The sequence below is a fragment of the Moritella sp. genome (assembly GCF_013215705.1).
In the GTDB taxonomy this organism is placed as follows: domain Bacteria; phylum Pseudomonadota; class Gammaproteobacteria; order Enterobacterales; family Moritellaceae; genus Moritella.
Map to the genome: position 1 here is coordinate 1 of NZ_JABSQR010000013.1, position 115343 is coordinate 115343.

Here is a 115343-nt window from a genome sequence, read left to right on the forward strand (position 1 = left end):
TTTATCCCTTCATTTAATGAAGAGTAATCATGCAATAACTGAAAATATTTGGTAGGTGGGGTTAACTAAGCGTTTACTTATGTAATCTAGGTTTAGGCATTGTTTAAAGCATATGAGAACCCTAAGGTTGTACATAAGGTAGGTGTGTGTGTCTCCACTCCTTTAATCATAAGGCTTTCAAGACATCCATCCTGTGATTTTATAAATATCTAGTTCATAAACTGGTTCACGAAAAAAAATTCAATTTTTTAGTACATAAACTTTTTTCCTTTTGATTCAATTGATCCTCATTTTACAGTAACAAATGCTTAAACCTACACTGTAATATATCCTTTGTTCTTGGCCTGCTGCGCAGTAATTTAAGCCAGGGTTTACTTACTCTCAAGCATGTAGCCATGCTATGGCTGTGTTACTCAACTTAGCCATACTTTCTGGAATATAAACAGTTCCCTTTGATATTATACTCTATCAGGATTATGTCCACGAACGAGTTAATTCGTCTAACTAACTCGAAATTGCCCGAAGTGTAGAGTTATTACTAACCCCCACATAAAATAGTCATATTGATTTTACATATATTTTGTTATCGAAAACCTAGCTTCATATACAGATATAATAGGATTTAATCATTTTTGGTGGGCATCGTGGGATTCTACTACCAAATAATCTTTATTTTTAACTTCCTTAAATAGTATAAACATGAAATATAACAACTTTATTTTTTGATTATGCATTTACACGGGTCTATATAAATATAATTCTTGTTTTTTCTTCGCTTTTATTTGATTTAGGGCATTTAATTGAAGTTATCTATTTGTAATAAATGACAAATTTGGTACTGTTTGATGATAGTTTAATTCACGTTATACGGAATTCCGTATACTAAGACGTTAACCGGTACGAGTATGGAAAGTTACGAAACGCATTTCACTGGAAAAATACTGGAACGAGGTTTTTGGCTATATGTTTGGCGCATATCAGCTGGGCAGAAAACGGTTTGGTATGTCGGTCGTACAGGGGATAGCTCATCAGCAAATGCAGCATCACCATTCGGTCGTTTGAGTCAGCATTTAGATTTACGGCCATCTGCTAAAGCCAATATGCTAGCTAAGAACTTACGCAGTTCAGGTATGGTTCCAGAGGATTGTGAGTACAGGCTTTTAACATTAGGTCCTCTATTCCCGGAGCAAAATGATTTTGAAGCTCATAAGCCCTATCGAGATATTGTTGGTAAGTTGGAGGCCGAGCTAGCTTACAACTTAAGCCAAAGAGAGTTGTCGGTTCTTGGTTCGCACCCGAAGCGGGGTTCCTTTGATAAAGTTTTGTTTGCAGAGGCGCTTAAAAAAGTAAATGTATTTATCAAAAACGGTTAACAAGTCAAAGCACGCAGAGGTGGTAAAGCTGTGTTTGAGGCGTTAGGCTACTAGGGAAAGTTATGAGTACAGCAGAGGTTATATCTGAAATTTTTAGCACTCGTGAGATCATATCTATTGTTGCCATTTTTGTGGCTGTTATAACTTTTATTGTGACTAACGCTTGGAATTATAAAAACCATAAGAAAGATATAAAAAAGGATACGCTTTTAAAGGTGTCAGGGGCTATTAATAGACAAACTCAGTTAATTATAAAAATGGCTGATGTTAATACTGAACAGACTGAAATTAATAAAGTACTCTCCGAAAACGAATTTATTTTTGGACAAATGTTTACTGCTGCAAATGCAGAAACATCTAAAGTTGTCCTCGAGTACCTAGCAAATATAGCCGAAACTATCTTTGAAATAGGTTTACAAAAAGGTAACCCTGAATGTGATCAACGTGAACTTTTTTCGTTCGCACTTTCTAAGCACACGGAGCACATGTTGAAAATGCCTAAAGTTATTTCTGTTATAAAAAAAGAATTAGGAATAGCTGGAGGTGTTTTAGAGTTAGACAGTGCAATCAAAACAGGTTGTGATCTAATAAATAGTAAAATAAAACCACTATTGAAGAGTGCTGGTAATTAGCCTAACAACAATAAGAATAGGTGTCGCGCAACCGACACCTTATTCGGGTGTTAGACACGGGAATCAAACAGACATGAGCAGAAACCTAATTTCAAAGTCACTAGCGAAGCCAACAAGGGAGCTTTTAACAGATGTTTCTGAGTTAGGGCTAGATGAGGTAATTGATAAAGTTAGTCGAGAGTCTGAACTATTGAAGCAGCTCCCTATAGTTAAGTGGCTGTTCATTGGTAATGATATAAGGTCTACGTTTCAGTCCGCTTTTTTCATAAAGAAGTATTCACAGTTTATTGGCAAGCTTTCTCATGCAAATATGTCAGAAGACGATTCTGAAAAGCTATTAGAACTCACGTTAGACGATGGCAAAATTGAAAAAATAGTAGACAACACCATTTTGTACTTAGATCGATATCAAAATGAGCTAAAAGCTCAGCTCCTAGGTGAGCTATTTATCCAGACTTTCAAGAACAGGTCTTTCACTGCTAAGGAATACAACTCTCTAATGTTCAGTATCGAGTTGATACACCCTTACACTGGGATTGATACACTTGTTGAATTTTATGAGTACAAGGAAAGAATGGACGCAGAAAGTGATGATAAAAAGAAAAGAGAGATATGGACGGAGGGCAGCAAAATTGACTATGCACCTTTATCTACATCTGGGTTATTGAAGTTGCCTGTAGGTGGCTCGATAATGGGAGATATAGGTGGTGCCTATCTTAATGACTTGGGCAGAAGGTTTTATGAGCTTGTAGTTTGCAATTGCAATGTTATCGACGACAATGCCTAACAAGCGGCAGCACTGCGACTGCTTTTACGCTCCTTCGTTGCTTCAAAGCGGCGCGTGAGCAGAGCGTTGGTATATAGGAGTTTTATGCAACAGGTTCTAAAAAATACTATTGATTATTCAACAGATAAAGCAGTGTTGTTCCAATTCGAATCGAGAAGTAAGCTCGCAGCATACAGTATGGGAATTTACTGTACATTAATTGAATTATCAGAATCTTTTCATACATTAATTCAAAGCCAAAATTATACAGGATCTCTGTCTATATACCGTTCATTTATTGAGAATTTCGTTGATTTAAAAAATCTTAAGTTAAACGGATTTTATGTCAACCAACTAGATCATGGTAGCTACGAGCAAGAGAAACGAATGCTTAAGGCTGCTAAACAAGGTAACGTTTATTTAACGTCTATTGCTAAATATGCCGATGATAAAACTCCTAAAATTGAAGCAGAAATTAAGCTGTTAAAAGAAAGTAATGAGTTTAAGTTATGTAAAAATATCTATGAAAAATTTTGCTTAGCTGGCATGGAACAAGAATATAGAGGTTTATATCCAACATTAAGTGCAGAGTCGCATTGTAGTCTAGATGCTATATTTTCAAGGCATTTTGAATATGATCCAGCTAATAACAAAGTCAACTTGGTTATTCATAGCAAAGATAAAGATAATGATTACGAAATTTACATCGCTAATCTAGCTAATTATCTAATTACCGCAGGAATACTGGTTGCCAATATATTAGAAGGTCAGCAACTAAATGAGTTCGTTCTAAAAAAAGAAGAAATTATCTCTGCGTTGGCGTAAACATTTAACAAGGTATTTAAAACGGAACTAAAACAGTTGGTTAAGTTTCGCTACACATTATAACCAAGTTTTTTAGTCCGCTTAATGCGGCGTTAATCTTAATTTGGCCATACTTTCTGTAATGCGATTCGAACTCTTTGAAGCATAAGCACTAAGCCAGTTTTGTCCATCAATGGCTTAGGATGATAGCTCTAAGCCGAAACTGCCCCAAACTGCGTTAGAGCAGAAGTTCACTAACAATGTCTGGTCCGTGTGTATTGAGAAAGATAGCCGGTGTTACCTTGAGTTTGACGCGGACATTTGGCAACGAAGTTTATTACTAGAGAAATATCTAAAGGTGATTATGAAAGCCTGAAATTGGATAAGACTCTATTTAAACTAGTAAGTAGAAAGGTTCATTGATCTATCGTGCCACTATTTTAGTAAACCATGATATGGTTGCTAACCATATGTATTTGTTAATACCTGGAGTATAAAAGTGGAAAAGGTTAGGTATACCGTCAGTAATATTCTTCAGAATAAAACCAAGTTTTATTCTCTTACAATGCCAACAGATGTTTTATCTAAATGTTGCTTTGTTTCAAGTCGCGACGAAGATCCTATTATGGGGTTTCAGCGTACCCTAGATGAAAAACGAGCTATGGAAATTGCCAATTATATTGATAATGAAGAAGGAACAATTCCATCTTCAATTATAATTTCAGCGCAAGATGTTGCTGATGTTGAAATTATTGGTAGAGGCCGAACTTTAGAATTTATGCCAGATCCAAAAGCTTTCCTTATTCTTGACGGTCAGCATCGCGTTTATGGTTTTTCTAAAGCTAAATCAATACTTCGCGTACCTGTGGTAATTTATGTTGGTTTAAGCAGGAAAGAAGAATCAAGATTATTCATAGATATTAATTCAAAGCAAAAAGGTGTTCCTTCTGAGCTCTTACTTGATATTAAGCGAATGGCTGAATATGAAAATTCAACTGAAGAGTCATTACGTTCAATTTTTGACTTGTTTCACGATGATCCCAATAGTGCTCTATTAGGAAAATTGAGCCCTGCATCTAAGTCAAAAAATAAAATTAGTAGAGTTACATTTAACAGTTCTGTAACTCCGGTTGCTCAATTTTTTGGGAATAGAGAAACAGAAGAGCTTTATGCCATTTTAAATTGTTACCTAAAGGCCTTTTTATATGGGTTCTTTAAGGAAAATAATATTGAAGAACAATTGTGTAATTCTACTATTTTTAGAGCCTTATTTGCAGTATTTCCTGAAGTGGCCGCTAAATTAAAAGATCGTCATGGCCCTGATTATACTGTTGATAATTACGATAGTGTTATGGCTGAAATGTTTAATAAAATTAACTTACAAAAAATTCGCAAGCCAGGTAGTTCTTATAAAGCAATTGCTACACACTTATCAAACTCGATGAAAAGTAACTTTACTCTATAGCATGCAGATTATTACAGATGTATTAAGGGCACATTTGCTTCCAGGCTTAAGCAATGTAGAAGCAGTTCCTCATTTAACATTTAGGGGCTGGTTGGCAAAAAAAAGTTTCAAAATGACAGAGCCCCTTGAAAGCAAAGCTTTTAAATTAGATGTTTATAGCCATAGCGAGCTTCTGCTTCCCTACGCATACGACATTAACCGAATGGCTGCGTCATCAATCGAGAGTATGAATGGAATAACTCCAGAAAATGGACTACCTAAATCTACAGGTTGGCTAATTATTCGTTCTTACTATAGCGCCTATTTTGCTATGCATGCACTGCTGAGGTTATTTGGGATTAGCTGTAGCCAACTTGATAGTCATGAATCAAGAGCAGTTACAGATGTTGCTAGAATGTATTCACTCCAGAATGGAAATACAGCCTCTAGTGGATATTATCGGTGCCAATATGATTTCACCAGCTCAACTATTATATTTAAGCAGTTAAATAATACGCACCAAGATGTTTGGAAAACGTTTTATGAACTTTTAGACACGTTAGCTACAAAGGTATCGTCGTCTGATTTTCGAAAAAAAGACAGGGATATAACCGTAGATTTTCTCTTTAAATTACGAGAAGGTCTGTCGTGTCGCAATACAGTAAATAGTGGTAATTGGCTTTCACAAATAAGAAATGAAGTTAACTATACTCATTCAATGGGAGCTTGGTATCCATACGTTAATTCTTCCGATGAACATAATAAAATGTTTAGATTAACTAGTAACTGGAAGCAGACACCAACGGCAGATATTATTAACGATAACGTAGGAAAGTGCGATCAACTTTTGTTTGTTAGTACATGTGTCACAGTCGTTTCTTTATGTCACTCAATGATTTCCGATTTACATAATATTAATAGCAACATATTTCTTAAGCACGGTGCCATCAGACTAGTGAACCAAATATAAACACATAACGAAGCGTTAATATCATGTTGCTTTATATAATACGAACCATATTCTTTGAAGCATAAACTCTAAGCCGTTATGTCCACGAACGAGTCTGCCGACGTTGCTGATTCTGATTTTGCCTCAACGTAACAGCCCTAATAGGGGATTTTAACGTTACTTAAGGCTCGCAGAGTCAATCCAAAAAAACTGAGAGCAGACGCTGTTTAAATGTTCCCAACGTTAAAACGAAATCTTGAGTGTTGAATTTAGACTGGTTTATTCCGAGTCCCCAATCAATGTTTACGCCAAGCCTGTCTGCAGCCGAAGTTGAGTTTAATTTACCAGCACTAGAGCCACAGATATTGTCGATATCAAAAACCTGTTCAGTGCTACGATCTAATCGAATAACGGTATTATTGTCTGGCAGGTCTTCAGCTATACGCTCAGCAAAACATGATAACTGACTTTCTGCAATGGTATACAGCCATGCCTCTTGGTTCTCAGCGTCACTTATACGCAATATTCGACCTAATACCTGCCTGAAGTACAATTCGGTTTTAATGTGGCTTAAATGGCAGCACACTTGCAATCGTGGAATGTCAGTTCCTTCGGATACCATTCCAACACTAACAATCCATTGTGTATCACTTGTTCTAAATCGCGTAATTTCATTAAGGGGATCATCGTGACGATAGGTAACGATCACACCTGATTGATTGAATTCATTTTGCAATAACAATAATAAGTCGTTGGCGTGCTCAACTGATGATGCAACAACAAGTCCACCTGCTCTCGGATTAACTTGTCTTATTTCAGCTAGTTTATGGCAACTTAACCCTAATAAATACAGCATCGCTTCACGGTTGGTGATGATCGCTGAATAAGGGATAGATTCATTCATTAGTAGCTCTTGAATTGAATTAAAACACTTGGCTTCTTCATTTGAGCTAGTGATACTTAAATCATCATTATCAACTAATACAATCTTTGGAGATCGGCAAACATGGTCTTTCACAGCTTGAGATAAACCATAAATGTAATCACATTGGATTTCATCTTCGGGCTTAGAATATCGAGCGAGTGAAATGGGCTGAGCATCTGATCGCCATGGTGTCCCCGTTAGAGCTAAGGTGAAGGCTGCGTAATCTTGGATCTTAGTCAGTATTTCCATTCCCCAAGCATTTGCTTCAATAACACTGTTACCTGAGCAGTGGTGAATTTCATCGAACACAACTAATACACGATAACGTTTAAGTAGATCCCAAAACTCATCATTCATATACAACATGTTTTGATAAGTGTAAGAGCCACCAATTGAACCAACACCACCATTAAAGGTACAGTTTAATCGCCAAGAGAATGTGCTTTTAATACTTTCTGCCACAGCTAAAGATGGAGAAAAGCATAAGACTAAATCTATGATGCCTTGTTTTTTTAATGATGATGCTATTTCAGCTGCCATTACAGTTTTACCTGCACCTGGTGTCGCCAAACACAAAAAATGAGGTTGTCCTGAAGTGAATTTATTTAATGCTGCATCTAAGCATTCTGACTGCCAATTTCTTAGCATTTTATCATGCTGCCAGCTCTACGATGTTTAACACTTTTGTTAACGCATTCACTTTTCCAAGCAATTGAACAGAGCGTTCTCGGGTTTCTAGATAGAATGGTTTGAACAGATCATTTTGTTTCGGAAAGCGTTGCATTAAATCTTTAAATTCCTCGACCTCGCTTAATGAGATAGCAAGTTCTGCTTCATATGTTTTCTTTTCTTTAGATAATTCATAGCGGAAATCAGTACTACTTTCGTCTTTTTCGCTACGTAATGATTTTACTTTAGGTTGCTGTGTTACAGGTACGTCAGTAATGGATTTCATCACAAAATCAGCAGTAATAAATGTTTCTGATTTGGTGTATCTGCTCTTTTTTACTTCCGAATGAGTATGCTTTATTAGTAATTTCAGCTTGGTTAGTTTACAAATTACACGATAAATGCATTTACGAGTTTCAGTCTTATCATTAAAAAACTCTGACTCGTACATGAGCGCGTCTCTTATTTCTGAAACTGTAAAATTATTTATATTTACTACTATCAATAAATTATATACATCTGGATGCAGTGCTATAGCTCTCGCCATTATTAAAATCTCAAAACTAAAAACTTAGGATTGCTAAGTATACAGTAATCAGTAAAACTTAGACAATCTAAGCTATTCAGGATTACTAAGATGAAACACCTGTGGTCAGAGAAAACCCAATACCAACTCGCCTTAAACAAGCGCGTAAAAAAGCTAAAATTACCCAAAAGGATTTGGGGATTAAAATAGGCATGGAACCAAGTTCGGCAAGTGGACGCATGAACCACTACGAAAAAGGCCGTCATACTCCAGACATCACCGCTTTGCAACGCATGGCTGATGAGTTAGGTGTGCCACTTAATTACTTCTTTTGTGAAGATGACAGTACCGCTGAGCTAGTGTGCTTGATTGATAAATTATCAGAAGATGAGAAGATATTATTGATTAGTAAGTTAACTAGTAATGTGTCCGAATAGACTATAGCTTAGGAAAAGAATAGTTTCGATATTCGATGCTTAAGTACTTTATCAAATGTTCTGGTGCCGACACATTTCTGCAATGTGTACCGTATTGCTTAAGCTCCAAGGGCGTTAACTCAAAAGCCCTAGTTGATGTCGTGAGTTAGGGCTTTCTATTAAATTAAACACCGTTTAAACAGGGACGGGGAGTGAGCTTTTCTCAGGTTCTTTAAGAACAGGAGTGTACGCCAAATATATAGCTTTTTTCATGTCCGTAGAAAATAATGTTACAGGTCCGGCGTAAGTAAGTACGTTCAAAACCAATTTATGGAAAATGTCCAAACAAGCCAAGACCTCACCTCTTTTCTGTTGATCTTCTACACTATTCATTTTCTTCGAGGTTGGATGTGCGCTTCCGTTGCGAACTTTATTCCAAAGCTTTTTATCCTTTGCCCCCAAAACTTCTTCATTAATCAGAATCTCTAACGCCTTAGCTGCTGTAATATTCATCCAGTAAGACACACTTGATTTTAAGCGTTCCAAGTGTTTCTGTTCTATGTCCAAATCATCAAGGTTTTTCTTGATATCCGTAATAGCTGAAACTAAATTTTGGTCTACACGGTGCATTTTGAAGTTAGGAATATAAATATCATTCAATATGCCTTCGATAGCAACAGCCAATACTAGCTCCGCAAGGTCATCAGTTGTATTGAATGCGCGCCAGACTCTTTCCCAATGATTGCTTAAACAGTTAAAGTAATGACGGTATTCTTTATGTAGCTTTAAAATTTTTTCAAATAGCTCAACACTATAATTACCTCTGCTGGGAGGTATTTGCACATTGCTCGGTATTGGATTACTTGAACGTTTATGGGACAACTGATTGTTGAAGCTTCTAATAATACATTTGTTTATGTGCCCTACATTTGTGAAAAGGATATAAGGTTGAATTAATGTTCCGCATGAAAAACCCAGATGGAATTTAAGGCACTGCTCTATCGCTTCTGGCTCACTCCCCCCAATTGCTTTGACAAACCTGTACTCAGATTCATTTACGATCCTGATCTCTGTGTTACCGATGTTAAAACTAAGCTCATTAAACCCATGCGATTCAGACTTTGTAGCAGATGACGTTGTGGTATTTGCTTTGTTATAAGGGATATCTATTTCTTGTTCGAATTCAAGATGTAGGTATGTCTTTTCTACATCGCTATCTTGAATTTCTTCTGATTCAATAGATGAAAGAGGGATATACATAATTTTATTTTTCTGTATCCCAAAAGCAGATAGTTCTAACCGGAAACCTTGTGTTTTCCATGTTCGACCTGAAATGTCAACGATCTCAGCAAATAGCGTTTCCTCTAGATTTAATGAGTCTTTAGGAAATATTAGTGTTATATCTCCATTTGGTTTATGGCTATACTGAGTATCAGTACAGACGAACTCCATGTACAAGTTACCAAACTTATTTTGTTTTATTGTTCCATGTCCCTTTAAAGAAGGTCCATCTTCACTGTTCTGCCAAACATGAATCGATAAACAGTGAATCTCCATTTTCAACGTTCTGATCGTAGCTATAAACTCTTGACTGAAGTGCATAATTTACCTATCAATAGACAAACATAATTTTTAATTATACCTATTTAATTCACTAATCAGTGTTTAAGGTATCAAAATACATCTTCTCATCCGAATTAGCAGAGTTAAGATTAACGCTCTAACTCATCATGTCCAGCATGGCTTGGTGCAATAACGCTAAGCCGCTTCTGCCCCAAAGTGAGTTAGAGCTTTGGCTCTCTCGCAATATACTCATATTAATTTTCCATACATTTGTTGATGTATTATTACTGTGGTGAAGTGAAAAAGAACTCCGTGTTAGCTAGCTAAAAAATGTCAGTTGTTCGATACATACATTAGGGCATGTTTCTTAAGTCAAAACTGGCTTTGCATACAGGCATAATGACATTGAATCATTTTTTGCTAAAAATGCGTTACTTATATTACCAAACAGTCTCAGTTTCACTTTCTGTAAAAAGCTAATGTATTGAAATATAAAGCTTCTGTACTTTATCAAATTGACTTATAGATAGCCTTATAAATAAAAGTCTCAATTTTGCGGAATAAAGAGATCAAGTTCTGATTAAATAAAAGTATGTAACGCATTGATTTATAAGTTAGTTTAAATTGGTATTTAGATTTTTTCAGTCGTCTGAAAAAAGACTTATGAAGACGTCTGTATAATACACTGTTAACTGGCAATTTATACTCGCAATAGTTTGAATTTTTGAGAGTTTTTAATACGAGAATTGAAAATATGTTAAAATAAGTATATGGTATAGACAAGTTTGTTTAGGTCAGCTTTAGCTGAGGTTACAATCGGTTGTTTTGTTGTTGGTCCTTACATCGCCTTACCCTGTTTTTTATTGCTAATTACTCTAGTTTATTTATTAGTTACAAAGACAAATAAGGAGGTTCCTATGGAAAAAATCAACAACTCAAGTAGCGTACTAACATCTCACCTAATCTCATCAACACTTGGGGTTTTCGGTGGTGTAATTGCCAACACAATGACCGTGTTGTCCTAAACAAATTTCCCCTCTTACTTTTAAATCACCTTCGTTCTCAAATACAAGCCAGTTAACAAGTACTTTAAACGGAACAAAAAAAGTTGGCTATTGTTCGCTTAAGTGTGCGTTATCTCACTTATTTACATTGGAGACCAAATTTTGTCGGGACAATCAAAAGGTACAGTTTATGCTCATGCATATTTCTCTGCTTCAGTAGAAAGAACGTTACAAGCTGATAATTTCGGCGATATATTTGCAGGTTTAACTAGTGTTGCTTTGACTGCATTTATGGTTGAGAGCTATTTGAATTACCTTTGTGAAAAGCTATGCGATTTTGAGTCCAGAGCAGATGCGTTTTTAGATGATAACAATCATTTAGAAATTGACAAAAAGCTTAGGGAGCTTCCAAAGAATGATCTATCTCTTCATGTTAATTTAGCTGAAAATTTAGGTTACAAACAACAAACAGAAACAATAATAAACTCACTTACTTCTTCTTTAAGAAAGGCAAACCGCGCAGAATTTAAACTTGATTTTAATAAAGGAATGTCATTTTACGAATTAGAAAAGAAGTATAAGTTATCAACTAAAAATAAGTTAAAAGCTTTATTAAAAGCCTCTAATGTAGAGCAACCTAAACGCGATAAATTTGTGCAACAGTTTACGCAACTATTTGATGCGAGAAATGCCCTCGCACATGGCAGAACCGAAAATGTTTCTGAATCTTTTACTAAAGAACTTACTAACGATATCTCTAAATCTGTTCCTGCAATAACTGCAAGTTGGCAAGAGAGCTGTTCAATTAAAAAAGCAAATGAAATGTATAGTTCATCGAAGGAACTTGTGTCGTTTTTTAATGAGACGTTCTTAAAAGAGTTCTCGCCATTAAGTAACTTAAGTTCACAAATATCAGCCGTGAGCTAACAAGGCGTTTAAGCGGACTAAACGTCAATTTTAAATTGGAGTATATTTTTTGAGTGTAGGACAACAGAGTGGAATTGATACCACAAAAATAACAAAACCAATTCAATTGCTGGCTGCCTGGTTGGTGGGATTGATTTTCGTCAACGGTATCTTTTTAACGACAGCAACTTCATTTGTAGAAACAGAGTGGTTAGCTGCTGTTTTAGTTATAGCCGCTGTTATAAACGTTCCTGTATTTTTGGTGTCAATATTTCTACTACAAACGAAATTCAGACCCGAGATGCAAGAGGACCATTATTACAATGAATATATTAAAGATAAACTCGGGAGATTGAAATCAGAAAAGAAATTTTCGCCAGTAACTATTAATAACAATAACAATAACAATAATAATGATGAAGTTGTGAATGATTTTGAAGCCAAAGTAGATAACGAATGGGATGGAGTCAAATTATTATTTAACCCTCATTTAACTGGTTCAGATCTAGTGAAACAGTCTTTGCAATCAAATGACATACCAATTAATGCTGAGTTTGGTCATAAGGAATGGATTCCCGAGTTTGTTATTGGCATAGGTCGTTATTTAACTTATGAACAAATAGGAATGATTCTGAATGCTTTAAAAAACACTCCTGCGAATAGGGTTGGGTTTGTTAATGATGATGATGATATTTATGAATGGGATAGAACGGTACTTATTGGTTCCTACTACACGAATGCCCTTGATAAAACTTATTCAATCGATGCAGCTTTAGAAATTCATAAAAGTGTTGATGGTATAGCTCAGAAGTTCTACCAAAAAATATTTGATAAACAACTTGATGAAGACGTTTAACAAGTACTTTAAACGGAGTAAAACAGTTGGTTTTGTTTCGTTTCTAAACAAGTATAGCCAACCATTTTTGTCCGCTTAAGTGGGCGTTAATCTCAGCTTCGCTATACTTGTAGTAATGCGAAACATCCTCTCTGAAGCATAAGCTCTAAGCCATTTCTGTCCAGTTCTAAGCTCTGTACCTGTTCCATTCTATGTGAACATTCTATGTTCCATTCTACAATAATCATGACCATTATCAGTAATAGGAGGTCATGATGATTGTAAAGAACTCAAATCACGTACATGGTGCTAAGAAGCCATTTAGACTAGAAGAAATTTGGGGTATTCGAACCAGACTCCAAATTAATGATAATCCAATGCAACTAGCTCTCTTAAACTTGGCTATAGATAGCAAACTGCGTTCATGTGACTTACTTAGAATGAAAGTTGGAGATGTTTATTCCCAAGGTATCGTTCACGAGTACAGCTTAATCAAAGCAAAACAGGTAATGACGTTCAATTTGAAATAACACCTAGAAGTCAGCAAAGTATCTGTAGGTGGATCTGTTCGGCAAAACTGGGAACTGAGAGCTACCTATTTCCCAGTATTCGCAGAATAGGCCAACCGATTAGTTATTCTTATTACTCAAAAATTATCAAGTCGTGGGCGTTAAGCTTAGGGCTGGATGATAACTTATATGGCACGCATTCGATGAGACGAACCAAAGCTACGTTGATATATGCACGTACTAAAAATATACGTGCAGTGCAACTGCTTTTAGGCCATACAAAAGTAGATAACACAATTCGATACTTGGGCATTGAGATTGAAGATGTCCTGAAGTTATCTGAGGAAACGGATAGTTAAATTTAGTTCGGCCTTCAACCACTATAGTTGAAGACCAAACATGCCCCAAAATGTATATGGAATCCACGTATTTACAAAGCGACAAATCAATAAAGTTAAGATGCGTACGTATATTCGGCTTCTTCTTGAAGGAGCTACCTTCTAGCCTTTGATGTTTGCGCACCTACCGTCCTCATCGTGTTAACAGCTTTTTCAGCATTACAGAATGGTCAGGTTTTCAGTAGGTTGGTCTTACCTTTTATGCATCATCATTTTGTAAAATTTTAAATTATTGTGATCATTATGCTGCGAGTAAAATAGGTTTATATTCAGTTTCATATCGAAGCATTGCCCATGCAGTTCTAACAATTTTGTTGGCCAGTGCTATGCACGTTTTCTTGAAGCCAATCAGTTCAACGGTCTTGCGTAACCAAGCATCTTTTTGCGTTCTCGGTTTTTCTGGTAACCTTCCAAGACACGACATTGCGCCAAGATACAGCAGAGACCGTAATTCTTTTACCCCTCCACACTTATCAATACCAATCATGAACACCTTGCCACCCGAACTATGTTGCTTCGGCGTTAGTCCAACAAACGCGGAAGCTTGACGGCCATTTTTAAATTGCTTTCCATCTCCTAACGTTGTGTAAAGCATCGCTGCAATTGTTTCCCCAACACCTTCAATTTTCATCAACCTTTTGCACGGTTCAATTTGGCGTGTTAAAGCATTTTTCTCTTTTTCAAAATCCTTCAACTCATTTTTAAGCAGCTTGTATTGCTCCCAAAGGATAGCCATCACACCGATGACATTGGCAGAAATATTTGTTTCTCCATCTAAAACAGTTTGAACTGATGCTTTCAACCCTTTTTCACCCTTGGGATTAGCAATTCCGTAACCCAGGAGTGACCCTCTAATGTGCTGACCAAGTGACACTAAGTTTCGAGATAGGAAACGACGGCTGCTTTCCAAAGATTGCATAGCCTGCTGTTCTAGGGACTTCGGTGGGCTATATTTGATACCAATTTGAATAGGGCATTTGCAATAGCAAGTGCATCATTTCGATCTGTTTTGTGTCCTTCCAAGTACCCTTTAACTTTTTTGGGATTGATGATCCGTACTTCATGCCCAAATTGCTCAGCGTATCTTCCCCAGTAATGGCAACCGCAGCAGCCCTCTACAGCAACGATCGAAGGCTTTGCCTTGGCTAAAAATTCTTTTGTTTTCTGATGATTTAGGGCTTTGTTACTAAGTAATTCACCATCAATGCTTATGTAGCATACTTGCAGTACATTTTTAGCTAAATCGATCGCGATGATATTTTTGGTTAACATAATAGAATCCTCTAAATCAAAAGCTCATCCATAAGTGTAGATGGGCGAAGGAGGTGTGGATTCCATACATCATGTTAGCGAGGGCTTTATTTTGCTATGCTGAAACTAATCGAAACTAATCTAAACTCTATTTAACGAGATGGCTATGAGCAATAAAATGCAACCAGACAAAAATTTAGTAGAAGGTTTGACACCCGACAATGCACACGGTGATGAGCTAACGTCTCTGTCACTCGCTGAGATAGTACTTAAAGCATCGACAAGCGACCATCAAATTGCGCTAAAAAGAATAGAAACACTATTTGATGCAGCACTCAATACGCCTAAAGGTGATGAGCTTGAAAGGCTGATCGTTTTTGTTGAAGCATATGAAAATGAGCATTACCCAATTTGAACTGATCCAACTCATTTATGTCCACCAATGGCTTAGGGTTTATCCCAAGATCTAAAAAGCCTCCAACTAGGAGGCTAAAGACACTGATAACTACAACTTTAGTAAACCTATCCCTGTAACTGCAACTTCTTATGGTGAAGCGAAGCCAGTACCATCTTACAGGCTACGTTGAATGATACATCCATACATTCTGAGACTGATTTATGAGAATTAGTTTTCTCAAATATACGCAACGCCATGTCGCAATTATCTTTACCATATTTATCTAATGAATCCATATCTTCCCTAATACTTTACTCATACGATTTGAATATAGTATTAAAGTTTTAATCTAAGTTCAATCAACATAGCTACTTTTACAGCATGATCGGTTAAATGAATATTTAAGCGGTTACTTAGGATTGTCGAGTGGCTTTAAATTTAGTTGTTGTTTTTCCATATTCTGTTGTCACAACAGAAACGTATCTCACTTTTGCCCCTAAGTAGCTTAGAGTTGTTACTCACTTAAAATGTGAAAGTTTCGGTTTGCCATAGTTTTCATAATGTGAAAAATGGGGTAGGTTCTCACACAATTTACATAAATGAATCGAAAACGATGGCCAGTAATATTTAACCACTTCACTATTTTTTATTATGGACGATGAAATAAAGACCGCCTATAAAAATTACAACTGAAACGGTGAGCATTATGCCGCCGAAAATTTGAATTGAATTCATAAACCACCTGACCTTTATAGTTATAATTTAATATTATACATTCGATGCTATATAGAATCTAGCTAACTCGAAATTGCCCCAAAGTGGCTTAGAGCTGTTACTCAACCGCAATATATCCATATAGATTTGCCATACATTTTATGCATGATTGTTTTGAAAATGAACCTAGTGTTAGCTTGCCAAAGCAAGATCTCAATCGATTTATTCATGCGTTGTCCTTACGTTAAAACTAGCGTTGTATACAGATATAATGAAATTTAGTCATTTTTTGCTAAACATGGGTTACTTATATAGCCAAATAGACTCAGTTTCACTTTTTGTAAAAAATTAATTTATTGAAATATATAGTTTCTGTTCGTAATCAAATTTATTTATAGAGACCTCTATAAATAAAAGTCTCAATTTTGCGGGGGGACGTGCTTAAAAGCTGACTATAAATAAGCATGTAATGCATTGATTTTAAAATTGGTTTAAGATGATTCTATGAATTTAAACAGCCGTTTGGAAAAGTACTTATAAAGACGTCTGTATAAACACGTTAGAAATTGTGCCCCAGTGGCACCCTGGAGTCATAATTGAATTTAGCAATAATCATAGGTGTTGAAAAGTATAAGTCATCAAGCTTTGATGACTTATTAGCCTGTAAAAATGATGCAAAAGTTATTGGAGAAGTTCTTAATGATGTAAAAGAGATTAAAGAAACTCTTTTTATCAATAACAATGAAGCAGGCTATGAAGTAAAAAGAAAAATATCTGACTTAGTTGAGAAATATAAAGGAGAAGATATTGATGAACTTTTCTTTTACTTTTCTGGGCATGGAGACAGATATGATGATGATTTCTTTTATCTACTGTCAGATTTTGATCTAACAAAAAGAGAAAGTACAGGGCTAAGAAATTCTGAAGTTGATGATTGGATTAAAACCTTATCTCCTAAGTTATGTGTGAAAATCGTAGACGCATGTTTTAGTGGGACACAATATATAAAAAGTGAATCAAATACTGAAAGCGAACTTAAAAAGTCGGCTCAAAAATATGGTTTAAACGATATATATTTTTGGTTTTCATCTAGGGAAAATCAAACATCATTCGCAGGTAAAGAGTTTAGCCGATTTACAGAAAGTATTCTGACAGGCATTACAGAGCATAGCGGTGATGTTAGATATAGAGAAATAATGGCTTATGTAGCAGATGATTTTTCTAATAAAGGAGATTCTAAACCAATTTTTGTAACTCAAGCTGATAATATTGAAAAGTTTGGGCATGTAACAACAGCTACGCATAAAATAATTTACGATGCGTTTGGCTTAGATGACTCTGATATTGAATCTTCTGAAACCGTTCTACAAACATCCATGAACGATAGCGATGTTAATAAAGACGAAGCTATTCTACCTGAGAAGAAAGAACTTTCGGTTTTTGAGTTAATTAAGATTAAATCAGATGAGATTTGTTTTAATGAAGAGGATTTACTCAAATTTATAGAGTCCTTTAATAAAAATATATCGGAATGGGATGATGATCTTCAAAGTGTTTATGAAATTGAAACTGAATTTGATCTGAGAATATACCAAGTTCCCAATAGAGCGAAAATTGGGACTTGGTTAGATAAAAACAAAAGAAAAAATTATTTTTCCGAACCTACATATGGTGAAAACACTTATAAAGTAGAGGAATATAAAGCGCTCCCTAAAAAGCCAATTAAAAACACCATGGCTCTTGCTAGAGATATGGGTCTATGGGGTGATGAGGATGATACCGAGTATAAACTAGAGAATGTTACCAAAACTCATAAATATATTGATGGTTTTGACTATACGCACTATTCTGAAAATAGAATATCTAAAGTATCTTTCAAACCAAAAGTAGAATTAGCACCACCACTTTCATTACACATAGTTCCAATTTATTCCAATAAACATATGGTGTTTCATGTTGCTTATGAGGTATTAAAAAGGAATGATTGGAAAAGCTTCTCACAGCCTAAGTGTACCAGTTGGAAAATGATTCAAACTAATATTGATTCCATTGAGGCACCTGTTTCTGCGTCTGATAAAATTCAAACTGAAGTTAAGTTATGGATTGAAGGGTTGTTTAAAAATAGTGTTGAGTAAAAATTTCTAACAAATAGCTTAAACGGACAAAAAACAGCTGGCTTTTGCTCGTCCCTCGCTAACTCTAGCCAGCTGTTTTATTGCCGCTTAGCAAAGCGTTAATCTCAATTGAGAAACACTTTCAGTAATGCGAAACGTCCCCTTTGAAGCTTAAGTTCTAAGCCATTTCTGTCCAATACAGAGTTACAATATCAATCAATCACAATATCAATCATTCACAATATCAATCAATAATATTGTGAATCAATCAATAATATCAATTAACAAAAATGTGAACACCAAAAAATCGTAAATTAAGGCGTTATGATTTAAGATTGGGTTTTCATTTTAATGAGTTATCAATATGTACCCTATAGATTACATTGAACCAGTATTTCGGCCACCAAGCGAATGGAAGAGCTTAATTCTACAAGTAACTAATGGTTGCTCATGGAATAAGTGTTCGTTCTGTTCGATGTATGAAGGCGATAATAAAAAATTCACCCCTAAGAAAATTGAACAGATTGAGAAAGAAATTATAACCGTAGCTCAGTCAGGCCTCCCCACTGGTCGTGTTTTTCTTGCCGATGGCGATGCAATGATGTTGCCATTTAAACGCCTAAAAGAAATTCTTGAATTGATTAAACTTCACTTACCTCAAGTTACTCGTGTTTCTAGCTATTGCTTACCTCGTAACTTAACGAATAAAACGGTTGAGCAGCTAACCGAGCTAAGATCACTGGGTCTTAAACTCATGTACGTAGGTTGTGAGAGTGGTGATGATGAGGTTTTAAAACTGATCAATAAAGGCGAAACATACCAAAGTTCAGTTGTAGCCCTTAACAAAATCAAACAAGCCGGTATGAAAAGTTCTGTTATGATTTTAAACGGTTTAGGTGGCCCGGAATTTTCTGAACAGCATGCAATTAACTCAGCTCGCTTGATGAATGAAACCCAGCCAGATTACTTATCTACTTTGGTTGTAAGCTTTCCGTTCGGTGAAGAACGATTTGCTGAAAATTTCTTAAAAGAAAATCGACAACCTTACCGCCAGTTACGCCAGCAAGAGTTGTTTAAAGAAATGGAAATACTTTTAACTAATCTGGAACTGGAAAAAACAATATTTCGTTCTGATCACGCTTCAAATTACTTGGTCTTAAAAGGCACTTTGGGACAGGATAAAGCACAGTTACTTGCAAAGGTTCAACTAGCGCAGCAACAACCGGGATCTATACCTTTACGCCAAGAGTGGCAGCGAGGACTGTGACAAATAACGTGACAATATAATATTAATGATCCAAAACATAAAAAATGTGATCTACATTCATTCATGAGGTTACCTAGCAAGTGGCCACTTATCATGTTAATAATTAATGTTTGAATTAATAGGCTAGCCGCGTACTTATTTTTTATATTTAAAATAAGCACCTTGTTTCGCCTTTGGATCTAGATACGGCTCAGCAGTGAGTCGCATTTACCGCATACTATTACATTGTAATTCGCTGCGCGAAGCAGCGCCGCCATAGGCAACGACTTCCACTTTATCATCAGTTGGCGGCTTACATGCTCGCACACTCGCATTTTCATATTCAGCCTGCACTTACTGCTCTCTGACGTTTAAATCGAGTACGTAAGCAGACATCATTTTATTTCATCAAAAGATCTATCAACGCTAAACCCTGTCTGTATAGTTTTCCATTTGGGATTTGCTTCTATCGCAGCATTAAATGCTTTTTTATCACCGACAAAAACAACGGTCTTTTTGGCGCGGGTCAATGCGGTGTACAACAAACTGCGCTCTAACAGATTCGACTTGGTGACGGCAATAATAACGCATTCAGCAGCACTGCCTTGGAAGCTATGTACGGTCAGTGCATAGCCAAGCATGATTCCGAGCTTAGCGATAGCTTCGTTATCCAGTATACGTTGCTCTTCGCCGAACTTAAAAGTGTACGGCACTGTGGCAGAGAGCAGCTTGCCGAGACTACCATTGAACAGATCAAAGCCATTTCCGCCGACATCAGTCACATTTTTTCTGACAATAACAGGATCATTCTCATTGAGCCCCCAAGCTTTTAATGGCGGTGTTTTGTCTGTTGTCAGCTGTGATTGAAAATAGCTGTTGATATGATGAATAGACTGCACTATCGGTCCATAGGCGTTCGCACTTTTGCGATGCGTAGTGATCACCTGTGTTTTTTCTAATCCAAGTTTATTAGCGACCTCAAAAATGACTTTCGCTAAGGAATGCGGATCGGTTCTATCGATAGTCGTTGGCAAGAAAAACACCCCATGTTGAGGGGCTGGAGCAGCTAAATCAAACGTAATCAGTTCAGGATCAACGCCTTGGCTAATACTGTCAGCAATCGCTGGTATACCCGTAGCAGCTGCGCTGCGATGGGCTTTGGTTAACTTGGCAATCGGCACGTGCTTGCTGTTGCATAATAAGTGAAATACTAATCCAGCACCTATGGGGGGAATTTGGTTCGGATCGCCGACCATCAGAATGCGGGCTGTTTCGGGCAATAGACGCAACAAACGATTCATTAGGGAAAGATCTACCATTGATGTTTCATCAATAATGATTAAACAGTCGGCAGGAAACTCTTCTGGTTCACGATAAGGATTATTTTCTTTAGCTTCTTCCGCATTTTCGAACGGGAGTATATACCAATGAATTGTGCGTGATAGACAATCGATATCATGATTTTCATTGTAACCGCGCATGACATCGGCAGCTTGACCAGAGAGGGCCATTTGAAACACTCGAATGTTTAGTGCCTGAGCTAGTCTTACCACACTTGAAATTACAGTTGTTTTACCCGTGCCAGCTCCACCAGTGATAACAGAAAGCTGCTGTTGAAATGGTAATTTGATCGCGTTTTTTTGCTCATCTGTTAATTCGAATTTGGTATTTGGCTTGCCCTTTTTCTTTGGGTTCTCAGCTATCGCGTAGACATTCTCTGCGTTACCAACCAGAAGATTGTCAAAAATACTGTCAACGCCATGTTTAATCATGTTAACAAAACGTTTTTCAAGCGTCGCTTCTGCATAAGCGACAGGTCGTGACTGTAACAAGCCCTCCGGGTTCTCCTGTAACGCGCCTGAGGTTAGTGTAAGGTCGATTGCTTGCTCTGCGACTGAACTATCGTTAAAATGGCGTTCAAGCGCACTTTGTAGCGTTTCACGCTCGATTGCAGTATGGCCATACTTGTCCAGCCGATAATTTAGAACAAAATCTACCGCGCCTTGTAGCCTACGTGGATCTTCAGCGGGATACTCCATCGCATTCGCCATTTTTTCACAGCTATTAAATAACGATGTTGTGTTGCGATCATATGCTAAAATTTTGTAGCAATCGGTGTGCAGTACCTCAGGCAATGTTTCGCCATATTGGCGGATCAGGCGATTGCTCAGTCGTTTGCCGATTTGATGTTTTGCTAGTAATTTGATTGCTTCTAGCTCGCCGCGCAGCACTGCCCAGCTCCTAAAAACCAACTCAATGTTGTGAGTCAGGCGTCTGACTGCCAGTACTCGTATGCCATCGTGATCTTCCTTATCAATGAGTTGTCCCAGCTGATCTGGCCCTTTTGCTGCTTCGATTGCACTAAGCCATGTTTTTTCACCAATCCGCGTTGCCCCTTCACCCACCCGCAGTTGCGGGTGACGCACAATGTATTGCTTTAGACGCTCTCCCTCAACCTCGATAGGTTCGCCATGGCTTGCAATAATTTGGTTGATGTAGGATGGGTTGGTATCCCATTCGCCAGTGAAACGCCAATGTTCCCCTGATTGTGCAGGTCGTGCTAGCACATGTGCACGAGCGACAACTGAGTGTTGTACGCCGTTATACCAGCCATGGATGATTTGCGAACCACGGTTGCCAGGGTTTTGGCTCGTGATCATTAATTCAATGTTGAATGGCTCAGGGTTGAGTCTCATCCAAACACTCGTTTGAGCGATTTACGCTCTTGCTGATCGCCTTTAATGACACGTTTTTCAGCATCTCTTGTCCGGATTACCGCAACGGTAAGCTTTGCTGTTAATGTAGTTATCTCTCCAGCTTGGCGTTGATTTTCATCGGTCAGAGCAGCAATTTTATTTAATGCCTCTTTTAGCTTGTTATCTATATCGCTGGTACTACGTCGAGCATTATCAATACTTGACTGGAGGTGCTCACGAACCGTTTGTGTTTCATCTTTTTCATCGGGATTAGACAGATCCTCGATACTTAATGCTTTAATCGCTGCATCAAGCAATTCACGAGCGTAAACACGCTTAAAAACTTGCTTGCCTTGAATGACTTTTGCAAGCCGTGCTAAATGGCTGAGGTTTGGCATCGCATCGCCGTTATCGTTAACACTATACGCGGGTAGCGGCTCCTTTTGTTCAGCGTAATGATGAAACAGAGCTGTCAGCTTTTGCTTGTTATCCCAGTCGATTTCGATGCTTGATAAGCCAACTTGATCAAGCTCTGCATTTGTTAATTTTTTTTCAGCCATGACAGTCTCCTAAAATGGCACATCTTCCATTGGCATAAGAATATTCCGAATTAGCTCCTCAATTTTAACGGCCGATTGAGACTCCACGGTCTTAATGATTATATCCAGCGCGGCGGTATTTGCACTTAGCTGCTTGGTGAGTTCGCTGTTCTGTGCAATGAGTTTTTGGTTGCGACCTTTGTAATACTCGACTGTACCGTATTTAGGTTCGTCTTTATCCATGTCGCTGTCAGACATTTGCAGAAAACGATACTCGGCTATCATGTCAGCCCGTGATGTTAGCGTGCTTAACTTACCTGTGATCACGCCTTTAGCTATGAGCCTTTCATGTAATGTGACCGCTGAAATCGGGGCTTTCTCGATCCCCTGTGTTTGCATGATGTTTAACTCAGCCTCTATGGCTTTATCGAGTTTGATTGAACGAGCATTCTTAGCCATTCTTCACCTCTTCTTTCAATTTACGTTGATCTTGCGCAAAATTCTCGACTACGGTCTTTTTAGGTCCAGTCATATTTAGTCGCTTGGTCGTTTCAAAGACGCGGATAGGGATAAAACCACTAAAGTTTTCCGCTTTGCAAAGAACGATGTCCATCTGCGCTAAGTTGTGTTTTTCTATTTCAAAAGCTTCGCGTTCACGGCGAGATTTTAGCTTGCCTGATTGCGCTAATCGCGACATTTTATCGACATTGAGCGACAGGTTTTGATGGGTCGATTGGATGCTATCTAGCTCTCCGGGGCGACCGGTAATGGTTAGATGAAAACAGCCCTCACCATCGAGGCAGCGCAGTTGTTTGTCACAGCCATGAAGTGCCAGATTACGGGTGCAACCGCCATTAATGACAATATGAAAATTGCGCCCATGAACTTCAATAAACTCTTTGGCTGCTTGCAGGCCATCTTTTTGGCGAATTTCGTTAAAGTTATTCTGCAACTCACCCAATAGATTGTCCTGTTCAAGCGCTTCTTGCATAAATTCGACATGCTCAGCCGGTTTATTAAATGCATGAGCGTCTTGTTGTACTGCAAGTTTTGTTGGTGTTGCCCCTATTGGTGCCACCCCCAGTTCTGCCAATAAATTGTCTTCAGGCTCGGGGGGAGCAACAATTTCATTGGTCTGTTGTGCACGCACAGCCCTCTGGCGCATGCTCTCGGTGGATGTGCCCTGATATTTTGTCTTATCTTTCAAGCTCAGATGTTGATAAGCCCGGTTTTGTTCAATATCGCGACGACCGACGATAAGCGCCTGTTGGTGCTCTGCTACGTCAGCCAAGGCTAAAAAGGTATTTAATTGATGGCGAGGCATATGCGACTCAATCTTTATATTCGAGCCATCGTCTTCTTTTAGACCATAGCGACTAAAAATCGAGGCAAGGGGAGAGGTATTCTTGCGCAACAAGCCAAAAAAAATCGCCATAGATGAAGCGTTAAAAATCTCTGGGTACAGATGTGAAACGGTAGACTTGTCCGTAAGCGATGCCAATGCGCCACTCGGAGCAATGCAGAGCAACTCTGATTTTTTGATGGTAATGGTTTTCTTTCGCTTTCCATTGCCACCCATTTCGAAGCTAATTGATGTATAGTGATTATCTCCCTTCGACTGTTGATAATAGCGATTCATGTCAGCGACGCGAAAAAGTTTTAGCAATGGCATATTCTGGAGTCTGCGCGTTATAGTAATTCTGGCCTGATCGACAATCGATCCGACTGATAAGACCCCGGCTTTTTTTAACCGGCTAGTAAAATTTGTAATAACATTTTCATTTGGCTCTTTCACGTAGTTGACAAAGTGCTCATTAATGTCCCTAAAGGTCATTGTTTTGCTTTCCCATCTTATGGGCGCAGTCGGATTCTGTTCGAGCCATTTTAACTGCTCTCGACACGTTGCTGTCTGCTTATTGATAAATTCGAATGCAGCGATGACTAGCGGGGCGCTGGTAGGATCTAACCATTTGTATGCGGCGATATGGCCTTTCTCGGGATAATAATGGATCCCCCAAATTAGTTGTGGTTCGAGTTCAGGTTTTCCATTGTCGTTCAGCACAACTTTGCCATCTTCATCTCGTTTCTCGACAAAAATCGGCTTACCTGTGGTTTCATTGATTTCAGCCACACTGATCAAGGCATCATGACGAACTCGCAATAGCTCGCCGATGCGAAAACCGGTCACCATCAAAATATGATAAAGGCGGAGAGCGACTTGCTCCCAGCTGTTGCTAGCATTGAGAGTTAACCAAGCGAGCGAATGAAGTGCTTTCATCGAGAGCAGCTTATCCTCACCGTCGCGCTCATTATCGTCAATCGATTGCGCTTTTTTACGCCGTTGATTCAGCGCTTTCTGCTCAGTATTCGGTCTCTGTTTATGTGTATGGGTAAAAGTGATGCCAACGTGAATAATAGCCATCGCCTTGAGCTGCATTGTTTTTTTCAAACAGGAATTTAATAATTTGTATATGGTCATATAGCCGCTTGCAATCAGGTTTGTTTCTAGCTGCTCTAACACTGCATCATCGAGCAGCCGTGGTTCGGCTGCGCCCTTTACGTGTAGTAGTGCCTGATGCAGATATTTCATGTCCTTAATATTTCTTTGAAGGGATGCAAATACCATCTTGTGGACATTCATTGTGGTGACCGCTTTACACCAGTTGATATAATTTCTGTTATTGATGACGGAAGCGTTTATGTGTTTACTTTTTAATATTTTTGTAAAATGTAACGAAGCTGTTGGACTATTTCCGCTAAAGTCGCCTTCGGATGTCCAGATATCAGCGTCCCACGATTGCGCCGTGATTAGTGTCGCATAATGTTCTTTCGCCTGTTCAATGAACGCATTGAACGCATCAATATTGCTACGCATGTTGGCCTCCTTGACAGTTTCTGCATCGTGAAATCACGGCTTTCACTTGCTCCATGGTGCCTTCTAGCTGGGTCATAGCTGGATTCATTCCTGATTGATGGGTGCTATCTGAAATGGCAATGATTTTTGAGGCCTCAAACCGCAATGCCTTTAGCACCGAATTATGATGGCCATCTTCAAAGGGATGAAAGTCTTGGCAGCCATAGCAATTGTAAACTGGCACGTATTCACAGTCGGTAGCATCGCAGCCACCAATTCCTGTGGCCAGTTCATCACCGATGCGACCCAAAACTTCTTTGTCTTGCCAGTCGTCATCCAGGGCAAGATCTCCGGTCAATAAAGCTACCATCGCCCCGTATGTGCCATTTCGACCCAGTGCTTTCTCACGCAATGCACTAATTGAAGGGCAGGCCGCAATATAGTATTTTGCTGCTAGAAGCGTGCTGTGTCCGAGCATATAGGCAATTTCTGATGCCGAGCTACCAGCCATGACCATGCGATGCGCCATATTATGACGAAAATCATAAGGCGTTTTGTGGGCATTTTCAGCCCCCCAACGAGCCAGTGTATTATTTATGCTCCGAGTCCCACGGATTTTCCTCCAATCAGAGCCATTTTCATTCTGTAGTAATTGCAATGATTGACTATTTTGTCGTGCAATGAGTGCTTGTATGGCTCTGCCCAGTTCAGGGCTAATCGCTAATTTATCGGTTCCTTTTTTATGTTCAGAAGGCTTGCCTTTTTTAGCCCAAGGTCGCAGTAATGAGAAGTAGTTGCCGACTGACTGAAAACTATCATTAAATAATCGAAACAACTGGATTGGACGTAAGCCTAATTCATAACAGAGTCTCAGGACAATAAAGTCACGTAGTTCGGTGTAGTTTAAGCGCGTCATGAATTGTGTATCATGGCTTGAATGAGTACGAATAAATTGTTCTTCTAGGGGGCTGAGTCGCACCTCCATGTCGTAATAGCCCCCGACGTTGACACTGGCTTCAGGCGCTTGTTGTTCGAGATCAAAAAGATCTTCAATATCCGTGCCGGGCGCACCATGACTGATCAGGTAATTTGTTAGTCGCTTGATGATAGCAAAATCAGTTCGGTAGTAACCGCTCTTTGAATTGCGAGATAATTCCATTTTTTCATAGAGTTTGGGTAGTGTTAAATCATCAATCGTCCAAGCTCGTCTCTCAATCATTTTAAAATTTTGAACGCTAACAGCTATCGAATAACTCGATAGAAACTTAACTATCAGCCATTTTACAATAGGTTGTATTTGTTCATCAACGCGACCAAAATTCATTGTATAAGGCAATCCACCTTCCCGAATAGCCCAGACATCTTCACTGGTGTCCAAATACGCGGTATCACCATGGCTCGCGGCGTGAAAATGAATATGCCGCTTATAGCGCAATTCTGATGCAAATGCAGCCCACTCAGCTGCCGTGGCATCAAACTTCCTGTTTTTATCAAATTTAACTGCTAACATTGATCTTTTCCTTGTAAAACATGACGCAGGTTGGCAGCATTTGCCTTGTCGGCCAAGAACCGACGACCATAGTGATCGGGCATCTCACTCTTGATTGACCATCCGCCATTGACTCGAAGTAGATCTTTGGCATCGGTTATTGACATCTTTTGTTCGTCCACTAAGTGATAGAGTTGTGAAACAGCCCAAGTATGTCGAAGTTTATGCGGGTGACATGACGTCATATATTCCATTGATTTGAGATCGGCAATATCTGAGAAGTGTTGATGCAATGCTTTGGTGAGTCGTTCAAATATTTTGTTAAGCATGCGTAGGGTCAGTGGTTTTGGAGACTGTGTTGACAAAAACAGGATCGAGCTATCACAGTCTTCATGTTCTTCAGAGCCATCACTCTTTGTAATAAGTTTTAAACGAAGCTTATTTACATAGAAGCAGAGATAGTCATAGTGATCTTTCGTTATTTTCAGGGTGCGATGAGAAGTCTCGGTTTTTATAGAGCCTTCAACATTTTCTTCATCATCACAGTTGGTCACAGTAATGTAATAACTTGTCACTCCGTTAAGGTTATGGATCGACGGTTTAAATGAATCAGTCTCAAGCAGGTTTATTTCTCCTCTGCGCAGACCGTATTCGAGCGCAAGAGTACAGATCAAATAATTTCGAAAGCTCACTCTTAAACTTGAAAATGGATTTAATTTATTAGGTTTTGCGGTGGTGGTCGGGCGAATAATCTTTAAGAATGCGGCACACTGGAACAGGGTCAAACTTTTATACTCTTCTTGAATAGCAGTAGCACTACGCTTTGATCCCGATGCAGTGAGCTCTTGTTGCTTGTCTCGGAGTAAAAAGCTAATCTTTGTCTGCTCATGTCCGATATATTTTGGCACAAAAGTATTGTTGTATTTTGTTGTAGTGTATCGGTTATTAAGATAGCGAAGAAATTGGAAAACATCGCTGATACGAAGTCTACTCGTAGATACTGCAATCGCATTAGCATTAGTGCCAAATGAGACAATGTTCCCCCCTTTTTGCCCCACATCCAGATATGATGAAAAGCCATCGAGCTCACTGATCACACCTCGCATGCCATTGCGTTCGAAAAAGAAATCGAACGAATCATTGTGTTTACGCTGAATATATTCGTAAAACTGACAGATTGCAGTCATGTGACGATGCTGAGTCGAAGATGCCCTTTTATTTAGTCTGAGGCTAGAGTAAATCATGGCATACAATGGCGTTAAGCAAGTGTCATAATCGAAGATTGTCCAGCATTGCCTGTCAAAATATTCAGATTTATAGCTAATCAAATTATATTGCATTGCATTGACGATCCTTGCTAAATATTATGTACTAAACATAGGTTCTCTGCTTGTTTATGCCAATGTAAAAATGTAATACATCTTAACTTTGTGAACTAAAAAACGGGTTCCTCCCCTATGTCGGTTGTGAAAGTGGTGATGATGAAGTATTAGCGTTAGTTGAGAAAGGCGAAACTTACGCTTCACAACTCGATGCGTTATACAAACTTAAAGGCGCAGGCATTAAAACCTCGGTGATGATATTAAATGGCTTAGGTGGCACCGAGTTTACTGAGCAGCATGCATTAAATTCAGCCCGCTTAATGAACGAAGCACAGCCTGATTATTTGTCCACATTAGTCGTGTCTTTTCCATTAGGACAAGCTAAGTTTGCTAAGAATTTTGTCAATGGTTTCCAGTTACCTGATCAGCATGGGTTATTTTTGGAAATGCAAATGTTGTTAGAAAATCTAGACCTGAAGCATACCGTATTCAGATCTGACCATGCTTCTAACTACTTGTCTTTGAAAGGGACGTTAGGGCAAGATAAAGCACAATTATTAGCGCAAGTACGTGGGGCAATTGAAACCCCAGAACAAAGCAATCTGCGTAAAGAATGGCAGCGCGGGTTATAACTATTCTCTTTTCAACAATATAATTATTATTTGTTAACAGTATAACTGTCATATTTTCAACATTTAGCGCTGCTATTATCACAGTAATTTAGAAAAAGTAGCAGACAAGATGACAACCAGAAAGGGCAGTGCTATGGTTGCTAAGGTTATATTTTAATAATTATTACCTTATGATTACTAACTGTTTGATAGTTTTTGTCTATTAAAACGATTGGCTCAAACAATTGGTTTAAGATTATATTTAATGTGAAAATTATGCCGCAAATAAGCGGATATTTAATTAATTTTAGGAGATTAAAATGGTTTTAGTAGGACGTCAAGCACCTGATTTTACAGCTGCAGCAGTACTAGGTAACGGCGAAATCGTAGATAACTTTAACTTTGCTGAATTCACTAAAGGTAAATCAGCGGTTGTATTTTTCTACCCACTTGATTTCACATTCGTTTGCCCATCAGAGCTAATTGCTTTTGATCACCGTCTAGAAGAATTCCAAAAGCGTGGCGTTGAAGTAATCGGTGTTTCAATTGATTCACAATTCAGCCACAACGCATGGCGCAACACTTCTATTGAAGATGGCGGTATCGGTCCAGTTAAATACCCACTAGTAGCAGACGTTAAACACGATATTTGTCAAGCATATGGTGTTGAACATCCAGAAGCTGGTGTGGCTTTCCGTGGTTCTTTCCTAATCGACACAAACGGTGTTGTTCGTCACCAAGTTGTTAACGACCTTCCTTTAGGCCGTAATATTGATGAAATGCTTCGTATGGTTGATGCACTAAACTTCCATGAGAAAAATGGTGAAGTTTGTCCTGCACAATGGGAAGCTGGCAAAGAAGCTATGGAAGCATCTCCAGAAGGCGTTGCTAAATACCTAAGCAAAAATGCTAAAGGTCTATAATTTTCACTTAACTTATTAAGTAAAAATTTAGTCTAATAAAAAAGCCAATCTCATCGAGATTGGCTTTTTAGTATTTAATTTTAAATAACGTTTAAATTGTCTTAACCATCAAAGCATATTTCAATCGAGGCATTGCCGAACGGACTAGTTAGTGGCAGTAATAATTTTGGCCCTTCAGATTTATGCGTAATGGTATGATCTTTACCTGATACCACGATCGGTGTCGACATATCAAAATCAAACCCTTTTTCAGCTAAAATACGTTTAGCTCCGCCAGTCACCATATTGGTGATCTCACCCACCATATCAATGACTTCAGCATCAATTTTTGCTGGTTTCTCACCCAGCATATTCTGCATGATGGCTAATGCCAATGATTCATCAAATGTCAGTGCAAATGAACCTTTAGCTTGGGTTGACATCATCCCCATAATACCGGAAATATCACCTTTGGCTTTATCATCTTTTTTGAGTCTTGGCTTACCGGGAGTTAATTCCACTTGTGCCATGGTACTTAATACATTTAATAAAGATGAGATAAATGGATTGATAAACTCTACACGCATAGTTTGTTATTCCTGAAAATTTAATTATTCACGACAATCAGCACAGATACCGTGTGCTTCAACTGTCTTCGTCGTAATGGCAAAACCATGTTCATCGGCAAGTGATTGTAGCAACTCTTCTATTTCGGCATTATGCAATTCAATAACGCTACCACAGCTTTTGCATAAGAGTAGTTGTGAAGGATGCTTTTCACCAAAGTGAGGGCATAAAATAAAGGCATTACTTGATTCTATTTTATGGATAAACCCTTCTTCGAGTAAAAAATCGAGTGCGCGGTAAACCGTCGGTGGTTTGGCATTCGGTTCTAATAGCTGCAGCTGAGCAAGCAGATCATAAGCGCTGATCATGGCGTTGTGCTGTGCCATTAACAGAAAAATTTGTTGCCTAATTGGGGTGAAGCGAACTGCACGGGTAATACAAAGCTGCTGCGCTCTGTAGAGTAAATTGTTCGCTGAATCTGTCATCGGAACCATTCAAATAGCTGAGAAAGGATAATGCTAACACATTGAGGTGATTTTTCTAATCAGCAATGCAGAGAAAGTGAGTTTATTCATATAAGCAAACAACCGGGATGACAGATCCAGTTTGTTTGCTGAATATATTTTTCGCTAAACAACAGCGTCTGAATTACTGCATAGTTACAAAGGTGAATTAAAAATAGGAGCGTAAGATCTTTATTTTTGAAAGTGCAGCCCGCAAGGTGTATGATCGCCCCCTTGTTTTTCATCGTCGCGGCTTCGCTGCCGCACGAATTTGAAAGCAGCTAACGTAATTCAGCGCACTTACGCATCCAGATAAGAGATAATAAAGCAATGACCAAGCCAGTTACCACCAGTGTTCATGCCCCTGGGCGTTTTTCGATTGCCCCTATGTTGGATTGGACAGACCGTCATTGTCGTTACTTCCACCGCTTGTTAACCAAAAATACCTTGCTGTACACCGAAATGGTAACCACAGGTGCGATCATTCACGGTCGAGGTGATTATCTTGCCTATAACAAAGAAGAGCACCCTGTGTCGTTGCAGTTAGGTGGCAGTAATCCTATCGATCTGGCTCAAAGTGCGAAGTTGGCACAAGAGCGTGGTTATGATGAAATTAACCTGAATGTGGGTTGCCCATCTGATCGCGTGCAGAGTGGTAAATTTGGTGCCTGTTTAATGGCTGAACCGACGCTGGTGGCGGATTGCGTAAAAGCCATGCAAGACGTGGTTGATATTCCGATTACGGTTAAAACCCGCATTGGTATTGATGACCAAGACTCGTATGAATTTCTTCAAACCTTTATCGACACCGTGGCGGCTACGGGTTGTAATGACTTTACTTTGCATGCGCGTAAAGCCTGGTTAAGCGGATTAAGCCCGAAAGAGAATCGTGAGATCCCAGAGCTTAATTATCAACGTGTTTATGATATTAAACAGGACTTCCCAGCGCTGTTCATTGCTATCAATGGTGGTGTTAAAACATTAGCAGAAACGCAATTACATCTCGGCCATGTGGACGGCGTGATGATGGGGCGTGAAGCGTATCATAACCCTTTTTTATTGAGCCAAATTGATGAGCTGGTTTATGGTGGCGAGAAGTCGATCCATAGCCGTCACGATTACGCTGAAATGATGCTACCGTATATTGATAATCATATTCGTAATGGTGGCAGTTTAACGCATATTTATCGCCATATGCTTGGGCTATTCCTTGGATTGCCGGGAGCAAGAGCGTGGAAACGTCACCTCAGCGAGCAAGGGCATAAAAAAGGCGCGGGTGTTGAGGTTGTAGAAGCTGCATTACTGTTAGTGCCTAAATGCTAAAATTATAGGTCCTAAAAGTTAAAATATAGTGTGAATATGCTGATTTAAAGATTAAAGGAAAAGCCATAAAGCTTATTATAGTTATTTATAATAAGCTTTTTTTGTATATAGATAGAATCAATTGTCAGAAGGTGATCACTTATTAATGAGTGATGCTCGTTTGAGTTAATTTATTCAGGTAGTATGAATTTTCTAATACTAACGAATTAATAACATAATTTTTACAAAACGGTCATGATTCTAATTTCAAGGCCGATACGTTATTAGAGAATTTAAGGATGTTGTCCGATCTATAAGTTAGATCACAAGGACGGAATTGGTATTGTAATCACATTACCAAGCTAACTTACAAACGCTACAGAGGTATGAAATGGGACTTTCCACCCAACTAAAAATCAAGCATAAGATCGGCATTCTTTCGGCAGTTGTTGTCGTCAGTTTTTTAACTTATCTTTTCGCCAACATTCTGGTGGTGAAAGAAAATAAAGAACGGTTATTACAACTGTCTGCAATTTATTATCCAGTACTTGAAGCTGCCACGATCAGTAACAGTAAGATTGCCGAGTTAACTCAAGCAATTGAAACATCCGTAACCATTGGTGATGAAGATATGCTGCTAAGTGCTGATGAAGTATATGCTGATCTCATTAGTCAATTAGACATAATTAATTCTATTCACCCTGATAAACGCAGCGAGTTATTGTTAATTAAGGCGGAAGCTAAAGAGTATTATAATTCTGCGAAATATCTAGCTAATGGTTTGATTAACGGCACCATTTCCATGGATGACTTATCTGTGTTAGCAGAGAAGAACCGTTTTATATTAGAAAAATTGTTAGCTGATCTAGGTCAGTTTAAACAAGACAGCCAAGCTGACTTCACGGCCTTGATTGAAACGTCATTAGCGAGCTCTGATACGAGTCGTAATCGCGGTGTGATGTTAGCTGTCGGTGTGATTATATTAGTACTAGCGGTATGTTATTGGTTGACGGTATCGATCACAGGCAGTATTCGTAAAGTATCTGATTCATTAAAAGAGATCGCGCAAGGCGACGGTGATCTTACGGTCCGTATTGATTATGTAAATAAAGATGAAGTGGGTGAGCTGGTACATTGGTTTAATCTGTTCTTAGACAAACTTCATGGCAGTATTAGCGAAACCATTCAATCGATCGATTCGTTATCACAAGCATCGACGCAATTAGCGACATCAAGCAGTACTTCTAAATCTCGAATTCAAGAGCAAAGTCAGTCGATTGATCAGGTATCTCGCTCGATGAACGAAATGTTTGAGACTGTCAGGCATATTGCTGATTATGCGTCTAATGCTTCGGCAGAAGCAAGCAGTGCAAACCGCGAAGCTGAGACTGGTACTGTGGTTGTTAAAAAGACTATCGAAGCCATACACGAACTGGCTGATGAGGTGAAAACAGCGTCACAAGTAATCGACGAATTAGACGCTCATACTAGCAATGTTGGCGTGATCCTCGATACTATCCGTAGTATCGCTGATCAGACCAATCTGTTAGCCTTAAATGCAGCCATTGAAGCGGCACGTGCGGGTGAACAAGGACGAGGTTTTGCAGTCGTTGCAGACGAAGTTCGGACTTTAGCATCTCGCACACAAGATTCAACCCAAGAGATCCAACAAGTATTGGAAGAATTGCAACGTGCTTCTCGAGGCGCTGTGGAAGCAATGCAACGTGGGATGAGTAAAGCGGATATTGGCGTAGAGCGATCATCTAGTGCTGGCGATTCTCTAACAAACATTTCGGGTAAAGTTCAAGCCATCAATATCGTCAACGAGCAAATTGCATCAGCGACGGAAGAACAGGCTCAAACATCAAAACTGATACATGGTTATATCGATGAAACTCATTCGATAGCAACACAAGTATCTAAAGATACCGAAGTGCTTGACGAGATAGCGCAAGCTATTGAAGTTGCTACACAAAAGCTAAGGAAAGCAACAAATCAATTTAGTGTGTAGTAAGTAACTATAATTTGCTTGCTGCACGAAATTTCTAAGGAGAGAAATTTTATGAGCAAGCAAATTGCTATTATTACTATTGATGGATCAAACATTGTATCAACAGTTAGAGCAACCCTATTACAGAAAACCACCGCAACATTATCTTTAGCTGCTTGTATTTCAGCAGCGTTATTCTCGTCATATACCGCCGCAGAACAATTACGCCGTGTGCAATTACTGGAAGAACAAGTATCTGTACTTGAAGAGCAGCAAGCTGAAACAAATCGTGTTAACAATGTCACCGTGAATGGCTTTTTCACCTTAAGTGCAGGCATGGCATCAAATGATGCTGGTTATGCTGGCTATGAAAAAACGCTAGATTACGTACCTGAAACCAAAGTCGGTCTGCAAGCTGCATTTGAAGTAACAGAGAATACTTTTCTAATTGCGCAACTGGTTGCTCGTGCTGAACAACACTGGCGTCCAGAAATGGAATGGGCCTTTTTAAGTCATACCTTTGATAACGATTTAACCGTGCGAGCGGGTCGTTTACGTGTGCCTTTGTATATGTATTCAGATTATTTAGAAGTTAACTTTGCACAGCCTTGGTTACGCCCACCAGAAGAAATTTACGCGGTTGTTCCAGTAAGCTCATACGAAGGTATCGATTTTGTCTATACTATTCCGTTTGATGAAGCAGACTGGCAATTTCAGGGATTTACCGGTGTTGGTTCCGATCCCGATGAAGAAACAGAGTTTGGTACCGATGTTGAATATGATGACGTAATGGGACTCTCGACAACCTTCAGCTATAACAGTTTTAGTGTTCGCGCTAGTTATGTGTTGGCCACCCTAAATTCGGGTCAAGGTTATGTACCGGGGACAGCCCTTGAGACAAAGCTAGTTAACTTCACTGACTCTGATGCTAGCTTTCTTGGCCTTGGTGCCAGTTATGACGATGGCGATTTACTGGTTGTAACGGAATGGACTCGATCTAAAGTTGATGGTAGTGGTTTAGCTACCTCCGCTACTAACTATTCCGGTAATTGGCAAGATGTTGACTCTGCTTATATTTCTATGGCTTATCGCGTTGGTAATATAACTCCTTATGTCACTTATGCCATTATGGAAACCACCGATGACGATGAACGTGCAAGTGCAACAGAAGGCAGTATTGATCCAGAAAAGATTTATAATACTTACAACCAAGCTATTTTTAATGCGAAGCGTTCTACCTATAGTGCCGGCTTTCGTTATGATATAAACGCTAATATGGCGCTTAAATTTGATGTTACTTACAGTGATGACTTTGCCAATACTAGCGGTGGCTTAACGGGCAATGTGTCACAAGCTGAAGAAGATACCTTGGTTTACACCACATCATTGAACATGGTGTTTTAGGGAGAGGATGATGAGAACTCTACTTAAAGGTGCATTATTGTCGTTGATGTTAATAGGGAACGCACAGGCTGAGGTAGTGGTGATCGTCAACCTGTTAGGTCCGGATTATTTATCACCAACGCAAGTGCGCAAACTGTATTTAGGGAAGAGTAAACATCTTCCCGGTCAAGGCAAAGCATATATCATAGATATGGCTGGTGATAGTGACATTAAGCGTGAATTCCATGAGAAGGTCACGCATAAAAGTGCTTCACAGCTACAAGCTTATTGGTCGCGTCTTATTTTTACCGGCAAAGGAAAACCGCCGCGTACAGTACGTACACCTGAATTGATATTGTCGTTGGTTGGCAGTAATGAGAATGCGATAGGTTACATTGACGAATTGTTAGTGAATGATCGCGTCAAAATTGCTTACCGACCTTAACGCTATCCCCACTTAATGCCGAGCTGTTGGGTGGGGAATTGATTACAAATTTCATGGAGGAAAAAATGCAGAGAATGATCAAGGGCATACTATTTCTATTACCATTTTTTATTTCATCAGTGATGGCTGAGATAGTGGTGGTCGTTAATCCATTAGGTCCTGATGAATTTACCCGCATTCAGGTCAAAAAGTTATATCTTGGCCAGGCTAAAAAATTACCAAATGGGAACTTAGCGAAAATATATGAGTTACCAAAGCAATCAAGATTACATAAAGACTTTCATGCTTTAGTGACTGGCCGTACTCCGGCACAAGTCAATGCGTATTGGTCTAAAAATGTGTTTACGGGATTAGGTCAAAAGCCAGAAGTTGTTTCTTCTACACAGTTGTTACGGCGTAAGATTGCCCGTAATAAAAATGCGATTGGTTATTTAGATATTGCTGAAGTCGATGATTCCGTGAAAATAGTATATCGCCCATAATTAATGACGTTTATAAACAAGAGTCACAGCGCTATTAAGGTGATAAATAACCCCTATTATAATGCTATTGGCTCATTGCTTTTCACTATCCAGATAGATTATCTCCTCTCTTCTTCCAACTACGATTTATAAGTAAATCCAATGCGTTACTAGGGTCATAACGCTACACAATCAAATAGGATATGCATCTTTATTGTATACGGTTGATTTATATTATATTAGGTATTTACAAAGAGATCAAAACTGTTAATAAAAAGTGTCATAGTAGTTAAGCTCAACAAAGAACAGTTACATTGCCGTAACAAATTGTCATAGTGTGATCTGCGTCGCTAAAATAAAATACGTAAGCATGAATAATACCATCATACTAATCTATTAGTGATTAACCGTAAAAATACAACATGTATGACCAGTTTTGAATGAATACAAAATGGACTAAGTGTTTTAGAATAAGGAAATTTTAGATGAAAAAAGCATTTATAATGCTACCTCTTGCCGTTGCTTGTGCGTCACAATTTGCGATGGCTGCAACAACTGATTCGCAGCGTCTTGCGCAACTTGAGCAAGAATTAGCTATTTTACAAGAAGCGAGCTCTTATGATTCGCTATCTGATCGGATGTCTATCAATGGCTTTTTCACTGGTAAAGTAGGTGTAGCTAGTAACGATGCTGGATACAATGGATACGATAAAGATGCTGATTTCTCTGAAGGCAGCAAGCTTGGTCTGCAGGGTACGTTCGCACTTACAGAGCAAACAAACATTGTTGCTCAGTTAGTTGCTCGTGGTAATGATGATTGGTCTACTGAAATGGAATGGGCATTTTTAAGCCATGATTTTGATAATGGTTTTACTGCGCGTTTCGGTCGTTTGCGTGTGCCTCTGTACATGTATTCAGATTACCTAGAAGTGGGTTACGCACAACCTTGGGCTACACCTCCAGCAGAACTTTATAGTGTTGTTCCATTATCATCTTTCGATGGCATTGATGTTATTTATGATATGGAATTAGGTGAAGTAGCTGTAGCACTACAAGCAAGTTACGGTCATTCATCACGTGATGCGGGTGCCCTTGGCGATGTTGATTATAGCGATGTACTCGGTGCTTCAGCATTGTTCTCTTATGAGGAATGGGAATTTCGTGCCACATACTATCAAACTCAGCTAAATACAACTTCACCATCGACAGTAGCTCTACCGTTAGTTTTTGATAAAGCAGACAGTTATTTTGCTGGTGTTGGCCTGAGCTATGATAACGGCACTCTATTCGCCATTTCTGAGTTTGCCGTTTCTGACGTAGAAGGTCAGTATTCTGATACTCAATCTGGTTATATTACGCTTGGCTACCGTATTAATGATTTCACACCTTATGTGACTTATGCTTTTCTTGAAACGACTGATGATAGTGAACGAACTGAACCTGCAGATGCTCTGGCAAAAGCTTTATTTGATTGGCAGCGTACCTCATACAGTGTTGGTACACGTTATGATATTAATTCGAACTTAGCACTAAAAGCAGATGTTACTTATGCGACTAATTTTGGTGATACCTCGGGTGGTATGTCTCCAAATATAGTTGCTAATAACGATGATACATTGGTTTATACACTTTCATTTGATGCAGTATTTTAAGGAGAACTTTGATGAAACTATTAGCTAAAGTTGCCTTAACAGCAGCATTAATCTCGGGTGTAGCACAAGCAGGTGTTGTGGTTATTGCTAACCCAACGGGCCCTGATGCATTGTCGAAAGCACAAGTATCTAAACTGTATTTAGGTAAATCTAAAAAGTTACCAAATGGCGTGAAAGCTCAAGTCTTTGAGCAAGCTGTAGGCAGTGCTATTCGTGGTGAATTCCACGCGGGCGTGACTGGCAAAAGTGATTCTCAGCTACAAGCTTATTGGTCACGTTTAATATTTACCGGTAAAGGTAAACCGCCAAAAACAATTGGCTCATCTTCTTTGATCAAAAGCCAAGTCGCATCGCATGCGAATGCGATTGCTTATATTGACTCTTCAGAAGTTGATGACACGGTAAAAGTGGTGTTTACACCTTAATATTACTGTTTTGTTGTTAATGCCAAACCTTAGGTTTGGCATTTTTTTTGGGTAAAATTTAATGGCATGAATATTAAAACCAGAGTATTCTTCATACATCATAACTAAAGAGATTAACCTAGTGGATTTTGAAAAAGAATTTGCCGAGCTGAAAGTCGAAGCCGAAGAGATCATTGATAACTTATTAGAAGATGGCAGTGATCCTGATGCTGTATATTCTATTGAACATCACTTTGCTGGGGATGATTTTGCACAGTTAGAAAAAGCGGCTATTGCAGCGTTTAAACTGGGCTACGATGTCTCTGATCCTGAAGAAGTTGAACTAGAAGACGGTCAAACCGTATTTGCGTTTGACTGTATTGTTGAAACGGAACTGGATATCGATACCATCACGCGTGATATCGAAGCCTTACTTAAAATGTCTATCGAACAAGATGTTACCTACGACGGTTGGGGCACTTACTTCGAAGACGATGCATCATAATGTCGGCAAAGACATATTTTTTTCTGCAGGTTGTAGATAAGTAATATTATTGTGTGTGACATGATGTTGTTCATACCACACACAAAATTGGTCGCTCGGTAACGGGCGGCTAAATAAATACCCCTGAAATTGATCACACTGCTGGGCTTGTAGCCATTTCATTTGTGATTCTTTCTCGACCCCTTCTGCTGTTACGGTAATATTTAACTCTCTTGCTAAGCTGATCACCGAGCGGGTGATAGCGGTTGTGGTTTTATCTAATTCAAGTTCATCAACAAATGATTTATCAATTTTTAGTTTATGAGCCGGCATATTTTTCAAATAAGACAACGAGCAATAACCCGTACCAAAATCATCGATAGACAAGCGTACCCCAAGGTTAATCAACTCTTCTAACATATGCCCCGTGGTATGATTTGATTCCATTAAGGCACTTTCTGTCACCTCAATTTCAAGTCGGTGTGCAGGGATGTCATAATAGTCAATGTAATATTTTATTTTACTGATCAGCTGCGGATCATTAAATTGAATCGGCGATAAGTTTACCGCCATGAAGATATCGATACCTTGTGCTCGCCATCGTGAGAGTTGCTGACAGGCTTTTTCTAATACAACTTCACCCAGTTGTCCTATCAGGTTATTTTTTTCGGCAAGCTCAATAAATTTAATTGGCATGATAAGCCCTTGTTCAGGGTGATGCCAACGAGCGAGAGCCTCGACCCCGAGGACTGCTTTGCTGTTTGCATCGACAATCGGTTGGTAATATAAGTCGATGGCTTTGTTATTAATGGCGTGTTTTAAATCGTGGATTAAGCGTTTTTCAGCTTCGGCATGTGCTTCTAATACGGGATCAAATAAAGTGTAATATTGTTCGGTATGTTTACGCGAACGTGATAGCGCCAGTTCGCTGCAAGTGAGTAACTGGTTGGTCTCTTGTACTGTATTCGGGTAGTTTGCTGCGCCGATACATATCGCTAAATCAATGACATGACCTTGAATCGCTATTTGCATATTGAGTTTATCGATTAATTTATCACACAGGTAATTAAGCTGATCCGGGGAGCTGGCTTGATTTGTCAGGATCGCAAAACGATCACCCTGGATACGCGCTAGGAACGCATCTTCAGGGACTATTTTTTTGATCTGTTCACCGACATAGATCAGCACTTGATCGCCAATCTCGGTACCATAATTACTATTTAGCTGGCCGAGTTTTTTGATATCAATAAGCAGTATGCCCCAATGCGAATCCTGGTCGATGTCTTCCAAGGATTGCAGGAAAGTCGGACGGTTAAGTAATTTAGTCAGTTGATCATGCTTGGTTAGCGTGGCTATTTTTTCTAAGGTATTACGGCGTTCTTTAATGTCGCGAGAGATACTGACGGTACCGACTAATGTGTTATTTTGAATGACGGGATGTTTGTGTACATCAACATAGATTTGTCGGCCGGCTAACTCAAATTCTATTTTGTAGTTAACACTTTTATAATTTGATTTTAGCTGGGTATCATAATCAATACTGACTTGTGCTGTTGCCGCTGGCAGTATCTGTTCAATGGTTTTTCCAATAATGTCGGTTTTTTTCTTTTTCGCTAATTTGAGTGCGGCGCGGTTACATTCAACGATACGACCTTCCATGTCTTTGTAAATAACAGAGTCGGGCAGGGCATCAAAAATAGAATTAAGTAATGCGGTTTTTTCTTGCAGTTTTTGTTCTGAGCGAAATTTACTTGATACATCAATGGCAATCCCGAGTAAGCCAATTGTTTTACCTGCGCGGTTTTTCAACGGGATCTTGGTGATCTCAAATTGTTGATGACCGTGAATAGTTTCCAGCGTCATGGCTTTAGCGATGACACTGCGACCGTGTATTAGTGCTTCTTGATCGGTTTGATAAAGCTCTTCAGTAGGCAGCTGCTTTTCTTTAAAGGCGGGTTTAAGTTGAGCATCGGTTTTACCAATAATGAACTGTTCTGATGGTAAATCAAATAATGATAAACAATGTTTATTACAGCCGAGGTATTGTCCGTGAATATCTTTCCAAAAGATACCTATTGGCAGATGCTGAATTGCATTAATCAATATATGATTCAGATAATTCTTGCTACCCATAACCTATCACTCCATTCCTTGGTGTCGACATTCTATAGCTAAGCTGTTTTTTTTATAACGACAACTTACTGTTATTTACAAATATGTTACATCTTATCGCACGGGATGGAAATATTTTTTCAAAAGATGGATGAGTAATTGTGATGTCTATTTACTATTTACTCGAAATGAAAAGCAACTTATTAGAAACGGCAAATAAAAAAGGGAAAACTGATTAATCAGTCTTCCCTTGTTGATAAGGTCGATTTTAACGATTAAATCGATTAAATCGATTCAATTCGTGCTTTTTGTGCTTTAAATTTAGCGATCGTATTTTCAAATTCCGCTTGTTTCTCACGTTCTTTGGCGATAACAGCTTCTGGCGCTTTGCCAACGAATTTTTCGTTGTTTAGTTTGCCGGCAACACGGTCCAAGTCTTTTTGCACTTTTTCCATTTGTTTGTTGATACGCGTAATTTCAGCATCTTTATCGATTAGACCAGCCATTGGAATTAATATTTCCATGTTGCCTAATAGTGATGTTGCTGAGATTGGCGCTTCTTCATCTCCGCTAAGAATAGTGATTGCTTCTAGTTTTGCTAGTGAGCTAAGGAACTGTTGGTTTTCGTCGAGACGACGTTGCTCTTCAGTGCCTACATTTTTAAGCAAAATTGAGATTGGCTTGCTTGGGCTGATGTCCATTTCGCCGCGGATGTTACGGATAGCGATAATGAATTGTTTAACCCACTCCAGATCTTGCATTGATTGGGCATCAACTTTAGCCGCATCATGCTCAGGGAATGCCTGTAGCATGATCGTTGCGCCTTCTGTGTACTTACCAGCAAGTGGAGCCACACGCTGCCAGATTTCTTCAGTGATGAATGGCATGATAGGGTGCATTAAACGTTGTAACGCTTCTAGGATCGTTACTAATGTATAACGCGTCGCACGCAGTTGTGCTTCAGTGCCGTTGCCGAATACTGGCTTCGTTAATTCTAAGTACCAATCACAGAATTGATTCCAAGTGAATTCGTAAGCGATGTTAGCTGCAAGATCGAGACGGTAAGTATCAATCGCTTCACGGTATGTTTTGATGGTTTCTTGGAATTGACCTTGGATCCAACGATCCGCTAGGCTGAATTCCATGTCGCCGCCATTTTGGCCACAATCATGTTCTTCTGTGTTCATTAATACGTAACGGCTAGCGTTCCATAGTTTATTACAGAAGTTACGGTAACCATCAAGACGTTTCATGTCCCAGTTAATGTCACGACCAGTCGATGCCATTGCTGCTAATGTGAAACGCAGTGCGTCAGTACCATGAGCTTCGATACCGCCTTCAAATTCTTTACGCGTGGCTTTTTCAATCTTCTTAGCCAGTTTTGGCTGCATCATGTTGCCAGTACGTTTTTTTACTAGCGACTCAAGGTCGATACCGTCGATCATGTCGAGTGGATCAAGTACGTTACCTTTTGATTTTGACATTTTATCGCCAGCTTCATCACGTACTAAACCAGTCACATAAACTGTTTTGAATGGTACTTGTGGTTTGCCGTTTTCATCTTTGATGAAGTGCATAGTCATCATGATCATACGGGCAACCCAGAAGAAGATGATGTCGAAACCGGTTACCAGTACATCACTTGGGTGGAATACTTTTAGATCTTGGGTTTGCTGTGGCCAGCCTTGCGTTGAGAATGTCCAAAGCGCAGATGAGAACCAAGTATCAAGTACATCGTTGTCCTGACGTAATTCGACTTCTGGACCAAAGTTGTTTTCTGCACGAACTTCTGCTTCGTCACGACCAACGAATACGTTGCCTTCGTTATCATACCAAGCTGGAATACGATGTCCCCACCAAAGTTGACGCGAGATACACCAGTCTTGTACGTCGTTCATCCACGAGAAGTACATGTTTTCGTATTGTTTTGGTACGAATTGGATCTCGCCGTCTTTTACTGCGTCAGTGGCTACTTTCGCCATTGGACCAACACTTACATACCATTGGTCTGTTAGTAGTGGCTCGATAACTACGCCACTGCGATCACCGTAAGGTACTTGCAGCGTATGTGGTTCAATTTTGTCTAATAAACCAAGTTCTTCAAATTTAGCCACGATTGCTTTACGGGCAGCAAAACGTTCCAGGCCTTGGTATTCAGCAGGGATCACGAAGGTTAGTTCGGTGTTCTCGGTGCCGTCTGAGTTGATGATTTCCGCTTCTTCACGGATATCTGCGTTTTCAGTTAGGATGTTGAACATCACTAGGTTGTGACGCTTACCAACTTCGTAATCGTTAAAGTCATGCGCTGGTGTGATCTTCACACAACCAGAACCTTTTTCCATATCCGCGTAATCATCAGCAACGATCTTGATGCGACGACCAACGATAGGCAGAATAATTTCTTTACCTACCAGCGCTGCATAGCGTTCGTCTTTCGGGTGTACTGCAACTGCAGAGTCACCGAGCATAGTTTCTGGACGTGTGGTTGCTACAATGATGTAATCTTTACCGTCAGCGGTTGTTGCGCCATCTGCTAGTGGGTAGCGGAAGTACCACATGCTGCCTTGTTTTTCTTTGCTCTCAACTTCAAGATCAGAGATGGCAGTGTGGAATTTTGGATCCCAGTTCACCAAGCGTTTGCCGCGGTAAATCAGGTCTTCTTTAAATAAACGCACGAATACTTCTTTTACTGCTTCAGACAGACCGTCATCCATTGTAAAACGTTCACGATCCCAATCTACCGATGTGCCTAAACGACGCATTTGACGGGTAATGGTACCGCCTGATTCGTTTTTCCAGTCCCAGATCTTGTCGATAAACGCATCACGGCCATAATCGTGACGTGTTTTGTCTTCTTCAGCGGCGATCTTACGTTCAACAACCATTTGTGTCGCGATACCAGCGTGATCGGTACCCACTTGCCATAGTGTATTTAGACCTTGCATACGCTTGTAACGCGTTAGTGCATCCATGATCGTTTGTTGGAAGGCATGACCCATGTGCAGGCTACCAGTGACATTTGGCGGTGGGATCATGATGCTGTATGCATCTTTAGTTAGATCGCCGTTTGGCTTGAAGTAACCTTGCTCTTCCCAGTTTTGGTAAAGTGCTTGCTCAATGGCTTGGGGATTGTATATTTTTTCCATAGGTCTGCTTTCTAATTCTCAATGGTTGATTGATTATTCGGCGTTCACAGTTAACAGTTGTAACCCTGTTTGACGATAATGTTTGTAACGCTCACGAGCTTGTTGTTTTAAACCGTCTTGATGCGGTACAAAATCGATAATCTGATTAAAGTTGACTGCAAATTGTGGTGTCTGGTCGTGTAGGTTGATGAGTACCTGATAGCGATGGCGAGGTGGTTGAAAACCGATTTCAACGGGCGCGCCATTACGTGGACCTTCACCTTGTAAGTTATGTGGTACAAAACTGCTCGCATCTAATTGCCAAAGGTATTCGTCAACCTGATTGGCTGCCGATTCATCGTTGGTGTGAATATAGACGCGTTGTCCTTGCTGATAAAACTCACCAGCCAGTTTACAGGCAAGTTCATGATGTAGTGGCATACTCGCCTCAACGTCATTCTTAGGGTCTTGCATGATATAAAAAGTGACTTTTTTCATCTGTAGTTTTGCGCCAATGACTGAGTCATTTACCAATTATAAATATAACAGCACATAGTATCACAAAGGATAGTGATGAAAAATAGAGTTGTCGGCGGGAATACTGTGTTTTGTGTTATTTACGGGAATTAATACTAACCCAAGTCTGTTCCTTGTGTTGAGGGAGATGTTAGAGGGTTAGCTCAACCTCATTGATCTGAATTGTCGGTTCGATGTTCGTATAATTTCTTACATCATCTTGTAATTTTTCAGCGTGAGGAATAAAGGCAGCCATGAAATTTTCTAAAGTATCGAAATAATAATGGCACATTGCGACATAAGTTGAGTCGATAGTGTTAGATATATCGATACCTCGTTCTACTTTTACGCCTTTAAATCCTTCTGCGTTTGATAATATTTCAATCGACATTGGCATATGGATATTAAGATAATAGTCAAAATCGAAGTGGTAATCGTCCATTTTTTCATAAATACTAGCGATGTTTATCATGATGTAACCTTAATATCCTTATTAATGGCATTAGTATAAATCGTTATACTTTTTGTGTACTGATTACCATACGCTAACTTTATCGGATAACCATTTTAGAAACCTTTAATTAAGTATTTTTTCATACTAAAGTTGATTAATAAAGTGGGGCTTTAGATAAATAGTGAAATAAAAAAGGCCGCTACAGCGACCCTTTAGATATTGATAATATGAAATTAATTAAGCTTCGTCAGCTTGTTGCACTTCATTTCGTTCTGTACGGTTAAGTAAGAATTGTGTCAGCATCGGCACCGGACGACCTGTTGACCCTTTGTTTTTACCACTTACCCAAGCAGTCCCGGCGATGTCTAAATGCGCCCAGTTATACTTCTTCGTAAAGCGTGATAAGAAACAGGCGGCTGTGATGGCACCGCCAGCAGGACCACCGATGTTGGCTAAATCAGCAAACGGACTTTCAATTTGTTCTTGGAAGTCATCGGTAATTGGTAAACGCCATGCTTTATCTGCGGCTTGATCCGACGCATTTAATAATTCATGTGCAAGTGGGTTATGTGTCGACATTAACCCTGTGATGTGACGACCAAGTGCCACAACACAAGCACCTGTTAAGGTCGCTACGTCAATTACCAATTCTGGGTCAAAACGTTCAACATAGGTTAATACATCACATAACACTAAACGGCCTTCAGCATCGGTATTGAGTACTTCAACTGTTTGTCCCGACATGGTAGTGATAATGTCACCTGGACGGTAAGCGTTGCTACCTGGCATGTTTTCACAACCCGCTAGAATACCAATAACGTTAATTGGTAAGTCTAGTTTAGCCAGTGATTTCATGGTACCAAGTACGCCTGCCGCACCACCCATGTCATATTTCATTTCGTCCATGCCTAAGCCTGGTTTCAATGAAATACCGCCTGAATCGAAGGTCAGGCCTTTACCAATGAGTACGATTGGTTTAGCGTCAGGATTAGGGTTACCTTGGTAATGAATAATCGACATCTTAGCTTCATTTGCTGAACCTTGTGATACCGCAAGGTAAGAGTCCATTTTTAACTCTTTCATTTCCGGCTCACCTAAGATCTGTGTGGTGATCTTGTCACTTTCATCAGAAAGTTGGCGTGCTTGATTAGCCAGGTAAACGGGATTACAAATGTTTGGCGGCATGTTTGCTACGTCTTTACACAGACGCATACCACTGGCTACAGCTAAACCGTGGGCAATGGCTTTTTCACTGGTTGGTAAATCACGACGTGACGTAACGTTGAATACCATTTTACGTAATGGACGACGGGTTTCTTCTTTATTGCTTTTTAGCTGATCGAAACGGTAGCGACTTTCGCGAGCTGTTTCAACCGCAAAGCGGATCTTCCAGTAGGTATCGCGCGCTTTTACATTCAGCTCTGGTAAGAAACAAACCGCTTCCATAGAACCGGTTTCGTTCAAGGTATTCATTGTTTTGGTGATAATTTGCTTGTACTGACGCTCATCTAATTCACGTTCTTTACCACAGCCAACCAATAATACACGTTCACTAAGTACATTTGGTACATGATGCAGCAACAATACTTGACCTGGTTTACCTTCGATATCACCGCGACGTAGTAGGGAACTTAAATAGCCATCACTAATCTTATCGAGTTGCTCTGCTGCAGGTGATAAACGACGTGGTTCAAATACTCCGACAACAACACAAGCGCTGCGTTGTTTCTCAGGGCTACCACTTTTTACATTGAACTCCATGGACTCTCCGGTTTCCTAAAGACAAAATCAAATATTTATAACATAATAGGGGTTATACGTATTTAGTTAATCAAAAACTAACATTTTCAGATAAAATGGGTGTGCAGTTAACTATTTAAACTGCATTTGTAGCTGAGTTTACCTAATTATGAGCTGCATTTCATACAAAACATTAGTCTAATATAGGTTTTAAGTGATAATTTTCCGATATTTATTTGCTGAGACAGTGAAATCACAAATTGCTGTTTTATTCATCTTATCACTTATCTTTGTGAGCCAGCAGTTTGTTGCGCTGCTTTCAAAGGTAATGACAGGTGCTTTACCTGCTAATTTAGTGATGGAGATGTTGTTGTATACCATGCCTGCGTTAGGTACATTAATTTTACCCGTGAGTTTATTCATTGGTATTTTGTTTGCGCATGGGCGGTTGTATGCCGAAAGTGAAATGGTGATCTTAACGGCTTGCGGTTATACCCCAAGTCGCATACTGATGTCGTCGTTATTATTATCTTCTGTGACGATAGGTCTGGTGGCTTTTAATGCGTTTATCTATGCCCCAACTGCTGAAGAAGGCCGGGTGCAATTATTAGAAAATGTCGATGCGGATGTCGGTTTAGCGACCCTGAAACAAGGGCGCTTTGAGTCGCTAGATGGTGGCCTCGCGGTGGTCTATGTTGAGTCTTATGATAGTGATAAATCGCTGCGTAAAATATTTATTGCTAAATCACCTTCGCAGGAGGGAGAGCGTCCTTCTATTGTGTTAGCAGATAAAGGTAACGTAGAGTCTGACGACAACGGCTCACAATGGTTGAAGCTAAGCCAGGGTCTGCGTTATGAAGGTGAATTTTCACAACGTGATTTCCGTATTGTTGATTTCAGTGAGTACCGGGTATTTATTCAGGAGCAAGACGTCAGTGAACGTGGCCGTAAAACCAAGGCTCTGCCAACCTCTGCATTATGGAATTCGAATGAGTTTGAACACAAGGTTGAGCTGCAATGGCGTATCGCCCAAGTTGTCGCGATCCCATTGCTGACGTTATTAGTGGTGCCACTGGCGATGGTTAATCCCAGACAGGGGCGTTATGCGAAATTATTCCCCGCGTTATTAATGTTTTTAACTTACTTTATGTTATTAAGTGCCGCTCGTTCTGCCATTCTCGATGAAAAATTACCGTTAGCATTCGGTTTCTGGAGCGTGCACCTCGGGGTGCTGACTTTAGCTATTTGGTTTAATTTAGCTAATTTCTCTTGGTATCATCGTCTGGTACAGAAAATGAAAGTTCGTTTTTATCGAGGTAACAGCAGTGATTAAAATTTTAGATATCTATATTGGTAAGGCTATTTTATTTGCCACTATGATCTGTTTATTTACCTTGGTGGGTTTATCGGCGGTGATCAAATACGTCGAACAATTAAGAGCTGTCGGCCGCGGTACCTATGGTTTATTTGAAGCATTAATGTTTGTGATGCTGAAAATGCCGCGTGAAATTACGATATTTTTCCCGATGGCTGCCTTGTTAGGGGCGTTAATTGGTTTAGGGGCCCTCGCCAGTTCGTCTGAATTAGTGGTCATTCAAGCTGCGGGTCAATCACGTTTTAAAATTGTACTTTCAGCAATGAAAACCGCGATCCCGATGATGATTGTTGTGATGCTAATGGGTGAATATGTTGCCCCTTATACAGAGCAGAAAGCGGCGGAATTACGTGGTGAAGCAACCTCTGGTCAATCGATTATTCGGGCGCAAAAAGGGGTCTGGGCAAAGGATAAAGAAAACTTTATTAATATAGGTAAAGTGAATAATGGCAGTGAATTACATGATGTAACGATTTATGAATTTTCTGAAAGTCAGCGTTTAGTTAAAACGACCCAAGCGCGTAAAGCGATTTATACAGACAAACACTGGGAGTTAACCGGAATTCGAATCACGCACTTCGAGAGTGACAGTATTACCGTGACGAAACAGCCTAAACTGCGTTGGGATTCTACACTGACACCAGAAAAATTAGATGTTGTGACGATTGATCCTGAAGATTTATCAATATCAGGACTGTACTCTTATATTACTTATTTAGACAGTAATAAGCAGGATGCAGGCAGTTATGAGTTAGCCTTCTGGCGTAAAATATTCCAGCCGTTATCGATCGGTGTGATGGTATTGTTGGCGTTGTCTTTTGTATTTGGTCCGCTGCGAACGGTGACCATGGGCGCGCGTATCTTGATGGGCGTGGTTGCTGGTTTTACTTTCTATCTTGCCAGTGAAACTTTTGGGCCGATTAGCTTAGTATATTCGCTACCGCCGTTTCTTGGGGCGGTGGTCCCCAGTGCCATTTTTACCTTGATTGCGATTGTGCAGTTAAGGAAACATGGTTAACGTGAGTATTTTACGATACCGATGATAATGTAGCGTCGGTGAATAGATATAAAAATGGCAACCAAATTGGTTGCCATTTTTGTTTCGATTTATCGACTTAGCGTTAGGTTCCAAACACAGTTAAATCGATTATTTTTTCTGTTTTAGCTTGTCGGCATAACGTAATAACGAACCGTTTTGATCTTTGCTTAAACGTAATACATTACAGTTCGACCAGTGATCTTGAAAGGCGCGATTCTTCATGTCAAACGGCACTTGTAAGTTACCCAAACCACAGGCTGCAGTGGCAAGACGGATAAGTGCTTGGGTTAAGCTGATCGCACTGCCATCGGCATTTTGTACGCGTAAACGCCACGCACGCATACCAACTGTTTGACCGCCGTGAGTCCAGAACCACAGATAAAAGCTACATACCGAGCCCCATACCAGCAGTGCAAACCAAATTTGGTTGCCGGCATACGCCGCCGTATCAACATAACGACCGGCAATATCGACAATACCGGACGCAATTAATGCTTCTGAAATGCCAAGTCCGACGGCACTAGAAACCGCCGCGATACCAATAACAATCAATGCGTCATACACCAGCGCACCAATACGCGGGCCAAAAGTGGCAATTGATGCGGTTTCGCCTGCTTCGGTTGTCGGTGTGTGTTTTGGTTTTCTGAGTTTGTTTTTCTTCGCCATTATGAATCCAGCCATGTCTTCAGGGTTATCTCGAAAGTGGAAACAGTGTAGCAAAAAAAGTGAGTATTAGTCGTGTTAAATAGTCAGTGCTGGTGGATATCAACCGACATACAGTAAGCGTAATCGTACTGATATTTAAGGTATTGAGTATTTGTGACACCTTAGTATCAAGTTTAAGTTGCACTTTGCTTTAATTTTGAACAGTTGATTTACGATCATGAAAAACGGCTTGCTTGGCATCGTTTGCTATGTATAATGTTGACCTATGCCCGAGTGGTGAAATCGGTAGACGCGGTGGATTCAAAATCCTCTTCCGAAAGGAGTGGCGGTTCAAGTCCGCCCTCGGGCACCATATTTAAGTAATAGAGCCTCAACGAAAGTTGGGGCTTTGTTGTTTCTAGCACAATAAAAAGCTTAAGCTCACTTCCCTTAATTCATATTTCTTAGAATACACCCTAATAAATTAGCCTTATTACCCCTTAGAAACTTACTCCTGTCCATATCCGGTACTTTCGCATGCAGAATCTGTGCGCAAGGCAATCTCACGCACTCCTAATGGATCCAACACTGTTCTGTACTTTGAGGATTGTTAGTTTCGCTGGTGGTTGTCTCAGGCAGTATTAGCATGTCAACAGGTTGGGTGGCATTCCGGTACTTTACGGTCCATTTCTTGTCCTTTGGAGTTGGTATGCGTAATTTGGTGGATTCATTACTGGTGAAGGTTACAGTGTTATTTTTTCGTAATTGGTAAATGTGATTAGTGCCTATGCCATATGGGGTTGTGGCGTGTGTGTAACTTGCTCGTAGGGGATAGATAACAAATAACACGCACTTATCATCAATACTAATATTTAGCGGGGGCTCCATGAACATTATATCGCCTGAATTTAATAGCTCCAATACGAGTTTGATTATCCTACCTCAATAGAATAAAGACAATTCAATTCATGGTTATCTTTTGAATTGTGATTGACCATTTCATTCAAGAGGTATAGCATGAATCATAAGTCGAAACATACTTGTCTTTGGCTTTGTCATTTAATTATTACTTAGAGAGGGTAACATGAAAAATGTAGTTATAACCCATACTTGCAGGGGATTCTTCAGGCTTCTCAGTGACGGGGGGTGTGGCGCATGGACTGTAGGTTATAAGCCAGCAAAGAACATTAGGTATGTTGTGTGTTCGCAAAACTTGAGTCTAAAGCGTAAAGGAAAAGATTGGGGGGAAGCAACTCATAAGCACAATGAAATTATCATGATTGGTAAAGTCAGTGAATTAGTTGAAGTGCCTACCCCTGAAGGTGAGAAAACACGCTATCGCTTTATGTTTTCTGAATATTGCGATAGCGTTAAATTAGCTGATATGTGGTTTGGTGGTCAGTTTTCTGTGAATTATTTTACACAGGACGATTCTCGCTTATCGGGTATTGATTTTGATAATTTAGATTTTAAACCTATGCCTACTCGTGAAGAATTAACCAAGACAGTTACGTTAGATGAAGTTAAAACGATTGTGTGTGACCACTTAAATATTAAAAAGGAGAACTTAATTATTACAATTTAAAAGTAATCTTGTTCATGCACTTATGGTTAATTTATTGCATTTCATGCGTATCTAACCCATCTTCAAGAATATATTAATACCTTATAAATCAACGAGGTATTAATATGACCATCCATAACACACCTAACAACCCCAATCCCATCACCACCAAGAAATTCAAATTCACCAATGCCAATCTAAAATCCCTACCATCCAATCCTGCAAATTCATCATCAACAGAACTAGAAGTATCTGATACCGAAATCATCGGCTTGAAATGCCTATCCGGTAAAACAGGTAATAAACGATTTCTATTACGCTATAAATTTAACAGCCGTAAATGCAGTATCACCATCTGCAGATTCCCTGATATTGATATTAACCAAGCCAGAAAAGTAGCGCGTAAGTATAAAGGTATGATCGCTGATGGTGTTGACCCTAAAGCGCAACGTGACAATGCTACTGAGTACCCAACAGTTAAATCATTCTTCTACGATACCTACTTACCACTGGCAAAGCGCAGAAAGAAAACATGGAGTATTGATGAGAAGCGATTCCGTAAACACTGTAATGCTATTGCCAATATCAAATATAACGAGCTAACAGTTAGCCATGTAATGAAGCTCCACTTAACCATGAGTGAAACTAAATACAAGGATGAACTATACGCACCAGCCAGTTGTAACCGTGTATTAGCCTTGCTCAAAACAATGGGTAAGTTGGCGCATAGTATGCTTGATATAATCAATGTGGCCGATAGGGTGTCGTTACTGCCCGAGAATAACGCTCGTACTAGATACTGTGATATTGATGAAACTAAACGTATCATCAAAGCTGCTAGAGCCTATCCTCAGAAAAGCATTGGTAACTTCATTGCATTGCTACATTTGATTGGCTGTCGAGAAGGAGAGCTACGTTTCAGAACCCACTCTGATATTAGCTACGAGAAACGCACTCTCACTATCCCTCGCACAAAGAATGGTACTTATCACATTATTTATCTATCCGACCTCATGATAGAGATCCTGCAAGCTATCCCTAAAATCTCGGGCAATAATTACGTATTTCCAGCACCACATAAAAAGGGCAAACCAATCGGTGCGCCTCGTTACTCTTTCGATATTATTAAACGAATAGCAAAGATAGATAATCCTGATGAAGTGTTATTACACACCGCTCGTCATTCGGTAGCGAGTAACCTGATCTCTAACGGTGTTGATATCAGTGCTGTTCAGAAATTATTAAATCATAGAGACATATCTAGCACCTTACGTTATGCAAAATTAAGCGAAGGTAAACAACGTGAAACCGCATCGATGATATCGAGTATGGTAGGAGGTTAATAGCGTAATAAAGCAAGGCTTAATTATATATAAATATCATGACTATTGATTGTTAACCTATGGAGAATACAACCAATGAAAGTGATTAAGAACTTCAACCTTGTTAATGAGCTAACCCTGCCTGAACAAGTTAAAACCGCATTACATTCTGAGCTAATCATCCCGTTTGATGGTTGCTTAGATGCAACTGCTGACTTCTGGAATGAATACGATACCTTTCTTATTCTGCTAGAAGAGGGTGATGTTGATAGTTCGTTGAGTGAAGCCGAGGATAATATCCAATATTTCATTCAACGCGTGATAGATAACCCTGAGTTTGTCGTGTTGTTGAATGATGATACCTGTCCATATCTATTGGCGTTATCAGTCATTACCGATGCAGGTGGTGGTTGCTATCTATTAGCACCATTAACATCTAAAACAACTGCTGCCACGACATTAAGCAAGGTGCTTTAACCTGCAATAACTACCTATATTACCAATCTAATTACCCATCATTATTTAAGGATTTTCTATGAGCCGTAAAACTAACAACACCAATAAAGCTGCCGATGTAAAAGTTGAAGACAACAATGTTGATACCACTGTTGTAGTTGATGATACTAATGTCGATAACACATCAGTTGAATTAACCAATGAACAAGTAAGTGATGTACCAACAGATAAAGTTGTTGAAGATAAGCCAACTAGTAAGAAGGCACTAGCTGAAGATAAACATGACCATTTCAGCAATATTGTATTATCAGGTAAAGGTAAGAAACTAAGTCCTAAAACAACTAACCATGTTTTCTTTGATGTGGCAGAGCATGATGAAGAAGGCGAGTTGTATATCCGACTTAGCGGCAATGAAGGTGGTGGGTTGCATTCTAAAGAATGGATTAACTTGTCTAAGTTGTTTGCCATCCTGGATGAGCAAGTTGATAAGCCATTTAAAAGTACCGCACTTAAACCTGCATTTAAAGGTGCTAGTGCCAATAATGCTGGCTTCCTTGCTGGTGTATTACGCAGTGATGATATTGGTTTGATTATTCAATCTGGCACTAGCGTATTTCTTCATGTATTAGCTGCTGACTATGAGGATAAGAAAGCCAAGTTGTTAGCATTAACTTAATCCACGCTGCTAATTCACCACTTACATACCTCAGAACCTCACTAAACCTAATCCCGCAAACTTACTAACGGAACTCATTATGAAACTGGACTTTGATTCGGATAGCTTCCTCGTGCCTGTAACACCAGACCTGATGAACTTACTTGCCAAGATTGCCCAAGAACAAGACATACCAACAGGTACTAGCACCATCGTATTTAACTTTAGAGATAGTGCTTACAACAGTGAAGATGGTGGTTTTCATCCTGTTGAAATTAGTATCACAAGCCATAACGGACTGTGGCAATTTGATTACATCACCTCGTTCAGTTACCAAGGCTATCACTACCCTGAGTTGGCTAAAGAAATTGATTTCGATATGCGTAATGGAACTGGCATGGTGTATCCATTATCGATGCGCTCTTTACATGAAGTTATGGATTTCTATCCAACGTGGGAGATGAACTTTATTGAGTATCAAGATTTTGGTGCATTTGATGAAGTTAAAATCAGCACGTTTTAGCCAATAAAAAATAAGCCGTAATAGTGTTTTAACTTGTCTGTACCAAGGTCAGAAAAAAGTCACGTTATGGACAGGAGGAGAAGTAACAACTTAGCAGGTTTAATCAGGCAGTACCCATCGTGTCTTACGCAGTAAGGTGTGATGGGTATTGCCATACTATCTTATGATTTTTTAGCAAAGGATACTTAATCCTTTTACAGAAAACGGCTGTTTCAGTTGGTAATGGTTGATGCTTAATGAAGTAAAAAATACTATCGAAAATAATCACCCCATTGCTCGATAGGCAATAGGGTAGGTGGCTTAAATTAATGTAATTGGGGTAATGAAACATTAAAAATTAGAACAGTAATTTACTGATGAAAATCTAATATATATCCCTATATATTAAACCTGCTAAAGCGCAGTTATTATTATGTTTAGTAACTACGGGTGAAAAACAAGCCCATTTTGAACCTTTCGATAACCCGTATCGGTTTACAGGTGGATGAATTTTAAGTATCTGGTTAGCTTATATCAGCAACTTTGATTTTAGCTAACTATGTCAATTTAAAGTAGGTTCTACCCAGCACTGAAGTTAAAAACCAACAGTATGCAAAATAAGATAATAAAGTTTAGCTGTGATTTATATCGGACTAACACCAACCTTAAACTTACAGCGTTACATCATCTTGACGCGCTCTAATGACGCGTACAAATCGCGGATAAGTTCATGCTTTAGACTCACTGGTGATAACACTTCAACATGGGGCATCCAAGCCTTCAAAATAGGAATTACATCGTGTAATCGTGTTACCTGACTGCTAATCAGCAATGAACCATCATCCATTTCTTTCAACACCTGAATGTTAGGCAGTAAATCACCATCAAGAAAGCGAGAGGCCACATGAGCATCAACTTGGATTAATACATCTGACTTGTCGATTGATAACCACTGCATTCCCTGCCTAATGATTTCATCTTGGATATTAGCTTGCTGTTTATATTTATCGTCACTGAGTTGAAACTGTGAAATATAGGCAATTCTGAATGAATGTAGGTTGCTGTGATAGACAGCTGCGAGATACCAGATACCTCTGTCATTCACTAAGCGGTAGGGCTGAACCTGTTCAAGTAATTTACCTTTATATGTAAACGAAATCTGTCGCTGTGAGCTAATAGCACTAGCCAATACATCAAACAAATCAGTAAAACTTGAGACATCCTCAATACGTACATTCTTGAATAGGAACGTTGGCATATCATTGGTCTCCCAGTTGTTCATGTTGAGCTTAATCGGGATGAATGATTCTAATCCAGTGTTCTGTATTAGCTTATTCATGTTATTTGATGATTGCTGTCTAACACTGCTCATATCAAGAAAGTAGCAACCATCTTCACGAATCAAAGGCAGATAGGATAGCCTTTCAAAGTCACGCCATATCGTTCTTTCATGGACATTAAATTCAGCTTCCAAATCTTTTAGGTATAAGTGCTCTCCCGCATTTAAACGGGCAAGGATAGTACCTAATCGCTTGGCTAATTTCTCATTCTTACTTTTCATTTAACTAGATTAAACCGCTGTACTGGCAGGTGGTGTCAGTCGTTATTATTTCCAGTACAAATCCATCAGGTTAGCGGTATTGCTATAGCTTTCATCGAGTAGAAGCCACAAGGCTTATAACGATAATCAACAATTTATTCTGTGACTGACACAACCTGTCAGTCGAGCATTTCATAATACCCATCAATTGATTTAAATATTAAAACAAAGGAAAACCTAAATGAAAAAACAGCTTAAAAAATCAATCCAATTACTAACTCTATGTTGCCTATTTTCATCAACTACGGCATTAGCTGGCGGCACTATGGGCGGTAATCCGGGCGACCTTTCTAAGATGAAACCGTTATTAGAAGCAAACTGGAATGGTAAGTCAGGCATCCAACATACATCTTCGTATGGTGTGATTGTTCAATGGAAAGCTGATGTGTGCGGCACGTTAAATGGTCACATCACTGATACAACCAAATGCACTAAAACGATAAACGTAGTTAATTCAACTAATCAATAAACACTAATAGGGAAATATGATGACAATCAAAAAAATATTAACAGTAGTAACAACATGTCCAGCCTGTGGTCAACGTGCTTACGATGATGGTAGCTGCCAAGTCTGCGGTCATTCTCACTAATCAGGAACGAGCTAACATGTCATTATTTAAAAAGTTGAGTAGTAACTTAAAGCTATGGACTTGCCATAAATGTAATAAGAAAACAGAAGTTACTGGTGGTACATCATGTAACAAATGCGGTAAGTGGGTATGTAATTCACATAAAGCATCTGGTGGAGTCTGTAAGGGCGGTTGCTAGCCTAAATTTAATAAATAACAACACTTAACACAGCGCCATATCAGCAATGATATGGCGCTTTTTTATATCTGAAACAAAGAAGGAAATATTATGCCTGTTGCAGCTTTTTCCAATCCAATATTTGGTATTGGATTCATCATCGGCTATGCCATCTATAAAGAATTAAACAAGGAGTAACACCATGCCATTACCATTGATTTACTTAGGATGTGGACTGATTTCGGGGTTCTTATTTGCCGCGAATGAAACTAAGATTACAAGTAACTATAAATCTAAACGTGCTTAATGAACATTGTATCTGTTTGGATATTATGACGTAATGAAAAAAGTCATTTCCCAGTCGGATTTGGGAAATGACTTTATTTTTTTTCTAGGTGATTCTATTAATATAAGGGGTCGTTGCTTAACTTCGTTAACCCCCTCACCCCTTATATTAATGCCTATATTAGTGAATAAATTACCCACTAATACAGACATACCAATAAATCACACTCAATACCCGCTATCAACCATCACCTCTGATTTTAGCAACAGTGTAATCAAACTCTTCAATAACCTTACGACAGCCCCAGTTAGGTTTATTAGATAAACATACGATGAAGTGAGCGCGGATCCCACAGATATCTGGTATAGCGCCGTGCATCATTTCAATGTCATGTGCGATGGCATCAAATTCTGAGATTCTAGCTGCTTTTCCTTGATTGGCCTTTAAAATTACACGCGCCTTAAATTTTTCAACAAATAAATTAAATGTACTCATTTTGTATTTCCTGTATGTATGGAATAGCCTTTTCGATGAAAGGTTATGATTATTAAAATTATATTAATTTTTTGTTGATTCCATTTCGTATAAAAATCGGGGTTTAGACTCGTTTATCTGCGCTGGAATGAATGGGGTAGCGCAAGAGGTGTTAATGCAAGCCCTTGTTTTAACTTCGTTAAACCCAAGGTCTTAGATATTTATATGGGTAAGAGATAATGCGCAACCTCATCCAGTGATATTAAACCAGTAATCAAGAACCTTAATTCATCACGAATACCAGAACTTACCCATCATATTAGAGCGCTTAATTTTCACTGGTTTTATTAGCCATCAAGATACAACCCAACTATCCCCACCAGATTAAGCAGTGATAAATCATAAAAGAATCTCAGACCTAATTTGTCACGAGTAATCGGGTAAGCAATCTCTGCGCAACTATCAATGCTTAAAATCAGGAGGGTAAATGTAATCTTGAATGGGATGCGCAATATCTCTTACCCATATGAATATCTAAGACCAACCTCTCAGCCCTTTTACCACGGGGGTTCTATCATCGACCACTGTGCGCAGAGTAGGCAATAAAATCGCAATGATTAACAGGTTCGGTTATTTTTTCGTAATAGATAAAACGCATAAAGCCTTACAAGATAGGGCATTTGATAAGGTGTGTGATTAGCACGTAGGGGATAGATAACAAGTAACACACACATGGCTTACTATAATGGCGCTACATAGTTTTAATTATAGTCATTAAGCTGTTGTTATAAAATGATTCAAGGCTAAATTTCCCATCCTGATAGTGTCTTTGATATTACACATATGATAACCGCCATAATTAAATTAAGAATAACGGCAATGTATCCCTTGCTACAATCAAGTTCTGAAATTTAGAGTAAGTATCTGATTTGGAGTTAAGTATCGGGTTAAGGCTAAACTATTACCCGGGTAATATAGTTATAAAATTCATCATCAAATGTTCTTGTATAATTCTGTGACATGCTTACCGGCACTGAATAAAGCTGAATAACAAGGCTAACTTCTCCCCATCCTCTTAACCCTCGAATTGTGAATACCCTCGGTATAATCTGTTTCAGTGCCTGCCTGTGGTGCTCAACAGGGTGATCGCGTTGTGGTTCTAGTCCAAAATTTATTTGTGAACGTGTGACAAAACTTGGCGAGTGATTCGAATCACTGTAAGTGCTTAATTAGGTGTGTCACTGAGCGACAATGTTCCATAACGATACTCTATACCCATCAGCTCGTCACTTGTTACTGGCGAATCCTGAACTGGTTGCTGGTGGTAATATTGATAATATGGTTGCATCATTGAATCAACAAGCCCGTAGAGCGAAGGCTAAGGATGGAAATCAGTGGCTCTCGTTGAATGAAGTTAGTGTGAAACTGGGCGTTGATAAGCTGTGGTACATGGATGAATTTGGTGCTTGGGTTGATACGGTGAGTAATGCTGGAATGGCTGAGATGTTTTACTGTTATTAGTTGTGATGCCTTTGTTTTTTTATCTACAGATTGTTATTCAAATAAATTTAACCAATTTTGATGTCTGTGGTATGGAGTTTGTGATTATTCACTGAGCTTAAACACGCTGTATTTTCGATTGCTTAGTCTTAGTTCTGTGAAGCTGATGTATTAATAATGTTAAAGATCAATAAAATCAGTTGAATATGAGTGTAAAGTAGACCATTGTTATCAACCTAGTGTGTTGTTAACAAGTAGAAAATAAAGAGGTTAGTATGAATTTTTTGAGTAGTACAATTCTATCAGGAATACTCTATGATGGATTTAAAACTGGGGCTAAGTTAACGGTTTCTTTTCTTAAAGAGAACTTGCAAGGATGGCTGTTTGATGACGCCATGCTGGAGCAACTGGCTAGAAACTTACAAGCTCTAGAGTTAGAAGAATTAGCTGACTATAGAATTGAAAAAAAAATAAATGAGTCTCCTGAAATTTTAGAATGTATACGGGAAATAAAATCTAATCAGAATATTGACTCAGTGATACAGAGCCATACAGGATCTGGAGATAACGTTGTGGGTAACAAAACTGTAAATAATAATTAATTATGACAATGCAAAATCACTCAGATAGTGGTGAATACGCTATGACAAAACAAACTCATACAGGACTTGGTGATAATGTCGCTCGTGATAAGTACGAGAATATTATTCGTAGTGTCCAAGCCAGAGATTTAAAAAGCGTAGTTGATAACATCATGCGTGATGTTTGTTATCGAGATACAGATAAGGCTATGGAAAAGCTGAATATTCTGAGTGATATTGACTCACTTGAAAGTGACGTAAGAGCATTGTTAAGTGCTATTCAAGTGAAAATAGATTTGGTTAATGGTTCTGTTCCATCAGCAAAACAGGAACTTTTGAGTTTACTTAAGAGTAAAACCTTGCCAAACGATGTTCGTGATGTCGTAACTTCAATTCTCATTGATTTGGAATCTCGAACGAACCCTGTTTCAGCAAGGGAGAGATATGATGCCCTTGAGGCTGACAGTGTATATATTGATGAAATATTTTTTGAACGTATTGCTTTGAAGATAGAAATCCAAGACTGTTTTGATAGCTCTAAAAGGTATGATTTTTTAGAGCAAGAACTATCAGGTTTAATACGAGGGGCGTTTAGAGTTCAAGACTTTGGGCTAGCTGTTGAGATAAGCCGTTTCTTGGATGAACATTTCCCATCTAAAAATGCATATACTCTTTTACTTTATAGTGAAAGTTGTCTTATTGTGACTAAAAATCAATATAAGCATTATTTGTCATTTGAAAAACAGGATAAAGAGGTTGTCGATAGGCTTGTAGCTAAATTGTTGGGTTGTATTGAGGAAGGTGATGATAGGCATATAGCTATTCTAATAAATCTTCTAAATATTACTTTTTTCTTGGATGGGCGAATCGTTGAGCTAGGGCAAAATCATATAGAAAGAATTCGTAATATGGATGGGGTGTGTGCTAGTACTATAGAAGAGATCTCATCGACAGCTCCTTTCCCGTATACTCGTTTTGAATTAACATCTGATTCTCTTGGCATCAAAGATTTTTCAAATCTTCATTTTGCCATAGACAATGGTCTAATTAAGTTTTCTGCTGTGAATGATTGGTTAGATAAAGGGGGGAGTATTCAAACTGGACATGACTATTTGAATACGTTCGCTGAATTACAGTTAACAGCACTGTTATGCTCTAATTATAATAAGCAGGATTTACAATCATTAGGTAGTAAAGCTCAAGATTTTTTCGAGTTGGATATTGACCAGTTTATGAGGTTAAATCTCTTTGCTGTAAAGAGATTATGTGAAAGATTTATCGAACTAGAGTTACCTCTCTATGCTGTTCAGTATTTGAGTCCTTTTATACCTGATAAGTCTTGGGTATCTCCGATCTTCCTATGCTACCTGGATGCTTTGTTTGCGAGCGAAAAGTATGACTTGTTTTTTTTGCAAATTAAACATCTGTCCTCTGAAGACAAAACAGAACAAATTTGGATTCAAGAAGCACTATTGTATGAGCGAATTAAAGAATTTAAGTTATCTATTATATCAATTAGAGCTGCTATTGAACTAACCCCTTGTGATTCATATGCTTGGTATCTGTTACTATTTATTTTACGAAGTAGTGGTGTATCACTAGATGTTCTAAAAGATACCGTATTTGAAATTCCTGAAGGTGTTTTCTCTACTTACCATGAATCAAAAATGCATTTAGTTAATGAAATCGCAGCTTTTATTGACAATAATCTTGCTGATAGAGTATTAGTGGATTGGTTTGCTCAAGAACCCGATAAAGTAGCAACACCATTAACACAAGTTCATGCCAATTCATTATCTAACCGCTTTGAGGTGACGAGTAATCCTTACATACCAAAATATTGCTGTGATGGTGTTACATATACCGATGGCTTCGATAAGTTTACTCGAATACTTGTTAGAGATGTTGATACGAGTCATTCATGTTTACTAGACGTTGACTCTCCTACGGGACAACTTCTTGTGGGCTTGCAGGTGGGGGAAAGTATTAAAGATGGGAGCGTTGGTGAAATTACATTACTTGAGCGCTTGTCCCCTTTTGTAGCTGCATTTAGAATGGCATCGGAGCTAAGGCATAAAGGAAATGATGGTACAGATGTATTTAAAATTTTCACGATGCCGAAAAATGAAAAAGATTTTCTTCCTTATATAGAAAAGATTATTAGACGCTATACCCCTGAAGATAAAGAGCCGAATTCAGCATTACAAAACCCCAATATACCTTTGGTCATGAAGGGGCACTTCACTAATCCGGAGAGTCCTATTAAAGGAGCTTTAAAGCATCTAACATCAATGGATTCAACACAATATATGAATTTATTCGATAAAGGGGTTGGGATACCAGATAAGGTAGTTGTAGATATATATACAGCGGTGTATTTTGCTTTGGTAGGTTTAGCTTCAAATTTTAATAAGCTATCTATTGACATAATTTTATCGCAGCGTACTAAACACTCTTTAGAACTTTGGATTAAGGATATTCTCAGAGAAGACTATCTATCATTAGACATAAGTGATCGAGGTCTTCATCGATATACATCAGAAGATATAAGAAGAGATTCACTAGGGTTCATTCAAGAGCTTCAGGCATTGCTACAGTTTTCTAAGGTTGAAGCTCTCAAACCATTAGACACACCTGATAATTTGGTGAAAATTAGAGGTATTATTGATGAAACGGTTTATTCGACATTTCAACTTTCCGTTGCTAACTCGATCCCTTGGTTATGTGTGGATCAGCTTATGTGTATTTTGGCCCATAAATCAGGATATTTAGTGGCAAATACAAATACTATTATAATTGAGTTACTTAATAGCTTGTCGTTGGAAAGTAAGAAAAAGAGCATTCAGTTTAATTTATTAACTGGTGCCCCTGTACCTATATTGTATGACGATATTGCTGAATTGAGTCGTTCATCTGATAATCATGATGTGTATTTGGTAGCTAAATTTATAGAAAAATACGGCGTATCGTTTGAGTCACCAGAGGTATCACTTAGTTTCTTAACTGAAATAGTAGGAAGAGTGACTGTTAATGCTTACTTAGAAGGTGGGATATTGAGTGGGGGTAGGAGTCGTGACCCTAGTTATGCTGGGTTTGCTGAAGATGTCTTCAATTATTGTTGTCGTGTAGCCATCACTGCTTTAGTCGGTGATACAGCTGAGCAAAGACTCGCCTTATTCATATCAAATGTGTTGCATGAATTTGGTCGAGTTCGTCGTTATACGGCTCTACTCGAAAAGTTAACATCAACTTTTGCCACTGGACATTTTTTAGATATACAGGAAATAAATAGGATATTTGAAAGATGTTCTTTGAAATACGTGTATTAACTTGATTGATATTAAATTTAATTTTTTTGCCAAGTATTTGCTGGAATTAAAAAACGAAAAAATATTTTGTAAATGTCATTCCTGTGCGCATCAGTAGCTAAATAGATCCAACACAATCCCAAATAATGGACAAGAATATCCAACAAGATCCTAGTGTTTATAATCACTGCAAAGGCATCTCAAGGAATTCAAAATCCTCTTCCGAAAGGAGTGGCGGTTCAAGTCCGCCCTCGGGCACCATATTTAAGTAATAGAGCCTCAACGAAAGTTGGGGCTTTGTTGTATCTAGCACAATCAAAAGCTTACCTCGTATTCCCTTACGTTATATCCTTAAAAATACTCTCTAATAAACTCACGTTATTACCCTTGGAAAATTTACTCCTGTCCATATCCGGTACTTTCGCATGCAGAATCTGTGCGCAAGGTAATCTAACTGAATCCAACACTGTTCTGTACTTTGAGGTTTGTTAGTTTTGCTGGTGGATGTAAGTGCCAGTATTAGCATGGGAGTCGGTTGGGTGGAGTTCCGGTACTTTACGGTCCATTTCTTGTCCTTTGGAATTGGTATGCGTAATTAAGTTGATTTATTAATAACTAATGTAGCTGCGTCATTTTTTCGTAATTGGTTATTGCTGTAAGTACCTATGCCATATGGTGTTGAGGCATGTGTGTAATAAGCACGTAGGGGATAGATAATAAGTAACACACACATTACTCACCAGTTGTCAGCAGACTTAAAATCTTGGGCTAAATCGCAAAAGTAATATTGATCATTTTTTGACTGTAATAATAATGAGTATTACTTCCTAATATTTATCGCGGCTATTTATTGCTGGTTAGTACAGCTACAAATTGTGCCTCCAAATTTAAATTGATGCTAGTTTATTTTTATATGTGTAAAATTTTTTCGTTTCTTGATTCATATAGAAAAGCTGGAAATTTGTTTTTAGCTGGTTATTTAGGGTGTCAATAAAGGTGAAATCTTGTCTGGTAGGTTTACTATCAACAACAATTAATAATTTTTCATATTCATTATGCTTTCGGTCATATATTGCGTAATCAAGTAATTGGCCTACTGCTAACCGAATACACATTTTTACAGTTCTGAAGCCTTCTAATGTGCTTTTTAATTCAGCTATATACTTCTTGTTATTGCAAGAAAAGCTGAAGTCGAAATAATCGTAACCTTCGTTTGAACCATTTTGATATTTCTTCTTAGTTTGTTCATCCGTATCCATTACATTGTTCTGTTCATTTAACCAAATATCAAAGTATTTTGCTAAGAATTGCTCTCTATATATTATTGTTTTTTGCTGTTCAGGAAGTAAATAATCGCTTTTTTTTAATTCTGGTTTATTAGTTTTCTTCTTTAGGGGTGGCTTATTTGCATTATTTAATCTTGTGAAGTATTCAGGGCAATCTAAGTTAATAAACGAATCTATGTCGTGTTTGTTTGTAATGTATCCTTCAAGAGCTGGATAAGGTGTATTTTTTTTACGACTTCCAACAGCTCGAAACTCTAATAGCCCTGATGGTATGCTTAATTGTAGTTTTTTTGCATCAGCTTTATATTTGAGGGGAATTTCAATTCTTATACCTTGAGACCTATTCTTGATTCTAATTTGTGGGTGGAATCCTGCCGCATCAGTTGTGGTGTATGTGCTAGAAACCATACCTTTTTCAGTTTTTTTTGCTATATGACTCACGGTCTCCCAATGATAAGTGGATAATAGTTTTTTTCTAAAATAAGAAAATAAATCAGCTATATGGGGCTTGTCATGGTTTAGTAATGCTAAAGCTTTGGTGTAGCTTTCAGTGAATGTTTCGCTTAATTGTTCATTTTTCATTTCTAGTGTTTTAGACATACTCTTGACCTTACTATTCTTCGATTTTGTTAATTTATTTTGAAGAAAACTTAACCCAGTTATTAACTGATGCTGCTTGTATAAATGCAAATTTAGTATTCTCTACTTGAAACATGCATCAACCCAACTCATGCAATTCAGCTGATAAGTATTCTAAATAAAGAGGAGTAATTACCTTTTTATTGCAAATCTTTGATAAAGAAAAAAGTGATAGTTGAAATCGAGTTATCTTTTTGCCTTTCGCCTTTCGCCTTTGCATTTGTATTCACTGATTTAACAATCAATGCAGCACAATCGTGGGGCGACGGTTTCATCTTCTTACCTTTTGTCATTTCAAGTGTTTGTATAATGGCAGCTGAAAGTGTGCTGATCAACTATTTTGGTGTGCTTGGAGTCTTAAATAGGTATTTATTTATTTGTGAAATGTGTTTGCGTATCTACCCTCATCTTCAAAAATATATTAATACCTTGTATCACAATTAAAGGGTATTAATATGACCATCAATAACACCAACTTTCTCACCACCAAAAATAATCAAATCCACCAATGCCACCTAGAATTACTTCCCACTAACTCTGTAAATTCATCAGTAACAGAACTTAAATTGAATGATTATCAACGTGTATTATGCTCAGATAGTATTGAGGTAATAGGTTAATGTGTTGATATAAATATATTAATAGCTAACTTTCACATCTTGATAGTAGCAATGTAGAAGTGTTGCCGATATTCACCACATCATTAAGATTTGGATATTAAGCTAGAGATTATCACCACGAAGCCTTGATAATCATGGCAATGTATCCATTGCTATAATCAAGAACTGAAATCTAATGTAAGCATCTGATTTAAAATCACTTAATAGGTAGTAACGAAACTATTAGCAGGATAATTTAGTCATGATATCAATAATTAAATATTCATGCTAAATGCCGTGACATAATTACCAGTACAGAATAAAGCAGAATCACAAGAGTTCACTCTCCATTATCTTAACCCTCGAACCGCGAATATCATCGTTATAATCTAATCCTCTGTCTATCTAAACTGCTAGTATTAGTTGAATAGTGACGATGATATTAGTTTTATGATTTTAAGGTGTTGATTTTAAATGGAACGACTGCCATTGTGTTATAATCTTTAGGGCTGGTAGATTGGAGGGTTTACATGGGACTGTTAAATATAAAACAACGATTTTCTGACGATATAGATAAACTGACAAATGAAGAAGCTGCTTATATATTAACTATTTTGATGTTAATACTTGGCCTTGCTATTCACGCTTTCCTTGAAAAAATAAATACTGAAATCAGTTTCTCACTTTACTGGTTCGCATTAATTTTCATGTTTTATGGATTTTCAAATTATGTTTTTGAATTAATTAAAATTTTGAGTTCAAATTTACTTGGGAAATCACTGGGAGCAATAGTATTTCTAGGTGCTACAACGTTGAATTTAACTGTTGCAAACGGGTTTATCAATAATGTATTACATGTACCTGCATCGGCTTTTGGTTATACACAAACTCTTGTGTCAATTTTAACCATTCCTGTTTCTAGCTCTATATCCTTTATGGCTTTATTCGTTATTTGTTTATCAGTAATAATGGTAGATGGAATGGTGAGTTTTAAGAGTATGAGCGCTAAGAATATACTAACACTTAAATTTATTAGAGGATTTGCTGTAGGCAGCCCATTTCTTGTTACGAGTAGAATGATATCAATTGTTATATTGTTATCACTATCCATGAGTTTTGCAAATAATAATAAATGGTATTCTGATCAGATCTCAGTATTTACTAAATGGTTTGCTTTCAACTTTGAAATGGATAGCTACGGATACTGTATAATTCCTGATAGTGCTAAGGTTTCATACCTTCAGATGGATAATATCGTGGTTGGTGAGTTTGATGGTGAGAATTACAATTTTTATGTTAAGCGATGCCGTGATGAACTATAGCTAGTAGATTTTATTACTCAACAGTAGAGAACCTTTTTTCATCGTATCTAACCCATCTTCAAAAACATATTAATACCTTGTATCCCTAACCAGACGAGGTATTAATATGACCATCAAAACCACGCCCAATAACCCTAATCCCATTACCACCAAGAAATTCAAATTCACCAATGCAAATCTAAAATCCCTTCCAGCTAATCCAGCAAATTCATCATCAACAGAACTCGAAGTATCCGACACAGAAATCATCGGCTTGAAATGCCTATCCGGTAAAACAGGTAATAAACGTTTCTTACTACGCTATAAATTCAACGGGCGTAAATGTAGTATCACCATTGGGCGCTCCCCAGACATCGATATTAACCAAGCTCGTAAGGTAGCGAGAAAGTATAAAGGTATGATTGCTGATGGTGTTGACCCTAAAGCAGAGCGTGACAATCAAGTTGATTACCCAACGGTTAAGTCATTCTTCTACGATACGTACTTACCACTGGCAAAGCGCAGAAAGAAAACATGGGCTTTGGATGAGAAACGATTCCGTAAACACTGTCATGCAATTGCCAATATCAAATATAACGAGCTAACAGTTAGCCATGTAATGAAACTCCACTTAACCCTGAGTGAAACTAAATACAAAGGTGAATATTACGCACCTGCAATTTTTAATCGAGTATTATATGTATTTTTATAAATATGTGAAATCAGTTGTAATTTCAGCGATCACTAGTACTTATCTTTTTGTAATATAGGATGAATCGGTATTCTCAAATTAGCTGTTATGAGAAAGATATTTTGTCGAAATATTTGATTTACCCAATTAAGTGAGTTTATTAAATATTAAAATAATTAAAGGAATATGAATGAGTGCTCTGCCATATCAACTACCCAAAAGCGCTATGCAAAAGATATTGCATTTATCTAAAATAACCTCAATACCAATGAATTTATTGCAAGGTGCTGGAGATGCAGAAATTGAAGCCATTGCAGCTATGATTTTATATCGTCACATGGACCGTTTACAAAGAATTGAAGCCATGTCCGTGATTAGAAGTGTTAAAAACAGAGCGCTTATGGGGCATATATTAGATAAAACTTTAGATACTACATTTGTTAATCCTCAATGGGGGATATGGTCTCTATCAAATAAGGAGCTTTTGGAAGACATTAATTTTCATACTGTTATTGATTCTTTTGCTGGTTATGTGGGTATTGGGGGATCAATAATAGGAGGGAAGGATATGATAAAAGATATTTGGACTCTCAAAAAAATGGGTAAAAAACACTGGACTTTGATTGTTATTTGGGGAAGTGTAATCTTTAATAAAAAAGAACTGAATAAGGCACAAGCAGAGTTAGGTAACAGGCAAACTATTAATAAATCAGGACTATATTAATGCTAAAATTTATTCTGTCAAAGGTTGTGTTTTATATATTTTTATTCATATGTGTCTATTGGTATTGGGAGGAGTCTGATGATAGTACTAAAACAGGGTTGTTTTATTTCGTTTTTCTAATAGCATTTTGTCAAAATATTTATTACAGCTATAAACTTTCAAAAATAGAGGCTGAAAATAAACAGCTATAACATTATGTCCAATACTGAGTCAGGATTAAAATTCAAATATTTTGGTAAATGAAATTCCTGTGTTCATCAGTAGCTAACTTGATCCAACACAATCCCAAATGATGGACAAGAATATCCAACGAGATCCAAGTATCTATCACTACTGCAAAGGGTCTCAAGGAATTCAAAATCCTCTTCCGAAAGGAGTGGCGGTTCAAGTCCGCCCTCGGGCACCATATTTAAGTAATAGAGCCTCAACGAAAGTTGGGGCTTTGTTGTATCTGGCAGAATTAAAAGCTTACCTACATTTTCCTTTACCTATATCTCTAGAAATACTTCCCAATAAACTTAACTATGACCTCTAGATAATTTGTTCCTGTCCATATCCGGTACTTTCACGTGCAGAATCTGTGCGCAAAGTCATCTCACGCACTCCTAATGGATCCAACATCGTCCTGTCCTTTGAAACTAGTATGGATTATTCGGTGGATTTATTAATGCTGGAGGTGGCTGCGTTATTTTTCCGTAATTGGTTATTGCTGGAAGTACCTATGCAGTATGGGGTTGTGGCATGTGTTTAATAAGCTCGTAGGGGATAGACAGCAGTGAAGACTATTAGATTCGGTTAATTCAATTTATTCGTGATTGTGGTGTAGAGATTATCACTGAGTAGCGGTGTAACAATGACAATCGACGGTGCATTTTCTGGTGAAAAAAAAACTTGTTTTCATAATAACATAAAGCTGTTATCTTCCACTCAATCAACAGCTTATATAACATGCCTAGACTCCTTTTTTGTGAGGGAACTAGCACCACTTTAGCCGTCGGCAACTTCCCTTTAACACCCTACAGTTTACTGTGCGCAATAGCTAAACTGGCAAAAAATGAAGAAAAATATGAAATCACTTGGTTTTAAAAAAACATTAATTATTTCAATATTATTGTTAGTTACGGCATCTTTGCTAACATCAAATTGGCTTTCTTATAATAATTTAAAAGATAGTACGGTTCAGAGCATTAAAGATAAGTCAGTATCGACTGCCAGATTTGAAGCTAAGATTATTGAGGATTGGTTTCATACTAAAACCCTCGCAATTGACTCATTAGCCAACCATTACAAACTCGGAACATATGGTGATCGCTATGTTGATATAACAAGATTCACGAAGAGTGCTAGTGACCTAACTTCTGTGTATTTTGGTTTCGATGATGGCAGTACATATTCGTCCTTAACTGGTGATCGTTGGATTAACGGCGTTGCAAATAAGGATAAATATGATCCACGTGTCCGCCCTTGGTATCAATTAGCAAAAAGAACAAATAATTTAGATATTACAGATGTTTATAATGATACAAAAACAGGGGAACCGGTTGTCTCTATTGTAAAAAATATTGGAAATGGTGTCGTTAAAGGTGATGTTTTTTTGTCCATCTTAGATGACGCTGTAGAAAATATTAATTTTCCGGGCGCGATTACCATAATTTTAGACGGAGCGGGAAAAACGTTAGCTACCAACTCAACTGCACTAGATGTGGGTGGGCGACTTTCCGATATCGGTATGGTCGACGTACAGAATGCAATGCTATCTCAAGACGATATATATATAGATTACACATTAAATGGTGTCGAAAAATTAGCGATCACTAAATCTATAAAACTGGTCAATGGAAAAAAATGGTATCTATTTATCGGGGTTGATAAGTCCGTTGTCTATGCTACCGTCGATGAAGCACTGACTAATGCGCTTATCACTTCACTTGTTATGATATCCATTGTAGTTTTGCTTGTGTTAACCATGCTAAACACTTTATATCGTCCAATTCTTTCGCTTAAAGACGTTGTGCTCGATTTATCAAAAGGTAATGGTGATCTCACCCGTCGATTACCTGTAACTAGTGATGACGATTTGGGGCAAATATCAGAGGGCATTAATGTATTTATCGGCAACCTACAATCCTTAATGTTGGACGTATCACAGTCTTCTGAGCTCATCTCTCATAGTGTTGATAAACTTAAACACCAAACGGATGAAAATAACGAAGTACTGACCGCTCACTCGGCAGAAACAGAACAAATCGTTGCTGCTATTGAAGAAATGAATGCGACTGCCAATGATGTCGCGAGTAATGCTTCCGAAGCATCTCAGTTCACTCATAATGCAAACACTCAAGTTACTGATTCTAAAAACGTTGTAATGAGCGCCACAAAGACGGTATCTGAACTCGTTGAAGAAGTTGAAAATACATCTGTGAGTATTGCAGAAATCGGAAATGACACCAAAGATATTACCAACGTACTGAAAGTCATTGGTGAAATTGCAGAGCAAACGAACCTGCTGGCGTTAAATGCAGCTATCGAAGCGGCTCGAGCCGGGGAGCAAGGCCGAGGCTTTGCCGTTGTCGCAGATGAAGTCCGAGCGCTTGCTGCCAGAACGCAAACTAGCACGGCAGAGATTGAACAGACGCTAAGTAAGCTACATGCGGGATCTACTACTGCAATTACAGCAATGGACTCCACTAAATTGACATGCGAAAGAACGGTGGAAACGACATCTTTGGTGGCTCAAAACCTTGATTCTATAGCTAAATCAGTAATCCATATTAATGACTTAAATATGCAGATAGCTACCGCAGCCGAGGAGCAAAGCTCTGTTACAGATGAAATCACTCGTAATATGACCGCTATTCGTGGAATCGTGGGGGAGTTGTCTGCGAATGGAGAAGCGACAACAAATGAAACCATCAATCTTGCAGCTGCGAACAGTCAGCTGAAATCTATCGTAAGTAAATTCAGGTTGCAATAAAAAGTATCCGCATAAGGGGATCTCGTTTCTCCAATCGAGCAGCAATGGAAGCTGCTCGATAAATCAGCTATGACCAATTATAATTGTCTATCCACTCAATATTCTCTTAAAAAACATGCTGATGATATTGTTTAGTTTAATAGCTGTCGGCTGCGCGACAGCTATTCTTATCTGTTGGTATTAAAATTTAAGGTATTTTGGTAAATGTAATTCCTGTGCTAAATTAATGCCTAATAGATCCAATACAATCCCAAATAATATCCAAGTCTTTGTCACTAGTGCAAAGGCGTCTCAAGGAATTCAAAATCCTCTTCCGAAAGGAGTGGCGGTTCAAGTCCGCCCTCGGGCACCATATTTAAGTAATAGAGCCTCAACGAAAGTTGGGGCTTTGTTGTATCTGGAACAATGAAAAGCTTACGTTATCTGTCCTTAATTCATATCCCTGAAAATACTATCTAATAAATTCACATTATTACTCTTAGAAAATTTACGCCTGTCCATATCCGGTACTTTACGGTCCATTTATTGTCCTTTGGGGCGTGGTTTAAGATAAGTTATTTGTTCGACTCTACTGTAATATTATTTCTGTAATCATAAATGTTAAGCGTTATAATATTTATTGCATTAGAGTATATTTATCATAACTTACAGCGAGTAATATAAAAATCTTAAGAAAACTTATAAGTCACCCACCTAGTGCTGAATTGATGTTTAAATGCTGATGGATCCCAACCAATTTATCATAAATCTTCATGCCTTATAGCCAGCGCTGAAAGCTGGCTATAAATATAAGAGAGCAAAGGTTCATCTGGGCAATATCTATAATCATCAACAACTTCTCGTCCGATATAAATGAATGAGAGGACGTTTCGTTTTTTCTCTGTATTCGCCTGTAACAACCTTGCCTGACCAAGCTGTGATGATGCGTATCCTAAGCACCAAAGCACAAATAGGATCATTGCAGCAACAAGTAATAAGTTGTCGTAACGCTCTGGACTTTTTGAGTTAGCATATTCCAAACTGATACCCAGTTTACTATTTTTTGTATTTATGAAATTTTCTTCTATTTGCATGCGCTGTCGCTGTTTTGAACCATTCTTTTTCTTCAACCGCTTTAAACCAAGGGGTTTTGAAAATTGCGTCGGATAAAATAATCGGCTGGCAATCTTTAGGGTGGCTCTGCTATAGTTTGTTGAGTAGGTCTCGATGAGCGTGCTCTGCGTTAAGATCTTATTCTTTATATACTTTTCGTATAGTTTCGGTGGCTTTCACGGCAAGTGCTCTGTTTTTTTTGCGAAATAATTTGATCACCAACTGCCATAAAAGTGACCTTCTTAATATTAATATTAATATTAATATTAATATTCCTCAATCGCGTGGGGATTTGTCAGCGTTTTAAGCCTAATTTAACTGCTCTTCGCATTTATGAAGAAGAATAATAACGAGTTATGTTCGATGGAAACCACGTGATTATGCTTTTATTCAGCAAGGCGCATCCAAATAGAGAGATTCGCTCAGATCCATCAAGATGTTGGCTATACTTATAAGTGTAGTTAACCTTTTAAAGGTGAAGAAAATGAGAGCTAAAACATTCACATACCATTTGAATAGTATTACTCAGCTACTTTTGGACATGACTCCAGCCCAAAGAGAGCAAGTTCATCAACTAATTCAAGATACTCAACCCGAAATTACAGTAAATGAACTTATTTAACCTATTTTTGACATCTCGCCCCAATGCCCACATTGTCATTCACTGCATTTTAATAAATGGGGTAAAGCGGGAACAGTGCAACGCTATCGCTGTAAGGCATGTGTTAAAACCTTCAATATTAAAACAAAAACACCTTTAGCCAGATTGCATAAATGTGAAATTTGGACTCGATATGCAGAATGTATGGAGCAGAAATTAACATTACGTCAAGCGGCCAAAATTTGTCACATCAATCTTAAAACAGCATTTTTATGGCGTCATCGTTTTCTTGAAGCGCAATCAGAACAATATAAAGATAAATTATCGGGGATCATTGAGGCTGACGAATTTTTTCTTGCCTACTCAGAGAAAGGCACAAAAAAGTTGAAGAATAATAGAGCTGCAAGAAAGCGCGGTGGTGATACCGACAAAAGAAAGAAAGACGAACAAGTCGCCGTACTTCTGTCGATAGATAGAAGTAAACACATTATCGATGGTGTTTTGGCCGCAGATACAACCGCTGAAATAAAAACACACCTAGAGCCATATATAATAAAAGGTTCTGTGCTGTGTAGTGATGGTGCTTGGGCATATGTCAGTATAGCTAAGGGCGCACATTGTGATCACAAGCGACTGATAAGCAATAAAAATAGAGTGAAGGATAAGATTTATCATATTAAAACGGTGAATGGCGCAATAGCTCATTTTAAAGGCTGGGTAGATATAAAAATGCGAGGTGTGGCAACGAAGTATTTACCACATTATCTCGCTTGGTTTAGAGAAAGCTATGCTAAGTTGAATTTTCAGCAAATGTTAGTGGCGGCTTACAGGTAACAACAATATTATGGAACTGAGCCGAGATATTACAAATGGAAGTAACAAATGGAAGTAACAAATAGGCCTAAGCATTCATTGGCTAAACATGGCAAAGACTCTGTTTCATTATTTATAGGCGACAAAAAATCGCTTTATTTTATTACTTCTGTTTCTTCTGTTTTAATTATTCTCCTTGCACTTAAAAACCATTATTTAGGCTATAGCCTTCTGGCATACTCACTAGTGTCTTTTGTTTTTTCCGCTGGTTTTCATGCATTAGCTCTTCATAAAGGTTCACGAATAACAATACACACTAATATTGTTGTTACTTTGTTGATAGTGTCTATATTTTTAACAATTTACTATTTGGGGGTGGAAACTGTTTATTGGGTGTACCCGATTTCTATTTCATTGATATTTATATTAACAATTAAATCTGCGATCGTATTTAACACAATCATTATGGGGGTTGTAAGTGGATTTAGTTTTTTAGGTATGAAAATAGAAGAAGCATCTAGGGTTTCGGTCTCTTATCTGTTAACAGTATTAATATCCTTCGCAATACTAATGCATATAAATAAACTAAAACAACGCCTAGTTGATGAGTCAATACGAGATCCTATGACTGGCGCGTATAATAGAAGACAATTATCGATCAATTTAGAGAATTGTCTCGCTCAAAAAAAACGGAATAACATAAATTCTGCAATCTTAATGATTGATATTGATCATTTTAAACACATCAATGATTCATTTGGACATGGTGTCGGTGACGAAGTTATTAAGCACTTAGTGAATATCATAAATGAGTACAGTCGCGAGGTAGACTTATTATTCAGAGTTGGCGGAGAGGAGTTCATATTATTAATGCGCGATACAAACATTGATGACGCACTACATGTTGCGGACATGTTAACTGGTGCAATAAAAACAAAACAAATAATTGTAAATCATCCAGTTACAGTAAGTATTGGTGTATGTGCTTCTTTTGACAATTTGTCAAAAGATAAGTGGATTAAATATGCTGACACCGCACTTTATAATGCAAAAAATTCCGGAAGAAATCAGGTGCAGTTGTACAACTATTTAGTTGAATCAGCGGTCATAAACTAAGAAATTTAACTTAGATGACCGCAAAGTGTTGAGAGCAGACATTATTCTTGTATGAAACACTCATTTTATAATGACCGCTTTGTCTCATGCTAAAGCACAAACCCTAAGGCATTTTGTGCCCCAGAACGAGATAATTCAATGACGAAAAAAATGATGAATATGCAATAAGTAATCGCCTTTTTTGCATATTTAAAGTAGGTTGCTCGAAAAGTTTGATGCTCGTAATTTCCCAATAGAGAGCTTTAATAACTCCCTGAAAAAGTGATTCTTGTGCACATCAATAGCCAACTAGATCCTAGTAATTATCACTACTGCAAAGGCGTCTCAAGGAATTCAAAATCCTCTTCCGAAAGGAGTGGCGGTTCAAGTCGGCCCTCGGGCACCATATTTAAGTAATAGAGCCTCAACGAAAGTTGGGGCTTTGTTGTATCCAGTACTATCAAAAACTTACCCTGTCCATATCCTTTTTATCTCGAACCGTTAATACCATCGTTATAATCGGGCTCAGCGATTATCAGTGGTGTTCTGCTGGGTAAATGTAGTTAATTAGTTAAGATAATAAACAATACTAGGTACTAGGTTTTCATCAAGTTTACTTGTTGGGCTATCCACCCTTTGTTATCCACCCTTTGTTATTCCTTAATTTCCCCCATAGTTTTCTTGATCCTTGTAATGTTAGTCCGGTGATTGTTGCATATGCTGCAACTCCACATTCATTACAATATTCCTGCTTAATATGTATTGTTTCGCTTAACATATATTGCTCCTGTAATATATTCAGATATATATTCAGATTAATCATATGCTTAATCTAAATTTAGGAAAGGATATGATCAAAAAATTTAAATTCACCAATGCTAACCTAAAATCCCTTCCCGCGAACCCAGCAAATTCATCATCAACATAACTCGAAGTATCCGATACAGAAATCATCGGCTTGAAGTGCCTATCCGGTAAAACAGGTAATAAACGCTTTCTATTACGCTATAAATTCAACGCACGTAAATGCAGTATCAGCATAGGGCGCTTCCCTGATATCGACATTAACCAAGCTCGTAAGGTAGCTAAAAAGTATAAAGGGTTAATCACTGATGGTATTGACCCTAAAGCCGAGCGTGACAATCAAGTTGATCACCCAACCGTCAAATCATTCTTCTACGATACGTACTTACCACTAGCTAACCGTCAGCCATGTAATGAAGCTGCATCTTGGTTTAAGTGAGACTAAATACAAAGGTGAGTATTACGCACCAGCAACTTGTAATCGCATATTAGCGATATTAATTACGAAAAGCGTACTTCACAAGGATATATCTAGTACGTTATGTTATGCCAAATTAAGCGAGGATAAATAAAGGGAAACAGCATCAATGATATCGATAACGTATTGCGCACATTTGTGTTAATCGAATATCAACTAAGTGTCATGCTTTGTGGAATCGACGGCCAATAGATATCTCAAGCAATCAAAATCTGCTTGAGATATCTAGAGTATAGTATTGAAACTATGGTGCTTTTACTACACTCTGCTGTATTAGTTGAACTTGCTGATCTTTTAGATACTGAGGGTGATATGGGCCCATTGGTACTGAGTAAATAAAACGACTATTTGCTTGTTTAGCATATTGTGTATAGTCAGCTGTAGCAGTATTGATCGCGGTAACAATTGCACTTGCAATCAATCCTGCGAGACCCCCTCCGCTATTTCCACCGGATAAGTCTACAACGATTGTCCCGGTATATTTCCATAACACTTCTGATGTTTTCGTTGATTTAATTTCAGCATCAATAGAGACAGTTAGTGTTGAGGTAATAACTGTATATGACGTATCCCATTTTTGGATCTTAGTAAACAAAACCGCATCAGCGCCAAAATATTCTTGGAACTTACCCAGCGGCATATCATAAACTAATTCAGTATCATAAATACCTTGTTGCTTTAAGATCTCAGTTGTTAATTGATATGGAAAAACATAGAAACCGTGTAAAGCCATCGGCATTTCTACAGTTGTAGCATAGTAATCTTTTGCATCTGCAGCTGTGCTAAGGTTAATTGGCGGCATAATCAATAATGATTTTGGTTTTTCCGTGTACATGCCAGGAAATTCGTCCGCTTTTGTTACATATGTTGGTGTAACACAACCACTTAAATAAGTTGTAGACATAAGCGCTACGAACATAAATTTTAATAATCGACTTGGCATTTTTACTATCCTTGTACTTCTACTTTTTTGATTAAATTATCCATGAATTTTCCAGACTCAGGGTATGTTGCTTTTTCTTCTTGAAAAAAGAAAACTGCTTTTTCAGAATTATTTGCTTGTAAGTAAATATATCCAAGATTAGCGAATACACCTGGTGGAACTCTTAATTTATCTGATTTAGAATCTGCGATGATGTTTTCAAGTGTGCTTTTCCATTCCATTGATGTGTCAGCATTCGTTTCTTTTTTCATTGCATAAAAACTTTCAGAATAATCACCGTAGTTATACATTGAACTTTTTGTTGCACAGCCAGTGGCTAACATCGTGAATAAAACAATCACAGGTACTTTAAACTTCATTTATTTATCTCCCTTTTATTATTATTTTGGGACATGAAATTCTTTTTCATGTCCATCTCCGAGTAATACATTTCGATTAACTAACACTTTTCCTTCACGTTTAATGACAACTAGGTGTTTGCCTGGCATTACTTGATACTGATTTTTAAAACCTGTTTTATTAATGGTGAACGGCGTTAAATCATCAATGTAGACCTGTGCTCCTTGTGCTTCACCAGTGAAATACAGATATGCGATAGGCTCAGATGTAGATGTTCCTGAATTGTATCCGCATGCCGTAATGACTGTGATAAATAACAATACAATTATATTCTTCATTACTTAGCCCTTTTTAATTTCTTGAATGTAAAGATTTGAGTAATCTTTAGCTTTAATATATGTATCAAGATTGCCTTTCACTAAGCTACATATTGAAACTTCTGATTCGGCGGTATCACCAAATGAACTGATGACTTTAATAACACCGAGCTGTTTACCTGGTAGCGTGATATACATACCGGTCTGTGGGTTTTTGACTTTTTTACCCTGTTTCATAATCGCAAATTCAGTACCTGGGGTAATATTCTGTGATTTACCACCTGATATAATAAGATTATTGTCTTCACTTGCTAAAACGTAAGAACGCCAAGGTTTATCCAACATGTTTTCAATAACGTTTGAAGCTAAATCAGTAATCGCAACATTTAAAACTTTGTCATTTAAAGACCCGTCATAACCAGCTTTGTTACCGACGCCGAATACAGTACCAGCTTCAGAATAAGCAATCCCTTTACCACTCTCTGAATATATAATTTGGCCTGTTGTAACATCAATCAAACGGATTTGAACAGTTGCATTAGCTTCCTGCTTTTTCACTCGCGAAAAAATACCTACATCACTTACTTCTTTACGTCCAAATTCAGTAATTGAACCGACAATAATGAAATCAGCAGCATTTTTAAGTGCAGAGCTACCGCTCATCGTTAGTTCTTTTTGTATCTGCGCAAGGTCAGCACGCTCTAACATGATAAATTTATCAGTTTCGAATAACTTTGCTGACAGAATATCCATAGCTTGTTTGCCAAGGCGATTATTATTCTCATCAATAAAGAAACCTTGGCCATATGTGGTTTCATTTGTGAAACGGCCAATGGCAACTTTCCTCTTAAGTGATTTTGAATCTTGAACTTTTTTACTGAGTGTTTTACTCACTGACTGAGGTTGTATATCTGTTTGCACAACTAATTTTTTGTCAACAGTGGCACAACCTGAAAATAAAACTGTAACCAGAACAATTGGCAATATTCTTTTCATATCATCTCCGTAATGATTTTCATTTAACAATAGGTTGAATCATAGCATTGTAATTTAACGTAAAGAAGTTTTAATACCCATTTAGGGGCTGTGAGTGCTGCTGTAGGGGGATACGGTGTTGTTATTGAAGATAGATATTGTGAAATATGTCATTCCTGTGTTCTTCGTAATTGGTTATCTCGAAAATAAAACTGACAATATAGCTCTTCGATAACAGTTATATGTATGTTATAGAATTGTGATAAATACCTCTTTATTAATATTTAATTGTTTCTTTAACTATAGGTGCATATACAATAATGGGTGTCTTTATGGTTTTACGATATATTTTATGAGGTTCGGATGTTTGTTTTACAATCAAAATATAGTGTTATGTTTCAAGAAAATGGAGATCTGCAGGATCAAGTTGATGATTTAAAATTGCAAAATAGAAATTTGGAATTAAAAAACCAAGCACTATCTGAGCAGTTGGATAAAGCATTGAATAATCCTGATATCGAATTTAAACATATGCTTCTGAAATGTACTATTGAGTGTATCAACCATGTCGAAGGGGTTAGAGAAACCGTATTGTCTTCATATCAAGCAATTGAGTTAGAGAATCAATCGAGTGACGATATTAAAGAGTTACTTGATGTTTCAAGTCATTCTTTGAAGCATATTGTTTCTGAAATGCAAGACTTAACCCATAAAATGAGGGGGATGACGGATAATATTTCTGGACTGTCAAAAATGGCCGCGAGTATAAGTACTTTCGTTTCGACAATCTCAAAGATTTCGGACCAAACTAATTTACTTGCACTGAATGCTGCCATAGAAGCTGCGCGCGCTGGCGATGCTGGCAGAGGATTTAGTGTTGTCGCGGATGAAGTTAGAGCATTAGCCAATAATACCAATTCATCTGCAAACGAGGTGGCTGAATTGGTGAATGGCATTATTGAATCGACGTCTGAGACAGTCGGTTCAGTAAATGATATCCAACATAGTAATAGCCAATTATCAGGTGGTGTCGAGAAATTAAATGATGATTATACTTCGATTGTGAGCCACTGCACTTCAATGAACCAAACAATTAACCATGCCTCATTACGCACTTTTATTCAAACTGTGAAATTAGATCATATTGTTTGGAAGGGGGAGGTTTATGCCGTTGCATCGGGTGTTAGTAATAAGTCAATTGATGACTTTACAGATCATACTATGTGCCGATTAGGTAAATGGTATCAAAGTGTGGGAGCTGAAATTTATGGCAATACATCAGCGTTTAGAAAGCTAGATGAACCACATCGAGAAGTACATAAAAACGGAGTTGCCGCTTTATTTTTAATATCTAACGGTGATAAAAAACGGGCAATTGAACATTTACTCGCTATGGAAGACGCGAGCAAAATGGTGATGAAATATCTTGATGATCTATAATGTATTTGGTCTCATTTTATCTAACCTTATGTCCGGTACTTTACGGTCCTAGTCCTGTCCTTTGGAGTGAGTACGGATAATTGTGCCAATTTAAAATCCCTTTCTTTTTCGTTGGCGCTCAAGTTCATTACGTTCAGATCGGTTTAAGTTTTTTTGTTTGGTTCTGGTCTAGTTTATTCAATTAAATTTTTTAACCAAATATGGCGTTGTGAATTGCGATTACGGGTATGCCAGATTTTTACTATTTCAAAAGGAGGCACTTCAAAAGGTGCTGGGGTTTGCGCGAATTCTTTGAATAATGATTCAGACAGTTTTGAAGGCATTGTCGCTATAATATCAGTGCCTTTAATTAAAGAGGCTAGGGCGCTAAAATTTGGTGCACTAGCAACAATTTTTCGCTTGGCGCCAAAACGCTGCAAGTCCACATCAATATCTGTTCTCAGCGAGTTATTAAATGACATTATGGCATGCGGTAATTGACAGTATTGCGCTAATGTTTTTGGGGCACTCTGATACTCTGGATCGTAAAAACACACTTCTCTATCACTGAATAATGTTGTTTGTACTAGATCGAGTTCACACATGCAACACTCACGCACCAACACATAACACTCAATACGCGTTATCAATCACCACCTCGAATCTGAGCAATCGTGTAATCAAATTCAACAATTCTCGCCGCTGTACCTTGGTTAGATTTAAGCACTACCTTGGCCTTGAATGCTTCAACAAATAAATCAAATGTACTCATTTTTCAGTTTCCTTATGCACAGAATAGCCCCTGAATAAAAAGTGAGGATCATTAAAATTTTAACTAATTTATTGTTGAATAGGTTTGAATTAAAAAGGTGATTTTAGAAGATGTTAAGTGCGGTAAATGAGAGAGGCTCCGCAATTGGTTTGATCGTAAGTCATTGTTTTAAAGTTGTTAAAGTGTAATTCTAAAAGGTTTATATGGGTAAGAGATAATCAGCGGCATCGAGCAGTGCAATTAAGAAGCCTAATTCAGGCACATTACCCCTCTTAATCCAACCATTACCCCCATTGATAAATGTCGTTATGACGCTTCTATCGTGATTGGCGATAACATAAAAGTTAACACACCCGGACTTAAAAAAGTTTATCCCGGGTGTGAGATTTGTTGTTATTGAGTTTTAAAACTACCAGTTAGTGAGATATCACTAATCTGATCCCAAGCTTGCACCATTATGTAATAAGTGCCAGCTTTAACATCTGATATTCGACATGATTCACTACTCGTTAGTGATGTACTTTTACAATCGGAAGTAGTCAGTGAAGGAATACCTCCAAAACGTACATACAGATCTGCATCACCACTGCCACCTGTTGTGGTAAATTCTAATTCTGTTGCACCATTTGGTACTTTCATTGTGTAAAATAAGGCGGTATTTTTATTGCCCGATATACCTGTTTTGGCAATACCGTTTTCTAATACGTTATCACTCACTCCTGTTGTTGGACATTTACCAACACCAACTGCACACCATGCTGTTTCAACGGCCGTTTTTTCTGCAGGGCCATAAAGATCAAGTGCTGATTGTGCTGTTGCACTACGCGCGGCTGAAAAGTTAGAACTGGGATTCATGTATGTGGTTAGTGCTCGATAAAAGATTTGCTCTGACTTGAGTAATCCAATTGCTGGTACTTGCGCGATAGATTTATTTCGAGGGTGAGTACCACCATCACTTAATAATACAAATGCCAAGTTTGCAATACCCGAATTACCATGTACCCCACCCTGATCGTTTAAATCAGAAGGCTGACTTGTGTAAGGAATGCGGTCTGGCCACCAATCTCGTGAATAGCGATCTTTCGTTGGATTGTTCATGTAGCGTAACGCATCACCAGGATAATTTGGTGTGTAGCTTTCTTCACCCAGTAACCAATCACCCTGAGTTGTGTTTTGACTATAAGCATAGGCTGCGACGCCCAAGATATCTGACCATGCTTCGTTTAACGCCCCGGATGCATTGTTGTAAATTAGGCCAGCGGTATATTGCGTAACACCATGAGTTAACTCATGACCGATAACATCGAAGCTTAGAGTTAAATCTGCAAGTGTGCCGTTACCGTCACCATATAACATTTGGGTACCGTTCCAATAGGCATTACCAACATTATCACCATAGTGTACACTCGATATCATAGGTAAGTCTCTGTTATTAATACTTTTACGATTGAATCTCGCTTTGTAATAGTCATATACTTTGGCTGCACCATCATGTGCACGTTGTGCTGAGGCATCATTGCAGTTCTGATTATTGGTACATAAAAGTTGACCAGGAGCATCGTCGTCCAGTTGATTATTTAGATCGTGGGTCTTCCAGGTCTTTGCGGAATGAACAGTCGCATGGCGAGTAAGTAGTTCAAAGCTATTAATATCATAGAAAAGAATATCACGACCAAAGTCTTCATCACCATTATTCCAAGTAACTTCGACCTTCCAAGCTAGTCGGGCCTCTTCAAGTATAGGTAAATAAACATATACTTGTTCTGGTTCAGATGTTACATCTCCAAGTTTACCCGCTATGTTTCTGATGCTGTCTGCATCATCAGTCACATCGCGTTGTGCAATACTTGAGGAGAATGAAGGTGATGTGTTGGATTGTTTCGAGGCAATAATGCCAGAAATAGCATATACATCGCTACCAGAGCTACGCAGGAATCCATTTGAGACTTGATTGGTATGTAGGGTAATACTGGTACCATGGACAAGCAAATTATCAATGTATTGGGCAAGTTTAATATGGGTTTTGCCTAAATCATCAGTCCATTTTTGGGTGACTTTGAATGTCTCGTTATCATTTAGCTTAGCATGGTTGTATTTTGCTAATATTTGTTTAATTTCATCAGACGACATTTCATTACTGATTGTGCCTATTTCTCCAGTGGTAAAACTCGATGTTCCTTTTTCTGTTACCGATTTAATTTCTAAATCATCTGTTGCAAAAGAGCAAATCGAATAACCACTCATTACAGCTACAACTATATATTGAAGATATTTGGGTTTCATAATTATTCCTTTTATTAACATTAGTTGATTGATTTGTACATTTTTCTTCATGTAAATGAATATCATTTGCAATAAAATAAATAAATAGAGAATGTTTTTTGTGATGTGTTTGTGCGATCTACCTCTTAATTTTGGAGCGCTAAGTGTGACCGGTGTTTTATTTTTGTTGGGGGATTAGGATGTCTGCAGATCTTTATGCTGTATTTATGGTTTTTACGTTTCAAAAAATGGAAATTTGCAGGATTAAGTTGATTATTTAAAATTGCAAAATAGGAATTTAGAATTAAAAAACCAAGCACTATCTGAGCAGTTGGATAAAGCATTGAATAATCCTGATATCGAATTTAAACATATGCTTCTGAAATGAACTATTGAGTGTATCAACCATGTCGAAGGGATTAGAGAAACCGTATTGTCTTCATATCAAGCAATTGAGTTAGAGAATCAATCGAGTGACGGATAATATTTCTGGACTGTCAAAAATGGCGCGAGTATAAGTACTTTCGTTTCGGCAATCTCAAAGATTTCGGACCAAACTAATTTACTTGCACTGAATGCTGCCATAGAAGCTGCGCGATGCTGGCAGAGGATTTAGTGTTGTCGCGGATGAAGTTAGAGCATTAGCCAATAATACCAATTCATCTGCAAACGAGGTGGCTGAATTGGTGGCAATACATCAGCGTTTAGAAAGCTAGATGAACCACATCGAGAAATACATAAAAACGGAGTTGCCGCTTTAGTTTTAATATCTAACCTTATGTCCGGTACTTTACGGTTTTCTTTATTCAATTAAATTTTTTAACCAAATATGGCGTTGTGAATTGCGATTACGGGTATGCCAGATTTTTACTATTTCAAAAGGAGGCACTTCAAAAGGTGCTGGGGTTTGCGCGAATTCTTTGAATAATGATTCAGACAGTTTTGAAGGCATTGTCGCTATAATATCAGTGCCTTTAATTAAAGAGGCTAGGGCGCTAAAATTTGGTGCACTAGCAACAATTTTTCGCTTGGCGCCAAAACGCTGCAAGTCCACATCAATATCTGTTCTCAGCGAGTTATTAAATGACATTATGGCATGCGGTAATTGACAGTATTGCGCTAATGTTTTTGGGGCACTCTGATACTCTGGATCGTAAAAACACACTTCTCTATCACTGAATAATGTTGTTTGTACTAGATCGAGTTCACTGCTATCTAAGGTTGGAGATAGCACGAAATCGACCTCTCCTGAACGTAATACATTCGCCCACTGAGATTGCGTTCGTGCAGGGGCAATGTGCAGTGAACTCAACGGTGCTTGTACCCGAAGTTTTTTCAGTAGCGGTTTGATAATGGTTTCTATCTCATAATCGCTAGCCGCGATGGTAAAGGTAGAAGTATCTAGCATGGGATTATACTGCTCTGGGGTGGCGAAATCTTGCATTGCGACAATAATCTCACGAGCTTTATCTATCAGTACATCTGCTTTTGGTGTCGCGGTAATACTTCTACCAGACTGTACAAACAAATCATCTTGTACTATCTGGCGCAATTGATTAAGGCCGTGACTAACGGTTGATTGTGTCAATTCCAATTTCGCAGCCGCTTTCGTGACAGATTGGCAGTCATAAACGCTGATAAACATGCGCAGCAAGCGCACATCCAAGGACGTATAATCGATTTTTTTCATAGGTGGTATTTAACTCATGATATTTATTAATTCAATGTGACTAATCATAATCGTTTTAATCTCACAACAACAGATGGATATTTCACAATGATATTAAAACGGACTTTAGTTACAGCGATACTTAGTTTGGGGTTGTTGCTAGCGGCGCCGATCTTTGCTCAAATTAAGATGATAGACGAACAGACAGAACAGTCCGTTGAAATAGCGCAGGGATTTTACTTTGATGTCATTAAGTATCGAAACCTTAATAACTTCTCTCGATATGTAGGTGAAACATACTTGCAGCACGCTCCCGCCTATGGTGACGGCCCTGCACAGTTAATTTCAGCCGTGGCGCTAGAGTTGACGAATGATCCAGGTGTTAAGGTCGAAATTTTACGCACTATCGCAGAAGGTCCTTATGTTGCAATTCATTCAGCATGGACGGCAACCAGTGGCGATGTGTATGTCTATATCGATATTTGGCGTACAGAAAAAGGGAAGTTAGTCGAGCACTGGGATCATTATCAGCAGGTGCCTGCAGAATCAGCGAATAAAAATACGATGTATCAAGGCCCTGACGCTGATATATATTCGCGACAGAACAAAGAGCAAAACAGAGCGCGTTCACTGGCAATATTAGCGTCGTTTAATAACCCATCAAATGTTTCTGCTGTTGATAATTTCGTTGCCGAGCAGTACATCCAACATAACCCCTATGTTGCAGATGGTCCGCAGGCGCTTGTTGATTATTTGAAAAGCTTAGCCTCTGATGGTGTTCGTTTAAAAACGGAGATAGCTAAAACGATAGCAATGGGCGATATGGTTCTCGTCCATTCACGCCAAACTAATCTCGATATCAAAAATGATCTCGGCACTGGCTACATCGATATTTTTCGCTTTAATGACGAAGGCAAAATAGTAGAGCATTGGGATATAGAAGAAAAAGTTAGCGGTAAGTCTAATAACGACAATGATATCTTTGGTTACTCTCAAAAATAAACCTTTCTCGATCAGGTTTATATACACGACTATTTTAAATGCTAACTCAGGATTTCGAATGGTCGTGGTTATATGTCCGTGGGATAGAGATATTTTATTGTTGGTTCTACGTTGAAAACGAATAGAGCGGTCGAAATTGAGGGCATTACATATCTATTGCACCACTGGATATATCAAGCGAATCGCATCCTTTTATACGGGTAAACAAAAAACGATCCAAAGTGATGGTCGTGTGGCACAGTTTAATCGCCGTTTTGGTGGGTCAAAGAGTTAAAAGGAGCTTTGATATGAAGGTTTTAAGCTCCCTTAAAAGCGCTAAGCAGAGACACCCTGATTGCCAGATTGTGAAACGTCGTGGTCGTGTTTATGTTATTTGCAAAGCCAACCCGAGATTCAAAGCGGTTCAGGGAAGAACGAAAAAACGAGCTTAAGCTTTAACATCATTGTAGCGAGTAATCTAACCTGATCCAAAGATTTATAATTACTGAAAGGTGTCTCAAAGAATTCAGCATCCTCTTCCGAAAGGAGTGACGGTCAAGTCCGTCCTCGGGCACCATATTTAAATGACAAAGCCTTAACGTTAGTTGGGGCTTTGTTGTATCCGGTACTTTCGCGTGCAGGGTCTGCGCGCAAGCTATTTAAGAAAAAAGTTCACTCGATCCAACGCTGTCATGTACTTTGAAGATTGTTAGTTTTGCTGGAGGTTGTCTGTGGCAGTATTAGCATGGTGTTAGGTTAGGGGAAGGAGTGCTGAAAGGCCGCATAATGCGACCTTTCAGAACAGCGTACTACGGTGTTATGGTTTAATGTCGGTATTAAGTATTTATGTTGTAACTTATATGACCCTTACAATGTGAATTTTTGTGCTTCATCATTTAAAACGTTCGCCATGCGTGATAACTCATGGCTCGATTCTGCAATATGTCTGACCGCGAGCTCTGTTTCAGTAGTGCCTGTATTGATCGCTTCAATGTTTTTCGCTATCTCATCAATGGTCATGGTTTGTTGTTCGGTTGCGGTGGCAATCTGGACCACTATATCAAAGATACCATTGACCTCGGCCGCGACCTCACTATTGATCTGATTTGCTTGATTGGCAATTTCTTGCACTCTGGTGGTCTGTTCAACATTGGCTGTCATTGTTTCTACAGCGGCATTACTACTCTTAACAATGGCTTCGATAATAACGTCTATTTCTATTGTTGATTTTTGTGTCGATTGTGCAAGATTACGCACTTCATCGGCAACCACGGCAAACCCACGGCCTTGCTCTCCCGCTCGAGCCGCTTCAATAGCTGCATTTAACGCTAACAGATTAGTTTGATCGGCTATTTGCTTAATCACCCCCAACACATTAACAATCCTGTCTGAGTCTTGACGTAGTGTGGCCACCTGCTCGGCAGTGGTTTGCGTTGTTTCACCTAGGGCAACTAATGCACTATAGGTGCTCTCTATATGTGCAGCGCCTTGTTTCGATTTACGCTGAATCTCTTCGCAAATATTAGAGGCCGTGGCTGTGGTGGTGGCAATTTCTCTGATCGTCGCGCTCATTTCTGTTGTAGCGGCGACAACTTGCATTGTTTGTGACTGCTGCTCTGTCACCGCAGCGCTGGTTTCTTCGGTTACTGAGGCGAGTTCTGTGGCTGTCGTACCTTGTTGCACTGCCACATTCGACAATTCTAAAATCATTGAACGTAGATTGTTGATCATGGTATGTAAAGCGGTTTGCAGTGTGCCAACTTCATCATGCGCATGTACTGTGATATTAGCAGTAAGATCGCCTGCGGCCACTTTATCCGCAATCGAGGCGGCAGCAATGATAGGGTTCGCTATTTTTTGAGCAAAGAAAAATCCAATCAAGGCGACAATGACTGCAGAGCCCGCAATAAGCAATACAGAAAGTAATGTGCCTTGTTTAACCGAAGCGAGTGCTTCTGCATCGTCAATTTCACTGATAATAACCCAACGAAAATCGCCGATTGTAATACTGTCATAAGCAGATAGAACCAGATTGCCGTTGTAATCTTTAATCGTCGCAACACCTTTCTCGCCATTTAAGGCTCGATTAACCGCGTCGGTATCAACACCATTATTCGTGACGTTTCCAGTAAAGCTTGCCTTTATGGAGTGGTTGGTTGGATCCAGATATGAATCAGAACGCATCAATTTATCTTCACCAACCAGATAACTTTCGCCTGTTTCACCCATACCATCACGTAAACCCATTATCTTATTGGTACCTTCGCTGGAAATTTGCAGTGCTAATATTATGTCGCTGCCCTGGATGGGGATAGCGATAAATGCAGCGGGTTCGTCATTACTTGGCGCATAAGGTTGGTAATCAATGATGCCATAGCTGCCTGACTGTTTAACTTGTTGAATCAGCGAGCCTAAATTAGAACTGGCATATTGACCAGTTAAAATATTGGTCTGATAATCGGCCTCTTTTGCTTGGGTGTAATAAATTAGGCCCTGTGCATCAATCAAAAATAGGTCGTAGTAACCATACAGCTTGATGTAATCAGTGAAATAGGTATCGTAACTATGTTCATCTAAGTTCGGAACCGTATTGGCGAGTATCTGAATATCAGCGTGGCGTTCACTAAAAAAGGTTTCAATTTGAGCGCGTTTGATTTGGTTAATCGCTTGCAGGGATTGCGAAACTTGATACTCAATATTGGTTGAAAATTTCAACGTGCTAATCGTAGTAACAATCAATGCGGGTAACAGGCCCACAAATAAGAAAGCTAACGTTAATTTGGTTTTTAAGCTCCAATAGCGAACATTAAAGATCGAGCGATTCTCTAGGTTTAACATTAATGAATTCCTTTAATAACAGTCCCAATCGGTGCCGAGCCTCAAATTATTCGCAATATACTTTCAGTGTAACTGACGTGTTTATAGTGTATTTTCTGTGTATTACAACGCATTGAGAAGGCATTATTGGTTTATATGGTGTTTTTCACCCGAACTTTAATGTATTTTAAAATATTTTAAAATACACATCTTTAGGTACAACCAAAGGGAAAGGCACGTACAGGGGGGCTTGGGATTGGGTATTCACGATATAACTAAACGTATCTAACTCATCTTCAAGAACATATTAATAATCCCACTGCCATCATGACCAAGAAATTTAAATTAAAATTAATCAATGGTAATTTAAAATACTTTCCCGTTAACCCAGTAAATTTATCATCAACGAATTAGAAGCATCCGATACAGAAATCATCGGTTTAAAATGTCTATCAGGTAAGACGGGTAATAAATGTTTATTATTACGTTCTCATTGAGTACTCACGAGGCCTAACCATGTCTCTGCGCCAAGTCTTGATTAATAAGTCATGAAGGTAATCGACCGCTTTTGAGCCCTGATATTTTTTGCTCCGATACACGGCTGTGGTTTTATAAAATTGGACACCTAAATAAGGTGAATTAACTTTATTACTTCAGTATTCCATCTCAAGTTCGCACTCGGGCACCATCTTTAAATGACAAAGCCTCAGCTTACACTGGGGCTTTGTTGTATCTGGCACTATCTTATTTCTTATTTAAAATAAGTTAAGCTACCTTTCGTTACATTTATCTATTCTTTATCAAAATCTTGATGGCTGAATGATTTATGTATATAAGGCGAGGACATAGCAAGTAAGACCGCGCCATAGTCTAAGTTGAACTGTATTTTTTGGCCGACGAGCAAGGCTTCTCCAGATGTTTCAATAACCAGGTGATCACTGGTTGATGACACAATTGTGATGCCTGCTGGCGGTTTGAGTCCGGCAACATGCACATCTAGGCGACCTAATGCGAGCAGCGCTTGTGACACATTCCCTCTATTTGGGAGTGCTGGTTTTTCTCCAAACGCATTTCTTCCTCGCTCCCCCCAAGGTAACGACGGTTTTACTTTCGACTCAATAACTTCAGCTGTGAGCGTGATGGCATCGGTAAATAAGCCTTCGATTGGCTCTTGATATAATGGCTCGCAACCGAGGAAAATGGCTTCACCTATTCGTAGGTTATTAATGCGGCTGCTTGCCTCATGATTAAGTGCCCAATTAATCGAGGCGGAATTACCGCCTGAGATAATGTCTAACTGAATAGAAAATGCTTGTTCGACTTCATCTGCAAGTGCAGAAAGTTGCGACATTTTGTCATTATCAGGTGATATACCATAGCGGCAGGCCAAATTTGTCCCGATGCCTTTTATTACAATGTTTGGCAAATGAATGATGTTACCGATAAATGCCAATAAATTGTCAGGCATCACACCTTCCCGCAGATCCCCCAGTTCAACCATGATAATAATGCCATGGATAATATTTGTTTGGCTAGCAACGAGGGACAGTTGTTCAATCACCGCTATTTCACTGTTAAGGCTGATATTACAATTATTAACAACGCTTGCAGCCTGACTTAACATGGGAGTGCGGATCAGCATCGTCGGTAATGAAATGCCTGCTTGCCTGATCTTTTCGATATTCTCGACACGGGAATCCGCAATCATATTGGCCCCTGCGCTAATCAAAGTATGAGCAATGATCGGATGGCCTAAACATACTTTAGTGACGGGGGTTACTGATATGCCTTTATGATTTAATCGGTTTATCAACGTTTTAGTATTATGGTAAATTTTAGTGCAGTTGATGTCTACCCTGGGGTAGTTCAAGACGTTAACATCATTTTTCGTTCTAGGTGAGGATAAGCAGAAGAAACGATTTGTACAAGGTGGTCTGTTGGTTGGGATAGCGCGTCGGTAACCGGTATCCTTAATTGAGTTGCGAAGTCATCAATTGCACTCCGTATTTCCTGCGAAGACATATCTTCATGATTAAGGGTTAAGCCAATTACGCGGGTATCCGCAAATGTTTCAATCAGGTTTATTTCTGAAGCGACTGTAGGCATCAGTGCTTTAGGGAAATCAGCACGGTATTCACGTTTAGGCGCATGTTGCAGAATGACGCTTGTTGGGCAGCTGCCGCGAAGTATAAAAGAACTGGTCGAAAATGCGGGGTGACTTAATGAGCCTTGGCCTTCAATAATGATCAGGTCAGGATTTTCTTGTTCGTATGCTTTGACTATGATTGCTTCTAGTTCACCGGCACAAAATTGCGAAGGTACCGCATCTAACGCAACCCCATAAGGTGCGCCTTGAATAATGCCCGTTTGCCCTGTGGCAATCATGACCACGTTAAGCCCTTTGTCTTGTAGTGCTTTAACTAATATTGTGGCTGTTGTCCGTTTGCCGATGGCACAATCGGTACCCAGGACCGCAATACGTGGACATTTTACATTGTGTATTTCACCGCTAAATGTCTGTAATTCTTCTTTATTTTTAGGTTTTCGGATATCTAAAATAGTGACGTTGTGTTTTATACTAGCGGCTAAAAAAGTAGGATCTTCACTTAAGAATTCATGTAATCCATTGACTATATTCATCTTTAATGACATGGCATCTAAAATGATTGTTTTTTCGGTATCGGATAACAACCCACTTGATGGTGCGATCCCAAAAATGAAATAGTCAGGAACTGTGCCTGCATGTGTGAGTGCTGCTTCCATGTCGGTCAAAATGGGGATGCCATTTTTTTCTTCATTTAGCACTTCACCTGAATTCAAACCGGCTGTTTTGCTATCAATCACAGAGAGAATACGATAATTGTGTGAATATCTAACAAGACCATTGGCTGTTTTGCCATCAATTTTACCAAATTGACCTTCGCAATAAATAATCGCAGTCGGTATTACGGCATCGTTCTTTTCTGGATTTTTGGTGTTATTAAAAGGAAAGATATTCGTTAAATTCTGGGTTGAATCAGACATAATATTACCTAGTGCTTTAAGGCTTAGGAGGGCGACTGAAAAGTGCCGAGATATAACGTCGGAAAATATAATAAGTCCCTACTAAGCGGTAGAGGGGGGAGTACAAGGTAACATAGTTAACATAGTTATGTATATATTTTAACATTTCGTGGTTTGTATTTAACATTTAACATTTATAATTTGACTTTTATTTGTTGCTATGGCGGGTTAAATTCAACTTTTTGGTATTCAAAAGTATTTAATGTCAGTTGTAATATTCAAATACTCTTAAAGATCGGACATAGAAACAGTGTCATAAAAAATGAACTCATTAATGCAATGGAGTTTGTTATTCGAGAGGTACTAACATGCTGGTACTAGATAATCGAACACTGCTTGTCATAACTGTCCTCATCTCGATTGGCTCAGCTGTGGCGTTGCTCTCTCTATGGCGAGTGCAATAACGGCGTGGTTTCTGGGGGGGATTTATCATCGGCGGGATTGTGACCACCTTAATTCTACTGATAGCTCTGGCGCTATTGACTACGTAAACCCAGCTTTAACTGAAAAACGGGGTACCTTCCTGAGGACGTTATTGGGACCCCCCCCTCATATTTTGCATGCGGGTGACATGCCTGCTGAGGACTACGATTTTCTTTGGTAATTGCTTGCCGCTGGTAATACATGGCGGGGTGAGTTCCATAGCCGTAAAAATAATGGTGAATTATTTTGGAGCATTGCGTCGATAGCACCAGTCAAGCAACGCATCCATCATTTAGCCTACCATGATGCAGGTGATCTACTTCTAAAGAAAACGGGAGAACGCTTGTGTGCCTGTGTTCGAGACGTTGATACCGTCGCGCGTATCGGTGGTGACGAATTCTTAATATTACAGCTAGTATTGGTATTGCATTATATCCAAATGATGCTGAAGTAGTCAGAAGTTGATCAAGGGGGTTGACCTAGCGATGAACGAAATAAAGCGCCGAGGGAAGAATGATTACGCGTTCGCAAACGCTATTACTCTGCCCTATTTGACTGGTATGCGATAACACTTAGCTCGATTTTCTATTATGACAGTATGAATTTATCGGGCGTAAATGCAGTATCACCATAGGACGATTTCCAATGGTTATTTGTTTTATATTTTTCGATACGCGCACAACTGTTTAAGAGTGATCCGCAACCCATCGTATTTTTAGCAACATTTATTACGGTAGCGCTTGAGCGTTAGGTCTATATTGCCTACAATAGCGCACTTTTATTCACTACAGGTCACGAACATGAACGACATTAAATCGAAACCAGCTTTACCAGATCGCCTTGCGGGTAATCCACGTAGCCCACATCATGTAGAAGAAGTTTTCCAGCATGACATTGGTATTATGCTTAACGGCAAAGAGCGTTTCGATGTCGAGGAATATTGCATCAGTGAAGGTTGGGTAAAAGTACCGTCACACAAAGCATTGGACCGTCGCGGACAACCACTTATGATGACGATAAAAGGGACGGTTGAACCGTTTTATCGTTAAGACGTATCAATGAAAATAGATAGCTTAGTCAACGGTGATCCCCTTACTGAGTTGGCGTCATAGTTAAGTCGTGTTGCAATACCACTTAATTATTTGAATCTAAGTTATCGCCAAAAGGGCCTGGAGAGATTTAGGCCCTTTGTATTATTAATATCCCAGAAAACATGCCTAGTATGCCCATTTACCAATAAAGATGCCTTGCTTAACGTACGTTGATTATACGCCAGATATCCTCTCTATATTATGTCTTTTTATTCATATCACTATTAATTGGATTTCTTTATTTGTTTTAGACATGTTGCTATTAGCAAGGAAACGACTGAGTTTGAATGTGGCTTTATTAATTCATGATACAGGTCATAGCCTTACAAATGTATCCTTAGGCCACGGGTATAATGGCAAAGCCGAACCTGCTAACTTTATCTCCACATTTGACATTTTAGTCTTGTTAGCTTGTAGTGTGTTCGGTAGTATCGGTATTTTTATAGCATTTTATATTGGATGAACAAGATGAAGAAAACCCTGTGTGCGGCGATTATACTATCGGCTGCTGGATTATCAGGTTGTGCGTCGACTGAAGCAACGCAAGATAATGTTCATAATACCAATGATATTGAAGCCATGGATGAAGCCGCGCTGGCAATACAAAAGATCAAAGCCTTAGCTGAACATGTTGAACAACAATATGACGCGGGCAAAGATGACAACTACGTCTATTTTGCACCTGACAGTTGGAAAAGAATTAATTCTGCGGTGAGAACAATGCGGACGCTGGTGGCGAATTTTGATCCCAACGATCAAGGATTTTTTGGTGGCCCATCAGAAAGTAAGGTCATGGATAAAATTGAAGACGCGCAGGAAGCGTTAGATAACGCCGTGCGTATCAAAACATTAGTGTCTGAGTTTTTAACGCAACAACTCGCCGATATTGCCTATTTATCTCCCCAAGTACATGGTCAATGGCAGAATGAATTAGACGATATTAACGAAACTATCGCCGACTTAATTGCTGATATTGAAGATGATGATTCAACCGACGGTTATGAAAAGCGTAGCGCGAGAGTACAAGACCGCTTATTGCAACTTGAAATTATAATGGTTAAAAGTACTTCTTATACGCCACTTGTCAAGAAAATGAAAAAGCTGGATCGAGATCTGATCCCACAAACATATGCACAGATCCAACAACGTATTACGCAGTTAAATGATGCGATTGTGCTGGCGCCGCGAAATCAGCATATTATCGATACCATTATCGTTAAGGTTGAAGATGATTTACGTCGTGCTGTTAACGTGACAACAGAAGTTAAATGGATCAATCGTATTGATCGTTCGGAAAGTGAAAAAATAGCGTTACGTTATCGTGATGCTATCGCGACCGTGGCATTTGATGTATTTGCAGAAGACATTTCGAGCTTAACTTATATCGAACAAATCGCGTATTTTGATCATGCCCTGCGTAATAAATTGGACCAACAACAAGCGCTCAATGAGGAACAAGCACTGCTGCTCATTCCGCTAACCGAAAAGGTGAGAGACGTATTGATTGAGACTGAAAATTTAGCCGTGACTCAGACTATTAATAACGATATTAATAACGATATTAATACGATCGTTGCCGACTAATGACCCTACTGATTGAGTCGCTTACTCCGCATATTAGCGCCTTGATCCATAACATTGATCTTGTTCAATAGAAACCGTTACACTGACACTGGTGAAGAAGTCTTATTAATGGACAATTCACCCGTTATATTATTGGTATGAACCGAGATGACAGTAATGCCTTACTTGCTAAGCTGTTTGCTATGGCCAGACAGCCTGAATATCAGTACGTTTTAAATGGCAGGCCAATTCATTAGCAATTTGGGATAACCGCAGTACTCAACATTATGCGGTGATTGATTATGCCGATAACCCTCGTAAATTGCACCGCGTCACCGTCGTGTAAGCAAGCGCAGTTGGTTTTTATTTAATGCGTTATGGTGGTTGAAAATACATTAATGATGACACTGCCAAGTAAGATGAGACTGATCCCCAGAATGGCGACCCAATCCAGTTGTTGGCCATACCACAACCAACTAATCATGGTCACCAGTACGATGCCTGCACCACACCAGATCGCATACGCGATACCAATCGGTACTGATTTAATGGTGATAGACAGTAAGAAAAATGCCACTGCATAGCAGATAAGCACGACCGCACTCATTAAGGGCTGACTAAATTGTTGCGTTTTTGGTAGCAAGGAGGTCGCGACCACCTCAAAAACAATGGCAAATAGCAGCAGTAAATTAGGCGGCAGGGTAGTGAGTATGTTTAGCATGGTGTCTTATCATTTATATCAACATTAGTCAGCGCGCCACCATACCTGAATAAGATGACCGTAGCTATAGTACCGACCTTAGATTTAATGATTTTCATCAAACTGTTATAAATATGTAATCTAAACGTCACTGTAAACATATAAAGGAACGCTTGTTCACTTATTTTTATTTTTAATCTTCTATTTTATACCTGTAAGTGGTTGTATTTAAGGTTATTAATTTTCGTTACTTATGTTTTAAATAAATAAAAAATACTGATGGATCATTCTAGTGTACACGTGTAAGCTCTTTTGAACTTTTAGGGAGAACACGACATGCTTCATGATTTAACTAATAAATTGTCACTGACGTTATTTAATAACGATACGTTTAAGGCTTATTTTTCACCATTTTCAACCAAACCGGTTGCCGTATTGATGGGTGATATGTTCGCCGCGAAGGTTGTTGCAATAAAACCTGAAAACAATGATATGTATTCATTAACATTAGCAGTTTCTGGCAAGGTCGATGCGCAGTCATTTTCTTTCCAGCCTGGTCAATATGTGGAACTGCAGGTAAAGAAAAATGGCAGTTACGTTAAACGCCCTTTTACTATTTCATCGCCGCTAGCACAGTTACAACAAGATAAGACCATCACCTTAACCATTAAAAAGCAATCTGAAGGGCGTATCACGCCCTGGTTAGCAGATGCTGTTGAAAATGGGGATTTATTCGGTATTTCACCTGCAAAAGGTGATTTTGTACTGAGTACTGCTGTATTACGTAGCGCAAATAAACAGGAAAACAAAGACGTTATATTTATTGCTGGAGGCAGTGGTATTACCCCCTTCCACAGCTTGTTAATGTCACATGTCGCTAATAATCCGACGATTAATTTTACGTTGCTGTATTTTGTACGCGCTAATCAACATGTGTTGAGCGATACCTTGGTTGCTTTAGAGCTAGAACACGAAAATTTCACCTTGCAGTTGTTACACAGTGAACGTGATGGTTATTGCTCGAAAGCGCATATAAACACGATCACCAGTGAGTTAAATGACTGTACTGTATATATCTGTGGTCCAAACAGCATGATGGATAGTACACAAACATTATTACTTGATATGGGCTTAGCGCAGGATGCTATTCACCTTGAACAATTCGGTCTGGCTAGTTTCAGCAATGTCGATGTCACCGCCGTACGTAATGTTTTATTTACCACGACCAACAGAAACATTGTTGTGAGCGAAGACAACCAGCAAACATTATTAACCTTGGCTGAGGACAATTATGTATCGGCTAAATATGGTTGTCGTATAGGCATTTGCCAAGAGTGTAAGTGTAAGAAGGTAAGTGGTGTGGTTTATAACAGTCAAACCAAAACCTATTCCGATACCGGTGAAGAAGATATTCAGATTTGTATCAGTGTTCCAGTGACGGACGTCGTGATTAATTTATAGGGAGAGCGTAATGGCAAAATTAAATGAACAACAGTTAGAGCAACTGGCGATAGACCTTGATGCTGTGAAAGCAAGGGCAATGAAAGAAGTCGGTAGTGTTGATGAGCGTTACATCAAAAAAATTATTCGTTTGCAACGTACGTTAGAAATCTCTGGGCGTATTTGTCTGGTACTGGGCTTTCTTTCATTGTATTTCTGGGGTGTAGGTGTACTGCTATTAAGCGCGTCGAAGATTTTAGATAATATGGAAATTGGTCATAACGTATTACACGGTCAATATGACTGGATGAATGATCCAACAATCAACTCACAAACGTTTGAATGGGATATTGCCTGTAGTTCGGAGTCCTGGAAGCGTGTGCATAATTATGAACATCATACCTACACTAATATTGTCGGTAAGGATCGTGATTTTGGTTACGGGTTATTACGCTTAAGTGATGATTTTTCTTGGCGTCTACGTAACTTATGGCAATTTGGCACTTATCTTGTGTTAAGTGCTTTATTTCAGTGGGGCATCGCCTTTCATGAAATGGCGGGCGAACGGGTATTTTTTGGTAAAAGAAAAGCCAGTCGTGAGTCACATGTTGATATAGAACGCTTAAAGAAAGTGTTCTACCGTAAATCAACACGCCAAATATTAAAAGATTACGTTATTTTTCCTGCGCTTGCGGGCCCATTTTTTGTGATGGTATTATTGGGTAATATAGTGGCTAATCTAATGCGTAATTTTTGGACTTCAACGGTTATTTTCTGTGGTCATTTTCCAACTGAGGTATATAGCTTTACCGAAAAAGAATGTGAAAATGAATCCCGTGGTCATTGGTATTATCGTCAGATCTTAGGCTCGGCAAACTTAACAGGGCCTAAATGGTTTCATATTTTAACGGGTCATTTGAGCTGTCAGGTAGAGCATCATTTATTCCCTGAGGTGCCTGCGCATCGTTATGTTGCTATGTCCAAAGAAGTGCAAGCTATTACCGCTAAATACGGTATCGCGTACAACACGGGTAACTTCTTTAGCCAGTATGCTTCTGTATTGCAACGGGTTATTTATTTCTCATTCCCAGTAGGTAAAGTCACTGGTAAGAATGCGGCACTTTATCCTCGATTGTAACGCTTATTAAGATCAGTGATACTGATTCGTTAACTGGCAATCAGTAAATATTAAACAGCCTGACTGGGTGCATAGTCAGGCTTTTTTGTGCGTCCAATATAAGTGCGTATATAGGTTATTTATGCAGGCTTGTGCTGTGACCAAGCTAATTGCGGCCAGTGCTGCGCTTGCGCATGGCGGGCTAACTGTGGGCAAGGGTTAACAACATGAGGATATTGACTAAATTCACACAAAGGCAGATCGTTAATTGAATCTGTATAAAAATAAGTATCAGTAAAGATCTCGGTTTGCTCTGCTAACCAAGATCCTAAGCGGGTTACTTTACCTTCTCGATAACTGGCTACGCCGAGTATGGTTGCCGAATAACAGCCATTTTCAACTAACATATCGATACCCATCGCATGGTCGATACCGAGTTGCAGGGCGACTTTTTTAACAATAAAGCTGACTGTCGCCGAGATCAATACCGTGGTGATATTGTCTTGTTTAAGCTGTGCTAATAGTTGCAGTGCCTGTGGAAATACCGTTGGCATAATGTATTTTTCGACACATTCATCCACCAAACTATCGACTTGCTCTTTAGTGAGTTGTGCAAGGGGGGCCATGGCAAAATTAAGGTATTCAGGCATATTCAATTTACCCGCAGAATAAAGGCTCATTAAGCGCTTATCTTCTGCTAAAAAATTGTCGTCCGTGACGATGCGTTTTTCGACTAAAAATCGATGCCATAACATTGAACTATCGGCATTAATTAAAGTTTCATCAAGGTCAAAAATGTATAATGGTTGGCTCATTTGAATATATTTCCTTAGTCGCTGGTGATTATTGGTGAGATATAATAGCGAGTATCTATGACAGCTTTATGACTTTATATGACATTTTAACAAAAGCTTAATAATCATTACATGTTTATGATAGCGTTGAAATTATTCAGTGTAATGTGCTGTTATCTAAGGTTTTACGCTATCTCGTTGCATTCCCATTTTAGTGGTTTAGATTTCTATTTTTGTGCTGTATGATGCGCCTATTATCATCAACAGAAGGTTGAACTAATAAGGATGTGAATGTTCATTAAGTAAATTAATGTTAAAAACAATATCACTAGAAAAAAAATTGCTATTAGTCGCTGGGTCTCTGTCTTTGCTATTTATCGGGTTGAGTACCAGTTATTTTTTGTATGTCCGTCATAATGTTATCGAACAACGTCGATGTGCATTGGAACCCCGCATTAAATTTATCGGTTCTATCATCACCGGTTATTATCAACAATATCTTGACCGTGAGTTAAGCCTTGTTCAGGCGCAGCAGCAGGCGATTGGAAAAATTCATGAAATCAATCAGGTAAATGAAAATTATATTTTTGTTTTTAATAATGACTACTTACTCTTAGAGTCTGTGAATAATGCTGTCATGAAGAATCAAAATGTAAAAGATGACGTTGATATTAAGGGCGTTAAATTATACCAATTATTACGTACCGAAGCTCTATCTCGTGCAAACAACGGCTACTCTCGTTATTATTCTTACTCTAACGTTACGCGTGAAGAACAGGACAAGATTTCCTACACTCAGTATTTTTCGCCTTGGGGCTGGATCTATGGTGAGGGGGTGTATATCAATGATGTCGATGCGTCTATTCTCAATATGCTGACTTCTCACTAGTCTTTATTTCTGTTTATATTGTTATCACAAAACCTCAGCTGGCTGGGGTTTTGTTGTTTTCAATCCAGCATTTTATTCTGAATTAATCAATATCAATAGACCTCAATATCTGACCTCCGTTAATATTTAAGTTGGCCTTATTATTGCATTGAAAATGAAATAACCAAATTTTGACGGTGTGATCAAGGAATCGAAAATGAGAAAATCAATAATAACTTCAGTGTTGGCTAGTGTACTGCTATCAGGCTGCGGCAGCGGTGGCAGTGATCGTAGTGACTCAGGTTCAGGTTCCAGTTCGACGCCAACCACTAAGTATACGCTTCAGTTTGTGCAATTAGTTGAAGAGGTCGAAGGCTCTGCAACTAGCTGTACGTTATTTGATATTACCGGTCAGTCTGTAGGTATGCAAACATATGCAAGATTAGCGTCAGATGTCAGGGTAAAGACGTATGATGCTGACGGTAATTTTAACAAAGATTTATCTGATTTGGTAAGCAATACTGGTGTATTAAATATTACTGAAAGTGACATAGATAATGGTGGCTATATCTCTATTATTAATTCAGAAAGTAGTTCATCTACAGAGTACGAAGTATTGTCAATCCAAAAAGAACTTCTGGGTGACATTATGATTGCAGTAGAGCGAAATCAGGGAGTTAACTCGTCTTGTTATAAAGAAAACCCTGTAACTGTAAATACAGGTTTTGCTTCTGTTTACGCTACTGATACTGGCGTTGATGCCTATGCTTTTAGTTCATCACAGAGTGAATTTACTGCTGGAACTCATGCTAGCAAGGAGGTCAGTGCACTTAATAATGAAGATGTATTAGTACGTGCTTATCACAATGATAAATTGGTTGATTATGCATTTGTATCAACGCTAACAGTAGCTGAACGTGGTGATCAAAAACCTTTATCAGGGTTTGCTTTTTCGAGTTATAATTGGAGTATTAACCAAACGCTTACTGGGCAGCTCTTTGGATTATCGGTACGCTTAAATCAAGGTAATTATAGTTATCCATGGTTAGATGCGACATTTGATACTGTAACTGGCGATACGACTGGCTTTGCTCGCGTATATCGAGGAACGAGCTGGAGTTATAGCGCAGAAGGTAAAACAAACTTTGATTGGAACTTTAAACATAACGAGGCATTATCTGCTACGTTGGATGTGCAATTACCGACAGAATTAACCCTCACAGATAATGATCCCGAGATTTCCAATTTTGTATTCCAAGCGCAGGGTATTGATTCTACATTAACCCGTTTACAAAGAAGTAGCTACTACATAGAAGTTTCTGATAACGGTAAAACAAATAAATTAAATCATGTTATTTACAGTGAAGTTGCAAGCGGTGACGATGTGATTATTCCAAACCTTGGATTGGCTAACTTGGATGATCCTATGAGAGCGATAAACCTCACTATCGCGGTATTATCGGCTGATAAATTAACGTCTGATTTTAAAAAATTTTTTATGTATGAAAATGCAGCATCAGATTTAGTTTCAGTTGTATTAACACCGACAGACACAGTGAAAAATAATAAAACTAAAAATACGGGTTCTTATACTTTGCTCAATCGTTAATACGCACCATATAAATATTAATGATAACAAAACCTCAGCCTTCTGGGGTTTTGTTGTTTTTAAACCCTGAGAATTGTGATGTCCTAGATGAATAGAGTCTTTAATTAGATAAAAATAGTTGCCAGGTGATGAAATCGCTGGGTAGACTGCTGGCTTATATACATATATTCAAGTGTGAGTTTAGCGCGACAAGGAGTTGCCAATGTTGGTCTATAGCCTAGAAATGATATGCATTGTTGCGTTTGCACTCAGTGGGGTATTGGTCGAGTCTAATCGTGGTAAAGATATTGTCAGTATCATGATGCTAGGTTGGATCACGGCATTAGGCGGTGGCACCTTACGCGATCTAATTTTGTCTGCCGAGGCGATATTTTGGATCCGTGATCCCAGTTATTTCTGGACGGCATTGATCAGTGCGGTTATTGGTTTTTTCACTATTACTCATATCCGTAAAAATCGCCTCAACAAACTTATTATTATGTTTGATACCATCGGCGTATCACTATTCTCGATATTGGTTACGCAACAACTATACAGCGGCGGTTATGCGGCTTATGTTTCAGTCTCTATGGGGTTGGTTACGGCTATATTTGGTGGGGTATTACGGGATATTATCGCGCATCGCCAAACCTTGTTTAATAATACCGAGCTGTATGCAACGCCGGTTATTTTAGGCTGTTGTCTGTATATTGTGTTGGTAAAATTAGGTGTCGAAATCACACTGGCAGCACTTATCTGTATGGTGTTTATTGTATCTATGCGCTGGTATATTGTTGTAAAAAAGATCAATTTCCCTGCTTTTTTATTATTAAAATAACCAACTAAACTAGTATTCAATTACAGCGCTGATTAATTGAGGTACTGTCGTAATAGTAAATGAGTGTAATAATGCTTGTAACATATAGTGGTAATAATGCTTGTAACATATATTATTAATAATGCGGATTAAAGAGGTGACAAGAACGATGATGAATAAATCTTCGACCAAGCCAAGTACAACTGAGTTTGATGGTATGGCTAATGACCCCATAATTGCTGAAAATTTTTTAGTATCGCAGCCATGGCGGGCATTATTGCTGTGTGCTGGCTGTCTTGCGGTTACGCTTGGTGTGCTGGGTATTTTTTTACCTTTATTACCGACTGTGCCATTTTTGTTGTTGGCCGCGGCGTGTTTTAGTCGTTCTTCACGAAAATTACAGTTGTGGCTGTTTAACCATCGCTATCTCGGTTCTTATTTAACAAATTATCTATTACGTAAAGGTATTAGCAAAAAGCAGCTATGGAGTTCACTCTCGAGTATGTGGCTGGCGATGTTATTGGCCATCTATTTTGCGCCTATCTGGACTATAAAAATACTATTGTTGGTCACAGCTTGTCTTGTTAGCCGCCACCTCCTATCCTTACAACGCTTACCATAAAGACTAGTTCTCTGATTTTTATGCGGCATTTTGGCTTAAATTTCTGCATAAACTGAAGTGAAATACTAATTATTTTATATAAAACGCATTTTCTTTCTATTTCTGCTAACTAACTCATATTATTTCTGTATCTTTAATGTAACACTCCCGCAGCATTAAATTTCGTAAGTTAAGAGGACCTTGGTATGTTTAAAGCGTTAGATGCACTTTCTCCGTCGTTTATCGACCGTCCATTGGATGAACTTTGGCAGTTAATATCTCCTTTGTATATGGTTGATGAGTCAACATGGTTAGCAGAATTGCTACCAATAGCCCGCCCATCTGCAGAAGAAAAATCTCAGATCACCACCAATGCAACTGTATTAATTGAACGCGTGCGCGCTGATAAACAAGCCATCCAAATGATTGATGCCTTGTTACTAGAATACAGCCTAGATACCAAAGAAGGTATCCTGTTGATGTGTCTTGCAGAAGCATTGATGCGTATTCCGGATGCGGCCACAGCAGATGCATTAATCCGTGACAAATTAAGCGTCGCAGATTGGAAGTCACATCTAAAAAATTCTGATTCAACATTTGTGAATGCATCCACTTGGGGACTATTACTGACAGGTAAAGTGGTCAGCATGGATCGCAAAGACACTAAATCGGCGAGCAGCACCATTAGCCGTTTAGTGAATAAAGTATCAGAACCGATCATTCGTCAAGCAATGAACCAAGCCATGAAGATCATGGGACACCAATTCGTATTGGGTCGTAACATTGTTGAAGCGCAAAAAAATAGCCGTTCATTTCGCGATAAAGGTTTTACCTATTCGTTTGATATGTTGGGTGAATCGGCATTAACAACCGCCGACGCGAAGAAATATTTTAATGATTACATCAAAGCCGTCGAATCGGTGGGTAACAACAAATACGGCAATGACAAAACGCCTTCGCCAACGGTTTCAATTAAGTTATCTGCATTGCACCCACGTTATGAAGTGGCTAACGAAGCGCGCGTGATGACAGAACTGCACGACACTGTATTAGAACTACTATTACGTGCACGGGATTTAGATGTTGGCATTACTATCGATGCGGAAGAAGCAGACCGTTTAGAGTTATCACTCGCATTATTTGAAAAACTGTATCGTCATCCGAAACTACAAGGTTGGGGTCAATTCGGTATCGTGGTACAAGCTTATTCTAAGCGTGCTTTGCCGACACTCGTTTGGCTTGCGGCATTAGCAAAAGAGCAGGGTGATGTGATCCCGCTGCGCTTAGTGAAAGGTGCTTATTGGGATACTGAACTTAAATTATCACAGCAAAATGGTTATGATGCTTACCCGGTTTATACCCGCAAAGAAGCAACCGATGTTGCCTATCTTGCGTGTGCCCGCTTCTTGTTAAGTCAACAAGTTCGCGGTTGTATCTATCCACAGTTTGCCAGTCACAATGCGCACACTGTATCAGCAATTGCGACCATGGCTGAGCATAAAGAATTTGAATTCCAACGATTACACGGCATGGGTGATGCGCTGTATAACCACGCATTAGCGATCTATGGGATAAATGTCCGTATTTACGCGCCAGTGGGTAGCCATAAAGACTTGCTGCCATACTTGGTTCGCCGTTTATTAGAAAATGGTGCCAACAGCTCGTTTGTACATCGTTTGGTTGATGCCGATTGTCCGATTGCGGAATTAACGGAGCATCCGGTTGATACCCTAGATAGTCGCCCGACATTACATAACAGTTTAATTCCATTACCGACTAAGATCTTTGCAGGGCGTAAAAACTCATGCAACATCAATGTTGATATCATCAGTGAGATCACGCCGTTTAATGCCGAGCTAAGCTTACAGATGCAAAAAACCTGGCAAGCAGCGCCTGTGGTAAATGGGCAAGTGATCACCACTGAATTAGCCAATGCGAAACCAGTCAGTGCCCCTTATGATCGTCGTATTCACGTGGGTCAAGTATTGTGGTCAACACCGGCAGAAGTCACCACAGCGTTAGATACCGCGGCGGATTACTTTCCTACATGGTCTGCAGTACCAGTGGCAGAGCGTGCGGCATGTTTAAATAAGGTTGCCGATTTACTGGAAGCGAACTTAGCGGAATTAGTGGCGTTATGTCATAAAGAAGCCGGTAAAACGATTCACGACAGTCTAGATGAAGTGCGTGAAGCGGTTGATTTCTGTCGTTACTACGCGATGCAAGCCACTGAAAACTTCTCGGTAGCAAAAAACCAAGTACGTTTTGATGGTATCGCTCAGCAAGTAACGCGTCAGGGACAAGGTGTGTTTGTTTGTATCAGTCCTTGGAACTTCCCGTTAGCGATCTTCCTTGGTCAAGTTGCAGCGGCATTAGTCAGCGGTAATACCGTTATCGCGAAACCTGCAGAGCAAACCAGTTTGATTGCGGCGCGTACCATGGCATTACTGTTAGAAGCGGGTGTGCCTAAAGAAGCGGTACATCTTCTGCCTGGTGGCGGTGCTGCGGTTGGTTCACTACTGACCGCTGACGAGCGTATCGCCGGTGTAGTATTCACGGGTTCAACAGCAACGGCACAAGTCATTAACCGTGCATTAGCGAAACGAGATACGAAGGTCGCGACGCTGATCGCTGAAACCGGTGGTCAAAATACCATGATCGTTGACAGTACTGCGCTACCTGAGCAAGTTGTACGTGATGTCATGCGTTCTGCGTTTGCGTCTGCGGGGCAACGTTGCAGCGCACTGCGCGTACTGTTTTTACAAGAAGATGTTGCCGACCGAATTACCACCTTGATCCAAGGTGCAATGCAAGAATTACATGTTGGTTCTCCACAGCTGCATCATACCGATGTCGGTCCGGTGATTGATTTACTGGCGAAGAAAAAGCTGCAAGCGCACATCGATAAAATGCGTGCGACAAGTAAGTTGGTTGGTGAAGTTAGCTTGAGTGACGAATGTAATTTTGGTGACTTTATTGCGCCTATTGCCTTTGAAATTGACAGTATTAGCCAGCTTGAAGATGAACAGTTTGGTCCTATTCTACATATCGTGCGTTATAAAGCCGCTGATTTAGATAAGGTGATTAGCGAAATCAATGCCACTGGTTTTGGTTTGACCATGGGGATCCACAGTCGTAATGAACGTACCTATACCGATATTGAGCGTCAAATAAGAGTGGGTAATTGCTACATTAACCGTGACCAAGTTGGCGCTGTTGTTGGTGTGCAACCTTTCGGTGGCCAAGGTTTATCAGGTACGGGTCCAAAAGCGGGTGGTCCACATTATCTTTATCGTTTCACTAAGCAAGTTGTTAGCGCTTAAGCTGCGTCATTGTAAATTAAGGAGTTAAACCATGGTTGTAGAAAATAAAGTAGTCCAGACGCAGCAGCTGATTGAAACTGGCCTTTGTGCGTGGCAGAGTTGGAATGATCGGGGAGTAATTGCCCGTGCCGAGCTGATTGCTAAATGGGTCGAGATCATTAGCCAGGAAGCGGCATTAGGTAAACTGGCTGGTGAAATGGCGAAATACCAAAAACACCAAGCCATTACGTTATTGGGCGATGAAAAATTAATGCCAGGGCCGACAGGTGAAGTGAACGAGCTTTACAGTGCTGGACGTGGTTTATTTATTGTCGCCGCAACAGATGCCGATCAAAGCAGTACCATTAATGCCATTGTTGGCCATGTTAGTGCGGCGTTATTATCCGGTAATACCTTGGTATTAGCATTGCCGCAAGCACAGCAGGCATTACAGTTTGTGTTACTTAATACACTGCATGCTGCGGGTATCCCAGAGCTTGTGGTACAGGGCGCTGAGGAAACAGAGTTAACGGCACTGATTGAATCACCGCAAGTAGCGGGTGTGGCGTTTACCGGGGATGAAAAAACCGCGCAAACGCTTAACCGTACCTTGTCTACACGTGATGGTTTATTGGCGCAACTGGTTGCTGAAGTGAGTGGCAGTGCCTTGGCTTATGTGACCGATGACCACTTTATTTTACGTTTTATTACCGAGCGTACCCGTACTATTAATATTACGGCTGTGGGTGGTAATGCAATCTTGTTAGAGCTCGGTGGCGGTGACCATTAATTGCTAGCGCGATTAACAGTAAAATTTTTCGTGTAATATGAATAACCCATATCAGGTACGCATGTGAGTGCCTGATATGGGATACCTATCAGTGTAAGTTCCTTTATTTAGTAGTATCATCAGCCTCATTGTCTTAAGTTATTATTTATAAATTTACAGTAGGTCACTGATGCAAAAAACTACCCGTTGCATGGCAACGAACAAACGTATTGCGCTTGTAGCCCATGATCACATGAAGTCAGAGCTGATTGCTTGGTCAAAAGCACGTGTTGATATTCTCCAAAAACACCATTTATTCGGTACTGGCACTACGGCCACATTATTGACCAAACACGTTGAACTACCTGTTAAAGCACTGTTGAGCGGACCTATGGGGGGCGATCAACAGCTTGGCGCACTGATTGCCGAAGGCGAGATTGATATGATGATCTTCTTCTGGGACCCTATGAATGCAGTGCCACACGATCCGGATGTAAAAGCATTATTACGTTTAGCTGCAGTGTGGAATATTCCGGTGGCAACCAATCCAGCCACAGCTGATTTCATTATTGATTCTATTCATACCACTAGCAAATACGAATATGCAGTGCCTGATTACGAAGGTTATTTAGCAGAGCGTATTAGCGAGCTATAACCTAGTAAATAACGATTTTTTGGCATAACAGAAAATAACAATTGTTTTGAAATAAACTGTATGAAAGGTAATAACAGCAGCGCGTGTCTGCTGTTATTATTGATTGATGTGAGTCGCGTTAATCTTCTTTGAAGTGCTGTTCTGTCATCATATGCCCAAGCTTGTCGGCTTTGGTTCGCAAATAATGTTCATTGTGCATATTTTTACCCACTTGTAATGGCTGACGTGCCACCACATTAACGCCGTATTCTTCCATCGCCGCTAATTTTTTCGGGTTATTGGTCATGAGCCTCACTTTGCTAATACCGAGGTGGTCCAACATAGGTTTGCACATGGCATAATTACGTAGGTCTGCAGCAAAGCCTAATTTTTCATTCGCTTCAACCGTATTGGCACCAGCGTCTTGTAAATTATACGCACGAATCTTGTTTAATAGACCAATACCCCGACCTTCTTGACGTAAATACAGAATAAAGCCTGAACCTGCTTCGGTGATATTTTTCATTGCAGTTTCAAGTTGAAAGCCACAATCACAACGTAAACTAAACAAGGCATCACCGGTTAAACATTCTGAATGTATGCGACCTAATATGACTTTGTCTTCATCTAACTCGCCATAAGTTAGCGCCACATGTTCTTTGCCTGTTTCTGAGTCTTCGAAGCCGTGCATAGTGAAAGTACCAAAAGGTGTTGGTAGTTTTGAAGATGCGATAAATTTAATAGACACGGATTACCTCTTACTATTCATCGCTTATGATTAGTGATGAACGTCAAATAGAATTACTTTAGGCGTAGTTTACGCGTTTATGGCGGCAATCTGAATAGACAATTGTAAAAAGACGGGATAATTATTATTCGCTGTCATGAACATAGCAAAGTACATTAAATTATGTACTTTGCTGTGTCGGTTTCTATCGGTTAGCGAGCGTTGGTGTCTGTTGCGGCTTAGTGACGAATGTAAAACTCTTTGGCAAATGCAGGGCGTGCTGATTTTAAGGCCTGTGCTTGCAGTTCGGTCATTTTACCTGTTGGAAAGCCTAATGCTTTATGATCAAGTAACGGACGCGCTTTAATATTAATGCAAAGTTTAATTTTGCTGCCGCTGCCAATGATTTCTTGACTGTTTAATGCCGGTACCAAAATACAGTTATCCACTAAATTAGCCACGGCAGCGGCTTCTAATGGCAGTGAAATGATATCTTTCTTTTGAATAATAAATTCACGGATCACCGCTTGCTCAGAAGTATTCATCACCTTTACCATTTTATGGATCTTGTTCATGGTACCGATTTCGGTTTGCTTCTCAAGTATCGATTGCCCGGTTTGCACAAGCAATAATGCGATAAAATATGCAACCGCTGAGATGACAATAATAGAGATATAACCACGGTATTCAGTGACCCATTGATCTAAACCCGATACCGACAGTGCTGTGGTTGGTAATAGTAATACTAATGCTGCGGCAAGCAGTAACCAAGTGGTGGCAATGTTTATCTGTTTGTAATTTTGAATATATTGCTTAAATTCGTGCATGATAAAGCCTCGACTAATAACTGCTGTCAAAAAAATGTCTGATATATGACATTATTTCTGTATTTATTCTTAGATTTCTTGTTATGTAGATATAAGCATTTTTTGTGCCACTAAATTAATTATTTTCTATAGTCGTGATGTTGATGACTATCAGCATCTTGCGCCGTATACTAAGTGCTGTTTATGCACTTTTAAATGGATGTAACATGCAGTATTTGCCAATTTTTATGGATGTAAATGATAAAAACGTGCTGGTAGTTGGTGGCGGTGAAGTGGCCAGTCGAAAAGTTGACTTGCTATTGAGTGCGAATGCCAAGGTGACGGTTTTATCTCCGCGTTTAAATGATACGCTGCAACGTTATCGTGATAATGCCAAAATTACGGCGATCATCGACGGTTATCATCGCGATTACCTTGGTGATTACGTGATGGTATGGGTGACGACTGACAATACCTTGCTTAATAAACAAGTATGGCAAGACTGCTGTGAACGTAACTTATTAGTCAATGTTGCAGATCAACCTGAACTGTGTGAATTTATCACCCCTTCTATTATCGATCGTTCACCATTACAAATCGCGATATCCAGTGGCGGTTTGTCGCCGGTATTGATCCGTTATTTACGTGAAAAACTCGAAGCTTTGTTACCGGAAACGCTGGGACCACTCGGTGCCTTTGCTGGTGAGCAACGTGAGCGGGTAAAACAAAAATTTAGTAGCGTGACAGAGCGACGTCGTTTTTGGGAGCGTTTCTTCAGTTCTAAAGCAGTGAGCCTAGCAACCGACAAAGGGCAATTACAACGAGAGTTTGACCTGCAATTAATGACATCACATAGTGATGTTGACGGTGATATTTATTTAATTAAATTACCTGACGAAACAGATTTATTACGACTAAGATCCTTACGCTTAATGCAACAAGCTGATGTGATCTTATACGTTGAAGACGGTGATGACTGTAATGAACGTATCGCCGATTTTGTTGAATTATGTCGCCGTGATGCCGAGCGTTATCCGCTATTAAGTACTGATTTTGCTACGCAAGCACAAGCGCGTAAACAGCAAGGTGAGCGTGTCTGTGTATTGATTAATAGCTCTGCACAGTTTGAGATACTCACTAATACGCTTGAGGCGATAAGTGTCGTCGCTTAATTAAACATGGACTGACGTTAACATGTATGCAGGATTTCTTATTGTTATCGTGCCCTTGGTACTGGGTTACGCTGTTGCGCTAAAGCAGCAGAAACATATTCATTGGGTCAACGTTGCCACCAGTAAAATGGTGTACGTGATCTTATTCTTGATGGGCATTAGCTTGTCACATCTGGATAACCTTGCGCAAAATATTCAGAATATCGGGTTATACAGTTTTACGGTGTGGGCTTGTGTGTCTGCCGCTAACTTGCTTGCCTTATGGGGACTGGATAAACGTTTATCCAAAACAGTCGCAGGTGAAGGTGAGTCATTAAGTAAATGGCATCTGATTTTAGAGTCAGTACAGTTAATCTTTGTGATTGCCGCTGGCTTTATTAGTGGTCTGTTCATTTCGCCAGAGCTGATTGATATTGATACTATCAGTGAAGGTGCATTGGTATTATTACTGCTGTTTATTGGTTGCCAGTTACGGAACAGTGGCATGCAGTTACGGGAAATATTACTCAATAGCTGGGGTATTAAGATAGCGCTAGTAATGATGACGAGTTCTTGGATTGGCGGGTTGGTTGCCGCCTTGTTGCTTGATATACCGCTCAGTAATGGTCTGGCGCTGGCATCGGGGTTTGGTTGGTATTCGTTATCAGGCATCTTAATTACCGATGGCTTATCACCGGTATTTGGCGGAGCAGCGTTTATTATTGATTTAGGCCGCGAGTTGGTGGCTATTCTGATTATTCCATCATTGATCCGCTTATACCCATCCACCGCGATTGGTTATGCTGGCGCGACGGCCATGGACTTTACATTACCGATGATCCAGAAATCCGGTGGTAATGGTTATGTACCGTTGGCGATTGTCAGTGGCTTTATTTTAAGCCTGTCGTCACCGTTATTTATCAGTTTGTTCTTGGTGTTATGATTATTTTATAAATCATGATGTGTAGGTAAGCAAAAGGGAGACGCTGTTAGTCAGCGTCTCCCTTTTTGTATTTATAAACTGAGCCGTTAACTCACTACTGGTTAGCTAATCTTACCTTCGACTAATAGCTGACGAATAAGCGGCGCACAGATAAGCTCCATCGCTAATGCCATTTTTCCGCCAGGTACAACCAAGGTATTGATACCAGAAATAAACGAGCCATCGATCATGGTTAGCAAATAAGGGAAATCTATATTCTTCACGCTTTGGAAACGGATCACCACCAAACTTTCATCTAACGTTGGGATCGCTGTCGCACTAAATGGATTCGAGGTATCGACTAACGGCACGCGCTGAAAGTTAATGTGGGTACGTGAAAACTGTGGGGTAATAAAGTTAATGTAGTCATCCATTGAACGGACGATCGAATCTGTTACCGCTTCACGAGAGTGACCACGGTCTTCTGTGTCACGGACTAACTTTTGGATCCATTCTAAGTTGACGATTGGCACCATGCCGATCAACAGATCAACATGTTTCGCTACGTTATTGTCTTTGGTTGCGACACCGCCGTGTAGACCTTCATAAAACAAAAGATCAGTACCCGCATCGATATCTTGCCAAGGGGTAAAGGTACCCGGCATTAAGTTATACGGTACGGCCTCGTCAAACGAGTGTAGGTAACGACGGTATTTACCGCTGCCATCACGGCCATAGTCTTGAAAGAAATTTTCCAGTAACTCAAAGTCATTGGCTTCAGGGCCAAAATAGCTGATATGTCGACCTTGTTCACGGGCCTTGCGGATCGCCACGTCCATTTCGGGACGGGTATAACGATGAAAACTGTCGCCTTCGATAAAAGACGCTTTGATGTTTTCTTGCTGGAACATGTGTGCAAAGGCCAAGCTAGTGGTAGAAGTACCGGCGCCTGATGAACCTGTCACAGCAATAATAGGATGTTTTGCTGACATTTGATCGACCAACTAGTTGAGTTAAAGGAGTGGTGCTATGTTATACGAGTTAAATGAACTGAGATCAAGTATAAAATATGCATGATTATTGTGGGTTTTTAAGAACTTCGCTCTTTGGCAGGATGTTCACACTGTCATGTAATTCTGAGTAAACGATAACCACATCACCACATTCAAGTTGTTTGATTACCTGACATACTTTTTCTGACATCGACATCTCTAGACTGCCATAATCAGTGCCTTCTCGTAACACGAAGTGTTCTATTAGGGTATTTAGTGTATCGTTATCGAGTTGCTTATAGGGAATGATCATAATTGTGCTCTGCAGTGTGTTTACCAATAATGGGTACAATATTAACATATTTTTTTTGAATTCATTGCTAAATACGCTCAGCTTAAATACAATGATTCTCATTTAGCTTGGCGACTGATGCATTTATTAAGTCTATGCATCACATTACTCACCATATTTAATTATCACGGCATAAACAGTGGAAGAATATGAACTATTCAGCAATTTGGTCTATCGGGTTACTTGCAGGCTTGTTAATCATGCCTGTTCAAGCGACGAGCGAGCTTGATAATATTATCGACAGTAAGCAGCTATCACAGGCGCAAGCGCAACGTACTCAAAAAAACATTGCAGAATTAGATGAAAAAACCAGTGAAACGGTGGCTGAGTACCGGGCATTATTACGTGAAAATGCGGTGCTTACCACGTATACCAGCCAACTTGAAAAGCAGGTAGCGCAACAGCAGCTGTTATTAATTAGTTTAGAAAAAAACATGGCGAACGTCCGTGAAACACGGATGGAACTGACGCCGTTAATGCAACAAATGGTGCAAGTACTGACACTGTTTGTCGAACAAGATATCCCTTTTTTATGGCAAGAACGCCAACTGCGTTTAGCGGAGCTCAATCGCTTGTTAGATAACCCTAATATCAGTGTTGCAGATAAATATCGCCGTATCTTAGAAGCCTATCAAATTGAAACTGAATATGGCGACACGATCGAAACATGGCAAGCACAATTACCCTTAAGCGATGCTGACAAAACTGTACAGCTTATTCGTGTTGGTCGGGTGGCTTTGTATTATCTGACGCCAGATCGTAACCACGCCGGTTATTGGGATAACAGTAGTCGCACTTGGTTAGACTTACCGGCAACTTGGTTGTCGAAAGTGAAACAAGCCTATGAGGTGGCGGATAATAAAACCGTACCGACCTTACTCGCGTTACCTTTGTTAGAAGCTGCGCATACTGTTTCAGCAACATCGCAGCAGGAGGCGCTATAATGTTTAACATATCACCTACGCTCACAACCCGGGTTATGCGTTGCAACGCTGTGATTATTATTGCTACTAGTTTATTGATGTTTAACGCTAATGCGACGCCATTGGATGAGCTGTTAAAGCAAGTGAAACAAAGTAATGTCGCAGAAACCAAGATAGACAATGCAGCATTAAGCCGATTCAAAGCTAATCTAGCCAGCCAAAAAGCTAATTTGGCCAAACAAACACAACGCAACCAAGCCTTGCAGCAAAAAATGACCCAGTTGCAAGATTCGATTGCTGCCAATAATAAACTGATCTTAGCCAAGAAAAAACTCGCCAACAGTGAGAAATTCGATTTGGATAAAGTGTTCAGCGAATTTCGCGGTGCCAGTCAGGATCTACGCGGGCAATTAAATAAAAGCGCATTAAGTGCCACGCTATCTGGACGTGCAACGCAACTGTCACCTTACAGTGAAACGAATTATGAACCGGATCTTGGTGCGATTAAAAACTTATGGTTATTGTTTACCGAACAAATGGTGGCAAGCAGTAAAGTCACTACCACAGAGATTCCAGTCACGATGGCGGATGGCAGTAAAGAAACTTTAGCTGTGACCCAAATTGCAGGCTTTACCGCCTTTACTGCGCAAGGACCTTTACTGTATCAACCCGCGAGTGAAAGCTATCAGTTATTACCGTCAAATTCGGCGGATATCAGCGCCCGTATTGCCGGATTCACACACCCACAAGACGGCTTTGTCAGTGCCTTAATCGATCCTTCTGCGGGGGGATTACTTAAACGTGCCACAGAGGCTAAAGCTTGGTGGAAGGTATTTTCTGACGCGGGTATTGTCGGTGGCATTATTGTCGCCGTGGGTATTATTGGCATGGGCATTGGTTTATTCCGCTTGTTGGTATTAGGTCGTGAAGCGAAGAAGATTAAAGTACAAAAACAGCAATTAAATACCTTAACCGATAATTCACTTGGTCGTATTATTGGTGTCGCTGACCGTCATGAAAACAGTAATGCGGATGAATTAGCGCGTTTTCTCGACGAAGCAATTTTGGCAGAACTACCAGAATGTCGTAAAGGATTGGGCTCGATAGCGGTACTGGCGACTATTGCACCCATGCTGGGGTTATTAGGTACGGTAGCAGGGATGATTGAAACATTCCAGGCGATCACTGCTTATGGCAACAGTGATCCACAAGTATTATCCAGCGGTATTTCAAAAGCGTTATTAACGACTAAGTTTGGTTTGATTGCCGCAGTGCCATTGATGTTATTACACAGCTTATTAACCAGTAAAAGTGACAGTATCGTGCATGTGATAGAGCATCAAAGTGCCGGTCTATTAGCACAACGTCAACAGCGTTTGAATTTATGCGTGAATGATAGTGCGTCAGCACCTGTTGCTGTGGAGCAACAGCAAGTGACAGGTAACGTATAAATGTCTGGGTTTCTTGAGTTCCTAGGTCATGCATCGCTGATCTTCTGGGTCATCATGTTGCTATCTGTGGTGATGTGGTGGACGATTGCGCGCTGTTATTTACAGTATGGCTTGCAATATCCACTGCTGTCTAAGCATTACCAAACTGAATGGGCACAGTGGCAAAATCAATCACATTTATTGGCGGTCGCGGTGCGTGATGGGTTTATTTCTGAATTACAGAGTCAGCTCACCCGTAAGCTCATTTTTATTAAAACCTTAACTGGTGTTTTACCCTTGTTAGGCTTGCTGGGCACGGTTGATGGCATGATTGATAATTTCTCGGTATTGTCGGACAGCCTCGGGGTATCTGAGTTATTTAGCAGTGGTATTGCGCAAGCATTATTAACCACGTTAGCCGGATTGGTAACGGGGTCATCGGGGTTATTCTTTTGTCATAGCTTAAACAAACGCGCTAATTTATTGACCTTGGATTTGGCGCAAAAATTAGTGGTTAAAGGGATATAAATGAGAACACGATTTAGTCGAAATAACAGTGACGCGCTGACTGTCGATTTAACACCTATGATTGATATGGTGTTTATTTTACTTATCTTCTTTTTAGTGACCGCC

General features: G+C 39.1%; 101 protein-coding genes, 1 tRNA gene and 5 pseudogenes (1 of these 107 running past the window's edge). 66 read left to right on the forward strand and 41 right to left on the reverse strand.

Annotated elements, in window-relative coordinates; genetic code table 11:
- Nucleotides 1-905 precede the first annotated feature (905 nt).
- From HRT96_RS10110 to HRT96_RS10135, 6 genes are all read left to right on the forward strand, one after another.
- Nucleotides 906-1373, forward strand: a complete 468-nt coding sequence (locus HRT96_RS10110; protein WP_293155822.1) for a hypothetical protein — start codon at nt 906-908, stop codon at nt 1371-1373.
- A 62-nt stretch (nt 1374-1435) separates the two neighbouring features.
- The gene (locus tag HRT96_RS10115) at nt 1436-2005 is read left to right on the forward strand and encodes a hypothetical protein (protein ID WP_293155825.1); all 570 of its coding nucleotides are present in this window, start codon (nt 1436-1438) and stop codon (nt 2003-2005) included.
- Between the two features lie 73 nt (nt 2006-2078).
- A complete protein-coding gene (locus HRT96_RS10120; protein WP_293155828.1) occupies nt 2079-2792 on the forward strand; it encodes a hypothetical protein in 714 nt (237 codons plus the stop codon).
- Between the two features lie 84 nt (nt 2793-2876).
- The gene (locus HRT96_RS10125; protein ID WP_293155831.1) at nt 2877-3596 is read left to right on the forward strand and encodes a DUF5677 domain-containing protein; all 720 of its coding nucleotides are present in this window, start codon (nt 2877-2879) and stop codon (nt 3594-3596) included.
- A gap of 478 nt (nt 3597-4074) precedes the next feature.
- On the forward strand, nt 4075-5040 hold the full coding sequence (locus tag HRT96_RS10130; protein ID WP_293155834.1) for a DGQHR domain-containing protein: 966 nt from the start codon (nt 4075-4077) through the stop codon (nt 5038-5040).
- Nucleotide 5041: 1 nt separating this feature from the next.
- A complete protein-coding gene (locus HRT96_RS10135) occupies nt 5042-5989 on the forward strand; it encodes a hypothetical protein (RefSeq protein ID WP_293155837.1) in 948 nt (315 codons plus the stop codon).
- 175 nt (nt 5990-6164) lie between these two features.
- On the opposite strand, the gene HRT96_RS10140 is transcribed toward HRT96_RS10135, so the two are convergent.
- Together HRT96_RS10140 and HRT96_RS10145 are read right to left on the reverse strand one after the other, a co-directional pair.
- Nucleotides 6165-7541: a DEAD/DEAH box helicase family protein gene (locus HRT96_RS10140; protein WP_293155840.1), complete on the reverse strand. Its 1377-nt coding sequence runs from the start codon at nt 7539-7541 to the stop codon at nt 6165-6167.
- Between the two features lie 4 nt (nt 7542-7545).
- Nucleotides 7546-7848: a hypothetical protein gene (locus HRT96_RS10145; protein ID WP_293155843.1), complete on the reverse strand. Its 303-nt coding sequence runs from the start codon at nt 7846-7848 to the stop codon at nt 7546-7548.
- Between the two features lie 362 nt (nt 7849-8210).
- Here HRT96_RS10145 and HRT96_RS10150 point away from each other — a divergent pair, with 362 nt between their 5' ends.
- Nucleotides 8211-8525: a helix-turn-helix transcriptional regulator gene (locus HRT96_RS10150; protein ID WP_293155846.1), complete on the forward strand. Its 315-nt coding sequence runs from the start codon at nt 8211-8213 to the stop codon at nt 8523-8525.
- Between the two features lie 174 nt (nt 8526-8699).
- Here HRT96_RS10150 and HRT96_RS10155 read toward each other — a convergent pair whose 3' ends face one another.
- Nucleotides 8700-10106: a hypothetical protein gene (locus tag HRT96_RS10155; RefSeq protein WP_293155848.1), complete on the reverse strand. Its 1407-nt coding sequence runs from the start codon at nt 10104-10106 to the stop codon at nt 8700-8702.
- 1127 nt (nt 10107-11233) lie between these two features.
- On the opposite strand from HRT96_RS10155, the gene HRT96_RS10160 reads away from it, so the two are divergent.
- From HRT96_RS10160 to HRT96_RS10170, 3 genes and pseudogenes are all read left to right on the forward strand, one after another.
- Nucleotides 11234-11998: a hypothetical protein gene (locus HRT96_RS10160; protein WP_293155851.1), complete on the forward strand. Its 765-nt coding sequence runs from the start codon at nt 11234-11236 to the stop codon at nt 11996-11998.
- A 49-nt stretch (nt 11999-12047) separates the two neighbouring features.
- Nucleotides 12048-12833, forward strand: coding sequence for a hypothetical protein (locus tag HRT96_RS10165; RefSeq protein ID WP_293155854.1), 786 nt, complete (start codon nt 12048-12050; stop codon nt 12831-12833).
- A gap of 254 nt (nt 12834-13087) precedes the next feature.
- Nucleotides 13088-13680, forward strand: a pseudogene (locus tag HRT96_RS10170) (tyrosine-type recombinase/integrase).
- A gap of 280 nt (nt 13681-13960) precedes the next feature.
- Here HRT96_RS10170 and HRT96_RS10175 read toward each other — a convergent pair.
- Together HRT96_RS10175 and HRT96_RS10180 are read right to left on the reverse strand one after the other, a co-directional pair.
- Nucleotides 13961-14629: an IS110 family transposase gene (locus tag HRT96_RS10175; protein WP_293155857.1), complete on the reverse strand. Its 669-nt coding sequence runs from the start codon at nt 14627-14629 to the stop codon at nt 13961-13963.
- 20 nt (nt 14630-14649) lie between these two features.
- Complete coding sequence (locus tag HRT96_RS10180) at nt 14650-14991, reverse strand: transposase (protein ID WP_293155860.1); 342 nt, start codon at nt 14989-14991, stop codon at nt 14650-14652.
- A 145-nt stretch (nt 14992-15136) separates the two neighbouring features.
- On the opposite strand from HRT96_RS10180, the gene HRT96_RS10185 reads away from it, so the two are divergent.
- The 3 genes from HRT96_RS10185 (at nt 15137) to HRT96_RS10195 (ending at nt 19462) form a co-directional block, all read left to right on the forward strand.
- On the forward strand, nt 15137-15385 hold the full coding sequence (locus tag HRT96_RS10185) for a transcriptional regulator (RefSeq protein WP_293155863.1): 249 nt from the start codon (nt 15137-15139) through the stop codon (nt 15383-15385).
- 1292 nt (nt 15386-16677) lie between these two features.
- Nucleotides 16678-18216, forward strand: coding sequence for a caspase family protein (locus HRT96_RS10190; protein ID WP_293155866.1), 1539 nt, complete (start codon nt 16678-16680; stop codon nt 18214-18216).
- 343 nt (nt 18217-18559) lie between these two features.
- A complete protein-coding gene (locus HRT96_RS10195; RefSeq protein WP_293155869.1) occupies nt 18560-19462 on the forward strand; it encodes a radical SAM protein in 903 nt (300 codons plus the stop codon).
- A gap of 207 nt (nt 19463-19669) precedes the next feature.
- Here HRT96_RS10195 and HRT96_RS10200 read toward each other — a convergent pair whose 3' ends face one another.
- The 7 genes from HRT96_RS10200 to HRT96_RS10230 are packed head-to-tail and all read right to left on the reverse strand — an operon-like array spanning nt 19670 to nt 28206.
- Nucleotides 19670-19795: a hypothetical protein gene (locus HRT96_RS10200; RefSeq protein ID WP_293155872.1), complete on the reverse strand. Its 126-nt coding sequence runs from the start codon at nt 19793-19795 to the stop codon at nt 19670-19672.
- 41 nt (nt 19796-19836) lie between these two features.
- Nucleotides 19837-22137, reverse strand: a complete 2301-nt coding sequence (locus HRT96_RS10205; RefSeq protein ID WP_293155875.1) for an AAA family ATPase — start codon at nt 22135-22137, stop codon at nt 19837-19839.
- On the reverse strand, nt 22134-22697 hold the full coding sequence (locus HRT96_RS10210; RefSeq protein ID WP_293155879.1) for a hypothetical protein: 564 nt from the start codon (nt 22695-22697) through the stop codon (nt 22134-22136). The genes HRT96_RS10205 and HRT96_RS10210 overlap by 4 nt, the downstream gene beginning before the upstream one ends.
- 9 nt (nt 22698-22706) lie before the next feature.
- Nucleotides 22707-23135, reverse strand: a complete 429-nt coding sequence (locus HRT96_RS10215) for a hypothetical protein (RefSeq protein ID WP_293155882.1) — start codon at nt 23133-23135, stop codon at nt 22707-22709.
- Nucleotides 23128-25551, reverse strand: a complete 2424-nt coding sequence (locus HRT96_RS10220) for a hypothetical protein (RefSeq protein ID WP_293155885.1) — start codon at nt 25549-25551, stop codon at nt 23128-23130. The genes HRT96_RS10215 and HRT96_RS10220 overlap by 8 nt, the downstream gene beginning before the upstream one ends.
- Nucleotides 25544-27040 (reverse strand): site-specific integrase, encoded by a 1497-nt coding sequence (locus HRT96_RS10225; protein WP_293155887.1) that lies wholly within the window; start codon nt 27038-27040, stop codon nt 25544-25546. The genes HRT96_RS10220 and HRT96_RS10225 overlap by 8 nt, the downstream gene beginning before the upstream one ends.
- On the reverse strand, nt 27034-28206 hold the full coding sequence (locus HRT96_RS10230) for a site-specific integrase (protein WP_293155890.1): 1173 nt from the start codon (nt 28204-28206) through the stop codon (nt 27034-27036). The genes HRT96_RS10225 and HRT96_RS10230 overlap by 7 nt, the downstream gene beginning before the upstream one ends.
- Nucleotides 28207-28469: 263 nt before the next feature.
- On the opposite strand from HRT96_RS10230, the pseudogene HRT96_RS10235 reads away from it, so the two are divergent.
- Nucleotides 28470-28973: pseudogene (locus HRT96_RS10235) on the forward strand (radical SAM protein); the annotation flags it as partial.
- Nucleotides 28974-29272: 299 nt separating this feature from the next.
- On the forward strand, nt 29273-29875 hold the full coding sequence (locus tag HRT96_RS10240) for a peroxiredoxin C (protein ID WP_006030162.1): 603 nt from the start codon (nt 29273-29275) through the stop codon (nt 29873-29875).
- Between the two features lie 101 nt (nt 29876-29976).
- On the opposite strand, the gene HRT96_RS10245 is transcribed toward HRT96_RS10240, so the two are convergent.
- Entirely contained in the window at nt 29977-30441 is a 465-nt protein-coding gene (locus tag HRT96_RS10245) for a chemotaxis protein CheX (protein ID WP_293155893.1), read from the reverse strand.
- Nucleotides 30442-30465: 24 nt separating this feature from the next.
- Nucleotides 30466-30906 (reverse strand): zinc uptake transcriptional repressor Zur, encoded by a 441-nt coding sequence (gene zur / locus HRT96_RS10250; RefSeq protein ID WP_293129197.1) that lies wholly within the window; start codon nt 30904-30906, stop codon nt 30466-30468.
- A gap of 348 nt (nt 30907-31254) precedes the next feature.
- Here zur and dusA point away from each other — a divergent pair, with 348 nt between their 5' ends.
- From dusA to rraB, 8 genes are all read left to right on the forward strand, one after another.
- On the forward strand, nt 31255-32247 hold the full coding sequence (gene dusA, locus HRT96_RS10255; RefSeq protein ID WP_293129199.1) for a tRNA dihydrouridine(20/20a) synthase DusA: 993 nt from the start codon (nt 31255-31257) through the stop codon (nt 32245-32247).
- Nucleotides 32248-32617: 370 nt separating this feature from the next.
- Nucleotides 32618-34237, forward strand: coding sequence for a methyl-accepting chemotaxis protein (locus tag HRT96_RS10260; RefSeq protein ID WP_293155896.1), 1620 nt, complete (start codon nt 32618-32620; stop codon nt 34235-34237).
- 51 nt (nt 34238-34288) lie between these two features.
- The gene (locus HRT96_RS10265) at nt 34289-35620 is read left to right on the forward strand and encodes a hypothetical protein (protein WP_293155899.1); all 1332 of its coding nucleotides are present in this window, start codon (nt 34289-34291) and stop codon (nt 35618-35620) included.
- 7 nt (nt 35621-35627) lie between these two features.
- Nucleotides 35628-36044: a phosphate ABC transporter substrate-binding protein gene (locus tag HRT96_RS10270; protein WP_293155902.1), complete on the forward strand. Its 417-nt coding sequence runs from the start codon at nt 35628-35630 to the stop codon at nt 36042-36044.
- Nucleotides 36045-36109: 65 nt separating this feature from the next.
- Nucleotides 36110-36526 carry a phosphate ABC transporter substrate-binding protein gene (locus HRT96_RS10275; RefSeq protein WP_293155905.1) on the forward strand — a complete coding sequence of 139 codons (417 nt, stop codon included), beginning with the start codon at nt 36110-36112 and terminating at the stop codon, nt 36524-36526.
- Between the two features lie 464 nt (nt 36527-36990).
- Nucleotides 36991-38157 (forward strand): hypothetical protein, encoded by a 1167-nt coding sequence (locus HRT96_RS10280; RefSeq protein WP_293155908.1) that lies wholly within the window; start codon nt 36991-36993, stop codon nt 38155-38157.
- Nucleotides 38158-38168: 11 nt separating this feature from the next.
- Nucleotides 38169-38582, forward strand: coding sequence for a phosphate ABC transporter substrate-binding protein (locus HRT96_RS10285; RefSeq protein ID WP_293155911.1), 414 nt, complete (start codon nt 38169-38171; stop codon nt 38580-38582).
- Between the two features lie 121 nt (nt 38583-38703).
- Entirely contained in the window at nt 38704-39066 is a 363-nt protein-coding gene (rraB, locus tag HRT96_RS10290; protein ID WP_293129213.1) for a ribonuclease E inhibitor RraB, read from the forward strand.
- Here rraB and HRT96_RS10295 read toward each other — a convergent pair.
- From HRT96_RS10295 to pepA, 5 genes are all read right to left on the reverse strand, one after another.
- On the reverse strand, nt 39061-41178 hold the full coding sequence (locus tag HRT96_RS10295) for an EAL domain-containing protein (RefSeq protein WP_293155914.1): 2118 nt from the start codon (nt 41176-41178) through the stop codon (nt 39061-39063). The two genes, rraB and HRT96_RS10295, sit on opposite strands and share 6 nt — an antisense overlap.
- A gap of 263 nt (nt 41179-41441) precedes the next feature.
- Nucleotides 41442-44303, reverse strand: coding sequence for a valine--tRNA ligase (locus HRT96_RS10300; protein ID WP_293155917.1), 2862 nt, complete (start codon nt 44301-44303; stop codon nt 41442-41444).
- 33 nt (nt 44304-44336) lie between these two features.
- Nucleotides 44337-44780 (reverse strand): DNA polymerase III subunit chi, encoded by a 444-nt coding sequence (locus tag HRT96_RS10305; RefSeq protein ID WP_293155920.1) that lies wholly within the window; start codon nt 44778-44780, stop codon nt 44337-44339.
- Between the two features lie 169 nt (nt 44781-44949).
- Nucleotides 44950-45270: an EthD family reductase gene (locus HRT96_RS10310; protein WP_293155923.1), complete on the reverse strand. Its 321-nt coding sequence runs from the start codon at nt 45268-45270 to the stop codon at nt 44950-44952.
- Between the two features lie 219 nt (nt 45271-45489).
- Nucleotides 45490-47013, reverse strand: coding sequence for a leucyl aminopeptidase (gene pepA / locus HRT96_RS10315; RefSeq protein WP_293155926.1), 1524 nt, complete (start codon nt 47011-47013; stop codon nt 45490-45492).
- A 193-nt stretch (nt 47014-47206) separates the two neighbouring features.
- On the opposite strand from pepA, the gene lptF reads away from it, so the two are divergent.
- Complete coding sequence (gene lptF / locus HRT96_RS10320) at nt 47207-48325, forward strand: LPS export ABC transporter permease LptF (RefSeq protein WP_293155929.1); 1119 nt, start codon at nt 47207-47209, stop codon at nt 48323-48325.
- Nucleotides 48318-49385, forward strand: coding sequence for an LPS export ABC transporter permease LptG (lptG, locus tag HRT96_RS10325; protein WP_293155932.1), 1068 nt, complete (start codon nt 48318-48320; stop codon nt 49383-49385). The genes lptF and lptG overlap by 8 nt, the downstream gene beginning before the upstream one ends.
- A 129-nt stretch (nt 49386-49514) precedes the next feature.
- Here the strand turns inward: lptG and HRT96_RS10330 are convergent, their stop codons facing one another.
- Nucleotides 49515-50072: an RDD family protein gene (locus tag HRT96_RS10330; protein WP_293155935.1), complete on the reverse strand. Its 558-nt coding sequence runs from the start codon at nt 50070-50072 to the stop codon at nt 49515-49517.
- A 267-nt stretch (nt 50073-50339) separates the two neighbouring features.
- On the opposite strand from HRT96_RS10330, the gene HRT96_RS10335 reads away from it, so the two are divergent.
- The 6 genes from HRT96_RS10335 (at nt 50340) to HRT96_RS10360 (ending at nt 54571) form a co-directional block, all read left to right on the forward strand.
- A tRNA-Leu gene (locus tag HRT96_RS10335) sits at nt 50340-50424 on the forward strand.
- A gap of 711 nt (nt 50425-51135) precedes the next feature.
- A complete protein-coding gene (locus HRT96_RS10340; RefSeq protein ID WP_293155938.1) occupies nt 51136-51636 on the forward strand; it encodes a hypothetical protein in 501 nt (166 codons plus the stop codon).
- Between the two features lie 104 nt (nt 51637-51740).
- A complete protein-coding gene (locus HRT96_RS10345; RefSeq protein WP_293155941.1) occupies nt 51741-52958 on the forward strand; it encodes a site-specific integrase in 1218 nt (405 codons plus the stop codon).
- Nucleotides 52959-53033: 75 nt separating this feature from the next.
- Entirely contained in the window at nt 53034-53414 is a 381-nt protein-coding gene (locus HRT96_RS10350; RefSeq protein WP_293155943.1) for a hypothetical protein, read from the forward strand.
- 58 nt (nt 53415-53472) lie between these two features.
- Nucleotides 53473-54069: a hypothetical protein gene (locus HRT96_RS10355; protein ID WP_293155945.1), complete on the forward strand. Its 597-nt coding sequence runs from the start codon at nt 53473-53475 to the stop codon at nt 54067-54069.
- A 79-nt stretch (nt 54070-54148) separates the two neighbouring features.
- Nucleotides 54149-54571: a DUF2787 family protein gene (locus HRT96_RS10360; protein ID WP_293155948.1), complete on the forward strand. Its 423-nt coding sequence runs from the start codon at nt 54149-54151 to the stop codon at nt 54569-54571.
- A gap of 658 nt (nt 54572-55229) precedes the next feature.
- Here the strand turns inward: HRT96_RS10360 and HRT96_RS10365 are convergent.
- Complete coding sequence (locus HRT96_RS10365) at nt 55230-56111, reverse strand: WYL domain-containing protein (protein WP_293155951.1); 882 nt, start codon at nt 56109-56111, stop codon at nt 55230-55232.
- Nucleotides 56112-56331: 220 nt separating this feature from the next.
- On the opposite strand from HRT96_RS10365, the gene HRT96_RS10370 reads away from it, so the two are divergent.
- Nucleotides 56332-56619 (forward strand): hypothetical protein, encoded by a 288-nt coding sequence (locus HRT96_RS10370; RefSeq protein WP_293155954.1) that lies wholly within the window; start codon nt 56332-56334, stop codon nt 56617-56619.
- Nucleotides 56620-57423: 804 nt separating this feature from the next.
- Here the strand turns inward: HRT96_RS10370 and HRT96_RS10375 are convergent.
- Entirely contained in the window at nt 57424-57678 is a 255-nt protein-coding gene (locus tag HRT96_RS10375; RefSeq protein WP_293155957.1) for a hypothetical protein, read from the reverse strand.
- Nucleotides 57679-58908: 1230 nt separating this feature from the next.
- Here HRT96_RS10375 and HRT96_RS10380 point away from each other — a divergent pair.
- The 3 genes from HRT96_RS10380 (at nt 58909) to HRT96_RS10390 (ending at nt 63067) form a co-directional block, all read left to right on the forward strand.
- Nucleotides 58909-59178: a hypothetical protein gene (locus HRT96_RS10380; protein ID WP_293155960.1), complete on the forward strand. Its 270-nt coding sequence runs from the start codon at nt 58909-58911 to the stop codon at nt 59176-59178.
- A gap of 254 nt (nt 59179-59432) precedes the next feature.
- Complete coding sequence (locus HRT96_RS10385) at nt 59433-59759, forward strand: hypothetical protein (protein WP_293155963.1); 327 nt, start codon at nt 59433-59435, stop codon at nt 59757-59759.
- Nucleotides 59760-59800: 41 nt separating this feature from the next.
- Nucleotides 59801-63067, forward strand: coding sequence for a hypothetical protein (locus HRT96_RS10390; protein WP_293155966.1), 3267 nt, complete (start codon nt 59801-59803; stop codon nt 63065-63067).
- Nucleotides 63068-63933: 866 nt separating this feature from the next.
- Here HRT96_RS10390 and HRT96_RS10395 read toward each other — a convergent pair.
- The gene (locus HRT96_RS10395) at nt 63934-64932 is read right to left on the reverse strand and encodes a hypothetical protein (protein WP_293155969.1); all 999 of its coding nucleotides are present in this window, start codon (nt 64930-64932) and stop codon (nt 63934-63936) included.
- A 1168-nt stretch (nt 64933-66100) separates the two neighbouring features.
- Here HRT96_RS10395 and HRT96_RS10400 point away from each other — a divergent pair.
- The 4 genes from HRT96_RS10400 to HRT96_RS10415 all read left to right on the forward strand — a co-directional run bounded on the left by HRT96_RS10400 (nt 66101) and on the right by HRT96_RS10415 (nt 71260).
- The gene (locus HRT96_RS10400) at nt 66101-66892 is read left to right on the forward strand and encodes a hypothetical protein (RefSeq protein WP_293155972.1); all 792 of its coding nucleotides are present in this window, start codon (nt 66101-66103) and stop codon (nt 66890-66892) included.
- Nucleotides 66893-66998: 106 nt separating this feature from the next.
- Nucleotides 66999-67583 carry an Arm DNA-binding domain-containing protein gene (locus tag HRT96_RS10405; protein ID WP_293155975.1) on the forward strand — a complete coding sequence of 195 codons (585 nt, stop codon included), beginning with the start codon at nt 66999-67001 and terminating at the stop codon, nt 67581-67583.
- Nucleotides 67584-67752: 169 nt separating this feature from the next.
- Entirely contained in the window at nt 67753-68286 is a 534-nt protein-coding gene (locus HRT96_RS10410) for a hypothetical protein (RefSeq protein ID WP_293155978.1), read from the forward strand.
- A gap of 1054 nt (nt 68287-69340) precedes the next feature.
- Nucleotides 69341-71260 (forward strand): methyl-accepting chemotaxis protein, encoded by a 1920-nt coding sequence (locus HRT96_RS10415; RefSeq protein ID WP_293155981.1) that lies wholly within the window; start codon nt 69341-69343, stop codon nt 71258-71260.
- Between the two features lie 740 nt (nt 71261-72000).
- Here HRT96_RS10415 and HRT96_RS10420 read toward each other — a convergent pair.
- Nucleotides 72001-72369 (reverse strand): hypothetical protein, encoded by a 369-nt coding sequence (locus HRT96_RS10420; RefSeq protein WP_293155984.1) that lies wholly within the window; start codon nt 72367-72369, stop codon nt 72001-72003.
- Between the two features lie 467 nt (nt 72370-72836).
- On the opposite strand from HRT96_RS10420, the pseudogene HRT96_RS10425 reads away from it, so the two are divergent.
- The 3 genes and pseudogenes from HRT96_RS10425 to HRT96_RS10435 all read left to right on the forward strand — a co-directional run bounded on the left by HRT96_RS10425 (nt 72837) and on the right by HRT96_RS10435 (nt 76104).
- A pseudogene (locus HRT96_RS10425) lies at nt 72837-73787 on the forward strand (IS1595 family transposase).
- 48 nt (nt 73788-73835) lie between these two features.
- Nucleotides 73836-74882: a GGDEF domain-containing protein gene (locus tag HRT96_RS10430; RefSeq protein WP_293155987.1), complete on the forward strand. Its 1047-nt coding sequence runs from the start codon at nt 73836-73838 to the stop codon at nt 74880-74882.
- Nucleotides 74883-75810: 928 nt separating this feature from the next.
- The gene (locus HRT96_RS10435; protein WP_366051828.1) at nt 75811-76104 is read left to right on the forward strand and encodes an Arm DNA-binding domain-containing protein; all 294 of its coding nucleotides are present in this window, start codon (nt 75811-75813) and stop codon (nt 76102-76104) included.
- Between the two features lie 283 nt (nt 76105-76387).
- On the opposite strand, the gene HRT96_RS10440 is transcribed toward HRT96_RS10435, so the two are convergent.
- Genes HRT96_RS10440 through HRT96_RS10455 form a run of 4 tightly spaced genes read right to left on the reverse strand, consistent with a single transcriptional unit; the run spans nt 76388 to nt 78738 of the window.
- Nucleotides 76388-77086, reverse strand: a complete 699-nt coding sequence (locus HRT96_RS10440) for a GNA1162 family protein (RefSeq protein WP_293155993.1) — start codon at nt 77084-77086, stop codon at nt 76388-76390.
- Between the two features lie 5 nt (nt 77087-77091).
- Nucleotides 77092-77445, reverse strand: a complete 354-nt coding sequence (locus tag HRT96_RS10445) for a DUF4810 domain-containing protein (protein WP_293155996.1) — start codon at nt 77443-77445, stop codon at nt 77092-77094.
- Nucleotides 77446-77466: 21 nt separating this feature from the next.
- Nucleotides 77467-77763: a hypothetical protein gene (locus HRT96_RS10450; RefSeq protein ID WP_293155999.1), complete on the reverse strand. Its 297-nt coding sequence runs from the start codon at nt 77761-77763 to the stop codon at nt 77467-77469.
- Between the two features lie 3 nt (nt 77764-77766).
- Nucleotides 77767-78738 (reverse strand): CsgG/HfaB family protein, encoded by a 972-nt coding sequence (locus HRT96_RS10455; RefSeq protein WP_293156002.1) that lies wholly within the window; start codon nt 78736-78738, stop codon nt 77767-77769.
- Nucleotides 78739-79080: 342 nt separating this feature from the next.
- Between HRT96_RS10455 and HRT96_RS10460 the strand changes: the two genes are divergently transcribed.
- Complete coding sequence (locus tag HRT96_RS10460; RefSeq protein ID WP_293156005.1) at nt 79081-80157, forward strand: methyl-accepting chemotaxis protein; 1077 nt, start codon at nt 79081-79083, stop codon at nt 80155-80157.
- Between the two features lie 173 nt (nt 80158-80330).
- Here the strand turns inward: HRT96_RS10460 and HRT96_RS10465 are convergent, their stop codons facing one another.
- From HRT96_RS10465 to HRT96_RS10475, 3 genes are all read right to left on the reverse strand, one after another.
- Nucleotides 80331-80786, reverse strand: a complete 456-nt coding sequence (locus HRT96_RS10465; protein ID WP_293156008.1) for a LysR substrate-binding domain-containing protein — start codon at nt 80784-80786, stop codon at nt 80331-80333.
- Complete coding sequence (locus HRT96_RS10470) at nt 80783-80908, reverse strand: hypothetical protein (protein WP_293156011.1); 126 nt, start codon at nt 80906-80908, stop codon at nt 80783-80785. Before HRT96_RS10470 ends, HRT96_RS10465 begins: the two co-directional genes overlap by 4 nt.
- Nucleotides 80909-81301: 393 nt before the next feature.
- Nucleotides 81302-83191 (reverse strand): M4 family metallopeptidase, encoded by a 1890-nt coding sequence (locus tag HRT96_RS10475; RefSeq protein ID WP_293156014.1) that lies wholly within the window; start codon nt 83189-83191, stop codon nt 81302-81304.
- 523 nt (nt 83192-83714) lie between these two features.
- Here HRT96_RS10475 and HRT96_RS21955 point away from each other — a divergent pair.
- Nucleotides 83715-83886, forward strand: a pseudogene (locus HRT96_RS21955) (methyl-accepting chemotaxis protein).
- Between the two features lie 86 nt (nt 83887-83972).
- On the opposite strand, the gene HRT96_RS10485 reads toward HRT96_RS21955, so the two are convergent.
- Nucleotides 83973-84860 (reverse strand): LysR family transcriptional regulator, encoded by an 888-nt coding sequence (locus HRT96_RS10485; RefSeq protein WP_293156017.1) that lies wholly within the window; start codon nt 84858-84860, stop codon nt 83973-83975.
- A gap of 87 nt (nt 84861-84947) precedes the next feature.
- On the opposite strand from HRT96_RS10485, the gene HRT96_RS10490 reads away from it, so the two are divergent.
- The 3 genes and pseudogenes from HRT96_RS10490 (at nt 84948) to ykgO (ending at nt 86272) form a co-directional block, all read left to right on the forward strand.
- The gene (locus HRT96_RS10490) at nt 84948-85841 is read left to right on the forward strand and encodes a nuclear transport factor 2 family protein (protein WP_293156021.1); all 894 of its coding nucleotides are present in this window, start codon (nt 84948-84950) and stop codon (nt 85839-85841) included.
- Between the two features lie 90 nt (nt 85842-85931).
- Nucleotides 85932-86115: pseudogene (gene rpmE / locus HRT96_RS10495) on the forward strand (50S ribosomal protein L31); the annotation flags it as partial.
- Between the two features lie 13 nt (nt 86116-86128).
- Entirely contained in the window at nt 86129-86272 is a 144-nt protein-coding gene (ykgO, locus tag HRT96_RS10500) for a type B 50S ribosomal protein L36 (protein WP_293156024.1), read from the forward strand.
- Between the two features lie 415 nt (nt 86273-86687).
- On the opposite strand, the gene HRT96_RS10505 is transcribed toward ykgO, so the two are convergent.
- From HRT96_RS10505 to HRT96_RS10515, 3 genes are all read right to left on the reverse strand, one after another.
- On the reverse strand, nt 86688-88658 hold the full coding sequence (locus tag HRT96_RS10505) for a methyl-accepting chemotaxis protein (protein ID WP_293156027.1): 1971 nt from the start codon (nt 88656-88658) through the stop codon (nt 86688-86690).
- Between the two features lie 769 nt (nt 88659-89427).
- The gene (locus HRT96_RS10510) at nt 89428-90507 is read right to left on the reverse strand and encodes an alanine/ornithine racemase family PLP-dependent enzyme (RefSeq protein ID WP_293156030.1); all 1080 of its coding nucleotides are present in this window, start codon (nt 90505-90507) and stop codon (nt 89428-89430) included.
- Entirely contained in the window at nt 90504-91661 is a 1158-nt protein-coding gene (locus tag HRT96_RS10515) for a DUF1611 domain-containing protein (RefSeq protein ID WP_293156033.1), read from the reverse strand. Before HRT96_RS10515 ends, HRT96_RS10510 begins: the two co-directional genes overlap by 4 nt.
- Nucleotides 91662-92304: 643 nt before the next feature.
- Here HRT96_RS10515 and HRT96_RS10520 point away from each other — a divergent pair.
- The 4 genes from HRT96_RS10520 (at nt 92305) to HRT96_RS10535 (ending at nt 95123) form a co-directional block, all read left to right on the forward strand.
- Nucleotides 92305-92577, forward strand: a complete 273-nt coding sequence (locus HRT96_RS10520; RefSeq protein WP_293156036.1) for a diguanylate cyclase — start codon at nt 92305-92307, stop codon at nt 92575-92577.
- 346 nt (nt 92578-92923) lie between these two features.
- On the forward strand, nt 92924-93172 hold the full coding sequence (locus tag HRT96_RS10525; protein WP_293156039.1) for a DUF3297 family protein: 249 nt from the start codon (nt 92924-92926) through the stop codon (nt 93170-93172).
- A 510-nt stretch (nt 93173-93682) separates the two neighbouring features.
- The gene (locus HRT96_RS10530) at nt 93683-94798 is read left to right on the forward strand and encodes a hypothetical protein (protein ID WP_293156042.1); all 1116 of its coding nucleotides are present in this window, start codon (nt 93683-93685) and stop codon (nt 94796-94798) included.
- A gap of 238 nt (nt 94799-95036) precedes the next feature.
- A complete protein-coding gene (locus HRT96_RS10535; protein WP_293156150.1) occupies nt 95037-95123 on the forward strand; it encodes a TauD/TfdA family dioxygenase in 87 nt (28 codons plus the stop codon).
- Between the two features lie 21 nt (nt 95124-95144).
- On the opposite strand, the gene HRT96_RS10540 is transcribed toward HRT96_RS10535, so the two are convergent.
- A complete protein-coding gene (locus tag HRT96_RS10540) occupies nt 95145-95498 on the reverse strand; it encodes a multidrug efflux SMR transporter (protein WP_293156045.1) in 354 nt (117 codons plus the stop codon).
- Nucleotides 95499-95813: 315 nt separating this feature from the next.
- Here HRT96_RS10540 and HRT96_RS10545 point away from each other — a divergent pair, with 315 nt between their 5' ends.
- Nucleotides 95814-96938: a ferredoxin reductase gene (locus HRT96_RS10545; protein WP_293156048.1), complete on the forward strand. Its 1125-nt coding sequence runs from the start codon at nt 95814-95816 to the stop codon at nt 96936-96938.
- Nucleotides 96939-96948: 10 nt separating this feature from the next.
- Complete coding sequence (locus HRT96_RS10550) at nt 96949-98055, forward strand: acyl-CoA desaturase (protein ID WP_293156051.1); 1107 nt, start codon at nt 96949-96951, stop codon at nt 98053-98055.
- Nucleotides 98056-98174: 119 nt separating this feature from the next.
- Here the strand turns inward: HRT96_RS10550 and HRT96_RS10555 are convergent, their stop codons facing one another.
- Nucleotides 98175-98849 (reverse strand): HAD family phosphatase, encoded by a 675-nt coding sequence (locus HRT96_RS10555; RefSeq protein WP_293156054.1) that lies wholly within the window; start codon nt 98847-98849, stop codon nt 98175-98177.
- 289 nt (nt 98850-99138) lie between these two features.
- Between HRT96_RS10555 and HRT96_RS10560 the strand changes: the two genes are divergently transcribed.
- The 7 genes from HRT96_RS10560 to HRT96_RS10590 all read left to right on the forward strand — a co-directional run bounded on the left by HRT96_RS10560 (nt 99139) and on the right by HRT96_RS10590 (nt 107428).
- Nucleotides 99139-99717, forward strand: coding sequence for a cache domain-containing protein (locus HRT96_RS10560; RefSeq protein WP_293156057.1), 579 nt, complete (start codon nt 99139-99141; stop codon nt 99715-99717).
- A 196-nt stretch (nt 99718-99913) separates the two neighbouring features.
- Entirely contained in the window at nt 99914-101305 is a 1392-nt protein-coding gene (locus tag HRT96_RS10565; protein ID WP_293156060.1) for a hypothetical protein, read from the forward strand.
- Between the two features lie 202 nt (nt 101306-101507).
- The gene (locus HRT96_RS10570; protein WP_293156063.1) at nt 101508-102122 is read left to right on the forward strand and encodes a trimeric intracellular cation channel family protein; all 615 of its coding nucleotides are present in this window, start codon (nt 101508-101510) and stop codon (nt 102120-102122) included.
- A 148-nt stretch (nt 102123-102270) separates the two neighbouring features.
- Nucleotides 102271-102723 (forward strand): YbaN family protein, encoded by a 453-nt coding sequence (locus tag HRT96_RS10575; protein ID WP_293156066.1) that lies wholly within the window; start codon nt 102271-102273, stop codon nt 102721-102723.
- A 185-nt stretch (nt 102724-102908) separates the two neighbouring features.
- A complete protein-coding gene (gene putA / locus HRT96_RS10580; protein ID WP_293156069.1) occupies nt 102909-106025 on the forward strand; it encodes a bifunctional proline dehydrogenase/L-glutamate gamma-semialdehyde dehydrogenase PutA in 3117 nt (1038 codons plus the stop codon).
- A 31-nt stretch (nt 106026-106056) separates the two neighbouring features.
- Complete coding sequence (locus HRT96_RS10585; protein ID WP_293156072.1) at nt 106057-106794, forward strand: aldehyde dehydrogenase family protein; 738 nt, start codon at nt 106057-106059, stop codon at nt 106792-106794.
- Nucleotides 106795-106963: 169 nt separating this feature from the next.
- Nucleotides 106964-107428 (forward strand): methylglyoxal synthase, encoded by a 465-nt coding sequence (locus HRT96_RS10590; protein ID WP_293156075.1) that lies wholly within the window; start codon nt 106964-106966, stop codon nt 107426-107428.
- Between the two features lie 118 nt (nt 107429-107546).
- On the opposite strand, the gene ribA is transcribed toward HRT96_RS10590, so the two are convergent.
- Nucleotides 107547-108155: a GTP cyclohydrolase II gene (gene ribA / locus HRT96_RS10595; protein ID WP_293156078.1), complete on the reverse strand. Its 609-nt coding sequence runs from the start codon at nt 108153-108155 to the stop codon at nt 107547-107549.
- 218 nt (nt 108156-108373) lie between these two features.
- Nucleotides 108374-108961, reverse strand: coding sequence for a super-infection exclusion protein B (locus tag HRT96_RS10600; RefSeq protein ID WP_293156080.1), 588 nt, complete (start codon nt 108959-108961; stop codon nt 108374-108376).
- Nucleotides 108962-109167: 206 nt separating this feature from the next.
- On the opposite strand from HRT96_RS10600, the gene HRT96_RS10605 reads away from it, so the two are divergent.
- The gene (locus HRT96_RS10605; protein ID WP_293156083.1) at nt 109168-110112 is read left to right on the forward strand and encodes a bifunctional precorrin-2 dehydrogenase/sirohydrochlorin ferrochelatase; all 945 of its coding nucleotides are present in this window, start codon (nt 109168-109170) and stop codon (nt 110110-110112) included.
- A 22-nt stretch (nt 110113-110134) separates the two neighbouring features.
- Nucleotides 110135-111034, forward strand: coding sequence for a lysine exporter LysO family protein (locus tag HRT96_RS10610; protein ID WP_293156086.1), 900 nt, complete (start codon nt 110135-110137; stop codon nt 111032-111034).
- Between the two features lie 101 nt (nt 111035-111135).
- On the opposite strand, the gene HRT96_RS10615 is transcribed toward HRT96_RS10610, so the two are convergent.
- Both HRT96_RS10615 and HRT96_RS10620 read right to left on the reverse strand, forming a co-directional pair.
- Nucleotides 111136-112005 carry a phosphoribulokinase gene (locus HRT96_RS10615; RefSeq protein WP_006030064.1) on the reverse strand — a complete coding sequence of 290 codons (870 nt, stop codon included), beginning with the start codon at nt 112003-112005 and terminating at the stop codon, nt 111136-111138.
- Between the two features lie 85 nt (nt 112006-112090).
- On the reverse strand, nt 112091-112318 hold the full coding sequence (locus HRT96_RS10620; RefSeq protein WP_293156089.1) for a YheU family protein: 228 nt from the start codon (nt 112316-112318) through the stop codon (nt 112091-112093).
- A gap of 188 nt (nt 112319-112506) precedes the next feature.
- Between HRT96_RS10620 and HRT96_RS10625 the strand changes: the two genes are divergently transcribed.
- The 4 genes in view from HRT96_RS10625 to HRT96_RS10640 are tightly spaced (each overlapping or abutting the next) and all read left to right on the forward strand, a layout consistent with a single transcriptional unit that may run on beyond the window.
- The gene (locus HRT96_RS10625; protein ID WP_293156092.1) at nt 112507-113301 is read left to right on the forward strand and encodes a DUF3450 domain-containing protein; all 795 of its coding nucleotides are present in this window, start codon (nt 112507-112509) and stop codon (nt 113299-113301) included.
- Nucleotides 113301-114731 carry a MotA/TolQ/ExbB proton channel family protein gene (locus HRT96_RS10630; RefSeq protein WP_293156095.1) on the forward strand — a complete coding sequence of 477 codons (1431 nt, stop codon included), beginning with the start codon at nt 113301-113303 and terminating at the stop codon, nt 114729-114731. Before HRT96_RS10625 ends, HRT96_RS10630 begins: the two co-directional genes overlap by 1 nt.
- On the forward strand, nt 114732-115238 hold the full coding sequence (locus HRT96_RS10635; protein ID WP_293156098.1) for a MotA/TolQ/ExbB proton channel family protein: 507 nt from the start codon (nt 114732-114734) through the stop codon (nt 115236-115238).
- Nucleotides 115239-115343, forward strand: the beginning of a protein-coding gene (locus HRT96_RS10640) for a biopolymer transporter ExbD (protein ID WP_293156101.1). The gene runs 294 nt beyond the window's last position; 105 of the gene's 399 nt are visible here — the first part of the coding sequence; its start codon is at nt 115239-115241; its stop codon lies beyond the right edge, outside the window.

What these genes read in the sequence shown, in the direction of transcription:
- HRT96_RS10515 (WP_293156033.1), bottom strand. Translation starts at nt 91,661, where the DNA reads ATGTCTGATTCAACCCAGAATTTAACGAATATCTTTCCTTTTAATAAC.
- HRT96_RS10600 (WP_293156080.1), bottom strand. Translation starts at nt 108,961, where the DNA reads ATGCACGAATTTAAGCAATATATTCAAAATTACAAACAGATAAACATT.
- HRT96_RS10225 (WP_293155887.1), bottom strand. Translation starts at nt 27,040, where the DNA reads ATGTTAGCAGTTAAATTTGATAAAAACAGGAAGTTTGATGCCACGGCA.
- HRT96_RS10390 (WP_293155966.1), top strand. Translation starts at nt 59,801, where the DNA reads ATGACAAAACAAACTCATACAGGACTTGGTGATAATGTCGCTCGTGAT.
- HRT96_RS10630 (WP_293156095.1), top strand. Translation starts at nt 113,301, where the DNA reads ATGTTTAACATATCACCTACGCTCACAACCCGGGTTATGCGTTGCAAC.
- HRT96_RS10145 (WP_293155843.1), bottom strand. Translation starts at nt 7,848, where the DNA reads ATGAAATCCATTACTGACGTACCTGTAACACAGCAACCTAAAGTAAAA.
- HRT96_RS10575 (WP_293156066.1), top strand. Translation starts at nt 102,271, where the DNA reads ATGATGAATAAATCTTCGACCAAGCCAAGTACAACTGAGTTTGATGGT.
- HRT96_RS10215 (WP_293155882.1), bottom strand. Translation starts at nt 23,135, where the DNA reads ATGGCTAAGAATGCTCGTTCAATCAAACTCGATAAAGCCATAGAGGCT.
- HRT96_RS10185 (WP_293155863.1), top strand. Translation starts at nt 15,137, where the DNA reads ATGAGCAATAAAATGCAACCAGACAAAAATTTAGTAGAAGGTTTGACA.
- HRT96_RS10285 (WP_293155911.1), top strand. Translation starts at nt 38,169, where the DNA reads ATGAAACTATTAGCTAAAGTTGCCTTAACAGCAGCATTAATCTCGGGT.
- HRT96_RS10360 (WP_293155948.1), top strand. Translation starts at nt 54,149, where the DNA reads ATGAAACTGGACTTTGATTCGGATAGCTTCCTCGTGCCTGTAACACCA.
- HRT96_RS10155 (WP_293155848.1), bottom strand. Translation starts at nt 10,106, where the DNA reads ATGCACTTCAGTCAAGAGTTTATAGCTACGATCAGAACGTTGAAAATG.
- HRT96_RS10370 (WP_293155954.1), top strand. Translation starts at nt 56,332, where the DNA reads ATGAAAAAACAGCTTAAAAAATCAATCCAATTACTAACTCTATGTTGC.
- HRT96_RS10310 (WP_293155923.1), bottom strand. Translation starts at nt 45,270, where the DNA reads ATGATAAACATCGCTAGTATTTATGAAAAAATGGACGATTACCACTTC.
- HRT96_RS10615 (WP_006030064.1), bottom strand. Translation starts at nt 112,005, where the DNA reads ATGTCAGCAAAACATCCTATTATTGCTGTGACAGGTTCATCAGGCGCC.
- HRT96_RS10505 (WP_293156027.1), bottom strand. Translation starts at nt 88,658, where the DNA reads ATGTTAAACCTAGAGAATCGCTCGATCTTTAATGTTCGCTATTGGAGC.
- HRT96_RS10210 (WP_293155879.1), bottom strand. Translation starts at nt 22,697, where the DNA reads ATGGCTGAAAAAAAATTAACAAATGCAGAGCTTGATCAAGTTGGCTTA.
- HRT96_RS10430 (WP_293155987.1), top strand. Translation starts at nt 73,836, where the DNA reads ATGGAAGTAACAAATAGGCCTAAGCATTCATTGGCTAAACATGGCAAA.
- HRT96_RS10555 (WP_293156054.1), bottom strand. Translation starts at nt 98,849, where the DNA reads ATGAGCCAACCATTATACATTTTTGACCTTGATGAAACTTTAATTAAT.
- HRT96_RS10565 (WP_293156060.1), top strand. Translation starts at nt 99,914, where the DNA reads ATGAGAAAATCAATAATAACTTCAGTGTTGGCTAGTGTACTGCTATCA.
- HRT96_RS10305 (WP_293155920.1), bottom strand. Translation starts at nt 44,780, where the DNA reads ATGAAAAAAGTCACTTTTTATATCATGCAAGACCCTAAGAATGACGTT.
- HRT96_RS10445 (WP_293155996.1), bottom strand. Translation starts at nt 77,445, where the DNA reads ATGAAGTTTAAAGTACCTGTGATTGTTTTATTCACGATGTTAGCCACT.
- pepA (WP_293155926.1), bottom strand. Translation starts at nt 47,013, where the DNA reads ATGGAGTTCAATGTAAAAAGTGGTAGCCCTGAGAAACAACGCAGCGCT.
- HRT96_RS10195 (WP_293155869.1), top strand. Translation starts at nt 18,560, where the DNA reads ATGTACCCTATAGATTACATTGAACCAGTATTTCGGCCACCAAGCGAA.
- HRT96_RS10330 (WP_293155935.1), bottom strand. Translation starts at nt 50,072, where the DNA reads ATGGCGAAGAAAAACAAACTCAGAAAACCAAAACACACACCGACAACC.
- HRT96_RS10620 (WP_293156089.1), bottom strand. Translation starts at nt 112,318, where the DNA reads ATGATCATTCCCTATAAGCAACTCGATAACGATACACTAAATACCCTA.
- HRT96_RS10525 (WP_293156039.1), top strand. Translation starts at nt 92,924, where the DNA reads ATGAACGACATTAAATCGAAACCAGCTTTACCAGATCGCCTTGCGGGT.
- HRT96_RS10135 (WP_293155837.1), top strand. Translation starts at nt 5,042, where the DNA reads ATGCAGATTATTACAGATGTATTAAGGGCACATTTGCTTCCAGGCTTA.
- HRT96_RS10120 (WP_293155828.1), top strand. Translation starts at nt 2,079, where the DNA reads ATGAGCAGAAACCTAATTTCAAAGTCACTAGCGAAGCCAACAAGGGAG.
- HRT96_RS10610 (WP_293156086.1), top strand. Translation starts at nt 110,135, where the DNA reads ATGTATGCAGGATTTCTTATTGTTATCGTGCCCTTGGTACTGGGTTAC.
- HRT96_RS10125 (WP_293155831.1), top strand. Translation starts at nt 2,877, where the DNA reads ATGCAACAGGTTCTAAAAAATACTATTGATTATTCAACAGATAAAGCA.
- HRT96_RS10410 (WP_293155978.1), top strand. Translation starts at nt 67,753, where the DNA reads ATGAGTGCTCTGCCATATCAACTACCCAAAAGCGCTATGCAAAAGATA.
- HRT96_RS10460 (WP_293156005.1), top strand. Translation starts at nt 79,081, where the DNA reads ATGTTTGTTTTACAATCAAAATATAGTGTTATGTTTCAAGAAAATGGA.
- HRT96_RS10340 (WP_293155938.1), top strand. Translation starts at nt 51,136, where the DNA reads ATGAAAAATGTAGTTATAACCCATACTTGCAGGGGATTCTTCAGGCTT.
- ykgO (WP_293156024.1), top strand. Translation starts at nt 86,129, where the DNA reads ATGAAGGTTTTAAGCTCCCTTAAAAGCGCTAAGCAGAGACACCCTGAT.
- HRT96_RS10365 (WP_293155951.1), bottom strand. Translation starts at nt 56,111, where the DNA reads ATGAAAAGTAAGAATGAGAAATTAGCCAAGCGATTAGGTACTATCCTT.
- HRT96_RS10110 (WP_293155822.1), top strand. Translation starts at nt 906, where the DNA reads ATGGAAAGTTACGAAACGCATTTCACTGGAAAAATACTGGAACGAGGT.
- HRT96_RS10180 (WP_293155860.1), bottom strand. Translation starts at nt 14,991, where the DNA reads ATGTTAACCAAAAATATCATCGCGATCGATTTAGCTAAAAATGTACTG.
- HRT96_RS10635 (WP_293156098.1), top strand. Translation starts at nt 114,732, where the DNA reads ATGTCTGGGTTTCTTGAGTTCCTAGGTCATGCATCGCTGATCTTCTGG.
- HRT96_RS10540 (WP_293156045.1), bottom strand. Translation starts at nt 95,498, where the DNA reads ATGCTAAACATACTCACTACCCTGCCGCCTAATTTACTGCTGCTATTT.
- HRT96_RS10405 (WP_293155975.1), top strand. Translation starts at nt 66,999, where the DNA reads ATGACCATCAAAACCACGCCCAATAACCCTAATCCCATTACCACCAAG.
- HRT96_RS10280 (WP_293155908.1), top strand. Translation starts at nt 36,991, where the DNA reads ATGAAAAAAGCATTTATAATGCTACCTCTTGCCGTTGCTTGTGCGTCA.
- HRT96_RS10275 (WP_293155905.1), top strand. Translation starts at nt 36,110, where the DNA reads ATGCAGAGAATGATCAAGGGCATACTATTTCTATTACCATTTTTTATT.
- HRT96_RS10550 (WP_293156051.1), top strand. Translation starts at nt 96,949, where the DNA reads ATGGCAAAATTAAATGAACAACAGTTAGAGCAACTGGCGATAGACCTT.
- HRT96_RS10475 (WP_293156014.1), bottom strand. Translation starts at nt 83,191, where the DNA reads ATGAAACCCAAATATCTTCAATATATAGTTGTAGCTGTAATGAGTGGT.
- putA (WP_293156069.1), top strand. Translation starts at nt 102,909, where the DNA reads ATGTTTAAAGCGTTAGATGCACTTTCTCCGTCGTTTATCGACCGTCCA.
- HRT96_RS10220 (WP_293155885.1), bottom strand. Translation starts at nt 25,551, where the DNA reads ATGCGTAGCAATATTGATGCGTTCAATGCGTTCATTGAACAGGCGAAA.
- HRT96_RS10350 (WP_293155943.1), top strand. Translation starts at nt 53,034, where the DNA reads ATGAAAGTGATTAAGAACTTCAACCTTGTTAATGAGCTAACCCTGCCT.
- HRT96_RS10140 (WP_293155840.1), bottom strand. Translation starts at nt 7,541, where the DNA reads ATGCTAAGAAATTGGCAGTCAGAATGCTTAGATGCAGCATTAAATAAA.
- HRT96_RS10355 (WP_293155945.1), top strand. Translation starts at nt 53,473, where the DNA reads ATGAGCCGTAAAACTAACAACACCAATAAAGCTGCCGATGTAAAAGTT.
- HRT96_RS10260 (WP_293155896.1), top strand. Translation starts at nt 32,618, where the DNA reads ATGGGACTTTCCACCCAACTAAAAATCAAGCATAAGATCGGCATTCTT.
- HRT96_RS10230 (WP_293155890.1), bottom strand. Translation starts at nt 28,206, where the DNA reads ATGACTGCAATCTGTCAGTTTTACGAATATATTCAGCGTAAACACAAT.
- HRT96_RS10530 (WP_293156042.1), top strand. Translation starts at nt 93,683, where the DNA reads ATGAAGAAAACCCTGTGTGCGGCGATTATACTATCGGCTGCTGGATTA.
- HRT96_RS10560 (WP_293156057.1), top strand. Translation starts at nt 99,139, where the DNA reads ATGTTAAAAACAATATCACTAGAAAAAAAATTGCTATTAGTCGCTGGG.
- HRT96_RS10605 (WP_293156083.1), top strand. Translation starts at nt 109,168, where the DNA reads ATGCAGTATTTGCCAATTTTTATGGATGTAAATGATAAAAACGTGCTG.
- HRT96_RS10270 (WP_293155902.1), top strand. Translation starts at nt 35,628, where the DNA reads ATGATGAGAACTCTACTTAAAGGTGCATTATTGTCGTTGATGTTAATA.
- HRT96_RS10385 (WP_293155963.1), top strand. Translation starts at nt 59,433, where the DNA reads ATGAATTTTTTGAGTAGTACAATTCTATCAGGAATACTCTATGATGGA.
- HRT96_RS10440 (WP_293155993.1), bottom strand. Translation starts at nt 77,086, where the DNA reads ATGCCAAGTCGATTATTAAAATTTATGTTCGTAGCGCTTATGTCTACA.
- HRT96_RS10345 (WP_293155941.1), top strand. Translation starts at nt 51,741, where the DNA reads ATGACCATCCATAACACACCTAACAACCCCAATCCCATCACCACCAAG.
- HRT96_RS10205 (WP_293155875.1), bottom strand. Translation starts at nt 22,137, where the DNA reads ATGAGACTCAACCCTGAGCCATTCAACATTGAATTAATGATCACGAGC.
- HRT96_RS10490 (WP_293156021.1), top strand. Translation starts at nt 84,948, where the DNA reads ATGATATTAAAACGGACTTTAGTTACAGCGATACTTAGTTTGGGGTTG.
- HRT96_RS10400 (WP_293155972.1), top strand. Translation starts at nt 66,101, where the DNA reads ATGGGACTGTTAAATATAAAACAACGATTTTCTGACGATATAGATAAA.
- HRT96_RS10300 (WP_293155917.1), bottom strand. Translation starts at nt 44,303, where the DNA reads ATGGAAAAAATATACAATCCCCAAGCCATTGAGCAAGCACTTTACCAA.
- HRT96_RS10545 (WP_293156048.1), top strand. Translation starts at nt 95,814, where the DNA reads ATGCTTCATGATTTAACTAATAAATTGTCACTGACGTTATTTAATAAC.
- HRT96_RS10115 (WP_293155825.1), top strand. Translation starts at nt 1,436, where the DNA reads ATGAGTACAGCAGAGGTTATATCTGAAATTTTTAGCACTCGTGAGATC.
- HRT96_RS10265 (WP_293155899.1), top strand. Translation starts at nt 34,289, where the DNA reads ATGAGCAAGCAAATTGCTATTATTACTATTGATGGATCAAACATTGTA.
- HRT96_RS10570 (WP_293156063.1), top strand. Translation starts at nt 101,508, where the DNA reads ATGTTGGTCTATAGCCTAGAAATGATATGCATTGTTGCGTTTGCACTC.
- dusA (WP_293129199.1), top strand. Translation starts at nt 31,255, where the DNA reads ATGACCAAGCCAGTTACCACCAGTGTTCATGCCCCTGGGCGTTTTTCG.
- HRT96_RS10375 (WP_293155957.1), bottom strand. Translation starts at nt 57,678, where the DNA reads ATGAGTACATTTAATTTATTTGTTGAAAAATTTAAGGCGCGTGTAATT.
- zur (WP_293129197.1), bottom strand. Translation starts at nt 30,906, where the DNA reads ATGACAGATTCAGCGAACAATTTACTCTACAGAGCGCAGCAGCTTTGT.
- HRT96_RS10625 (WP_293156092.1), top strand. Translation starts at nt 112,507, where the DNA reads ATGAACTATTCAGCAATTTGGTCTATCGGGTTACTTGCAGGCTTGTTA.
- HRT96_RS10240 (WP_006030162.1), top strand. Translation starts at nt 29,273, where the DNA reads ATGGTTTTAGTAGGACGTCAAGCACCTGATTTTACAGCTGCAGCAGTA.
- HRT96_RS10245 (WP_293155893.1), bottom strand. Translation starts at nt 30,441, where the DNA reads ATGCGTGTAGAGTTTATCAATCCATTTATCTCATCTTTATTAAATGTA.
- HRT96_RS10470 (WP_293156011.1), bottom strand. Translation starts at nt 80,908, where the DNA reads ATGAGTACATTTGATTTATTTGTTGAAGCATTCAAGGCCAAGGTAGTG.
- HRT96_RS10380 (WP_293155960.1), top strand. Translation starts at nt 58,909, where the DNA reads ATGTTCCATAACGATACTCTATACCCATCAGCTCGTCACTTGTTACTG.
- HRT96_RS10295 (WP_293155914.1), bottom strand. Translation starts at nt 41,178, where the DNA reads ATGGGTAGCAAGAATTATCTGAATCATATATTGATTAATGCAATTCAG.
- HRT96_RS10590 (WP_293156075.1), top strand. Translation starts at nt 106,964, where the DNA reads ATGCAAAAAACTACCCGTTGCATGGCAACGAACAAACGTATTGCGCTT.
- HRT96_RS10450 (WP_293155999.1), bottom strand. Translation starts at nt 77,763, where the DNA reads ATGAAGAATATAATTGTATTGTTATTTATCACAGTCATTACGGCATGC.
- HRT96_RS10585 (WP_293156072.1), top strand. Translation starts at nt 106,057, where the DNA reads ATGGTTGTAGAAAATAAAGTAGTCCAGACGCAGCAGCTGATTGAAACT.
- HRT96_RS10415 (WP_293155981.1), top strand. Translation starts at nt 69,341, where the DNA reads ATGAAGAAAAATATGAAATCACTTGGTTTTAAAAAAACATTAATTATT.
- HRT96_RS10455 (WP_293156002.1), bottom strand. Translation starts at nt 78,738, where the DNA reads ATGAAAAGAATATTGCCAATTGTTCTGGTTACAGTTTTATTTTCAGGT.
- HRT96_RS10485 (WP_293156017.1), bottom strand. Translation starts at nt 84,860, where the DNA reads ATGAAAAAAATCGATTATACGTCCTTGGATGTGCGCTTGCTGCGCATG.
- HRT96_RS10395 (WP_293155969.1), bottom strand. Translation starts at nt 64,932, where the DNA reads ATGTCTAAAACACTAGAAATGAAAAATGAACAATTAAGCGAAACATTC.